Annotated in this window: 112 protein-coding genes, 4 tRNA genes and 2 pseudogenes (2 of these 118 cut by a window edge); 47 read left to right on the top strand and 71 right to left on the bottom strand. The window is 59.9% G+C overall.

Going from position 1 to position 113,104, the window contains the following annotated elements; all coding sequences use genetic code 11:
* The 8 genes and pseudogenes from IB238_RS05450 to IB238_RS24345 form a co-directional block, all read left to right on the top strand.
* A protein-coding gene (locus IB238_RS05450; protein ID WP_192244246.1) for a tyrosine-type recombinase/integrase crosses the window boundary here: on the top strand, window positions 1–166 show its 3' portion. It extends 683 nt beyond the left edge of the window; the window shows 166 of its 849 coding nt (coding positions 684–849); the start codon falls outside the window, past its left edge; its stop codon occupies window positions 164–166.
* A gap of 8 nt (window positions 167–174) precedes the next feature.
* Window positions 175–687 (top strand): hypothetical protein, encoded by a 513-nt coding sequence (locus IB238_RS05445; RefSeq protein WP_192244244.1) that lies wholly within the window; start codon window positions 175–177, stop codon window positions 685–687.
* Window positions 687–881 carry a hypothetical protein gene (locus IB238_RS05440; protein ID WP_192244242.1) on the top strand — a complete coding sequence of 65 codons (195 nt, stop codon included), beginning with the start codon at window positions 687–689 and terminating at the stop codon, window positions 879–881. The genes IB238_RS05445 and IB238_RS05440 overlap by 1 nt, the downstream gene beginning before the upstream one ends.
* Before the next feature lie 480 nt (window positions 882–1,361).
* Window positions 1,362–1,999: pseudogene (locus tag IB238_RS05435) on the top strand (FAD-binding domain-containing protein); the annotation flags it as partial.
* 133 nt (window positions 2,000–2,132) lie between these two features.
* Window positions 2,133–3,173: a cysteine synthase A gene (locus tag IB238_RS05430; RefSeq protein ID WP_192244240.1), complete on the top strand. Its 1,041-nt coding sequence runs from the start codon at window positions 2,133–2,135 to the stop codon at window positions 3,171–3,173.
* 3 nt (window positions 3,174–3,176) lie between these two features.
* Window positions 3,177–3,920, top strand: a complete 744-nt coding sequence (locus IB238_RS05425) for an alanyl-tRNA editing protein (RefSeq protein ID WP_192244238.1) — start codon at window positions 3,177–3,179, stop codon at window positions 3,918–3,920.
* Window positions 3,921–3,932: 12 nt separating this feature from the next.
* Entirely contained in the window at window positions 3,933–4,787 is an 855-nt protein-coding gene (gene sseA / locus IB238_RS24350) for a 3-mercaptopyruvate sulfurtransferase (RefSeq protein ID WP_348648197.1), read from the top strand.
* 4 nt (window positions 4,788–4,791) lie between these two features.
* A complete protein-coding gene (locus IB238_RS24345) occupies window positions 4,792–5,358 on the top strand; it encodes a GNAT family N-acetyltransferase (RefSeq protein WP_246723481.1) in 567 nt (188 codons plus the stop codon).
* Between the two features lie 42 nt (window positions 5,359–5,400).
* On the opposite strand, the gene IB238_RS24500 is transcribed toward IB238_RS24345, so the two are convergent.
* The gene (locus IB238_RS24500; protein WP_246723667.1) at window positions 5,401–5,826 is read right to left on the bottom strand and encodes a hypothetical protein; all 426 of its coding nucleotides are present in this window, start codon (window positions 5,824–5,826) and stop codon (window positions 5,401–5,403) included.
* Here IB238_RS24500 and IB238_RS05415 point away from each other — a divergent pair.
* On the top strand, window positions 5,719–6,600 hold the full coding sequence (locus IB238_RS05415) for a phosphotransferase (RefSeq protein ID WP_246723480.1): 882 nt from the start codon (window positions 5,719–5,721) through the stop codon (window positions 6,598–6,600). The two genes, IB238_RS24500 and IB238_RS05415, sit on opposite strands and share 108 nt — an antisense overlap.
* Window positions 6,601–6,685: 85 nt before the next feature.
* Entirely contained in the window at window positions 6,686–7,150 is a 465-nt protein-coding gene (locus tag IB238_RS05410) for a DUF1203 domain-containing protein (protein ID WP_192244234.1), read from the top strand.
* A 100-nt stretch (window positions 7,151–7,250) separates the two neighbouring features.
* Here the strand turns inward: IB238_RS05410 and ald are convergent, their stop codons facing one another.
* Window positions 7,251–8,369 (bottom strand): alanine dehydrogenase, encoded by a 1,119-nt coding sequence (ald, locus tag IB238_RS05405; protein ID WP_192244232.1) that lies wholly within the window; start codon window positions 8,367–8,369, stop codon window positions 7,251–7,253.
* Window positions 8,370–8,540: 171 nt separating this feature from the next.
* On the opposite strand from ald, the gene IB238_RS05400 reads away from it, so the two are divergent.
* Window positions 8,541–9,002, top strand: a complete 462-nt coding sequence (locus IB238_RS05400; RefSeq protein ID WP_192244230.1) for an Lrp/AsnC family transcriptional regulator — start codon at window positions 8,541–8,543, stop codon at window positions 9,000–9,002.
* 60 nt (window positions 9,003–9,062) lie between these two features.
* On the opposite strand, the gene IB238_RS05395 is transcribed toward IB238_RS05400, so the two are convergent.
* On the bottom strand, window positions 9,063–9,377 hold the full coding sequence (locus tag IB238_RS05395) for an HlyU family transcriptional regulator (RefSeq protein ID WP_192244228.1): 315 nt from the start codon (window positions 9,375–9,377) through the stop codon (window positions 9,063–9,065).
* 48 nt (window positions 9,378–9,425) lie between these two features.
* A complete protein-coding gene (ilvA, locus tag IB238_RS05390) occupies window positions 9,426–10,673 on the bottom strand; it encodes a threonine ammonia-lyase (protein ID WP_192244226.1) in 1,248 nt (415 codons plus the stop codon).
* A gap of 121 nt (window positions 10,674–10,794) precedes the next feature.
* Here ilvA and IB238_RS05385 point away from each other — a divergent pair, with 121 nt between their 5' ends.
* Entirely contained in the window at window positions 10,795–12,249 is a 1,455-nt protein-coding gene (locus IB238_RS05385; protein WP_192244224.1) for a TrkH family potassium uptake protein, read from the top strand.
* A gap of 67 nt (window positions 12,250–12,316) precedes the next feature.
* Window positions 12,317–12,901 carry a hypothetical protein gene (locus IB238_RS05380; RefSeq protein ID WP_192244222.1) on the top strand — a complete coding sequence of 195 codons (585 nt, stop codon included), beginning with the start codon at window positions 12,317–12,319 and terminating at the stop codon, window positions 12,899–12,901.
* A gap of 121 nt (window positions 12,902–13,022) precedes the next feature.
* Here IB238_RS05380 and IB238_RS05375 read toward each other — a convergent pair whose 3' ends face one another.
* From IB238_RS05375 to dnaE, 3 genes are all read right to left on the bottom strand, one after another.
* Window positions 13,023–13,766 carry a hypothetical protein gene (locus IB238_RS05375; RefSeq protein ID WP_348648196.1) on the bottom strand — a complete coding sequence of 248 codons (744 nt, stop codon included), beginning with the start codon at window positions 13,764–13,766 and terminating at the stop codon, window positions 13,023–13,025.
* A gap of 400 nt (window positions 13,767–14,166) precedes the next feature.
* Window positions 14,167–14,251, bottom strand: a tRNA-Leu gene (locus IB238_RS05370).
* Window positions 14,252–14,327: 76 nt separating this feature from the next.
* Window positions 14,328–17,819 carry a DNA polymerase III subunit alpha gene (dnaE, locus tag IB238_RS05365; protein WP_192244220.1) on the bottom strand — a complete coding sequence of 1,164 codons (3,492 nt, stop codon included), beginning with the start codon at window positions 17,817–17,819 and terminating at the stop codon, window positions 14,328–14,330.
* A gap of 380 nt (window positions 17,820–18,199) precedes the next feature.
* Here dnaE and IB238_RS05360 point away from each other — a divergent pair, with 380 nt between their 5' ends.
* Together IB238_RS05360 and IB238_RS05355 are read left to right on the top strand one after the other, a co-directional pair.
* Window positions 18,200–18,772, top strand: coding sequence for an FG-GAP repeat protein (locus IB238_RS05360; RefSeq protein WP_192244218.1), 573 nt, complete (start codon window positions 18,200–18,202; stop codon window positions 18,770–18,772).
* Window positions 18,773–18,785: 13 nt separating this feature from the next.
* The gene (locus tag IB238_RS05355) at window positions 18,786–19,172 is read left to right on the top strand and encodes a VOC family protein (protein WP_192244215.1); all 387 of its coding nucleotides are present in this window, start codon (window positions 18,786–18,788) and stop codon (window positions 19,170–19,172) included.
* Window positions 19,173–19,198: 26 nt separating this feature from the next.
* Here the strand turns inward: IB238_RS05355 and IB238_RS05350 are convergent, their stop codons facing one another.
* From IB238_RS05350 to IB238_RS05220, 27 genes are all read right to left on the bottom strand, one after another.
* A complete protein-coding gene (locus IB238_RS05350; RefSeq protein WP_192244213.1) occupies window positions 19,199–19,885 on the bottom strand; it encodes an ABC transporter ATP-binding protein in 687 nt (228 codons plus the stop codon).
* A 13-nt stretch (window positions 19,886–19,898) separates the two neighbouring features.
* Window positions 19,899–21,206 carry a lipoprotein-releasing ABC transporter permease subunit gene (locus IB238_RS05345; RefSeq protein ID WP_192244211.1) on the bottom strand — a complete coding sequence of 436 codons (1,308 nt, stop codon included), beginning with the start codon at window positions 21,204–21,206 and terminating at the stop codon, window positions 19,899–19,901.
* A 115-nt stretch (window positions 21,207–21,321) separates the two neighbouring features.
* On the bottom strand, window positions 21,322–22,650 hold the full coding sequence (proS, locus tag IB238_RS05340) for a proline--tRNA ligase (RefSeq protein WP_192244209.1): 1,329 nt from the start codon (window positions 22,648–22,650) through the stop codon (window positions 21,322–21,324).
* A gap of 125 nt (window positions 22,651–22,775) precedes the next feature.
* The gene (locus tag IB238_RS05335) at window positions 22,776–23,522 is read right to left on the bottom strand and encodes an ion transporter (RefSeq protein ID WP_348648243.1); all 747 of its coding nucleotides are present in this window, start codon (window positions 23,520–23,522) and stop codon (window positions 22,776–22,778) included.
* 206 nt (window positions 23,523–23,728) lie between these two features.
* On the bottom strand, window positions 23,729–24,022 hold the full coding sequence (locus IB238_RS05330; protein ID WP_192244207.1) for a hypothetical protein: 294 nt from the start codon (window positions 24,020–24,022) through the stop codon (window positions 23,729–23,731).
* Window positions 24,023–24,157: 135 nt separating this feature from the next.
* Window positions 24,158–24,427, bottom strand: a complete 270-nt coding sequence (locus tag IB238_RS05325; RefSeq protein WP_192244205.1) for a DUF1467 family protein — start codon at window positions 24,425–24,427, stop codon at window positions 24,158–24,160.
* A gap of 227 nt (window positions 24,428–24,654) precedes the next feature.
* On the bottom strand, window positions 24,655–25,059 hold the full coding sequence (mce, locus tag IB238_RS05320) for a methylmalonyl-CoA epimerase (protein ID WP_192244203.1): 405 nt from the start codon (window positions 25,057–25,059) through the stop codon (window positions 24,655–24,657).
* Between the two features lie 106 nt (window positions 25,060–25,165).
* Window positions 25,166–26,833 carry a ribonuclease J gene (locus IB238_RS05315; protein ID WP_192244201.1) on the bottom strand — a complete coding sequence of 556 codons (1,668 nt, stop codon included), beginning with the start codon at window positions 26,831–26,833 and terminating at the stop codon, window positions 25,166–25,168.
* Window positions 26,834–26,850: 17 nt separating this feature from the next.
* On the bottom strand, window positions 26,851–27,591 hold the full coding sequence (locus tag IB238_RS05310) for a biotin--[acetyl-CoA-carboxylase] ligase (protein WP_192247372.1): 741 nt from the start codon (window positions 27,589–27,591) through the stop codon (window positions 26,851–26,853).
* Window positions 27,592–27,614: 23 nt separating this feature from the next.
* Entirely contained in the window at window positions 27,615–29,057 is a 1,443-nt protein-coding gene (gene nuoN / locus IB238_RS05305) for an NADH-quinone oxidoreductase subunit NuoN (protein ID WP_192244199.1), read from the bottom strand.
* Window positions 29,058–29,074: 17 nt separating this feature from the next.
* The gene (locus tag IB238_RS05300) at window positions 29,075–30,586 is read right to left on the bottom strand and encodes an NADH-quinone oxidoreductase subunit M (protein WP_192244197.1); all 1,512 of its coding nucleotides are present in this window, start codon (window positions 30,584–30,586) and stop codon (window positions 29,075–29,077) included.
* On the bottom strand, window positions 30,586–32,583 hold the full coding sequence (gene nuoL / locus IB238_RS05295) for an NADH-quinone oxidoreductase subunit L (RefSeq protein WP_192244195.1): 1,998 nt from the start codon (window positions 32,581–32,583) through the stop codon (window positions 30,586–30,588). Before nuoL ends, IB238_RS05300 begins: the two co-directional genes overlap by 1 nt.
* A 7-nt stretch (window positions 32,584–32,590) precedes the next feature.
* Window positions 32,591–32,899 (bottom strand): NADH-quinone oxidoreductase subunit NuoK, encoded by a 309-nt coding sequence (gene nuoK / locus IB238_RS05290; protein WP_192244193.1) that lies wholly within the window; start codon window positions 32,897–32,899, stop codon window positions 32,591–32,593.
* Between the two features lie 28 nt (window positions 32,900–32,927).
* Window positions 32,928–33,542 carry an NADH-quinone oxidoreductase subunit J gene (locus IB238_RS05285; RefSeq protein ID WP_192244191.1) on the bottom strand — a complete coding sequence of 205 codons (615 nt, stop codon included), beginning with the start codon at window positions 33,540–33,542 and terminating at the stop codon, window positions 32,928–32,930.
* 139 nt (window positions 33,543–33,681) lie between these two features.
* Window positions 33,682–34,173, bottom strand: coding sequence for an NADH-quinone oxidoreductase subunit NuoI (nuoI, locus tag IB238_RS05280; protein ID WP_108004652.1), 492 nt, complete (start codon window positions 34,171–34,173; stop codon window positions 33,682–33,684).
* A gap of 37 nt (window positions 34,174–34,210) precedes the next feature.
* The gene (nuoH, locus tag IB238_RS05275) at window positions 34,211–35,257 is read right to left on the bottom strand and encodes an NADH-quinone oxidoreductase subunit NuoH (protein WP_192244190.1); all 1,047 of its coding nucleotides are present in this window, start codon (window positions 35,255–35,257) and stop codon (window positions 34,211–34,213) included.
* Between the two features lie 19 nt (window positions 35,258–35,276).
* The gene (gene nuoG / locus IB238_RS05270) at window positions 35,277–37,355 is read right to left on the bottom strand and encodes an NADH-quinone oxidoreductase subunit NuoG (protein WP_192244188.1); all 2,079 of its coding nucleotides are present in this window, start codon (window positions 37,353–37,355) and stop codon (window positions 35,277–35,279) included.
* A 122-nt stretch (window positions 37,356–37,477) separates the two neighbouring features.
* Window positions 37,478–38,086 (bottom strand): NADH:ubiquinone oxidoreductase, encoded by a 609-nt coding sequence (locus IB238_RS05265; protein WP_246723479.1) that lies wholly within the window; start codon window positions 38,084–38,086, stop codon window positions 37,478–37,480.
* A gap of 4 nt (window positions 38,087–38,090) precedes the next feature.
* On the bottom strand, window positions 38,091–39,395 hold the full coding sequence (gene nuoF, locus IB238_RS05260) for an NADH-quinone oxidoreductase subunit NuoF (protein ID WP_192244186.1): 1,305 nt from the start codon (window positions 39,393–39,395) through the stop codon (window positions 38,091–38,093).
* Between the two features lie 10 nt (window positions 39,396–39,405).
* Window positions 39,406–40,365 (bottom strand): NADH-quinone oxidoreductase subunit NuoE, encoded by a 960-nt coding sequence (gene nuoE, locus IB238_RS05255; RefSeq protein ID WP_192244184.1) that lies wholly within the window; start codon window positions 40,363–40,365, stop codon window positions 39,406–39,408.
* Between the two features lie 15 nt (window positions 40,366–40,380).
* Complete coding sequence (locus IB238_RS05250) at window positions 40,381–40,653, bottom strand: hypothetical protein (protein WP_192244182.1); 273 nt, start codon at window positions 40,651–40,653, stop codon at window positions 40,381–40,383.
* The gene (locus IB238_RS05245; RefSeq protein ID WP_192244180.1) at window positions 40,653–41,843 is read right to left on the bottom strand and encodes an NADH-quinone oxidoreductase subunit D; all 1,191 of its coding nucleotides are present in this window, start codon (window positions 41,841–41,843) and stop codon (window positions 40,653–40,655) included. The genes IB238_RS05250 and IB238_RS05245 overlap by 1 nt, the downstream gene beginning before the upstream one ends.
* Before the next feature lie 48 nt (window positions 41,844–41,891).
* Window positions 41,892–42,497 (bottom strand): NADH-quinone oxidoreductase subunit C, encoded by a 606-nt coding sequence (locus IB238_RS05240; protein WP_192244178.1) that lies wholly within the window; start codon window positions 42,495–42,497, stop codon window positions 41,892–41,894.
* Between the two features lie 18 nt (window positions 42,498–42,515).
* Entirely contained in the window at window positions 42,516–43,094 is a 579-nt protein-coding gene (locus IB238_RS05235) for an NADH-quinone oxidoreductase subunit B (protein WP_192244176.1), read from the bottom strand.
* A complete protein-coding gene (locus tag IB238_RS05230) occupies window positions 43,085–43,450 on the bottom strand; it encodes an NADH-quinone oxidoreductase subunit A (protein WP_192244175.1) in 366 nt (121 codons plus the stop codon). Before IB238_RS05230 ends, IB238_RS05235 begins: the two co-directional genes overlap by 10 nt.
* A gap of 481 nt (window positions 43,451–43,931) precedes the next feature.
* Window positions 43,932–44,008, bottom strand: a tRNA-Asp gene (locus IB238_RS05225).
* A 52-nt stretch (window positions 44,009–44,060) separates the two neighbouring features.
* A tRNA-Asp gene (locus tag IB238_RS05220) sits at window positions 44,061–44,137 on the bottom strand.
* A 493-nt stretch (window positions 44,138–44,630) separates the two neighbouring features.
* Here IB238_RS05220 and IB238_RS05215 point away from each other — a divergent pair.
* Both IB238_RS05215 and IB238_RS05210 read left to right on the top strand, forming a co-directional pair.
* Window positions 44,631–44,706: transfer RNA gene (locus IB238_RS05215), tRNA-Val, on the top strand.
* 648 nt (window positions 44,707–45,354) lie between these two features.
* On the top strand, window positions 45,355–46,548 hold the full coding sequence (locus IB238_RS05210; RefSeq protein WP_192244173.1) for an amidohydrolase family protein: 1,194 nt from the start codon (window positions 45,355–45,357) through the stop codon (window positions 46,546–46,548).
* A gap of 97 nt (window positions 46,549–46,645) precedes the next feature.
* Here the strand turns inward: IB238_RS05210 and wrbA are convergent, their stop codons facing one another.
* The gene (wrbA, locus tag IB238_RS05205) at window positions 46,646–47,245 is read right to left on the bottom strand and encodes an NAD(P)H:quinone oxidoreductase type IV (protein WP_192244171.1); all 600 of its coding nucleotides are present in this window, start codon (window positions 47,243–47,245) and stop codon (window positions 46,646–46,648) included.
* A gap of 163 nt (window positions 47,246–47,408) precedes the next feature.
* Here wrbA and IB238_RS05200 point away from each other — a divergent pair, with 163 nt between their 5' ends.
* From IB238_RS05200 to IB238_RS05185, 4 genes are all read left to right on the top strand, one after another.
* Window positions 47,409–48,164, top strand: a complete 756-nt coding sequence (locus IB238_RS05200; protein WP_192244169.1) for a competence/damage-inducible protein A — start codon at window positions 47,409–47,411, stop codon at window positions 48,162–48,164.
* A 185-nt stretch (window positions 48,165–48,349) separates the two neighbouring features.
* Complete coding sequence (locus IB238_RS05195) at window positions 48,350–49,192, top strand: universal stress protein (RefSeq protein ID WP_192244167.1); 843 nt, start codon at window positions 48,350–48,352, stop codon at window positions 49,190–49,192.
* A gap of 169 nt (window positions 49,193–49,361) precedes the next feature.
* Window positions 49,362–49,859, top strand: coding sequence for a xanthine phosphoribosyltransferase (gene gpt / locus IB238_RS05190; protein ID WP_192244165.1), 498 nt, complete (start codon window positions 49,362–49,364; stop codon window positions 49,857–49,859).
* An 813-nt stretch (window positions 49,860–50,672) separates the two neighbouring features.
* Window positions 50,673–54,497, top strand: coding sequence for a vitamin B12-dependent ribonucleotide reductase (locus tag IB238_RS05185; RefSeq protein ID WP_192244163.1), 3,825 nt, complete (start codon window positions 50,673–50,675; stop codon window positions 54,495–54,497).
* A gap of 369 nt (window positions 54,498–54,866) precedes the next feature.
* On the opposite strand, the gene IB238_RS24495 is transcribed toward IB238_RS05185, so the two are convergent.
* Window positions 54,867–55,211 carry a site-specific DNA-methyltransferase gene (locus tag IB238_RS24495; RefSeq protein ID WP_348648242.1) on the bottom strand — a complete coding sequence of 115 codons (345 nt, stop codon included), beginning with the start codon at window positions 55,209–55,211 and terminating at the stop codon, window positions 54,867–54,869.
* Window positions 55,212–55,366: 155 nt separating this feature from the next.
* On the opposite strand from IB238_RS24495, the gene IB238_RS24490 reads away from it, so the two are divergent.
* The 3 genes from IB238_RS24490 (at window position 55,367) to IB238_RS05170 (ending at window position 59,485) form a co-directional block, all read left to right on the top strand.
* A complete protein-coding gene (locus IB238_RS24490) occupies window positions 55,367–55,585 on the top strand; it encodes a hypothetical protein (protein ID WP_246723478.1) in 219 nt (72 codons plus the stop codon).
* A gap of 844 nt (window positions 55,586–56,429) precedes the next feature.
* Window positions 56,430–58,523 carry an AAA family ATPase gene (locus tag IB238_RS05175; RefSeq protein ID WP_192244162.1) on the top strand — a complete coding sequence of 698 codons (2,094 nt, stop codon included), beginning with the start codon at window positions 56,430–56,432 and terminating at the stop codon, window positions 58,521–58,523.
* A complete protein-coding gene (locus tag IB238_RS05170) occupies window positions 58,523–59,485 on the top strand; it encodes an HNH endonuclease (protein ID WP_192244160.1) in 963 nt (320 codons plus the stop codon). Before IB238_RS05175 ends, IB238_RS05170 begins: the two co-directional genes overlap by 1 nt.
* Window positions 59,486–59,499: 14 nt before the next feature.
* Here the strand turns inward: IB238_RS05170 and IB238_RS05165 are convergent, their stop codons facing one another.
* The 3 genes from IB238_RS05165 to IB238_RS05155 form a co-directional block, all read right to left on the bottom strand.
* Entirely contained in the window at window positions 59,500–60,693 is a 1,194-nt protein-coding gene (locus IB238_RS05165; protein ID WP_192244158.1) for a hypothetical protein, read from the bottom strand.
* A gap of 57 nt (window positions 60,694–60,750) precedes the next feature.
* Window positions 60,751–61,887: a hypothetical protein gene (locus IB238_RS05160; RefSeq protein ID WP_192244156.1), complete on the bottom strand. Its 1,137-nt coding sequence runs from the start codon at window positions 61,885–61,887 to the stop codon at window positions 60,751–60,753.
* A 214-nt stretch (window positions 61,888–62,101) separates the two neighbouring features.
* Window positions 62,102–63,475, bottom strand: coding sequence for a hypothetical protein (locus IB238_RS05155; RefSeq protein ID WP_192244154.1), 1,374 nt, complete (start codon window positions 63,473–63,475; stop codon window positions 62,102–62,104).
* 197 nt (window positions 63,476–63,672) lie between these two features.
* Between IB238_RS05155 and IB238_RS05150 the strand changes: the two genes are divergently transcribed.
* The 5 genes from IB238_RS05150 (at window position 63,673) to IB238_RS05130 (ending at window position 70,398) form a co-directional block, all read left to right on the top strand.
* Entirely contained in the window at window positions 63,673–64,107 is a 435-nt protein-coding gene (locus tag IB238_RS05150) for a hypothetical protein (RefSeq protein WP_192244153.1), read from the top strand.
* A 1-nt stretch (window position 64,108) separates the two neighbouring features.
* Window positions 64,109–65,536 (top strand): ATP-binding protein, encoded by a 1,428-nt coding sequence (locus IB238_RS05145; protein ID WP_192244151.1) that lies wholly within the window; start codon window positions 64,109–64,111, stop codon window positions 65,534–65,536.
* 74 nt (window positions 65,537–65,610) lie between these two features.
* On the top strand, window positions 65,611–66,024 hold the full coding sequence (locus IB238_RS05140) for a hypothetical protein (protein WP_192244149.1): 414 nt from the start codon (window positions 65,611–65,613) through the stop codon (window positions 66,022–66,024).
* 878 nt (window positions 66,025–66,902) lie between these two features.
* Complete coding sequence (locus IB238_RS05135; protein WP_192244147.1) at window positions 66,903–68,390, top strand: DUF1254 domain-containing protein; 1,488 nt, start codon at window positions 66,903–66,905, stop codon at window positions 68,388–68,390.
* A gap of 238 nt (window positions 68,391–68,628) precedes the next feature.
* Entirely contained in the window at window positions 68,629–70,398 is a 1,770-nt protein-coding gene (locus IB238_RS05130; RefSeq protein ID WP_192244145.1) for an adenylate/guanylate cyclase domain-containing protein, read from the top strand.
* A 467-nt stretch (window positions 70,399–70,865) separates the two neighbouring features.
* Here IB238_RS05130 and IB238_RS05125 read toward each other — a convergent pair whose 3' ends face one another.
* The 4 genes from IB238_RS05125 to IB238_RS05110 form a co-directional block, all read right to left on the bottom strand.
* Window positions 70,866–71,438 carry a DUF1349 domain-containing protein gene (locus tag IB238_RS05125; RefSeq protein ID WP_192244143.1) on the bottom strand — a complete coding sequence of 191 codons (573 nt, stop codon included), beginning with the start codon at window positions 71,436–71,438 and terminating at the stop codon, window positions 70,866–70,868.
* 86 nt (window positions 71,439–71,524) lie between these two features.
* Window positions 71,525–72,490 (bottom strand): substrate-binding domain-containing protein, encoded by a 966-nt coding sequence (locus tag IB238_RS05120; RefSeq protein WP_192244141.1) that lies wholly within the window; start codon window positions 72,488–72,490, stop codon window positions 71,525–71,527.
* The gene (locus IB238_RS05115; RefSeq protein ID WP_192244139.1) at window positions 72,487–73,803 is read right to left on the bottom strand and encodes an ABC transporter permease; all 1,317 of its coding nucleotides are present in this window, start codon (window positions 73,801–73,803) and stop codon (window positions 72,487–72,489) included. The genes IB238_RS05120 and IB238_RS05115 overlap by 4 nt, the downstream gene beginning before the upstream one ends.
* A complete protein-coding gene (locus IB238_RS05110) occupies window positions 73,800–75,383 on the bottom strand; it encodes a sugar ABC transporter ATP-binding protein (RefSeq protein ID WP_192244137.1) in 1,584 nt (527 codons plus the stop codon). Before IB238_RS05110 ends, IB238_RS05115 begins: the two co-directional genes overlap by 4 nt.
* 216 nt (window positions 75,384–75,599) lie before the next feature.
* Here IB238_RS05110 and IB238_RS05105 point away from each other — a divergent pair, with 216 nt between their 5' ends.
* A complete protein-coding gene (locus IB238_RS05105; protein ID WP_192247366.1) occupies window positions 75,600–76,625 on the top strand; it encodes a LacI family DNA-binding transcriptional regulator in 1,026 nt (341 codons plus the stop codon).
* Between the two features lie 175 nt (window positions 76,626–76,800).
* Here the strand turns inward: IB238_RS05105 and IB238_RS05100 are convergent, their stop codons facing one another.
* Together IB238_RS05100 and IB238_RS05095 are read right to left on the bottom strand one after the other, a co-directional pair.
* Window positions 76,801–77,571, bottom strand: a complete 771-nt coding sequence (locus IB238_RS05100; protein ID WP_192247363.1) for a glucose 1-dehydrogenase — start codon at window positions 77,569–77,571, stop codon at window positions 76,801–76,803.
* Window positions 77,572–77,716: 145 nt separating this feature from the next.
* Window positions 77,717–78,334, bottom strand: a complete 618-nt coding sequence (locus IB238_RS05095) for a pyridoxamine 5'-phosphate oxidase family protein (protein WP_192244135.1) — start codon at window positions 78,332–78,334, stop codon at window positions 77,717–77,719.
* A 101-nt stretch (window positions 78,335–78,435) separates the two neighbouring features.
* Here IB238_RS05095 and IB238_RS05090 point away from each other — a divergent pair, with 101 nt between their 5' ends.
* A complete protein-coding gene (locus IB238_RS05090) occupies window positions 78,436–79,338 on the top strand; it encodes a LysR family transcriptional regulator (RefSeq protein ID WP_192247360.1) in 903 nt (300 codons plus the stop codon).
* A 206-nt stretch (window positions 79,339–79,544) separates the two neighbouring features.
* Here IB238_RS05090 and IB238_RS05085 read toward each other — a convergent pair whose 3' ends face one another.
* Window positions 79,545–80,156, bottom strand: coding sequence for a GNAT family N-acetyltransferase (locus tag IB238_RS05085; RefSeq protein WP_192244134.1), 612 nt, complete (start codon window positions 80,154–80,156; stop codon window positions 79,545–79,547).
* Between the two features lie 343 nt (window positions 80,157–80,499).
* On the opposite strand from IB238_RS05085, the gene IB238_RS24485 reads away from it, so the two are divergent.
* The 6 genes from IB238_RS24485 to IB238_RS05060 all read left to right on the top strand — a co-directional run bounded on the left by IB238_RS24485 (window position 80,500) and on the right by IB238_RS05060 (window position 87,731).
* Window positions 80,500–80,847 carry a hypothetical protein gene (locus IB238_RS24485; RefSeq protein ID WP_246723477.1) on the top strand — a complete coding sequence of 116 codons (348 nt, stop codon included), beginning with the start codon at window positions 80,500–80,502 and terminating at the stop codon, window positions 80,845–80,847.
* A 579-nt stretch (window positions 80,848–81,426) separates the two neighbouring features.
* Window positions 81,427–81,693 (top strand): DUF2277 domain-containing protein, encoded by a 267-nt coding sequence (locus tag IB238_RS05080; protein ID WP_192244132.1) that lies wholly within the window; start codon window positions 81,427–81,429, stop codon window positions 81,691–81,693.
* 654 nt (window positions 81,694–82,347) lie between these two features.
* Entirely contained in the window at window positions 82,348–83,994 is a 1,647-nt protein-coding gene (locus tag IB238_RS05075) for a di-heme-cytochrome C peroxidase (protein ID WP_192244130.1), read from the top strand.
* 47 nt (window positions 83,995–84,041) lie between these two features.
* Window positions 84,042–85,574: a DUF4331 family protein gene (locus tag IB238_RS05070; RefSeq protein WP_192244128.1), complete on the top strand. Its 1,533-nt coding sequence runs from the start codon at window positions 84,042–84,044 to the stop codon at window positions 85,572–85,574.
* A complete protein-coding gene (locus tag IB238_RS05065; protein WP_192244126.1) occupies window positions 85,571–86,743 on the top strand; it encodes a hypothetical protein in 1,173 nt (390 codons plus the stop codon). Before IB238_RS05070 ends, IB238_RS05065 begins: the two co-directional genes overlap by 4 nt.
* Window positions 86,744–87,128: 385 nt before the next feature.
* Window positions 87,129–87,731, top strand: coding sequence for a HupE/UreJ family protein (locus IB238_RS05060; protein WP_192244124.1), 603 nt, complete (start codon window positions 87,129–87,131; stop codon window positions 87,729–87,731).
* Here the strand turns inward: IB238_RS05060 and IB238_RS24480 are convergent.
* Together IB238_RS24480 and IB238_RS24905 are read right to left on the bottom strand one after the other, a co-directional pair.
* A pseudogene (locus IB238_RS24480) lies at window positions 87,728–87,937 on the bottom strand (transposase domain-containing protein); the annotation flags it as partial. The gene IB238_RS05060 and the pseudogene IB238_RS24480 sit on opposite strands and share 4 nt — an antisense overlap.
* 319 nt (window positions 87,938–88,256) lie before the next feature.
* The gene (locus tag IB238_RS24905; protein ID WP_281414430.1) at window positions 88,257–88,379 is read right to left on the bottom strand and encodes a hypothetical protein; all 123 of its coding nucleotides are present in this window, start codon (window positions 88,377–88,379) and stop codon (window positions 88,257–88,259) included.
* A gap of 272 nt (window positions 88,380–88,651) precedes the next feature.
* Between IB238_RS24905 and IB238_RS05050 the strand changes: the two genes are divergently transcribed.
* Window positions 88,652–88,909 (top strand): hypothetical protein, encoded by a 258-nt coding sequence (locus IB238_RS05050; RefSeq protein ID WP_192244122.1) that lies wholly within the window; start codon window positions 88,652–88,654, stop codon window positions 88,907–88,909.
* A 638-nt stretch (window positions 88,910–89,547) separates the two neighbouring features.
* Here the strand turns inward: IB238_RS05050 and IB238_RS05045 are convergent.
* Complete coding sequence (locus IB238_RS05045) at window positions 89,548–90,105, bottom strand: thermonuclease family protein (RefSeq protein WP_192244120.1); 558 nt, start codon at window positions 90,103–90,105, stop codon at window positions 89,548–89,550.
* Between the two features lie 280 nt (window positions 90,106–90,385).
* Here IB238_RS05045 and IB238_RS05040 point away from each other — a divergent pair, with 280 nt between their 5' ends.
* Complete coding sequence (locus IB238_RS05040) at window positions 90,386–92,374, top strand: PhoX family phosphatase (RefSeq protein ID WP_192244119.1); 1,989 nt, start codon at window positions 90,386–90,388, stop codon at window positions 92,372–92,374.
* A gap of 357 nt (window positions 92,375–92,731) precedes the next feature.
* Window positions 92,732–93,766, top strand: a complete 1,035-nt coding sequence (locus IB238_RS05035) for a GH25 family lysozyme (protein WP_192244117.1) — start codon at window positions 92,732–92,734, stop codon at window positions 93,764–93,766.
* A gap of 46 nt (window positions 93,767–93,812) precedes the next feature.
* Here the strand turns inward: IB238_RS05035 and IB238_RS24900 are convergent, their stop codons facing one another.
* A complete protein-coding gene (locus IB238_RS24900; RefSeq protein ID WP_192244115.1) occupies window positions 93,813–95,003 on the bottom strand; it encodes a M23 family metallopeptidase in 1,191 nt (396 codons plus the stop codon).
* 217 nt (window positions 95,004–95,220) lie between these two features.
* Between IB238_RS24900 and IB238_RS05025 the strand changes: the two genes are divergently transcribed.
* The 5 genes from IB238_RS05025 (at window position 95,221) to IB238_RS05005 (ending at window position 97,923) form a co-directional block, all read left to right on the top strand.
* Complete coding sequence (locus tag IB238_RS05025) at window positions 95,221–95,730, top strand: hypothetical protein (protein WP_192244113.1); 510 nt, start codon at window positions 95,221–95,223, stop codon at window positions 95,728–95,730.
* 260 nt (window positions 95,731–95,990) lie between these two features.
* A complete protein-coding gene (locus IB238_RS05020) occupies window positions 95,991–96,902 on the top strand; it encodes a J domain-containing protein (protein ID WP_192244111.1) in 912 nt (303 codons plus the stop codon).
* Between the two features lies 1 nt (window position 96,903).
* Window positions 96,904–97,218, top strand: a complete 315-nt coding sequence (locus IB238_RS05015) for a chaperone modulator CbpM (RefSeq protein ID WP_192244109.1) — start codon at window positions 96,904–96,906, stop codon at window positions 97,216–97,218.
* 38 nt (window positions 97,219–97,256) lie between these two features.
* Window positions 97,257–97,424, top strand: coding sequence for a hypothetical protein (locus tag IB238_RS05010; RefSeq protein ID WP_192244107.1), 168 nt, complete (start codon window positions 97,257–97,259; stop codon window positions 97,422–97,424).
* A 178-nt stretch (window positions 97,425–97,602) separates the two neighbouring features.
* Entirely contained in the window at window positions 97,603–97,923 is a 321-nt protein-coding gene (locus IB238_RS05005) for a DUF1883 domain-containing protein (RefSeq protein ID WP_192244105.1), read from the top strand.
* A gap of 48 nt (window positions 97,924–97,971) precedes the next feature.
* Here IB238_RS05005 and IB238_RS05000 read toward each other — a convergent pair whose 3' ends face one another.
* Both IB238_RS05000 and IB238_RS04995 read right to left on the bottom strand, forming a co-directional pair.
* Window positions 97,972–99,279: a replication-associated recombination protein A gene (locus tag IB238_RS05000; protein ID WP_192244103.1), complete on the bottom strand. Its 1,308-nt coding sequence runs from the start codon at window positions 99,277–99,279 to the stop codon at window positions 97,972–97,974.
* Window positions 99,276–100,667 carry a DegQ family serine endoprotease gene (locus IB238_RS04995; RefSeq protein WP_192244101.1) on the bottom strand — a complete coding sequence of 464 codons (1,392 nt, stop codon included), beginning with the start codon at window positions 100,665–100,667 and terminating at the stop codon, window positions 99,276–99,278. The genes IB238_RS05000 and IB238_RS04995 overlap by 4 nt, the downstream gene beginning before the upstream one ends.
* Before the next feature lie 207 nt (window positions 100,668–100,874).
* Here IB238_RS04995 and msrP point away from each other — a divergent pair, with 207 nt between their 5' ends.
* Complete coding sequence (gene msrP / locus IB238_RS04990; protein ID WP_192244099.1) at window positions 100,875–101,816, top strand: protein-methionine-sulfoxide reductase catalytic subunit MsrP; 942 nt, start codon at window positions 100,875–100,877, stop codon at window positions 101,814–101,816.
* Between the two features lie 2 nt (window positions 101,817–101,818).
* Entirely contained in the window at window positions 101,819–102,466 is a 648-nt protein-coding gene (gene msrQ, locus IB238_RS04985; RefSeq protein ID WP_192244097.1) for a protein-methionine-sulfoxide reductase heme-binding subunit MsrQ, read from the top strand.
* A 224-nt stretch (window positions 102,467–102,690) separates the two neighbouring features.
* On the opposite strand, the gene rplQ is transcribed toward msrQ, so the two are convergent.
* From rplQ to rplP, 19 genes are all read right to left on the bottom strand, one after another.
* Window positions 102,691–103,116 carry a 50S ribosomal protein L17 gene (rplQ, locus tag IB238_RS04980; RefSeq protein ID WP_192244095.1) on the bottom strand — a complete coding sequence of 142 codons (426 nt, stop codon included), beginning with the start codon at window positions 103,114–103,116 and terminating at the stop codon, window positions 102,691–102,693.
* A gap of 122 nt (window positions 103,117–103,238) precedes the next feature.
* Entirely contained in the window at window positions 103,239–104,249 is a 1,011-nt protein-coding gene (locus tag IB238_RS04975) for a DNA-directed RNA polymerase subunit alpha (protein WP_192244093.1), read from the bottom strand.
* A 106-nt stretch (window positions 104,250–104,355) separates the two neighbouring features.
* Window positions 104,356–104,745 carry a 30S ribosomal protein S11 gene (rpsK, locus tag IB238_RS04970; RefSeq protein ID WP_023513823.1) on the bottom strand — a complete coding sequence of 130 codons (390 nt, stop codon included), beginning with the start codon at window positions 104,743–104,745 and terminating at the stop codon, window positions 104,356–104,358.
* Window positions 104,746–105,011: 266 nt separating this feature from the next.
* The gene (rpsM, locus tag IB238_RS04965; RefSeq protein ID WP_192244091.1) at window positions 105,012–105,380 is read right to left on the bottom strand and encodes a 30S ribosomal protein S13; all 369 of its coding nucleotides are present in this window, start codon (window positions 105,378–105,380) and stop codon (window positions 105,012–105,014) included.
* A gap of 232 nt (window positions 105,381–105,612) precedes the next feature.
* Complete coding sequence (locus IB238_RS04960; RefSeq protein ID WP_192244089.1) at window positions 105,613–106,191, bottom strand: adenylate kinase; 579 nt, start codon at window positions 106,189–106,191, stop codon at window positions 105,613–105,615.
* Window positions 106,188–107,528, bottom strand: coding sequence for a preprotein translocase subunit SecY (gene secY, locus IB238_RS04955; RefSeq protein ID WP_192244087.1), 1,341 nt, complete (start codon window positions 107,526–107,528; stop codon window positions 106,188–106,190). The genes IB238_RS04960 and secY overlap by 4 nt, the downstream gene beginning before the upstream one ends.
* Window positions 107,529–107,851: 323 nt before the next feature.
* The gene (rplO, locus tag IB238_RS04950; protein WP_192244085.1) at window positions 107,852–108,322 is read right to left on the bottom strand and encodes a 50S ribosomal protein L15; all 471 of its coding nucleotides are present in this window, start codon (window positions 108,320–108,322) and stop codon (window positions 107,852–107,854) included.
* Window positions 108,323–108,335: 13 nt separating this feature from the next.
* Window positions 108,336–108,539: a 50S ribosomal protein L30 gene (gene rpmD / locus IB238_RS04945; RefSeq protein ID WP_192244083.1), complete on the bottom strand. Its 204-nt coding sequence runs from the start codon at window positions 108,537–108,539 to the stop codon at window positions 108,336–108,338.
* Between the two features lie 13 nt (window positions 108,540–108,552).
* Window positions 108,553–109,122, bottom strand: coding sequence for a 30S ribosomal protein S5 (gene rpsE, locus IB238_RS04940; RefSeq protein WP_192244081.1), 570 nt, complete (start codon window positions 109,120–109,122; stop codon window positions 108,553–108,555).
* Window positions 109,123–109,246: 124 nt separating this feature from the next.
* Window positions 109,247–109,609, bottom strand: a complete 363-nt coding sequence (rplR, locus tag IB238_RS04935; protein WP_192244079.1) for a 50S ribosomal protein L18 — start codon at window positions 109,607–109,609, stop codon at window positions 109,247–109,249.
* A 12-nt stretch (window positions 109,610–109,621) separates the two neighbouring features.
* On the bottom strand, window positions 109,622–110,155 hold the full coding sequence (gene rplF, locus IB238_RS04930) for a 50S ribosomal protein L6 (RefSeq protein WP_192244077.1): 534 nt from the start codon (window positions 110,153–110,155) through the stop codon (window positions 109,622–109,624).
* A 41-nt stretch (window positions 110,156–110,196) separates the two neighbouring features.
* Window positions 110,197–110,595 (bottom strand): 30S ribosomal protein S8, encoded by a 399-nt coding sequence (rpsH, locus tag IB238_RS04925; RefSeq protein WP_192244075.1) that lies wholly within the window; start codon window positions 110,593–110,595, stop codon window positions 110,197–110,199.
* Between the two features lie 12 nt (window positions 110,596–110,607).
* A complete protein-coding gene (gene rpsN, locus IB238_RS04920) occupies window positions 110,608–110,913 on the bottom strand; it encodes a 30S ribosomal protein S14 (RefSeq protein WP_064329859.1) in 306 nt (101 codons plus the stop codon).
* Between the two features lie 34 nt (window positions 110,914–110,947).
* Window positions 110,948–111,505 carry a 50S ribosomal protein L5 gene (rplE, locus tag IB238_RS04915; protein ID WP_192244073.1) on the bottom strand — a complete coding sequence of 186 codons (558 nt, stop codon included), beginning with the start codon at window positions 111,503–111,505 and terminating at the stop codon, window positions 110,948–110,950.
* On the bottom strand, window positions 111,498–111,809 hold the full coding sequence (gene rplX / locus IB238_RS04910; protein ID WP_192244071.1) for a 50S ribosomal protein L24: 312 nt from the start codon (window positions 111,807–111,809) through the stop codon (window positions 111,498–111,500). The genes rplE and rplX overlap by 8 nt, the downstream gene beginning before the upstream one ends.
* Window positions 111,810–111,821: 12 nt before the next feature.
* Window positions 111,822–112,190 (bottom strand): 50S ribosomal protein L14, encoded by a 369-nt coding sequence (rplN, locus tag IB238_RS04905; RefSeq protein ID WP_119258425.1) that lies wholly within the window; start codon window positions 112,188–112,190, stop codon window positions 111,822–111,824.
* A gap of 245 nt (window positions 112,191–112,435) precedes the next feature.
* A complete protein-coding gene (gene rpsQ, locus IB238_RS04900) occupies window positions 112,436–112,672 on the bottom strand; it encodes a 30S ribosomal protein S17 (protein WP_192244069.1) in 237 nt (78 codons plus the stop codon).
* A gap of 12 nt (window positions 112,673–112,684) precedes the next feature.
* The gene (rpmC, locus tag IB238_RS04895) at window positions 112,685–112,885 is read right to left on the bottom strand and encodes a 50S ribosomal protein L29 (protein WP_056319072.1); all 201 of its coding nucleotides are present in this window, start codon (window positions 112,883–112,885) and stop codon (window positions 112,685–112,687) included.
* Window positions 112,886–112,895: 10 nt separating this feature from the next.
* On the bottom strand, window positions 112,896–113,104 hold the 3' portion of the coding sequence (gene rplP / locus IB238_RS04890) for a 50S ribosomal protein L16 (RefSeq protein WP_003573792.1). Its footprint extends 205 nt past the window's final position; the window shows 209 of its 414 coding nt (coding positions 206–414); its start codon lies off the right edge, out of view — the gene reads right to left on this strand; its stop codon occupies window positions 112,896–112,898.

The raw sequence follows: 113,104 nt of genomic DNA, 5'->3' as shown, positions 1-113,104 counted from the left end.
CGCAAACAATGCGCTCGATCTGGGGCTTGACATCAGGAGCGTCATGCATGCCGGCAACTGGCGCAGCCTAGCCGTTTTCCTCGGCATCTACGTGCGCCCGCACCCAAACGCTAGCCGGATCGTCGCCGAACGCTTCGGACAATACCAGTACGGCACGGAAATTTGAGGCCAATCATGGATCTGATCGCCGCCAAGTCTCTGTTGCCCGAGATCCGCGAAGTGAGCGGCCTCGCAAGCGGCGAATGGTGCGAGAGCTACGACCTCAAGAACCAGCGCGCCGAGGTCTGCACCCGCGATCACCGCTCCGGCGAGGTCGAGCCGATCGCGATCCTCCTGCCCGACTGCAGCTATGACAATCGGCGCCTGATGCGATCCGCCCCGGTCCACATCGCAGCGCTGCTGACGCTCCTGGACGAGGCCTTCCGTGTGATCCGCGAGTTGCAGCCGAAGCCTGCCAAGGCAAAGGACCACGCCGCCGAATGCGCCATGAAGTGCGCCAACGATCGCGCCTTCCGCCGCTTCCTGCAGGAGCGCCACGGCGCTGACATCGCCGACACGGAGCGGGTCAAGACCCGCGTCCGCAGCATCCTCGCCATCCAGTCGATGGCCGAGCTGAACAGCGACGAAAACGCCCGCCAGCGCTGGAAGTCGCTGCGGGCGGAATTCGATAACTGGCGGAGGGGTTGATGAACACGCGTGCACCCCGCCAGGAAATATCCTTGGAACGAATCGAGAAGATGCTTTTGATTTGCGCAGAACTGGTCGACCGGCGCGGCCCGATCGCGCAACCGCTGCTGGACCGCCTCGAGCGTGAGTATCTCGCAGCCAAGGAGCGCGGCACTGCGGTCGATCGCATCCGCAAGCTGATCGGCACCAACTGAGCTTTTCCGGCGAGCCAAATGGCGAGCCATTTGGACTACTTTTTGGTTACATTTTGGCTACATTGCCAATTTTACAACTTCAAAACACTGCCTCAACACATTGTAATAAAAGCATCTAGTCCAAGATCACTCTAAGGAGCCAGCTCCGGCCCGGGGAGCCAAATTCAGAAGGGCTGCGCGTCAATCGCGCGGCCCTTTTTCGTTTCCGATCAACGTTCTATTGCGAATTGCTGTCGGCTTCCATTTTCCGACCGATTACTCCCACGATTGCCGCCACTGGTGACCGGAGCATAACATCCATACTCCACGCCACATTACCGCTCCTCTGAAGCCGAGCGTTGCAAGGTCCTCATGATCACCCCCTCGCCCCGTTGTCGTCTGGTTCCGAAGGGACCTGCGCCTGGCTTCGGAGAGCTTTCGCCTTCAACGGTCTGGCATGCTGCACGGACAAGACACGGCGAGCAGGCGACGGACGGCCCCGTCACATACCGGAAGGAATTGGCGTGGCGCGATTTCTCCTACCATCTGTTTTTTCATCATCCGAAACTTGCCAGCGAAAATCTGGACCGACGTTTCGATGCTTTCGAATGGCATGACGACGAGGTCCGCTTTACTGCCTGGACACGGGGACAGACCGGCTACCCGATCGTCGATGCCGGCATGCGCCAGCTTGGGGCGCAAGGCTACATGCACAATCGAGTCCGGATGATTGCGGCGTCTTTTCTGATCAAGGACCTGCTTGTCGACTGGCGGCGCGGAATGGACTGGTTCCGCGACACGCTCCTCTCGATACCGACCCCGCCTCGAATGCGGCCCGTTGGCAATGGGTTGCCGGTTGCGGGGCGAACGCTGCACCCTTCTTTCGCATCTTCAACCCCACGCTTCAGGGCGAGAAGAACGATCCCGAGGGTCTCTGTGTGAAGAGGTTCGTTCCGGAAATTTCGCAATTGCCGCCGAAGTACATACATAGCCCCTGCAACGCGCCCGCTCCAGTACTTCAAGAAGCCGGAATCCGGCTCGGTGCCGACTACCCCACGCCGATCGTCGATCATTACCGCCCGAGACCGGGACTTGGAAGCTTTCGGCCGCATCAAGGCTCCACTCGACAAGAGAAATGACAAAAGGCTCATTGCAAGGGCGAAATTTTGCCTCCGGAAAGCCGAGACGAGGAACGGAATTCCTTGCAAACCATTGCTTGCGGTCCGAAAAGTCGCCGCCTAATCTAGATGCAAAGCGTGAGGTTCGCAGGCCATGGCTATTCTCCCTTCGGTGTTGGACGCAATCGGCAATACGCCGCTGATCCGGCTGAAAGGCGCGTCCGAGGCGACCGGCTGCACGATCCTCGGCAAGGCCGAATTCCTCAATCCCGGCCAGTCGGTGAAGGACCGCGCGGCGCTATGGATCATCCGCGCGGCCGAAAAGGCCGGCCAGTTGCGGCCGGGCGGCGTGATCGTCGAGGGAACCGCCGGAAACACCGGCATCGGCCTTGCGATGGTCGCTCAGGCACTTGGCTACCGCACGGTGATCGTCATCCCGGAAACGCAGAGCCAGGAAAAGAAGGACGCGCTGAAGCTGCTCGGCGCCGAACTCGTCGAAGTGCCCGCCGTTCCCTACAAGAACCCGAACAACTACGTGAAGCTTTCCGGCCGTCTGGCCGAAGAGCTCGCGAAGACGGAGCCGAACGGGGCGATCTGGGCCAATCAGTTCGACAATGTCGCAAATCGCGACGCGCATATCGCCACGACCGCTCCCGAGATCTGGCGCGACACTGATGGCAAGGTCGACGGCTTCGTCTGCGCGGTCGGCTCGGGGGGCACACTCGCTGGCGTGGCGGCCGGCCTTCGCGCCAAAAAACCGGACGTCAAGATCGGTATTGCGGATCCCGAAGGCGCTTCCCTCCACAACTATTATGCGCATGGCGAGCTGAAGGCCTCCGGCAGCTCGATCACGGAGGGTATCGGCCAGGGCCGGATCACGGCGAACCTCGAAGGCTTCACGCCGGACTTTTCCTACCAGATCCCCGATTCCGAGGCGATCCCGTTCGTCTTCGATCTGATCGACCACGAAGGCCTGTGTGTCGGCGGGTCGACCGGCATCAACATCGCCGGCGCGATCCGGCTGGCGAAGGACCTCGGCCCCGGGCATACGATCGTGACGATCCTCTGCGACTATGGTAACCGCTACCAGTCCAAACTCTTCAATCCGGACTTCCTCGATTCGAAAGGCCTGCCTTCACCGGCATGGCTGACGAAGACATCGGGGATCAAAGTCCCTTACCAGGCCGTTGATTGATCCATGACGAAGCCCGTTACCCCGCTCTTTCGTGACGATTTCTATCTTTCGACGGCTGAGGCGGTGGTGACGGCGGTTCACGAGGACGGCGGCATCGAACTCGACCAGACCTGCTTCTATGCGACATCCGGCGGACAGCCGGGCGATACCGGTTTCTTTGAGCGCGCCGATGGCAGCAGGATCGCGCTCGGCCCGACCGTCCACGGGCCAACGAAGGACATCATCATTCACCGCCCGATCGAGGGCGTCGCCCTGCCGATCGTCGGCGAAAAGCTGGTACTGCACATCGACTGGCCGCGTCGCTATCGACTGATGCGCATGCACACCGCCTGCCACCTCTTGTCCGTCGTCTGCCCCTTCCCGATCACGGGGGCGGCGGTCGGCGAGGAGGAAAGCCGTGTCGATTTCGACATGACCGAGACCATAGACCGGGACGAAGTCACCGCGAAGCTGATGCAACTGGTGACGGAAAACCACCCCGTCTATGTGCAATGGATCACTGATGCGGAACTTGCAGCCAATCCGGGCATTGTGAAATCGAAGAATGTCCGTCCGCCGATGGGCATGGGACGCGTCAGCCTGGTCTGCATCGGCGAAGAATCCGCGATCGACAGCCAGCCCTGCGGCGGCACGCACGTTTCCGAAACACAGGAAGTTGGTGCGATCCACATCTCGAAGATCGAGAAAAAAGGCAAGGAAAACCGCCGCTTCCGCATCCAGTTCGGCTCGCCTTCATCGGCGGCTTAAGGAGAAACACTCGTGACCGCCGCCAGAAGCAAATTTGTCGTGACGCCCGACTGGGTACAAAAACAGATCGGCGCGCCGGAATTCAGGATCGTCGATGCATCCTGGTATCTTCCCGCGCAAAATCGCAACGGAGCGGCCGAGTATGCCACCGGCCACATCCCAGGCGCCGTCTTCTTCGACCAGGACGCGATCGCCGATCACTCGACCGGTCTGCCGCACAGTATCCCCTCGCCTGAGGAGTTCGCGCTTGCCGTCGAAAAGCTCGGCATCTCCGACACCGACACGATCGTCGTCTATGACGGTCCCGGCATCTTCACCGCGCCACGGGTCTGGTGGCTGTTCCGCACCATGGGCGCGAAGAGCGTCTACGTCATGGACGGTGGCCTCGACGGCTGGAAGAAGGAAGGTAGGCCACTCGAAACGGATCTTCCGGAGCCCGCGCCGGGACACTTCCGCCCGCAATTCAATACCGCAGCCGTGACGTCGTTCGACGAGATGCACGGTATAGTGTCGTCCGGATCGCGCCAGATCGCCGACGCCCGCGGGGCCGGGCGCTTCACCGGCGAGGAACCCGAACCGCGCGCTGGCATGCGCTCGGGGCATATGCCCGGCGCGCGCAGCATGCCATCAGGCGTCTTCTCTGTCGACGGCAGGCTCAAGGACCTGGATGCGCTCAAAGCCACGTTCGAAAACGCAGGCATCGACCTGAATGCACCTGTCGTGACCACCTGTGGCTCCGGCCTCACGGCAGCGATCATCACGCTCGCTCTTCATTCCCTCGGCCACGAGAACAATGCGCTCTATGACGGCTCCTGGTCTGAATGGGGCGGCCGAAGCGACACGCCAGTGGTGACCGGACGAGACTGACACCATGGCACCGCGCGGACGGCCGGCAGCGATACCGGTTCACATTACCGAATTGCGCATGAGCGCCCCACCGAAGCAAAGCCTTCCCGTGCCGGTCAATATCCAGACCGCCATCATGCGCGTGCCGAACATCCCGCCAGCGTTCTACCGTTTTCTCTACACCCAGGTCGGTCGACGCTGGCAATGGGTGGAGCGACTGCGGATGGACGACGAAACGCTTGCAGCGATTCTCAATGATAAGCGCACCAATGTGACGGTGCTCTATGTCGACGGTGCGCCTGCCGGGTTCTTCGAGCTTTTCCAGCGCGATACTGAATCGATGGAGCTTGTGCATTTCGGTCTGTTCGAGCACGCACTTGGGCTCGGCCTTGGCAAATGGTTCCTGCTCCAGACACTCTATGCCGCCTGGGCAGCCGACCCGACGTCGCTGTCGGTCACCACAAACAATCTCGATCACCCACGCGCGCTGCAGTTGTACCAGATGTTCGGGTTTTCGCCCGTCAGCACCCGGGAGGCGACAATCCTTCCGCTTTCCGAGGCGGAGCTGCTGGAACTCGCCCGCCGCGCGTGACGGCAAAAGTATCCGGCTGCCTTTCGCAGGTGCTCGCACATCTCAAATCGAATGATTTGCTTCATTCTGCCGCATCGTGACGTAAAGGAGGGAACCAAGCTTGCCCCGGCTAGTAACGGACATTCGTTTGCGCCATATAGGATCCCGAAAAGATGCTCCGAACAAAGGCCAGAATGCGGAGCGGACGAATAGATCAGGACGCTTCGCTTTCGAATGAACAATTGCCATCCCAGCATAAGTGAGTTGCTCGGCGGGCACGCTGGCGTCCTGCATTCGAAATGGCGCTTCAGCATGCAGAAGCGCATTGTCCAGTTTGATCAGCAGAATTATGTCCTCTACCGGTTCCGTCGGAAACAAACGATGGCGTTGTTTGAAGACACTCTCAAAAGACTGGAAAAGACCGGCGTCGCTGTTCAGTCCGTCTGCGCACGCACATCGACATTTGGCGAATACCTGCGCCACGGTCATTGGATTGCGCTTTCCTACCTACCGGGGCGCCCCTTTCCCCGGAAGTCAAATCGAGACGGGCTTGCGTCGCTTGGGCAAACCATGGCCAAGCTGAATTCGGTGGAGGGCCCACCGCAGCGCGCACTTTTCGAGCGAAGGCAGCCGAAGCTGCCGCATGAGACCTACCTCAGCCGCGAACCGCAACTGACTGAAAAGCAGAGACGGTGGATCATTGAGAGCATGGAACGGCTACGCGAGTTGCCCGGAACGCAACTCACCCACGGCGACCTGTTCGGCAAAAATATCATCCAGAACGACGACCACTCCGTTGGCCTAATCGACTACGAACTGTTCGCCTATGACATTTCGGGCATCGAACTCGCGGCGACGTTGCTGCGCCCGTTTTGCCGAGACGAGAAAAGACGGCGCATTCTGCTGCGCGCTTACCTGTGCTCTTGCCCTCGGCAACTCAAGGAGGTGTGGGAAAAATACGGTCAGGATCTGGTCTTTGCCGCTGCCGCACGCCTGGCGCTCGCACGGCAGGACCGTGTACGCCACGTCACACGTCGCAACCGCATCTTGAAAATCAGACGATTGCTGCCCTACCGATCCGGGTGGGAAGCGATCCTGAGCCAGCACGAAGCCAACCTTGGCCTGATCCGCTTCGCAAAACGGAACGAGGCCTATTATCTCAACGTGGCACGGACGATGGTTGACCTCTGTCTCGCCGATCCGGACGCCGATCCGATCAGTCTGCTCCAAAAATGTGACCTTCTCTTCGTCAAACCGGCCTGACAGCGTTGTCGCGGCGGCAAGAAACGGGTGTCGCCGCCCACGATTTCGAACGATGATCCTCGGCACCACATCCGGAGAGACCATCATGGCCATTCGCTACCTTCCCATGCCAACCGAGACCGCCATCGTTCTCTGGAACGGCGGCACTGACGCCTACGGCATGCGCCCCGAACGTCGAATATCGGACGGTGATGGCGTTCCGTGCCGCCATTGCCTCGAAGGTGTGCGGGCTGGCGATCCCTATCTCATCCTCGCCTACAGGCCCTTTCCCAAGCTTCAGCCCTATGCGGAGACCGGCCCGATTTTCCTGCATGCCGAGCCCTGCCCCGCCTATTCGGGCGCTGCTTCTCCACCGATGCTTGAGAGTCGCGACTACATCGTACGCGGCTATGATGCGGACGATCGCATCGTCTATGGCAGTGGCGCTGTGACACCTACCGACGAAATTCCCGCCTATGCGGAAACGCTGCTGGCGCGACCCGAAATCGCCTACATCCACGTGCGATCGGCCCGCAACAATTGCTACCAATGTCGGATCGAGGCGGCGTAAAAGCCTGTGCCAGCTGGCTGTAGTTCCGCCACAGCATGGCTTGACATGCAAAGGGCCCGGACTGCTCCGGGCCCTCGTATATCGATCTCGCGCAAGGAAATTACGCCACGTTGAGGATCGTCTCCGACGCCGCCATCTCGTAGCCGAGCGCTTCGGCCACGGCCTTGTTGGCAATGCGGCCGCGATGAACATTAAGCCCGGCGCGCAGATGCCGGTCCTCGGCAATCGCCTTCAGCCCCTTGTCGGCCAATTGCAGGCCATAGTGGAGCGTGGCGTTGTTGAGTGCATGTGCCGAAGTGATCGGTACCCCTCCCGGCATGTTGGCAACGCAATAGTGGATAACGCCGTCGACCTCGTAGGTCGGCTCCGAGTGAGTGGTCGCGTGCGACGTCTCGAAGCAGCCTCCCTGGTCGATCGCCACATCCACGATCACTGAGCCCCTCTTCATGCCGGACAGCATCTCGCGCGTGACGAGTTTGGGTGCAGCGGCACCAGGGATCAGTACCGCACCAATCACGAGATCGGCGGCAAAAACTTCTTCCTCGAGCGCGTCAATCGTCGAGTAGCGCGTATGGATGCGGCCATTGAAGATGTCGTCCAGTTGGCGCAGCCGCGGTATTGAGCGGTCGAGAATGGTGACATCCGCGCCCAGCCCTGTGGCCATCTTCGCCGCATGCAGGCCAACAACGCCGCCGCCGATGATCGCAACTCTCGCAGGTTCAACGCCCGGAACACCGCCGAGAAGGATTCCGCGGCCGCCATTGGCTTTCTGAAGCGCTGTTGCTCCAGCCTGGATGGATAGCCGCCCGGCCACTTCGGACATCGGCGCCAACAACGGAAGGCCACCGCGGTCGTCCGTCACCGTTTCATAGGCGATCGCCGTAATGCCGGACTTGAGCAAACCTGCGGTCTGTTCCGGATCGGGTGCGAGATGAAGATAGGTATAGAGGATCTGTCCTTCGCGGAGCTGCGCCCATTCACCGGGCTGCGGCTCCTTGACCTTAACGACCATGTCGGACTTTTCGAAAATCTCTTTCGCTGTCGCCACAATCTTGGCGCCCGCGGCGCGGTAGGCATCGTCATCGGCGCCGATCCCGGCACCGACCTTCGTCTCGACCAACACCTCATGTCCGTGTGCCACATATTCGCGCACGGCGCCCGGCGTCAGGCCGACACGATATTCATGGTTCTTGATTTCCTTCGGGCAACCGACACGCATTCTTGCGTTCCTCTCTCTGTTCGTATGCCAATCTTGATGAACCCGCCACTCCCTGCGGGCTTGAGAATTGGACCAGAACTAACGCGCAATGTCCTTGCAAAGAATCGTGGCGCAAATCGTCATTTTCGAATATTCTTGCCAAAGCCCAGTCTCGTTTCGAAGGAAACGCCGGTGAACGCATTCGACACAATAGATACTGCGATGCTTCGCATTCTCCAGCAGAACGGGCGCATCTCAAACGCGGAACTTGCCGAGCGCGTCGGACTCTCGCCTTCGGCATGTTCACGGCGTCTCGACATACTGGAGAAATCGGGCGTCATCAGCGGCTATCACGCACACCTGTCCCAGAAGGCGCTCGACTACACGATGATCGCCATCGTGCACATTTCGCTCTCAGGACAATTCGCCAAGACACTTGCGGAATTCGAGGCAGCCGTAAAACTCTGCCCGAACGTCCTCGTGTGCTACCTGATGTCCGGTGAGTACGACTACATCCTGCGGGTCGCGGCAAAGGACCTTGCCGACTACGAGCGCATCCATCGCGACTGGCTTTCCGCCCTGCCGCACGTGGTGAAAATCAACTCGAGCTTTGCGTTGCGCGAGATCATCGACCGCCCGAATGTCGGTGTCTGACATACACCGACAAGGTCGCAGCCACGGCCAGCCGGTGACAGAAACGGCCGCCAGTGGTTTTCAAACCGCGCGGGACTGCGCACCGTCAGAAAACAGCGACGGACCATTCTGGTCGGCGATTTGCCGGGCCTTGCGAAAGGCGGCGGAAACGGTGTCGTCGCGGCTGGAAAACAGGTCGGCACGAATGAAGGTGCGAACAAGGACGACGTCCCCGTCATGTTTTTCAATCCGGCCTGCAAGCCTGAACTGCGACCCCTCCGCCATTGGCGTCGCCACGAGAATGAGATCATTGTAGATCTCCTTCTCCTCCGGCGTTACGGTGGAAGCGCCGGTCTTCTCTGACCGCCCGAAAAGCTTTGAAAAAAATGATGCCATGGTGGTGTGGTAACACAGCTTGCCGGACTGTCAACGCCTCGGTATCCGTCAAATGATCAGGTTCGCCAAAACCTCATTCTCCGTAATGTCCTGATAGCGCAGCCCGGCGCGATCGAATGCGTACTTCAGTGTGTCAAAGTTTTCCGGCGATTTCGTTTCGATGCCGATCAGGATGGAGCCGAAATTCCTCGCCGACTTCTTCAAATACTCGAAGCGGGAGATATCGTCCTCTGGCCCGAGCAGATTGAGAAAATCGCGCAGGGCGCCGGGGCGCTGTGCCATGCGCAGGATGAAGTATTTCTTCAGGCCGCGGTGTCGCATCGCCCGTTCCTTGACGTCCGGTAGACGCTCGAAATCGAAATTTCCACCGGAGACGACGGCAACCACTGTCTTTCCCTGCAGCTTCTTCCGGTCCAGCGCTTCCAATGCCGTGATCGACAGGGCGCCGGCGGGCTCAAGTACAACTCCCTCCACATTGAGCATGTCGATGATGGTGACGCAGATGGCATTCTCAGAGAGGAGCATCGCCTGTTCCGGCTGGAACTTCCTGAGCGCTGCGAAATTCAGATCGCCGATCCGACCGACCGCGGCACCATCGACGAAGTTGTCGACCTGATCGAGGGTTACCACCCTGCCCGCCTCCAGGCTCCGGCGAAGGCTCGGCGCGCCTTCCGGTTCGCAGAAGAGAAAGTCGCCGTGGGAAACACGGTCTGCGAGATAACCGGTGACGCCAGCCGCAAGGCCGCCGCCGCCGACCGGCAGCACGACCAGATCGGGTCGCGTGTCCTCTCCCATCTGCGCCAGAATCTCGGCTGCGACCGTCGCCTGCCCCTCTATGATATCAGGATGGTCAAACGGCGGCACCATGACGGCACCGGTGTCGCGCGCATGGTCCTGTGCGGCCTGATAGCATTGGTCGAAAATGTCACCGACCAAGCGTATCTGCACGAATTCGCCACCGAATGTCCGGGTCTTGTCGATCTTCTGCTGCGGCGTGGTCACAGGCATGAAAACCACACCCTGCACGCCGAAATGCCGGCACACGAAAGCAAAGCCCTGGGCATGATTGCCTGCGGAGGCGCAGACGAAGGACGCTGCACTCCCGTCGCTTGCGAGAATCTTGCGAAAGAAATTGAAGGCGCCGCGGATCTTATAGGATCTGACCGGCGATAGGTCCTCGCGCTTCAGATAGATGCGCGCACCGTAACGCGCACTCAAGTGCTCGTTCAGTTGCAGCGGAGTTTCGGGAAAAAGCGTGCGCAGGGCTTCTGTTGCGCGCTCCACGTCCTGTTTCATGGGCCTGCTGCCGTTCTTGAGTTTGCCATTGGCACTGGCTATTGCATATCGCAGCCGCACAGGCCACCCGAACTCTCGATTCGGATCGTGTCCGGAACGCCCAAACCAGAACGAGACGCCTTTGAACGCCACGATCTACCGTTCCGCCATTAACATCGCGGCCACCTGCGGGCTTTATCTTTCGATTGCCATGCTGATTCCGGTGGCGGTGGACCTCTACTACGGCCATCCCGACTGGAAGCACTTTCTGATTTCGGCCGCCGTCGTCGGCGGCTTTTCGCTGATCACAGCGGCGGCGACACAGGCAGGTCCGCCTCCCTTCACCAAAAAGATGGGCTTTCTACTCGTAAACCTACTGTGGGTGGTCTTCTCGCTGGTCGGCGCCATCCCCCTCTGGCTCTCGACGATCGATCTCGATTTTTCTCAGGCCGTTTTCGAATCGGTCTCCGCCATCACCACCACAGGCTCGACCGTCATCGTCGGCTTGGACAACGCGCCTCCCGGCCTGCTGATGTGGCGGTCGCTGCTGCATTGGCTGGGGGGCATCGGGATCGTCGCGCTCGGCCTGTTCGTCATGCCCTATCTGCGCGTCGGCGGCATGTCCTTCTTCAAGATGGAATCGTCGGAAACGAACGAAAAGCCCTTTGCCCGCATCGCCACCTATACCCGCGCCTTCATCGTCGTCTATATCGGTATCACCCTAGTCACGGCCATCACGTACGACGTGCTCGGGATGAGCCGATTCGACGCCATCAACCACGCCATGTCGACGGTGGCGACCGGCGGGTTTTCCACGCACGACGCTTCGTTCGGTTATTTCAACAGCACGCCGCTGCTGTGGGCCGGTACGTTCTTCATGACGCTCTGCAGCCTGCCGTTCTCGATTCTGATCGTGCTTGTGGTGCGCGGGAGGCTCGACGCGCTGCGTGATCCGCAGATCTTCGTGTTCCTCGCATACCTGACCGCTTTTTCGATCGCCATTGCCATCTACCACCGCATTGCAAATGGCGTGGAATTCCACGAGGCGATCACCCATTCCTTCTTTACCATGGCCTCGATCCTCTCGACGACCGGCATGGCAAGTCAGGACTACACCCTGTGGGGGCCATTCGTGGCAGCGCTCTGTCTCTTTGCAACCTTTATGGGTGGGTGTTCCGGCTCTACGGCGGGCGGAATCAAGGCCTATCGCTTCATAATTATCTTCAGCTCGATCAAGGCCGGACTGCACAAGCTAATTTATCCGAACGGCATCCAGACCGTCCGTTACGGCAAGGCGACGGTCGATCAGGACGTGCAGCGCACTGTTTTCCTGTTCTTCTGCACCTATCTTCTCCTGTGGGTACTCGGCAGCGTGACCCTTGCGGCGCTCGGCCACGACGTACTGACGTCGATCTCTGCGGTCGTGACCGCCCTTTCAAACACCGGCCCCGGAATAGGCCCTGTGGTCGGCCCCGCCGGCAACTTCTCGACCTTCGACGACGCGTCCCTCTATCTCCTCTCACTGATGATGCTGCTCGGCCGTCTCGAAGTCCTGACCGTGCTCGTGATCCTGACGCCTCTGTTCTGGAAGAGCTGAATCACGTCCTTGACTGCCCGCGGGCATCTCGCGCATCTTCTACTCGGGATGATCCGAGAGGAACCGCATGCCAGCAAGGTCGTATGCAGCCGCACTGCTTCTTGCCACCACGTTCGGTTTTTGTGCTTTCCCCGCTGTTGCCGGCCCGCTTGTGGAAGCGGCGACAAGGGCCGAGAAACTAGCTATCGACGGCAACCCCGTCGGGGCCCACGACGCAGTTCGGGAGGCCTACGGCGCTTTCGCTTCGACGCTGCCCTTCTCGATCGGCAAGGTCACCTTCGTCACCGATCCGCCCGAGGGATATGGCATGTACTCGCCGCGTCCGACCTCCACCTACAAACCCGGAGAGCCGCTGATCTCCTATGTCGAACCGGTCGGATTGAGCTGGCGATCGATCGACGGCGGCAAGGTGGAGGCGCAGTTCACAGTCGATCTCGAACTCTTGAACAACAAGGGCGACACGCTTGCCGAACAGAAGGCCTTCGGCTCCTTCACCTTCCGCGGGTTCGTGCGCAACCAGGAGGTCTTCGCCAAGCTGACGCTGAACGTAGAAGGCCCTCCTGCCGGTGACTACGTGCTGCGTTACCGCTTCCGCGACGCGCTCAGCGGGGCTGTTGCCCTCTCTGACCAGAGTTTTTCAATTGCGCCGTGAAGCAAGTTGCGGCGGGGGATGGTCGAGAGCGGCAAGCGGGCTGGATCAGAGCATATCTTCCCTCTGGGCGTTTGAGCAGTTGAACGGTGGGGCCCTGCATTCCAAGCACCCCAACCCATCCTCACCGGGTTTTCTCTGCGGCTTCCGCTAGGATCAAGTTTGGGCCGAGCGGGCTGTCGATGGTGGCGACGATGCCGCTTCTGTCGCGAACGAGTGGCAACCCGATATGCTCCGAGAGATCCACCTCGGTCGTGAAGACATTTCCTCGGCCTCTCAAACGCGTCAGAAGGAAGGTGTCCTCGGCGATCTGCCGCCGGATCTTTCCCTTGTCGTCGTAAGAGTGACCCATCTTGGTAATTGATAACCCCGCGAGGGTGACAGACGGCACGCCCGTGAAAAGCGCGTAGCAGAGCGCGGCAACTCCGTTCGTCACCTTGCCGACCTCTCCAATGTCAGCGGGGAGTCCGCCACTCACGAGGTCGACGATCGCCTCGCGCTCAGGCTTGGTGGCGCGCATCAGGCTTTTGTAACGCACATGCGGCTTGGCCAGAAGTTCCAGATGCATCCACCAAAGAGGCTTGTTATGGAGCCATAGAAGGCCTCTCGTCCTGACATGCGGATGCTCTTCCCACGACTTCCTCCGTTTGCGGAACGTCAAGTCGGCGGGCGGCAGGCCGAGCGCCTTGGCCGTCTTGCCTGCGTTGTTAACGTCGACACGTGCACAATGCCCAATCAGGTCAGGCGGAATCGTCGGAGACGGCGCGGAGCCGAGAATCAACCACGGCCTATTCAGAATGCCAAGTCGCGAGAGCCAGCGACGGTGCCGTTCACGCAATGCCTCAAGTGCGTCCGGTTCAATCGCCATCGCGAGTTCCATAGCTTCCTTAAGTCATTCCTAATAGCTTACATCTTACACAAGGTCGCCTTCCTGTCCATTCGCCACTGGATCATCGCCCCGCTACGCCGATAACAGGAGGGGTGGTGAACAAGGAACGGAGTTGATCGATTCAGGGCGAGAACAAGGCATCCAGCCCCTGAACGCAGCCACGGCCTGCGTCTGTGAAACGGTGGAGGGCCTACGAAATCTCTCTTCTCGTGGGCTTCGCGAACATCTGCTGAGGTGGCTTTGCGGCTGAACCAGTCGCCGTTCATGGGCTTGGTGAGGGAAGTCGTGACCACCATTTGTAGCGCCCGTTGTAGTGGTAGGGCGTCGATGGACCTCTGAATATCCGTAACCATCCGGAAATCAAAGAGATCGCCTAAAGTGGTGCGGACGACGGGGGTCGAACCCGTACGGATCACTCCGAGGGATTTTAAGTCCCTTGCGTCTACCAGTTTCGCCACGTCCGCCTGCATGCGTCGGTAGCGGAGGTTTCCGGTCGGATCAAGGGGCTTGCAGATTTATACGCGCCTCCCGGCCGCCACTTCAGACCATCTCCACATCAATGACACCCGGGGCCGAGCGCAGGGCCGCGGCAATTTCCGGGGAGATGCGATAGCGCTCGTTCAGTTCCACCTCGATCTCGCGTTGGCCATTGTCCTTGATGACGATGAAGGACACCAGGCCCTCGCCCTTGGCATTGAGGTGGGCCGCAATCGAACGTAGGGGACCGGAATCTCGGACATAGACCCGCAGCGCCTTCTGCTGTTGCAACGCCTCCTCCTCCAGCGAACGCGCAGTCTGGATCCGCAAGCCAATGCCCTCCGGGCGTTCCTCGGCTTGAACCGTCAGCACGAGCGACTTGCCGGGCTCCAGAAGGTCGCGATACTGGTGCAACATCTCGGAGAAGAGAACTGCCTCGAACTGGCCGGACGCATCCGAGAATGCGACGATGCCCATCTTGTTGCCGGTGCGCGTCTTGCGCTCCTGCTTCGATGTCACCGTGCCTGCAAGGCGGCCCGCCGTCGCGCCCTGCTTCACGGAAACGGCGAAATCGGCGAAATTCTGCACGCGCATCTTCGACAGCATCGCGTTGTAGGTGTCGAGGGGGTGGGCGGAGAGATAGAAACCAAGCACCTGGAATTCGCGGTGCAGCTTCTCCGACGCAAGCCAGGGCGCGTAGGACGGGAACGAAATCGTCTCCGGCCCGGTCGCCGCCCCTGCCCCAAACATGTCGCTCTGACCGCTGGTCTTGTTTTCCTGCGCGCGTTGCGCGTAACCCAAGAGGCGATCCATTCCGGCGATGAGCGCCGCCCTGTCGTGGCCGAAACAATCGAAGGCGCCAGCGCAGATCAGGCTCTCGAAGACCCGGCGATTGACCTGTTTCGGGTCTATGCGCAGGCAAAAATCCTCCAAGCTCTCAAACGGCTTGTCGCCGCGGGTCTCGACGATGTGCTGGACAGCCGATTCGCCCACGCCCTTGATCGCCGCGAGCGCGTAGTAGATGCGGCTTTCGCCGGTCTCGAAATGGGCATAGGAGGTCTGGATCGACGGTGGAATGACCTTGATACCGAGCCGGGCGGCGTCCTGGCGGAAGTCGTTCAGCTTGTCGGTGTTGGCCATGTCGTAGGTCATCGACGCTGCGAGGAACTCGCAGGGATAATGCGCCTTCAGGTAGGCCGTCTGATAGGACACGATGGCGTAGGCGGCCGCGTGCGACTTGTTGAAGCCGTAGTTCGCAAATTTGGCGAGCAGGTCGAAGATCAGATCCGACTGCGGCTTGGACACGCCATTTTTCACCGCGCCGTCGACGAAACGGGCGCGCTGCTTGTCCATTTCCTCCTTGATCTTCTTACCCATGGCACGGCGCAGGAGGTCGGCTTCGCCAAGCGAATAGCCGGACAGGACCTGGGCGATCTGCATCACCTGCTCCTGGTAGACGATAACGCCTTGGGTCTCCTTCAGGAGATGATCGATCGTCGGATGGATCGATTCGATCTCCTCCTCACCGTGCTTGCGGGCGTTGTAGACCGGGATGTTCTCCATCGGCCCCGGCCGATAGAGCGCCACCAGCGCGATGATGTCCTCGATGCAGTCGGGGCGCATGCCGATCAGCGCCTTGCGCATGCCGGCACTTTCCACCTGGAACACACCGACCGTCTCGCCGCGGGAAAGCATCTCGTATGTCAGCTTGTCGTCCAGCGGCAGGCTGCCGAGGTCGACCTCGATTTCGCGCTTGCGGATGAAGTCGACCGCCGTCTTCAGCACCGTCAAAGTCTTGAGGCCAAGGAAGTCGAACTTCACGAGCCCCGCCTGCTCCACCCATTTCATGTTGAACTGGGTGACCGGCATGTCGGAGCGTGGATCGCGATACATCGGCACGAGTTGCGACAACGGCCGGTCGCCGATGACGATACCGGCGGCGTGTGTCGAGGCGTGGCGATAAAGCCCCTCAATCTTCTGGGCGATGTCGAGCAGGCGGGCGACGACCGGCTCCTTCTCCGCCTCTTCCTGCAGCTTCGGCTCCTCTTCGATCGCCTTGGACAGCGGGGTCGGATTGGCCGGGTTATTCGGCACGAGCTTGCAGATCTTGTCGACCTGGCCATACGGCATTTCGAGGACGCGGCCGACGTCGCGCAACGCCGCACGCGCCTGCAGCGAACCAAAAGTGATGATCTGCGCCACCTGCTCGCGTCCATATTTGCGCTGCACGTAGCGGATCACCTCTTCACGCCGGTCCTGGCAGAAGTCGATATCGAAGTCGGGCATCGACACGCGTTCCGGATTGAGGAAGCGCTCGAACAGCAGCGAGAAACGCAGCGGATCGACGTCGGTGATCGTCAGCGCATAGGCCACGAGCGAGCCAGCACCCGAACCGCGGCCCGGCCCCACCGGAATATTCTGCTGCTTCGCCCACTTGATGAAGTCGGAAACGATGAGGAAGTAGCCGGGGAACTTCATGCGCTCGATGACGCCAAGCTCGAAATCCAGCCGCTCGCGATAATCCTGCTCGCTATAGCCCGCCGACAGGCCAAGCGATGCCATCCGCCCCTCCAGACCCTCCACCGCCTGGCGGCGCAGTTCTGCGGACTCAGCGCGTTCGGCTTCCTCCGGATCGGCGGTCGCTCCCGTGAAACGCGGCAAAATCGGTGCGCGCGTGTTCAGCACGAAGGAGCAGCGCCGCGCGATTTCGACAGTATTCTCGATCGCCTCCGGCAGGTCCGCGAAAAGGGCCGCCATCGCGGTCCGGCTCTTCAGATAGTGATCTGCCGACAGCCGAAAACGGTTGTCATCGGAGACCATCGCGTTATGAGCGACCGCCATCAGCGCGTCGTGCGCCTCATACTCGTCCGGCGAAGGGAAAAACGGCTCGTTTGTCGCCACCAAAGGCACGTCTTGCGCGTAGGCAAGCTCGATCATTCGACGTTCGTGCCGACGGTCGTAATTGGCGTGGCGCTGGAGCTCGACATAGAGCCGGTCGCCGAACAACCGCTTCAGCTCCGCAATCCGTCCCTCGGCAAGCGCCGGCTGGCCAGCCGAATATGCCATATCGATGGGACCGGTGGAAGCACCGGTCAGAGCGATCAATCCGTCTGTCCCCTCATCGAGCCAGGACCGCCGAATGTGGATCGCGTGGCCGCCACCTTCCCCTTCCAGATAGGCGCGGCTCACCAGTTCCATCAACCGCGCATAACCGGCATCTGTGGCGACGAGAAACACGAGCGAGGGCAACTTGGCGAGCGCCTGCGCAGGATTGCGACGCTCCCCGTCACCGCTTTCGTCTTCCATGTCGATTGAAAGCTGGCAGCCAATCAGAGGCTGGATCCCGTCGCCTACGCACTTCTGCGAGAATTCGAGGGCGGCGAACAGATTGTTCGTATCGGTGATGGCGATTGCCGGCTGCGCATCACTGACGGCCTTGCCGAGGATCTTCTTGATCGGCAGCGCCCCTTCAAGCAGCGAATAGGCCGAATGCACGCGCAGATGCACGAACTGCACATTGCCATCACCTGCCTCTATTGCCGCAGTCTCCGCCATTCTCGCCACCTCGATTCAGAAGCCGAAAGGATAAGCGGAATCCTGCGCCGAATGTCCAGCGGGGCGCCGCAACGAGCGCGATTATCCCCCGCTGGCGCTGTCCCGGTTTGCGTCATGCGCCACCGACTACAGCCCAAGGGCCAGCACCGAGAGGCTTGCGATAAACATCGCGATGGAGGCAAAGGCTGCAAGATCACGCATGAATTCAGTCATTTGACGGGCTCCTTATCAAGAACTGATGCCATCATGTTCTTGTTTTGTTCTCCAGTCAAGCGCTCTTTGACGCTTCGAGCTCGATCTGCACGCTTGGCGCGAAATAGAGTGCTGGACCGCACCCACACAATTTCCTATTTTTAGCGCCCAATCGATGCGAGGGCCTTATGAAGATTGTGCTGACATCCTTAGTTGTGGTGCTGATGCCGTTTTGCGTTGCGGCGCAGGATTTTCCCGCCGACCGGGTCGTCGCCGCCGCAACCGGCGACTGGAACCGGGACGGCAATGAGGACCTGGTTCTGATTGCCCGACCCGCTGAGGGTAGCGACGAAGATAACGGCGTCTATATCTATATAGCTGATCCCGGCGAGTCGCGCCTCAGCGTCAAGGTGGCCGCCTCGAACAAGATCTGGGGCAATCTCGCAATGTTCGGGCAGGAACCGGGCGTATCAGCACTTCCAAACGGTTCGATCAAACTGACTTCACAGAACAGTTCGGTCGGGCGCGACCGCTGGAGCCAGAACCTGACGCTGGCCTATCGCAACGCCCAGTTCATCGTTGCCGGCTACACCTATTCGTCCTACGACACGCTCGACACTGCGAACACGACGGAATGCGACCTCAATGTCCTGACCGGCAAAGGGACGGCGAACGGAAAACCGATTGCCACGAAGGGGGCGCAGATCGCCTTCCAAGACTGGAGCGACGAAATCGGGCATACTTTGTGCCAGCCGAACTGAAGGAGGAGCCACAATGCTGGACCATGTGGGACTTCCGGTCGCCGACTTTCAGCGATCGCGCCGTTTTTACGATACGGCACTCGCGCCTCTCGGCATCACGCGCCTGATGGACGTCTCGGCAGAGGAATCAGGCGGCGACGCACATGCCGGCTACGGAAAAGAAGGCAAGCCGTTCTTCTGGATCGGCACCGGCAGAACGGCCGCTGGCCGCTTGCATGTCGCCTTCGCGGCTAAAGACCGAGCGACGGTCGATCGCTTCCATGCCACAGCGCTTGCGGCCGGTGCTGTGGACAACGGCCCGCCGGGACTGCGGCCACACTACCACCCGGACTACTACGGCGCCTTTGTCCTTGACCCGGACGGCAACAATATCGAGGCGGTCTGTCACAGGCCAGAATGACACCGGGCCGGCAGGGACTGCCGCGCTCAGCCCAACTCGTGCACCTTGCCGTCCTCGATCGTAACTCGGCGATCCATCAGCGAGGCGAGGTCGTGGTTGTGCGTTGCGATCAAAGCGGCAAGGCCGGATTGACGAACGAGTGCTTCCAGCGCCTCGAAGACATAGCCCGCCGTTTCCGGATCAAGATTCCCGGTCGGTTCGTCGGCCAGAAGCACGAGTGGGGCATTGGCGACGGCGCGGGCGATCGCCACACGCTGTTGTTCGCCGCCCGAGAGTTCCGACGGCCGGTGTTCGGCGCGGTGACCGATGCGCATGTAGTCGAGCAACAGCTTCGCCCGCTCCCGCGCCTCCGGCTTCGACAGGCCGGCGATCAGTTGCGGCATCATGATGTTCTCCAGCGCGGAGAACTCCGGCAGGAGATGGTGAAACTGGTAGACGAAGCCGATTTCGTTGCGCCGGATGGCGGTGCGCTGATCGTCACCAAGCAGTGCGCACGAATGGCCATTGATGGCGACATCGCCTGCATCCGGCTTCTCCAGCAGACCGGCGACATGCAGAAGCGTCGACTTGCCGGTGCCTGACGGAGCGACAAGGGCGACGGTCTCGCCGCCATGCAGCGTGAAGTCCGCGCCCTTCAGGATGCTCAGGACCGTATCGCCCTGCCCGTAACGGCGCTCGACGCCGGATAGCTGCAATGCTACGCGCGCTTTCATCGGTCGGTTCTTCCTATTCGTACCGCAGGGCCTGGACGGGATCGAGCTTCGACGCGCGCCATGCGGGGAAGATCGTCGCCAGGAACGAAAGCGCCAAGGCCATGACGACGATCGAAACCGTCTCGCCGAAATTCATATCGGCCGGCAGCTGGCTGAGGAAATAGAGTTCGGGATCGAACAAGGTTTGTCCGGAAAGCCAAGAGAAGAACTGGCGGATCGATTCGACGTTCAGGCAGACGACGACGCCCAGAATGACCCCGGCAATCGTGCCCACCGTGCCGATGGCAGCCCCCGTCATGAAGAAGATGCGCATGATGGCGCCGGACGTCGCCCCCATCGTGCGCAGGATCGCAATGTCGCTGCCCTTGTCCTTCACGAGCATGATCAGGCCCGATATGATGTTCAGCGCTGCGACCAGAACGATCAGCGTCAGGATCATGAACATCACGTTTCGCTCCACTTCGAGCGCCGAGAAGAACGTCCGGTTGCGCTGGCGCCAGTCGGTCACGTAGATCTGGCGCTCGGCGGCCGCCTCGATCGGCTGACGCAGCGCGTCCACGTCGTCGGGATTGTTGACGAAAAGCTCAATCGACTGCACCAGGCCGTCGGCGTTGAAATAGAGCTGCGCCTCCTCAAGCGGCATGTAGATGATCGAGGCGTCATATTCCGCCATGCCGATCTCGAAGATCGCCGAAACCGGATAGGACTTGACGCGCGGATTGACACCCAGCGGCGTCACGTCGCCTTCGGGCGCCACCAGCGTAATGTCGTCGCCGACGACAATGCCGAGTTGATCTGCCATGCGAGCACCGATCGCAAGGCCCGTTCCCGCGGTGAAGCCTACGAGATCTCCCGACTTGATGTTGTCGGAGACCGTCTTCAGCTTCGTAATATCTTCGGCGCGGATCCCTCGCACGAGCGCGCCGGTCCCGGCGCCGCCCTTGCCCGAAGCGAGCGTCTGCCCCTCGACCAGCGGGATCGCCATCTTGATGCCGGGAACCTTGGAAAACTTCGCGGCAAGATCGGCGTAGTTGTCGAAAGGCCCGTCGATCGGCTGGACGATCATGTGGCCGTTGATGCCGAGGATGCGGGAAATCAGTTCGGTTCGGAATCCGTTCATCACCGCCATCACGATGATCAGCGTCGCCACCCCCAGCATGATGCCGATGAAGGAAAAGCCGGCGATGACCGAGATGAACGCTTCCTTGCGCCGAGAGCGCAGATAGCGCCAGGCAACCATACGTTCGAAACCGGAAAACGGCCGGCTTACGGGCGCTTTTTTCGCTTTGACCACGGTGCCCTCGCCCGTCGCTTCCGCCATGATGCCTCCGGATCAGTCTCTATTGCGCGGCGCATCCCACCGGATGCGCTGCGGACTCAGTAGCAGTTCGAATCTGCGCACACTCGCTGCCGAAAATCGATTCCGAATTTCAGGGTCAGGCGACGGACGTCAGACGCGCGATTGCGGCATCCACCGTCAGCGTCTCACGCGCGCCCGTCTTGCGATCCTTCAGCTCGACTTCGCCGGCGGCGACCGAGCGCGGACCGACGATGACCTGGAACGGTGCACCGATCAGGTCCGCGGTCGCGAACTTCGTGCCTGCACGCTCGTCCTTGTCGTCCAGCAGCACGTCGATGCCTGCCTTCGACAGCGCGCCATAAAGCGTCTCGCTGGCGGCATCACAGGCTGCATCGCCGGCCTTCATGTTGATGACGACCACCTCGAAGGGCGCGACCGACTTCGGCCAGATGATGCCGTTCTCGTCGTGCGACGCCTCGATGATTGCCGGCACCAGACGCGTCGGGCCGATACCGTAGGAGCCCATGTGCACGGTGTGTTCCTTGCCGTCCGGCCCCTGAACCTTGGCGCCCATGGCTTCCGAGTACTTGGTGCCGAAATAGAAGATGTGGCCGACCTCGATGCCGCGGGCGGAGAGGCGCTCGCCTTCGGGAATGGCATTGAACGCAGCCTCGTCATGCATCTCGGACGTGGCGGCGTAGCGCGAGGTCCACTTGTCAAAGATCCCCTTCAGGCAGGCGACGTCGTCGAAATTCGTGTCGATGCCCGGAATGTCGAAGCCAAGGAAGTCCTTGTGGCAGAACACTTCGGACTCGCCGGTGTCTGCCAGGATGATGAACTCGTGGCTGAGGTTGCCGCCGATCGGCCCGGTGTCGGCGCGCATCGGAATGGCGCGCAGGCCCATGCGCGAGAAGGTGCGCAGGTAGGCGGCAAACATGCGATTATAGGCGTGTTCGGCCCCTTCCCGGTTGAGGTCGAAGGAATAGGCGTCCTTCATCAGGAACTCGCGCGAGCGCATGGTGCCGAAACGCGGGCGGATCTCGTCACGGAACTTAAGCTGGATATGGTAGAGGTTCAGCGGCAGGTCCTTGTAGGACTTGACATAGGAGCGGAACACATCAGTGATCATCTCCTCGTTCGTCGGGCCGTAAAGCATCGGCCGGTCCTGCCTGTCCTTGATGCGCAGCATCTCCTTACCGTAGGCGTCGTAGCGCCCGCTTTCCTGCCAGAGCTCGGCCGATTGCAGCGTCGGCATCAGGAGTTCGATGGCGCCGGAACGATTCTGCTCTTCGCGGATGATGGCGTTGACCTTGTCGAGAACGCGCTTGCCCAGCGGCAGCCAGGTATACATGCCCGCGGATTGCTGCTTGATCATCCCCGCCCGCAGCATCAGGCGGTGCGAGACGATTTCCGCCTCCTTGGGGTTTTCCTTGAGTATGGGCATAAAAAAGCGGGAAAGGCGCATGACTGGTTCCAAAAAGACAGGTTTCGCCTAGCTGGGGAATCGGGCGAAAAGAGGTTGGTTCATTGCGTTCATAGACGTATCGCCCGCGGAAGAAAACCCGGGCGACACACTCTGCTCACCTTCGCTTAAGTTCGCTCATGTTCGCGGGCCTGCCGCAGTTGCCCGACTTCCTGGCGGAGAGCACGAATTTCATCGAGAAGCAGGCTCGTCTCGGAATGGAGAGACGCACGGTCCGCCTCCGCCGCCGGTTCATGCTGCTCCTGCATGGCAGACACGATCACACCTATGAACAGGTTCAACACCGTAAACGCCGTGCAGGCAATGAACGGAACGAAGAACGCCCACGAGTGAGGATAGACCTCCATGATCGGGCGAACGACGCCCATGGACCAGCTTTCGAGCGTCATGACCTGGAAGAGTGTGTAGTACGAATCTCCGATGGTTCCGAACCATTCCGGGAATGCCGCGCCGTACAGGTTGGTGGCCATGACCGCGAAAACATAGAAGACAAGCATCAAAAGGACGAAGATCGAGGCCAGCCCCGGAAGCGAAACGATCAAGCCGCCGACCACCTTGCGCAGTGATGGTATGACGGAAATGAGCCGCAGCACCCGCAGCATTCGCGATGCCCGGAGAACTGAGAACGCACCGGTGGCCGGTAGTATCGCAACGGCGACAATGGAAAAATCGAAGAGACTCCAGGCATCCCGGAAGAACGAAGCCCGGAACGCGTAAAGTCGCAGTCCGATCTCGACGACAAAAAAGCCGAGGATCACATGGTCAATGAGGTGAAGCAGCGTGCCATGGCTTGCCATGATCGACGCCGATGTCTCGAGCCCAAGCGTGATCGCATTTACGAGAATGACCGCAATGACAAATTGCTTTCAACGATGAGAGACGAGAAGTGCTGAAAGTCCGTTGCGCATTGCATAAGTACCGCTTGAATCGAAAGCGCGAAAAAAGTCGAAACAAAATCAACTGGTCAAAAGGGGAAATTGCGGCGTGGCGCCGATCGGAAGCACCCTCTGGACATGCCCACACGGTTGCGCCGCTGAATTAATGCGCTCAACTTATTCGGTCAAACAGATTCACCGAAAATAGGCCGGCAAGTAACAGGACTTATCACGATCGTGTCAACGGGAATTTTTTGTCGCAGTGTGTCAAATATGCAAAAAACCAGATGACAACGCCCAACCTTTGGGCTAGTTTCAGGCCACAAAACAGGCAGGAAGCGCAAATTCTTGCCAATTTCGCGGTCAAGTCTTGGGAGGATCAGATCTTTGGCGCGCGTAGACGCTGCCACCGGCAACGGATAAAGATCACGCGATACTTTAAAAACAAGGCTTCCAGCCTTGTTTTTTTTTGCTTTCATCCTGCATCCATGGCGGTCCTAGACGATATTTGCGACAGACAGATGACACTTCCTATCTGTGCACTACTTTCCGTCGCGGTCGCGACCCGCAGCAAGCGCAATGAAAAGCCCCGCTCTTTCTTGAATGCGGAATGGTCAGTCGAATTTCGGGTAAAACTGCGGAATCGCATCAATGCCGTAGCCAAATTCGACCGACAGGGTCCACCAGGCGGCATAGATCACAGCAGCGATGATCGTCGTGATGAGAACGACCTTGCGCCCACGGAACCGCGCAGGTGCGCTTGCCGTCGTGCCCAGCACCACCTCGTTTTCCTCCGCCTGTGTGCGCATGCCAAAGGGCAGGACGACAAACAGCGTCAACCACCAGATGACGAAGTAGACGGCGACGATCGAGAAAATCTGCATGGTCACGTTCCCAGTGGCGGCGCCGCTAGCCAGCGGAGCGGTAGCGCCTCAATAGTTACTTTCGCAGCGCGGAGCCTGCTAATGGCAACGCGGAGTTGGAGCCCCGAGCCATACTGGATAGCTCCCCGACGGTCCCGTCGAGAGCCTCGGTGAAGACGTCTCGGCTTTGAGCAACCCTTTTACCGCTGCGGCTTCACCAATTCAAATCCGTATCGAGCGGCGTGCTGTCACACCTCTTCGAGCTCGATCAACGTGCCGAAGAAGTCCTTTGGATGGAGGAACAGAACAGGCTTGCCGTGGGCGCCGTTCTTCGGGGTACCGTCGCCAAGAACCCGCGCACCGCCGGCAACGAGCCGGTCGCGAGCGGCGAGAATGTCGCTCACCTCATAGCAGATGTGGTGCATCCCTCCCCCGGGAGACTTTTGGAGGAAAGCCGCAATTGGCGAGCCCTCGCCCAGCGGCTCGAGCAGTTCCAACTTTGTGTTCGGCAGTTCGACAAAGACGACGGTGACGCCATGTTCGGGCAGTGCCTGAGGATCCGTCACGCGCGCGCCAAGCACGTCTCTATAGGAGGCGGTTGCCGCTGCAAGATCAGGAACTGCGATGGCGATGTGATTGACGCGTCCGAGCACTTGTCACTCCCTTCATTCCAATGTCGGCGAACCGCCCGGAGCTTCCATATCGAAGCTCCGTTTTCGCACGACGGGAAACTAACCAAAAAAAAACAGATGGCCAGCGCTAGACCTTGGTCACGAAGACCGTGACGACCGGCTTCTTGCCCCAGACCTCGTTCGCCATGGCACGCACCGCGCGACGTACCGCCTCGCGGACAGTCTCCAGATCCTTGCGCCGTGCCCGCGGAATGCTTTCGACGGCGCTGAGAACTGCATCATAGAGCGTGTCGCCCATGTCCTCACCCTCATCGTCGAACTGCGGCAGGCCGTATGGTTCCACTTCCGGATCGCCCAGAAAATTGTAGCGTGAATCGAGCATGACGTTGACAGACACATGGCCGACGAAGGAAAGCTTGCGGCGATCACCGATGCCCATTTCATCGTAGCTGCCGACCAGGTTGCCGTCCTTGAAGATGCGGCCAAACTCGACCTCATCGATCACCTCGGGCGCACCCGGTGCAAGCCGCAGCATCCGCCCGTCGCGCACGCGCGGCACAGTCGCAATGCCGGACTGTTCGCCGAGTTCGGCGTGCGCGACCAGATGCGCCGCCTCGCCATGGACCGGCACCAAGATCTGCGGGCGGGTCCATGCATACATCTGCTGCAGCTCCGTGCGGCGGGGATGGCCGGAGACATGCACCAGCGCCTCGCTGTCGGTCACGACATGGATGCCCTGGTCGACAAGCCCGTTCTTGATGTCGTTGATCGCCTTCTCGTTACCGGGAATGGCGCGCGAGGAAAAAATGATCGTATCGCCGGCGGTGAATGCGACGTTTCGCATCTCATCACGCGCAATCTTGGCAAGTGCGGCGCGCGGCTCGCCTTGGCTGCCGGTGAGAATGACGACGATCTTCTCGCGCGGAATGTAACTGAATTCGTCCTCGTCAATGAATGGCTTGATGCCTTCCATCAGGCCAATGTCGCGGGCGACTGCTGTCACCCGCTTCATCGAACTACCAAGCAGCAGCACCTCACGGCCCGCAGCCTCCGCCGCCTTTGCCACCGAACGAATACGGCCGACATTCGACGAGAACGTCGTGATACCGACCCGCCCCTCGGCGCTTTCGATGATCTTCGTCAGGCTCTCGGAGACCTCCTGCTCGGACGGCGAAACGCCATCCCGCAGCGCATTCGTGCTGTCGCAGATCAGCGCCAGCACACCCTCGTCGCCCAATTGGCGGAAGCGATGCTCGTCGGTCAGCGGCCCAAGCGAAGGTTCGAGATCGATCTTCCAGTCTCCCGTATGGATCACCGTTCCGAGTGGCGTCTTGATCGCCAGCGACATTGGCTCGGGGATGGAGTGATTCACCCCGATCGCCTCGATTTCGAACGGGCCGAGATTGATACGATCGCCCTGCTTGAAGATCGTCACCGGGATTTCCGTTCGGCTGCGCTCGTAGTCGCGCTTCGCCTCCAGCATGCCGGCGGTAAAGGGTGAGGCGTAGACAGGGACGTTCAGCCCCGGCCAGAGGTCGTTCAGGGCGCCGTAGTGATCCTCGTGCGCATGAGTGATGACGATTCCCTTCAGGTTCTTGCGCTCTTCGGCAAGGAAGCTGATGTCAGGCAATACGAGATCGACGCCGGGCAGTTCGGGACCGGGGAAGGTCACGCCGCAATCGACCATGATCCATTTTCGGTTTCCCGGTACCCCATAGCCATAGAGCGCGAGATTCATGCCGATCTCGCCGACACCGCCGAGCGGCAGGAACACCAGGTCTTCTTGATTTGCCATTGTGTGCAAAAATCCGATTATTCAAAGAAAACATCGCCGGCGGCGATCAGTCGCACGCCACCGTCATCGGTCTGCAATTGGAGCAGACCTGTATCATCAATTCCGACAAAGCGCCCGGAAATTGATTGTGTGGGCAAATTAACCGTTATGGTTTCACCGATGCCGCCCGCGACCTTCCGCCACCGGGCCATGATCTCGCCGATACCGTTGGCGCTGTCCCACAGGCGCAGGATATCCGCCACCTCGCGAAAGAGGTGGGCGAAAAGGTCGGCCGGCGAGACCGCGCAGCCATAATCCGAGAGCCGCGCAATCGGATAGAGGCCTGCCTCCGGTGCCACGGCAACGTTGATGCCGCAACCGATCACGATCGCCTGCCGCCCATCCGGAAGCGTTTCAGCCTCCAGCAGAATACCGCAAACCTTCTTGCGCTCGATCAGGATGTCGTTCGGCCATTTGATCAACACCGGCGGCGAACCTATCGGCATCACGGAAGCAATCGCGCTCTGCACAGCGATGGCCACAGCAAGCGGAAGCGAGCCAAGTCGCTCCATCGGTGCCGGATCGATCAACAACAGCGAGGCGTAAAGGTTGCCGGCTTCCGAGGTCCACGGGCGTCCACGTCGTCCCCTGCCCCCGGTCTGCTTAGCCGCCGTCACCCATAGACCGGAAAGCGCGCCCTTGCGGGCGCGCTCAAAACATTCCGTGTTCGTGGAACTGGTTTCGACCAAGGCTTCGTGCCGGAAATCATCCAGTGTCAGCCGGCCAGTTCCCGCCCCCGGGGTCAAAAGAAGGTCCGCGCGGCGGCTTCGGCCGCGTCACCGATCGGCCCACCGATCAGCACATAGGCGACGACGAACAGGCCAGCGAGACCGAAGACCAGCTTGAGCTCACCCGGGGTGCGGGCAAATTCGTCCGTTGCGGCGTCAAACCACATGACCTTTACGATGCGCAGGTAGTAGTAGGCGCCGACGACCGAGGACAGCACGCCGATGACTGCCAGTGCATAGAGATGCGCTTCGATCGCCGCCATGAAGACGAAGTACTTGGCGAAGAAGCCTGCCATCGGCGGAATGCCGGCCAGCGAGAACATCATGATCGTCAGCACACCGGCCATGAACGGATTCGTCGTCGACAGACCGGCAAGATCGTCGATCGCCTCGACGTTTCCGCCCTCCCGACGCCGCATTGCCAGAATGCAGGCAAAGGTGCCGAGCGTCATGACCATGTAGATCAGCATGTAGAGCGCCACGCCGCGCACACCGGCCATCGAGCCGGCAGACAGACCAACAAGCGCATACCCCATGTGGCCGATGGACGAATAGGCCATCAGGCGCTTGATGTTGCGCTGTCCAATCGCGGCAAACGAGCCGAGCAGCATCGAAGCGATCGAGATGAAGACGATGATCTGCTGCCAGTCGGCGACGATCGGCTGGAAGGCCTCGATGACGATACGAACGAGCATGGCCATCGCCGCAACCTTCGGCGCTGCCGCAAAAAAGGCCGTGACCGGCGTCGGTGCACCTTCATAGACGTCCGGCGTCCACATGTGGAACGGCACGGCCGAGATCTTGAACGCCAGACCGGCAAGAACGAAGACCACGCCGAAAACGAGCCCAAGCGAACGGCCCTCGGCAGAAAGTGCCGCGGCGATTTCCTGGAAGCCGGTATGACCCGTGAAGCCATAGACGAGCGACATGCCGTAGAGCAACATGCCCGAGGACAGAGCGCCGAGCACAAAATACTTCAGGCCGGCTTCTGTCGAGCGAACGCTGTCACGGTTGATCGCAGCAACCACATAGAGTGCAAGCGACTGCAGTTCCAACGACAGGTAGAGCGACAGTAGGTCGTTTGCCGACACCATCAGCATCATACCGAGCGTCGCGAGCACGATCAGCACCGGGAACTCGAAACGGTCGATCTGCTCGGAGCGGGCGTGCCCGACCGTCATGACCATGGCGGTGATCGAACCGATCAGCGTCAGCACCTTCATAAAGCGCGCAAACGGATCCGAAACGAAGGCCCCCGCATAGGCCTGGCCGTCTTGGCCACGCATTACCAGCCAGAGGCCGGCAATGATCAGGACCGCCACCGCAAGGCCGGTGACCGTCGTCGCCGACCTTTCGCCGGAAAAGACGCCGATCATCAGAAGCACCAGCGCACCGGCGGCAAGAATGACCTCGGGCGTCGAGAGCTGAAGGCTGGCAAGGAGTAGTTCAGCAGTCATTTCGAAAGATCCCGTCGTCAGTTCGCCGAGAGCGCAACGGATTGCGCTGCTTCGAGGGCCGCAGTGTAGTTGTTAAGCAGCGCGTCAACAGACGCCGCCGTCACGTCGAATACCGGTATCGGGTACACGCCGAAGAAGATCGTCAGTGCGACCAGCGGATACAGGATCGCCTTTTCGCGCGCCGACAGGTCGAGCAGCGCCTTCAGCTTTTCCTTCTCCAGCGGTCCGAAGACCACCCGGCGATAAAGCCAGAGCGCATAGGCCGCAGAGAGGATCACACCTGTTGTGGCGAACAGTGCGACCCAGGTGTTGGCGCGGAAGGCGCCGAGCAGCGTCATAATTTCACCGACGAAGCCGGAGGTGCCGGGCAAACCGACGTTCGCCATGGTAAAGATCATGAACGCGACCGCGTACTTCGGCATGTTGTTGACGAGGCCGCCATAGGCGCTGATCTCTCGCGTATGCAGGCGGTCATAGACGACGCCGACGCAGAGGAAGAGCGCGCCCGAGACGATGCCGTGCGACAGCATCTGGAACAGTGCGCCCTGAACGCCCTGCGCGTTCGCCGCGAAGATACCCATGGTGACGTAGCCCATGTGCGCGACCGACGAGTAGGCGATCAGCTTCTTGATGTCTTCCTGCACCAGCGCGACCAACGAGGTGTAAATGATCGCCACGACCGAGATCGTGAAGACGAACGGCGCGAAGTAGTCGGATGCGAGCGGGAACATCGGCAGCGAGAAGCGCAGGAAACCGTAGCCACCGAGCTTCAAGAGGATACCGGCCAGAATGACCGACCCCGCGGTCGGCGCCTGGACGTGCGCGTCCGGCAACCAAGTGTGGACCGGCCACATCGGCATCTTCACCGCAAACGAGGCGAAGAAGGCCAGCCACAGCCAGGTCTGCATCTCACGCGGGAAGCTGTAGGCGAGCAGTTCCGGAATGCTGGTCGTACCGGCCTGCCAGTACATCGCCATGATGGCGAGCAGCATCAGCACCGAGCCGAGCAGCGTATAGAGGAAAAACTTGTAGCTCGCGTAAACCCGGTCCTTACCACCCCAGACACCGATGATGATGAACATCGGGATCAGGCCGGCTTCGAAGAACACGTAGAAGAGGACGATATCGAGCGAGACGAACACACCGACCATGAACACTTCCAGGATCAGGAAGGCGATCATGTATTCCTTCAGGCGCTTCTCGATCGAGGTCCAGCTCGCCAGGATGCAGAACGGCATCAGCAGGGTCGTCAGGATGACGAACAGCATGGAGATGCCATCAACGCCGAGATGGTAGGCGATGCCTGTGCCGAGCCACTCATGCTTCTCCAGCATCTGGAAGCCGGGATTCGAATAGTCGAAGCCCGCCCAGATGAAGAGCGACAGGATAAAGGTGAACACCGTTGTCAGCAGCGAGACGTTCAGAATGTTCCGCCGCCCATAGGGGCTGTCCTCACGCGTCAGCAGCAGCAGCGCCACACCGACGAGCGGGAGGAATGTGACCGCGGAAAGAATGGGCCAATCGGTCATCAGAGGGAACTCCCGAGCATCATCCAGGTAACGAGTGCCGCAATCCCAAGCAGCATCGCGAAGGCATAGTGATAGAGGTAACCGGTCTGCAGGCGGACGACCCGGTTGGTGACGTCAAGGACCCGCGCAGCGACGCCATTCGGCCCCAGGCCGTCGATGACAGCGCCGTCACCGCCCTTCCAGAGCAGCCGGCCAAGCCAGAGCGCCGGACGAACGAAAAGGAAGTCGTAGAGCTCGTCGAAGTACCACTTGTTCAGCAGGAACTGGTACAGACCATGATGCTGCTCGGCGAAGTAGCGCGGCAGGTCCGGCCGGCGGATATACATGACCCATGCCGTGAAGAAACCGACGGCCATCGCCACGAACGGGCTCCACTTCACCCACAACGGAACGTGGTGGAATTCCTCGAGGAGCTTGTTTTCCGGACCGGTGAACAGCGCGCCCTGCCAGAACTCCACGTAGTGGTGACCATAGAAGTAGTCGTGGAAGAGGAAGCCCGCGAAAATCGCACCAACCGCCAGAAGATAGAGCGGAATCAGCATGACGGCGGGCGATTCATGCACGTGATGCATGACGTCGGAGGACGCGCGCGGCTTGCCGAAGAACGTCATGAACGCCAGGCGCCAGGAATAGAAGCTGGTGAACAACGCAGCAATTACGAGCAGCGCGAAGGCGAAGCCTGCAACCGAGCTGTGCGAGGCAAAGGTCGATTCAATGATGGCATCCTTCGAGAAGAAGCCGGCAAAACCGATCACGGTGCCCGGGATGCCGACGCCGGTCAGCGCCAGCGTGCCGATCGTCATCATCCAGAAGGTGGCCGGGATGTGCGTGCGAAGACCACCCATGTAGCGCATGTCCTGCTCGCCATCGACGGCGTGGATGACCGAACCGGCGCCAAGGAACAGCAGGGCTTTGAAGAAGGCGTGCGTGAACAGGTGGAAGATCGCCGCGCCATAGGCGCCAACGCCGAGTGCCACGAACATGTAACCGAGCTGCGAGCAGGTCGAATAGGCGATGACACGCTTGATGTCGTTCTGCACCAGCCCGACGGTCGCGGCGAAGAAGGCGGTGATCGCACCAACAAGCGTGACGACGGTCAGCGCATCCGGCGACAGCTCGAACAGCGGCGACATGCGGGCGACGAGGAAGACACCGGCGGTAACCATGGTTGCGGCATGGATGAGGGCGGAAACAGGTGTCGGGCCTTCCATGGCGTCAGGAAGCCAGGTGTGCAGCAAGAACTGCGCCGACTTGCCCATCGCGCCCATAAAGAGCAGCAGGCAGGCAGCCGTCAGGGCATTGGCCTTGTCGAGTTCCATGCCAAACAGCGTGATGACGGAGTTGGTCGCATCGGCTGCACCCTCGGCCGGCAGATAGGTCGCCGCGGTAGCGAAGATCGTCTCGAGATTGGCGGAGCCGAACAGCACGAAGACCGCGCAGATGCCAAGGACGAAACCGAAGTCGCCGACGCGGTTGACGATGAAAGCCTTCATCGCGGCTGCATTGGCCGAGGCCTTTTTGTACCAGAAGCCGATCAACAGGTACGACGCGAGACCGACACCTTCCCAGCCGAAGAACATCTGCAGCAGGTTGTCCGACGTGATGAGCATGAGCATCGCGAAGGTGAACAGCGACAGATAGCCAAAGAAGCGCGGGCGATGCGGGTCATGGTGCATATAGCCGACCGAATAGACATGCACGAGCATCGACACGGTGTTGACGACGACGAACATGACCGCCGTCAGCGTATCGACGCGGAAGGCCCACTCGACATCGAAGCTGCCGGACTGGATCCAGCGCATCACCGATACCTTGATCAGCTCTTCGTGGCCGAGCGCCACCTGGAAGAACACCAGCCAGGACAGCGCGCAGGCGATGACCATGAAGGCGCAGGTTACGAATTCGGACGCCTTTGCGCCGATCGTGTTGCCACCGAGGCCGGCGATCAGGAAGCCGATCAGCGGAAGGAAGACGATTGCCTTGATGATGGTATCCATGACCCGATCAACCCTTCATCACATTGACGTCTTCCACGGCGATGGAGCCGCGGTTGCGGTAGAAGACGACGAGAATTGCAAGACCGATGGCCGCTTCTGCAGCTGCAACCGTCAGGATGAACAGCGCGAAGACCTGCCCGACGATGTCGTTCAGGAAGGCAGAGAAAGCGACCATGTTGATGTTGACGGCGAGCAGGATCAGCTCGATCGACATCAGGATGACGATGACGTTCTTCCGGTTCAGGAAGATGCCGAAGACGCCGAGCGTGAACAGGATGGCGCTGACCGTGAGATAGTGGGAAATACCGATTTCCATGATGCGAATTCCTTAAGTCCCGCGCGCCTCAAATACCCTGGCCCGGCTTGACCTTGACCACCTCGACGGCGGTTTCGGGCGAGCGGGCAACCTGCCTGGAAACGTCCTGGCGCTTGATACCTTCACGCTGACGCAGCGTCAGCACGATCGCGCCGATCATTGCGACCAGAAGCACAAGGCCGGCGATCTGGAAGAAATAGACGTAGTTCGTGTAGAGCACGTCACCCAACGCAGCCGTGTTCGTCCGTTCGGCAACGGGCGGGATCGGCATCGCCGAGTTGCTCGCGATCTCGGGCGAAAGTGTCGAGCCGCCAACGACGATGATCAGTTCCACCGCCAGCACCAGGCCGACAAGAGCGCCAACCGGGGCGTGTTCGATCACGCCCGACCGGAGAGCTGCGAAATCGACATCCAGCATCATCACGACGAAGAGGAAGAGGACCGCGACCGCGCCGACATAGACCACAAGCAGGATCATCGCCAGGAACTCGGCGCCGGTCAGCAGGAAGAGCCCCGCCGCATTGAAGAAGGTGACGATGAGGAAGAGCACGGAATAGACCGGGTTCTTCGCCGCGATCACCATGAACGCGGACGCCACCGCCACGAAGGCGAAGAGATAGAAAAAGAGAGCCTGCAGACCCATGTTGGTGCCTTTTCGTCTTCCCCGGAAAGTGTGGCCTCTATGCCGCCCTTCCATCGAAGCTTGGCGGCCCTACGCCACCAAGCACGTAACTCATTCGAATGTCCGTCGCCCCGAAAGGCGGCCGAACCTGCCCTGCGACTTAACGGTAGGGAGAATCCATTGCAATGTTGCGGGCGATTTCCCGCTCCCAGCGATCGCCGTTATCGAGCAGCTTCTGCTTGTCGTAGTAGAGCTCTTCGCGCGTCTCCGTGGCGAACTCGAAGTTCGGTCCCTCGACGATGGCATCGACCGGGCATGCTTCCTGGCAGAAGCCGCAATAGATGCACTTCACCATGTCGATGTCGTAGCGCACGGTCCGGCGTGTGCCGTCGTTGCGGCGCGGACCGGCTTCGATGGTGATCGCCTGTGCCGGACAGATCGCCTCGCACAGCTTGCAGGCGATGCAGCGTTCCTCGCCATTCGGATAGCGGCGCAGCGCATGCTCACCGCGGAAGCGCGGCGAGACCGGCCCCTTCTCGAAGGGATAGTTCAACGTCGCCTTCGGGCGGAAGAAGTAACGCATGGACAGGAAGAACGCGCCGACAAACTCCTTGAGGAACAGCGAGTTCACGGCTTGCGAAAGACTAGCCATTATTAAGCTCCAATGCTGCTGAAATCACGGCCGGTCATTACGCGGACCAGCCGGTGAGCTTCAACACGAATGCGACGATGACGACCATTGCGAGCGAGAGCGGAAGGAAGACCTTCCAGCCGAGACGCATCAGCTGGTCGTAGCGGTAACGCGGCACGAATGCCTTCACCATGGCGAACATGAAGAAAACGAGCGAGGCCTTGAGGACGAACCAAACGATGCCCGGAACCCAGTTGAACAGCCAGAAGTCGATGGGAGGCAGCCAGCCGCCGAGGAACAGGATGGTGGTCAGCGCGCACATCAGACAGATGGCTGCGTATTCGCCGAGCATGAACATCATGTAGGGAGTGGAGCCGTACTCGACCATGAAGCCGGCGACGAGTTCGGATTCAGCTTCCGGCAGGTCAAAGGGCGGGCGGTTCGTCTCGGCGAGCGCCGAGATGAAGAACACGATGAACATCGGGAACAGCGCCAGCCAATGCCAGTCGAGGAACGAGGCCGGCAGGCCGAGCATCGTGCCGACGCCGGTGCTCTGCGAATTGACGATATCGGTCAGGTTCAGCGAACCGACGCACAGAAGCACAGTGACGATGACGAAGCCAATCGAGACTTCATAGGAAATCATCTGTGCGGCGGAGCGCAGCGCACCCAGGAACGCATACTTCGAGTTGGAAGCCCAGCCGCCCATGATGATGCCATAGACCTCGAGCGAGGAGATGGCAAAAATGTAGAGGATGCCAACGTTGATGTTAGCGATCACCCAGTTCTCATTGAGCGGAACCACTGCCCAGGTGGCGAGCGCGAGCGTCACGGAAACGAGCGGCGCCAGCAGGAAGATCGCCTTGTTGGCCGAGGCCGGAATCACCGGCTCCTTGAAGACGAACTTCAACAGGTCCGCAAACGACTGGAACAGGCCCCACGGACCCACCACGTTCGGACCGCGGCGCATCTGCACGGCCGCCCAGATCTTGCGGTCGGCCAGCAGGATATAGGCGACGAAGAGAAGCAGCGCGACTAGCAGCAGCAGCGACTGGGCGACCATAATGACCGCAGGCCACACATAGCTTGAAATGAAAGCGTCCATAATGCCTATTCCCTCGCGCTTATTCCGCCGCGGCTTTGAAGTTGTTGCGGGCGAGTGCCGAGCACTCGGCCATGACCGCGGAGGCGCGCGCTATCGGGTTCGTCAAATAGAAGTCTTTGACCGGAGACGCAAACCCGGATTTGGCCATCTTCCCGCCTTTTTTCGCAAGTGCCGCAAGATCCGGGCTGTTGACCGGAGAGATCTCGTTGATCTCCGCAAAATGCGGGTGCGCCGCATAGAGCTTGGCGCGAAGTTGCGCGAGCGAATCAAACGGCAGCTTCTTGCCGAGCACGTCCGAAAGCGCGCGCAGGATCGCCCAGTCCTCGCGAGCCTCGCCCGGGGCGAAGCCGGCGCGGTTGCCCATCTGCACGCGGCCTTCGGTGTTAACCCAGGTGCCCGACTTCTCGGTGTAGGTCGCGCCCGGCAGGATCACGTCGGCTGCGTGTGCGGCGTTGTCACCGTGGGAGCCGATGTAGACGGTGAAAGCGGTCTTCTTTGCGAAGTCCAGTTCATCCGCACCAAGCAGGAACAGGACGTCCGTCTCGGTCAGTATCTCGGAAGCTGCCTTGCCCCCCTCGCCCGGCACGAAGCCCAGGTCGAGGCCGCCGACGCGCGAAGCGGCGGTGTGGAGAACCGCAAGACCGTTCCACTCGGCCGAAACCGCTCCGACCGACTCAGCCAGCTTGACCACGTTACCAAGTACGGCCAGGCCATCGGTCCGCGACAGCGCACCCTGGCCGACGATGATCATCGGATGCTTAGCCTTCTTCAGAACAGCTGCGAACTTGTTCGAGCCATCCACCAGTTCGGCGAGCGTTTCCGGCCCGGCGCCGAGATTCTCGTAACCGTAGCGCAGCTCAGCCTGTTCACCGATCACGGCGATGGGGAAGCTGTCCATGCGCCAGCGCTTGCGAATGCGGGCGTTCAGCACCGCAGCCTCGATACGCGGGTTGGCGCCGACGATGAGCAGCGCATCAGCCTGTTCGATACCGGCGATGGTCGGGTTGAAGAGGTAGCTCGCGCGACCGAACGAGGGATGCAGTGCGGTACCATCCTGACGGCAGTCGATGTTCTTCGAGCCGAGCGCCGTCATCAATTCGCGCAGCGCATACATTTCCTCGACGGAAGCCAGATCACCGGCGATCGCGCCGATCCGCTCGCCCGATTTTCCGGAAACGGCAGACTTGATCGCGTCAAACGCTTCCGACCAGCTTGCGGGCTGCAGGCGGCCGTCCTTGCGAACGTAGGGGCGGTCGAGACGCTGGGTCTTGAGGCCATCCCAGATGTAGCGGGTCTTGTCGGAGATCCACTCTTCGTTGATGTCCTCGTTGACGCGCGGCAGGATGCGCATGACTTCGCGGCCGCGGGTATCGACGCGGATCGCCGAACCGACGGCGTCCATCACGTCGATCGACTCGGTCTTGTTCAGTTCCCACGGACGGGCGGTGAATGCGAACGGCTTGGATGTCAGCGCGCCGACCGGGCAGAGGTCGACGACGTTGCCCTGCAGTTCCGAGGTCATGGCCTGTTCGAGGTAGGTGGTGATTTCGGCGTCTTCGCCACGGCCGATCAGGCCGAGTTCGCTGATGCCGGCGACTTCCGTGGTGAACCGGACGCAGCGCGTGCAGTGGATGCAGCGGTTCATGATCGTCTTGACGAGCGGGCCGATGTACTTGTCCTCGACCGCGCGCTTATTTTCCTGGTAGCGCGAGCTGTCAATACCGAAGGCCATCGCCTGGTCCTGCAGGTCGCATTCGCCACCCTGGTCGCAGATCGGGCAATCCAGCGGATGGTTGATCAGCAGGAACTCCATCACGCCTTCGCGGGCCTTCTTGACCATCGGCGTGGTGGTAAAGACTTCCGGTGGCTCGCCGTTCGGGCCGGGGCGCAGGTCACGCACGCTCATGGCGCAGGACGCAGCCGGCTTCGGCGGGCCACCCTTTACCTCGACCAGACACATGCGGCAGTTACCGGCGACCGACAGCCGCTCGTGGAAACAGAAGCGCGGAACTTCGGCGCCGGCCTCCTCGCACGCCTGCAACAGCGTGAAATGATCCGGAACTTCAATCTCTTGTCCGTCGACTTTCAGTTTTGCCATATCCGTCTTCCCGCTTTGCACGCGAGGCTTTCGGCCCCGCCAGCGCCATATCCTTTGCCGCCGTTCCGGGTTCTCCCCATCCCGACCGCGCCAGTTCCTTCCGCAACTGCCTCAGGCGGGCCTCAGCCCTTTGCCTTCGCCAGCTTCTTTGCCTGCTCCACCCAGCCATCGCGGGCAATCCGCCCGTCGAGGCCAAGCTCGGCTTCGATCCTTTCCACATCCAAAGCGGCCCAACGTGCGATATCGGCAAAGCGGAAAATCCCCTTGCCGTTCAGCACCTGTTCCAGCTTTGGACCGATCCCTGAAATCATCTTCAGGTCGTCGGTCCGCCCGGCATTAGATCCGGAACCTTTCCGAACCGTTGCCGGCTTGCGTTTCGTACCCGCCTCAGCCGGGGTAACAGCCGCGCTCGCGACAGCTGCCCTCGCCGGTTCCGGCTTCGGCGCTTCGGCTCTGGCGCTTGCCTTAGCCTCCGCCTCGTCGAGCAATCCCTTCGCCCGTTCGGCAGCGCCCTGCATGGCCCCCAGGACCATTCCGGCAAAGTGGCTCGTCAATCCGAACCCGATCGCCGTGGCCGCGGCCATCGCCGCGACCGGGTGTGCCATCAGCGGCGGAATCGCCGCCGCAGGCATTTCCTTCAGCCACGGCGAAAACCCGAAGGGGTCCGCGCCGGCGGCTTCCGTCGGCAGGACTTCGGTTGCGGTCGCTTCCTGTCCTGCCGGCTTATTCATCGCCTTACTCCGCTGCCTCGAGCACAGCCCCGTGTGCCATGGCGTTGTGGGTATACTGGTCGATACGCTTTTCCATTTCCGGACGGAAATGCTTGATCAGGCCCTGGATCGGCCAGGCGGCCGCATCGCCGAGCGCGCAGATCGTGTGACCTTCGATCTGCTTCGACACGTCGAAGAGCATGTCGATTTCGCGCTTCTGCGCGTTGCCCTTCACCATCCGCTCCATCACCCGCATCATCCAGCCGGTGCCTTCACGGCATGGCGTGCACTGGCCGCAGCTTTCATGCTTGTAGAAAACAGCAAGGCGCCAGATGGCCTTCACGATGTCGGTCGACTTGTCCATGACGATGACCGCCGCGGTGCCAAGGCCCGAACCGAGTTCGCGCAGGCCATCATAATCCATGATGGCGTCCTTCATCTGCGCGCCGGGCACGCAGGGCACGGAAGAGCCACCGGGAATAACGGCCAGCAGGTTGTCCCAACCGCCGCGGATGCCACCGCAGTGCTTCTCGATCAGTTCGTGGAACGGGATCGACATCGCGTCCTCGACCGTGCAGGGCCGATTGACATGACCGGACACGGAATAGAGCTTGGTGCCGTGGTTGTTCGGCCGGCCGAAGCTCGTGTACCACGTGGCGCCACGGCGCAGAATGGTCGGCGTGACAGCGATCGATTCGACGTTGTTCACCGTCGTCGGGCAACCGTAGAGGCCCATATTGGCCGGGAACGGCGGCTTCAGGCGCGGCTGGCCCTTCTTGCCCTCAAGGCTTTCAAGGAGCGCGGTCTCTTCGCCGCAGATGTAGGCACCGGCGCCGTGATGGACGAATACATCGATGTCGTAGCCGAGCTTGTTGTTCTTGCCGAGCAGACCGGCGTCGTAGCACTCGTCGATGGCCGCCTGCAGCGCCTCGCGCTCACGCATGAACTCGCCACGCACATAGATGAAGGCGGTATGCGCACCCATCGCGAAGGAGGCGACGACGCAGCCTTCGATCAGCGTGTGCGGATCGTGGCGCATGATGTCGCGGTCCTTGCAGGTACCGGGTTCGGATTCGTCGGCGTTGACGACCAGGTAATGCGGACGTCCGTCGCTTTCCTTCGGCATGAAGGACCACTTCAGGCCGGTCGGGAAGCCTGCACCGCCACGACCGCGCAGGCCCGATGCCTTCACCTCGTTGATGATCCAGTCACGGCCTTTTTCCAGTAACTGCTTGGTGCCGTCCCAATGGCCACGCGCCATCGCGCCCTTCAGAGACTTGTCCTTCAGGCCGTAGATGTTGGTGAAGATGCGATCCTGATCCTTAAGCATTTTTCACCCCTTACCGCGGCTTCTTGCCGAAGACCTTGACGTATTCGGCTTCGCCGCCCTTGGCGAGCGCCTTGGCCTGTTTGACCCAGTCGTCGCGCTCGATGCGGCCCTTGAAATTGAGATATCCGTCGACCCACTCACGCTCGGCCTTCTTCCAGCCGGCAACCTGCGCGTAGGTGAAGATGCCGAGTTCGTGCAGGGTGCCCTCGATCTTCGGCCCGACGCCAGAGATCAGCTTCAGGTCATCCGGCGTTTCCGGCCGGTCAATGCCTGCCGGACGGTTCTTGTCCTCGAGCGAAGGCTTTCCCGGCTCGAACGCCTTTGCGGCTGCCGCGGCAGTCGGCTTCTTTGCTGCGGGCTGCGCTTCGTCCAGCGAGGTCGGACCACCTTCGGGCGCGGAAAAAATTCGATCGATCTGCGGGCCCGGCTTGACCTCGGCGCCACGACCGGCCTCGAACTGATTGATGATCTCTTCAAGCCGAGCAGGAGTCAGGTCCTCATAGGCGTCCTTGAAGATCATGACCATCGGTGCGTTCACGCAGGCGCCCTGGCACTCGACCTCTTCCCACGACAGCGTGCCGCCGGCGTTGGTCTCGAACGGTTCCGGGTTGATCTTGTGCTTGCAGACCTTGATCAGGTCCTCGGCGCCACGCAGCATGCATGGCGTCGTTCCGCAGACCTGCACATGGGCGCGTGTCCCAACCGGCTTCAGCTGGAACTGCGTATAGAACGTCGCAACCTCCAGAACGCGGATATAGGCCATGCCAAGCATGTCGGCGATCGCTTCGATCGCAACCTTCGTGACCCAACCGTCCTGCTCCTGCGCCCGCATCAAAAGCGGGATCACGGCCGACTGCTCGCGGCCCTTGGGATATTTCTTGATCGTTGCCTTTGCCCAGGCAGCATTCTCCTTGGAGAAGGCGAAGCTTGCGGGCTGGACGGCCTCATCGGCCAATCGACGAACAGACATTCTTTCGCGCCTTATTCAGTTGATCAGCCCGCAGCGCGTCGTCGTCACCGTGACGAACTGACAGGCGTAGGCCGACTTCTCTTTTTGCATGAACACAATGTAACGGCTGCTGGCTTGAGCAGTGCCCTTGATCTCGTAACCATCGGCCAAAAGCTGCGCCATCGTGGCGTTTTGCGCTTGCGCCCCGCCCTGCCCGCCAATCACATCACTGCCGGTCTCCGCGTCCTGCGCGCAAACGGTGTAGGACGAGGCAATCAACGCTGCGAGGACAAAGCTCAGGCGACGCATCAGCGGTCCACCTCTCCAAAAACGATGTCGAGGGAACCCAGGATCGCAGAGACGTCCGCAAGCATATGGCCCCGGCAGATGAAATCCATTGCCTGCAGGTGGGCATAACCCGGAGCACGGATCTTGCAGCGATAAGGTTTGTTGGAGCCGTCGGCGACGAGATAGACACCGAACTCGCCCTTCGGCGCTTCGACTGCCGCGTAAACTTCGCCCTCAGGCACGTGATAGCCTTCGGTATAAAGCTTGAAGTGATGGATCAGAGCTTCCATCGACCGCTTCATCTGACCACGCTTGGGCGGCACGATCTTGCCGTCGAGCGAGGAGACCGGGCCGACCCTGGCATCACCCAAAAGGCGGTCGACGCACTGGCGCATGATCCTCGCCGACTGGCGCATCTCGATCATGCGGATCACGTACCGGTCGTAGCAGTCGCCGTTCTTGCCGATCGGGATGTCGAAATCGAGGTCCGAGTAGCATTCGTACGGCTGCGAGCGGCGCAGATCCCAGGCGGCCCCGGAGCCGCGCACCATCACGCCCGAAAAGCCCCAGGCCCAGCAGTCCTCAAGCTTGACCACGCCGATATCGACGTTGCGCTGCTTGAAGATGCGGTTACCGGTGAGCAATTCGTCGATGTCGTCAACCGTCTTCAGGAACGGGTCGATCCACTTGCCGATGTCCTCGATCAATTGGTCGGGCAGATCCTGGTGCACGCCGCCCGGACGGACATACGCCGCGTGCATTCGTGAGCCGCAAGCCCGCTCATAGAACACCATCAGCTTCTCGCGCTCCTCGAAGCCCCAGAGCGGCGGCGTCAGCGCGCCAACGTCCATGGCCTGCGTGGTGACGTTGAGAAGATGCGACAGGATGCGGCCGATCTCCGAATAGAGCACGCGGATCAACTGACCGCGAATCGGAACTTCCACGCCCAGCAGCCGTTCGACCGCAAGCGCGAACGCGTGCTCCTGGTTCATCGGCGCCACGTAGTCGAGGCGGTCGAAATAGGGAACAGCCTGCAGGTAGGTCTTCGTCTCGATCAGCTTCTCGGTACCGCGATGCAGAAGGCCGATATGCGGATCGACGCGCTCGACGACCTCGCCGTCCAGTTCGAGCACGAGACGCAAAACTCCGTGCGCCGCAGGGTGTTGCGGACCGAAGTTAATGTTAAAGTTGCGGACGTTGTGTTCCGTCATACCGCTTGCTCCAATGGGCGCTGCATCAGCCGATGCGCACCCCCACAATCAATTCGTCTTCGCTTTCTCATCGCCCGGAAGCACGTAGTCCGTGCCTTCCCATGGCGACAAGAAGTCGAAGTTGCGGAATTCCTGCCGAAGCTGCACGGGTTCGTAGACGACGCGCTTCATTTCGTCGTCATAACGCACTTCGACGAACCCCGTGGTCGGGAAGTCCTTGCGCAGCGGATAGCCCTCGAAACCGTAGTCCGTCAGGATGCGGCGAAGGTCCGGATGCCCCGTGAACAGAATGCCGTACATATCGTAGGCTTCACGCTCGAACCAGTCGGCTCCCGGATAGACGCCGCAAGCCGAGGGAACGGGCACGTCCTCACCGGTCGCGACCTTTACCCGCACGCGAAAATTCTGCCGTGGCGAAAGCAGGTGATAGACCACATCGAAGCGCTCTTCGCGCGCCGGCCAGTCAACACCGCAAACGTCAATCAGATTGACAAAACCGCACTGCACGTCGTCACGCAGGAACGTCAGAAGCGCGATGACATTTTCGCGGGTCGTCGTCAGCGTCAGCTCGCCATAGGCAAGCTTGGTGTCGGAAATCAGCTTTCCGCGCACCTCGCCGAGATAGGAAGCAAGTTCCTGAAGGGCTTCGCTCATTGTGTCAGTCCCCTGCCCTTAGCGCTCGATCGTGCCGGTGCGGCGGATCTTCTTCTGCAGCAGAAGCACGCCGTAGAGCAGCGCTTCGGCCGTGGGAGGACAGCCCGGCACATAGATATCGACCGGCACGACGCGGTCGCAGCCGCGCACCACCGAATAGGAATAGTGGTAGTAACCACCGCCGTTCGCGCACGACCCCATCGAGATCACGTAGCGCGGCTCGGGCATCTGGTCGTAGACCTTGCGCAGCGCAGGGGCCATCTTGTTGGTCAGCGTGCCAGCGACGATCATCACGTCCGACTGGCGTGGCGAAGCGCGCGGGGCGAACCCGAAGCGCTCGACGTCGTAGCGCGGCATCGAGAGCTGCATCATCTCGACCGCACAGCAGGCGAGACCGAAGGTCATCCACATCAGGGAGCCCGTGCGGGCCCAAGTGATCAGTTCGTCCGTGGACGTGACCAGAAAACCCTTGTCGGCCAGCTCATTGTTGATCTCGCCAAAAAACGCATCGTCAGCGCCGACCGGCTTGCCGGTCGAGGGATCGATGATCCCCTTGGCCCGAGGGGCCACGAGCGTGGTGCCGGAGGTCAATTCCATTCCAGCGCTCCCTTCTTCCATTCATAGATGAAGCCGATGGTGAGCACCAAGAGGAAAACCATCATCGACCAGAAACCGAACCAGCCAAGATCGTGGAACGAGACCGCCCAGGGGAAAAGGAATGCGACCTCGAGATCGAAGATGATGAAGAGAATCGACACCAGGTAGAAGCGGATGTCGAATTTCATGCGCGCATCGTCGAATGCATTGAAGCCGCACTCATAGGCCGAGAGCTTTTCCGAATCGGGCGCCTTATAGGCGACAGCAAAGGGCGCGATGAGAAGCGCGATGCCGATCACAAGCGCTATGCCGATGAAGATGGCGATCGGGATGTAGGATCCGAGAAGTTCAGTCATTGTCGTCCGTCCTGCCTGCGTCGGGCGCGGGAGACGCGCCACCGGGTCTGATGACTGCAAGCCGAGAAAGTATGTTGCAACGGCACGTCGTTAGCGCAGTGAGCGCCCCCGCGCAAGGCTTTGGTCGGGCATTCACCCATTCATTGCGCACAAATTGCCGTGCCGACACGTGAGGGACAAATCGGAAACTGACGAAGATCAGGACCAGTCGACAGAAAGCCACGATTCGGCGGCACGCACGTTTGCCGCAGATAGATCGGGGGCGCGTTCAGTTCACCGTCAGTATTGCGCGACACAATGACCGCCACCGAATCGGCGGATCCTCATATGCAATTAAAAAGACTGAACCTTGGCATAATCCTGATCGCGGGCCTGGTCGCAGCGATATGCGCCATCTCGCTTATCCCACACAGGCAACCAGCTTCAGTCGCCTCGCAGCAGGGCATAGAGACCAGTTTTAAGTGACACCGAAAAAGATGAGTGGCGCGAGTGACGGGGCTCGAACCCGCGACCTCCGGCGTGACAGGCCGGCACTCTAACCGACTGAGCTACACCCGCGCATTTGGCCTTGCGGCCATGATACCCCTTTAGGCAGACCGGACAAGTGAAATGGCGCGAGTGACGGGGCTCGAACCCGCGACCTCCGGCGTGACAGGCCGGCACTCTAACCGACTGAGCTACACCCGCACTTCTTTCAATGGTCCAGATGCCGAGGCACCCTCCCGAAGCGGCCGGGGCCGTTCGATGAGCGGCTAACTAAGGGGTTCCCTTTTGGGTGTCAAGCAGGTTTGAAAACAAAACGATGACGTGACGCAAATTGTTGAAAACCCCAATCGACAGCGCCTCAGCCGTCAGATTGTCCCATGCTTGAAATGCCGCATAGTTGGAGACCCCCGCCCTCCAGCAAAGTTCACATCACGGCTACCGGCTGCCCGGCTACAGCTCCACAAAGAGTGAGTCAGAGACTTTTCCACAGCGTCCCGCCTTATATCGTCTATATATTGTCGGGTCGCCAACGCATGAGACCGCCACGCCCGCAAGACACCCGATGCTTCCTAAGAGTGCGATCCAGTGCTCCTCCGGCCGACCTCACCGACTGCCCACAAAAATTTTCAGAAAACATCACAACAGCCCTTGCGGTTTCCTCCGGTTCCGCATAGATCACGGCCACCAACGCGGCGGGCGATTAGCTCAGTTGGTAGAGCGCCTCGTTTACACCGAGGATGTCGGCGGTTCGAGTCCGTCATCGCCCACCATCCTTCCCCCAAATGATTTAGCTTTCCGAGGCGTTCCGGCATCGTGCGTCGGAAATGGGTTCGCGGAAGGCCAGAAAGATTCGGCACAGGAAACGACGCGACGGACACAATTCGGCGCGTGTCGACATCTCTCCACATCTCCGGCCCCGCACCGCTCCGTCCGTTGGCGCAGTAGCAGCAAACTCGATCTCCGCCAGCAGCTCCGATAACAAGGCCGCACCTGCAGACGAATCTCGTTGAAAGTTGAGCCCCACTTCGACGGGTGTCTTTTTTTCACGCAACCGTACCGGATTCGCGGAATCAGACCTTCCCATGCCTTAGACCAAAGTCGTAGATGGGCCAGCTGGTTACTCCCAGCTTCCCCGCGTCACCACGAGCCAAGCGTGACGCTCCTTTGCCCCGCCACCGTGCGGGGCTTTTTTGATATTCTAAAAGCGAAACGAAACCGGCAATTGAGAAGGCGAGCATGGCAAACGTGCAGCCGAACCAGTTGCGCTTCAATATTTGCATGGTTTTCTCCGCCGGCAGCGTTTGCTAGCCACAATGAGATTCTACTTTGCTGGCGCATCGCGGTCGGCGACACCCATCGGCCGACTGCCCCTCCCCCTGGCCTTTGGCCAGCAGCTTTATGACTGCGCCATGGAGACTATGATGACGAACAAAACGACCTTCCATAGCGCTAGGCTCGCCGACGGACGCCTCGTGAATATCCGTGTTTCCGGCGGCACGATCGAAGCGATCGACAGCGCCGGATCGCCAGTCGAAGGGTCTTCGGAAGACCTGCGCGGGCGCCTTGTGATTCCCGGGCTCGTCGAGGGCCATATCCATCTCGACACAAGCTTCTACGGCGACGAATGGAAGCCACATCGCCCTTGCACCAACGGGTTCGACGTGCGTGAGCGGGTGGCGTTTCAGGCAGACAACATGGCGAAGGCGGCGCCGATGGACGTCAGGGCGCGCAATCAACTGGAACTGTGTATCGCCAATGGCGCCACGCACATGCGCAGCCACGTGATGGTAGACGGTTCGGTCGGGCTGAAATCGCTGGAGACGATTCTCTCGGTTCGCGACGAATATCGCGATAGAATCGATATCCAACTCGTGGCCTTCCCGCAAAACGGCATTCTTTCCAGTCCCGGCACGCCGCAATTGCTCGATGAAGCGATCAGGCTCGGCGCTGATCTGGTTGGCGGGCTCGATCCCGCAAGTTTTGACCGTGATGTCGAAAAACACCTCGACGTCGTGTTCGGCGTGGCCGAGAAGCGCGGCGTCGACGTCGATATCCACCTGCACGACATGGGTACGCTCGGCATCTTCGAGATCGAGCAGATCTGTGCGCGAACACAGGCGCTCGCAATGGGCGGCAAAGTGGCGATCAGCCACGCCTACGGCCTCGGCGACGTGCCTGAGGATCTAGCAAAGCGCACCGGCGCCCTGCTCGCCCGATCCGGCGTCGCGATCATGACCAACGCGCCTGGCGACCATGGCTTCCCGCCGGTCGCGCTTCTGAGAAGCGAGGGGGTCACGGTTTTCTCCGGCAGCGATAACATTCGCGATTCGTGGTGGCCCTTCGGCGACGGCGACATGCTCAGCCGAGCCTCGATGATCGCCTATCGCTCGGGCTTTTATACCGACGATATGCTCGCCGCTGCTTTCGATGTCGTGACCGAAGCAGGAGCACGTGCGCTCGGGCTCGAAGACTATGGGATCCGCCCTGGCGCTCGGGCCGATTTCGTCGTGCTCGATGCACCGCACGTCCCGCAGGCCGTGATCGAAGTGCCCAAGCCGCGCGACGTCTACAAGGGCGGCCGGCTCGTGGCCTCCAATGGAAGGCTCGTCTGACGCAGGCGATTCGACAATTGCCCTCCGGGGCCCACTCCAAACAGAAAAGGGCGCGGTCCATGGCCGCGCCCTTACTTTGATTGCTTTGGCGATGGCCTCAGCCGACCAGCTTCGCCGCCAGCTTTGCGACATGCGCGCCCTGGAACCGGGCGCCGTCGAGTTCGACGGCGGAAGGCTGACGCGAGCCGTCGGCGTCGGCGATCGTCGAGGCGCCGTAGGGCGAGCCGCCCTTGATCTCATCGACGCCCATCTGGCCCTGGAAGGCGTAAGGCAGGCCGGCGACGACCATACCGTGGTGCAGGAACGTCGGCATGAAGCTCAGGAGGGTCGACTCCTGGCCGCCGTGCTGCGTCGCAGACGAGGTGAAGATCGACCCAATTTTACCCACGAGCTTGCCGTTGAACCACAGGCCGCCGGTCTGATCCCAGAAATTGCGCATCTGCGACGCAACGGTGCCGAAGCGTGTGCCGGCGCCGACGATGATCGCGTCATATTCTTCCAGTTCGTCGATGGTCGCAATCGGTGCTGCCTGATCGAGCTTGAAATGCGAGGCCTTGGCGACCTCTTCCGGAACCAGTTCCGGAACGCGCTTCACCACCGCCTCGGCACCTGCGGAACGCACGCCCTCGGCGACTGCATTCGCCATGGTTTCGATATGCCCGTAGGCGGAGTAGTAAAGAACCAGTACTTTTGCCATCTTCTCTCTCGTTGCGTTGCGGACATTCCGCTGATTGCTGCAGCTGCGAACATGGTGCACATCGCCGTACAAGACCAGCGCCCGCAGGCGAAACAGACTGTTCGCGCAGGATTGACAATCGCCTCGCTGCGTTGAACGAACGCATGACATAAGGAACCTTCCCATGACTTCCGCCAAGATCATCACCGCCGCGATGCTCGCCATCGGCGACGAGCTGCTGTCCGGCCGCACCAAGGACAAGAACATCGGGCATCTGGCAGACATGCTCTTTCTCGCCGGCATCGACCTCAAGGAAGTCCGCATCGTCGCTGACGAGGAAGACATGATCGTCGAAGCGCTGAACGCCTTGCGGGGGCGATACGACTATGTCTTCACCTCCGGCGGCATCGGGCCGACCCATGACGACATCACCGCCGACGCCGTTGCCAAGGCGTTCGGCATGCCCTGTACGCACGATGCGGCAGCGATGGAATTGATGGGTGCGATGTATGCCCGGCGCGGCATGGAGTTCAACGAGGCGCGGCAGCGGATGGCGCGGATGCCCGTCGGCGCCCGGCATATCCCCAACAGCGTCTCGACCGCACCCGGTTTCAGCATCGGCAACGTCCATGTGATGGCCGGCGTTCCGCAGGTGTTCATCGCGATGCTGGACGTTCTGCTGCCGACGCTTCAGACCGGCGCGCCCGTGCTGTCACGCAGTGTCGCCTCCCCCTTCGGCGAAGGCGATATTGGCACCCAGCTCACCGCCATCCAGAAGGCCCATCCCGAAACCTCGATCGGCTCCTATCCGCGGTTCGACGGAACGCGCTTCTCGACCGAGATCGTCATTCGCAGCCGAGAGGAAAAAGCGGCTGAAGCGGCGGAAAAGGATATCCTCGCAATGATCGGCGAAATTGCGTCGGCAAAGGCGGCAACTTGACCGGCATCAAGGCCGGTTGAAAGCCGGCGGCGCAGATTGAAACTGTCTGGACGCCGTACGGCATCGCTAAGTTGTGATGGCAAATGGCGACCGGATTCCGCATCCCCCTTGAATTGGATGTGATTTGGGGGAAGGATCAGCGGAAATTCAACGTGTTATCGCCCCCGATCGCAACGGAGACCGCCATGTCGTACAAGACCATCACCGCCGTACTCAGTACCGCGGAGGACGCCGAAAAGGTCACGCAGCACGCGATAGCACTCGCCGAGCGGCACGGAGCACATCTGATTGGCGTTCACGCGGAAACACCGATCGTGGTCACGATCGCAGCGCCGATGGAGTTTCCCGATCCCAACGCCATCATGGAGCAGCAGGCGCAGGCGCAGGAGGTCTCGCGCGCAATCCAGAAGACCTTCCGCACACTCGCCCAACGCGCCGGCGTTCCCCATGAATGGCGGCTCTTCACCGGCAGCGCCGGCTATAGCGCCAGCGGCGTCATCGACAGCGCGCGGGCAAGCGACCTGGTGGTTGCGGTGCAACTGGACCCGACAGGCAACGGCCCTTCTCGCGCCGACATCGAGGACCTGCTCTACGAGAGTGGTCGGCCGCTTTGCCTGATCTCCGACGCCGTCGCGGGCCCCGAAGTCCCCGAACGCGTGCTGGTTGCCTGGAATGGTACGCGCGAATCGGCACGCGCCGTCTTCGACGCGCTGCCGCTGCTGCAGGAGGCAAAGCAGATCGAGATATTCACGGTCGATGCCCATGACAGCGCTTCTGAGCATGCGGCCTTTTCGGGCGCAGAGATCGCGTCTGCGCTCACGCGTCACGGCTTGACGGTCACCGTCAATTCGGTCAGCTCCGGCGGCGACACGGTTGCGCACGTCATCAACCGCCGCGTCAGCCAGACGGGCGCGAACCTGCTGGTCATGGGTGCCTTCAGTCATTCCTGGCTGCGGCACCGCCTGTTCGGCGGCGTTACCAGCGCGATGATGAAGGACCTGCGCGTACCGGCGATCATGTCGCGCTGAGCTTGTATTGCGTGCAGTCCAGCTGTCGGGAATTCGGTGCAGCTCCGCTCTTCTTCGCTGTGGATGTTCGGTAGACGGCGCGTTTGCGCCGTTTCCCTTCGGGGCGCAACTGCTTTAGAAAAGGCCGATCATCTGCATTTCCGCCGGCCGCCGGCGATAGGAGCCCGCCATGTCGCTTCCCGACAAAGCCTTTCCCGTTTCCTGGGACCAGTTTCACCGCGACGCGCGTGCACTCGCATGGCGTCTGGCCGACAATGACCGCGAATGGCGGGCGATCGTCTGCATTACGCGCGGCGGTCTCGTGCCTGCGGCAATCGTCTCGCGCGAACTCAATATCCGCCTGATCGAGACCGTCTGCGTCGCCTCCTATCACGACTACGTGTCGCAGGGCGAAATGCATGTCTTGAAGGGCATCGCGCCGGAGTTGCAGCAGAACGGCGGCGAAGGCATCCTGATCATCGACGACCTGACGGATACCGGCAAGACGGCCGCCCAAGTGCGCTCGATGCTGCCCAAGGCACATTTCGCCGCCGTCTACGCCAAACCCAAGGGCCGCCCGCTGGTCGACACCTTCGTAACCGAGGTCAGCCAGGACACCTGGATCTATTTCCCCTGGGACATGGGCTTCACCTATCAGGAGCCGATCGCCAAGGGCAGCCGCGGCTGATCGCCCGCCTCCCCTCACCTTCCAGGCTCCGCCTGCATGCCGTTACAGCCATGACGGCATGCACCTGCTTGGCTGCTGACACACTGTCTGGCTTTCAAGTCGCCACGAACGGCCGGGAAGGTCTCCTTGCAGCCCGCAGGAGACGAGTTGTGCAACAGTGCCGCCAGCCTCGCCTCAACACCTGCAGGCGGCACGCACATCACGATGATTCGTCCAGACACATCTCAAGCCCCCTGCCAATTCCCCTGTTTTGCGACGCCTGAATTTACCCTTACTTTTGCCCCATTATTTCTTGGGCTATCCACAGCTGCGTAGCGCCGGTTGTGACCATCTGCGCGGAACCGCCTGATTTTGCAGCATTTGCGTGATGTCCCCAATTTCCACAGGCGTCGCACACAACATGTAGCGTCCACAAATCCGTCACAAACCACCCCTTGACGGAATCGGGTGCCATGGAGTTAATGGTTCTTAAGTTGCAACGGCGGCTGGACCGGAGAGTTAAGAGCCCGGTTCTCAAATCAGGAAATCGCGATTGGTGACTATGCGTGAAGGTGGATGAACCGCCGGCCGCAGGGGATGTTTTGCGCACGTTTTCTTGATCGTCGGAGCGGCCCATGGGGCTGGCATAAAGAAGTTGTTAACACTATATTTAGTGTTTGCAGCCAAACTCAGCACAAGATACAGGGTCTCGATAGATCGGGTTTCCCGCACACATTGAAGAGAATTGGGGCTGGCTGCGAGACATTGCGGCCGCGCGGAACAATTGCGCCTGCGCACACGTACGCAGGAACGCTGACAGAAGGACAACGGACCATGCGCATAGAACGTCGCTTCACCAAGCAGGGCCAATCGGCCTATGCCGAGATCGAATTCCGCAAGGCCACCAGCGAAATCAAGAACCCGGACGGCTCGATCGTTTTCCGGCTCGCCGACATCGACGTTCCCGCCCAGTTCAGCCAGGTCGCTGCCGACATCCTGGCGCAGAAGTATTTCCGTAAAGCGGGCGTGCCCGCACGCCTGAAGAAGGTCGAGGAGAACGACGTCCCCTCCTTCCTGTGGCGCTCCGTTGCCGACACCGAGGCCCTGAAGGACCTGCCGAAGGAAGAGCAGTACGGCTCTGAGACCGACGCCCGCCAGGTGTTCGACCGTCTCGCCGGAACCTGGACCTACTGGGGCTGGAAGGGCGGATACTTCGCCTCCGAAGAAGATGCGTCCGCCTTCAAGGACGAGCTTGCCTACATGCTCGCCACCCAGCGCGTCGCCCCCAACTCGCCGCAGTGGTTCAACACCGGCCTGCACTGGGCCTATGGCATTGACGGCCCGGGCCAGGGCCACTTCTATGTCGACCCCTTCACCGGCAAGCTGACCAAGTCCAAGTCGGCCTATGAGCATCCCCAGCCGCACGCCTGCTTCATCCAGTCGGTCGAAGACGATCTCGTCAACGAGAACGGCATCATGGACCTGTGGGTGCGCGAGGCGCGCCTATTCAAGTACGGCTCCGGCACCGGCTCGAACTTCTCGCACCTGCGCGGCGAAGGCGAAAAGCTTTCCGGCGGCGGCCGCTCGTCCGGCCTGATGAGCTTTTTGAAGATCGGCGACCGCGCGGCGGGTGCGATCAAGTCCGGTGGCACGACGCGCCGTGCGGCCAAGATGGTCGTGGTCGACATCGACCATCCGGACATCGAGGAATACATCAACTGGAAGGTCAAGGAAGAGCAGAAGGTCGCGGCACTTGTCACCGGCTCGAAGATCGTCGCTTCCCACCTCAAGGCGATCATGAAGGCCTGCATCAATTGCTCGGCCGATGGCGACCAGTGCTTCGATCCGAACGAGAACCCGGCGCTGAAGCGCGAAATCCGCGCTGCCAAGAAGAACCAGGTTCCGGAAAACTACATCAAGCGCGTCATCCAATTCGCCAAGCAGGGTTACAAGGACATCGAGTTCAAGACCTACGACACGGACTGGGATTCGGAAGCCTACCTGACGGTCTCCGGCCAGAACTCCAACAACTCCGTCTCGATCAAGGACGACTTCCTGCGCGCCGTCGAAAACGACGGGGACTGGAACCTGACCGCCCGCAAGGACGGCCGCGTGATGAAGACGCTGAAGGCACGCGACCTGTGGGAATCGATCTCCTACGCCGCCTGGGCCTCTGCCGATCCGGGCCTGCACTTCAACACGACGATGAACGACTGGCACACCTGCCCGGCTGCCGGCCCGATCCGCGCGTCCAACCCGTGCTCGGAATACATGTTCCTCGACGACACGGCCTGCAACCTCGCCTCGCTGAACCTCTTGCAGTTCAAGGACGCGGCCACGAAAAACATCAACATCGCCGACTACGAGCACACCGTCCGCCTGTGGACGATCGTTCTCGAAATCTCTGTCATGATGGCGCAGTTCCCGAGCCGCCAGATCGCCGAACTCTCCTATGAGTACCGCACGCTCGGCCTCGGCTACGCCAACATCGGCGGCCTCCTGATGTCTTCAGGCATCCCCTATGACTCGGCCGAAGGCCGCGCCATCTGCGGCGCGCTGACGGCGATCATGACCGGCGTCTCCTATGCGACATCAGCCGAAATGGCCGGCGAGCTTGGCACCTTCCCGGGCTTTGCGCCAAACCGTGACAACATGCTGCGCGTCATGCGCAACCATCGCCGCGCGGCCTATGGCGAAACGACCGGCTACGAAAACCTCTCGGTCAACCCCGTCGCCCTCCTCCATGACGACTGCCCGGACCAGGACCTGATCGTCCACGCCATGAGCGCCTGGGACAAGGCCGTCGAACTCGGCGAGAAGCACGGCTACCGCAACGCGCAGGTCTCGGTGATCGCCCCGACCGGCACGATCGGCCTCGTCATGGATTGCGACACGACCGGCATCGAGCCCGACTTTGCGCTGGTGAAGTTCAAGAAGCTCGCCGGCGGCGGCTACTTCAAGATCATCAACCGCGCCGTTCCGGATGCGCTGCGCACGCTCGGCTACTCGGAAGCCCAGATCGCCGAGATCGAGGCCTACGCGGTCGGTCACGGCAACCTGAACCAGGCGCCGGCCATCAACCCGTCCACGCTGAAGGCCAAGGGCTTTACCGACGAGAAGATCGCCGCCGTCAACGGCGCGCTGAAGAGCGCCTTCGACATCAAGTTCGTCTTCAACCAGTGGACGCTCGGCGCCGACTTCCTCAAGGAAACGCTGAAGGTTTCCGACGAGCAGCTGTCCGACATGAGCTTCAGCCTCTTGGAGCACATCGGCTTCACCAGGAAGGACATCGAGGCCGCCAACATCCACGTCTGCGGCGCGATGACGCTCGAGGGCGCACCATTCCTTAAGGGCGAGCACCTGGCGGTGTTCGACTGCGCCAATCCGTGCGGCAAGATCGGTAAGCGCTACCTCTCGGTCGAAAGCCACATCCGCATGATGGCGGCTGCCCAGCCGTTCATCTCGGGCGCGATCTCCAAGACGATCAACATGCCGAACGAGGCGACCGTCGAGGATTGCGGCAGCGCCTACATGCTCTCGTGGAAGCTGGCGCTGAAGGCCAACGCGCTCTATCGCGACGGCTCGAAGCTGTCCCAGCCGCTCAATGCCTCGCTGATCGAGGACGAGGCGGACGAGGATGCGGTCGAGGAACTGCTGCAGGCACCGGCTGCCGCAGCAGCCGTGACGGTCACCGAGAAGATCATCGAGCGCGTGATCGAAAAGGTCACCCGCGAGCGTGAAAAGCTGCCGAACCGTCGCCAGGGCTATACCCAGAAGGCCGTCATCGGCGGACACAAGGTGTATCTGCGCACCGGCGAATTCGGCGACGGCCGCCTCGGCGAGATCTTCATCGACATGCACAAGGAAGGGGCTGCCTTCCGCGCGATGATGAACAATTTCGCCATCGCGATCTCGCTCGGCCTGCAATATGGCGTGCCGCTCGAGGAATATGTCGAGGCCTTCACCTTCACCAAGTTCGAGCCGGCCGGCATCGTCATCGGCAACGACGCGATCAAGAACGCCACGTCGATCCTCGACTACGTGTTCCGCGAGCTTGCGGTCTCCTATATCGGCCGCAACGATCTTGCCCATGTCGACACGTCCGACTTCTCCAACACCGCGCTCGGCAAGGGTATCCAGGAAGGCAAGACCAACCTGCTGGCGACCGGCTGGACCCGCGGCTACAAGCCGACGCTGGTGCCCGGCACCGGCGCCGAACGGCAACTGAACGAGCCGAAGGGAGCTGCGACCGCGGCACCGGCCAAGGCGTCGTCGACCGGCAACGTGACAACCTTCGCCGGCAGCGCGGCACGCAAGCTGGAGGCGACCGTCGCCATCTCCACCTCGGAAATCGTCGCCTTCAAGCGCGACTACGAGGAGAAGGCAGCGGAATTGGCCGAAGAGATCGCAGAAGAGGTTTCCGAGGAGATCGCCACCGAGGTCCAGCAGTCCGTCACCGCGCTGTTCTCCGACAAGGCCCAGGCCGACGCAGCCGCCGCCAAGGCGGATGCGAAGAAGGTCGAAGCCGAGCGCCGCATTCGCTCGATCGCCCAGGGCTACACCGGTAACATGTGCTCAGAGTGCCAGAACTTCACGATGGTGCGCAACGGCACCTGCGAGAAGTGCGACACCTGCGGAAGTACAAGCGGGTGCTCTTGAGTACTCATTGTACTCTTGTCACGTGCCTGAAGAAATGCGTTTAAACCCTTGATTTGCGTCTGAGGACCCCTCAGAAATGCGTCTAAGGGCACAAGCCAGGGCTCGCACCCCGCTTGGGAGCTATAGTTGAGGGTCACTCCCTCCGGACACGATTGAAAACGCCGCCCCAAGAAGTTGTGGCGGCGTTTTACTTTCTATATGTTCATGCCTTGAATGGCTTTGTGCTGCAGAGGCACACAGGTTAACCGCGGCAGGTCCCAGGGCCCCCTCGCTATCTTAGCGACGCACCTGTTGCTGCGGGACCATTACAAAACCTGAGTCGCCCAGGCCGGTTTCTTCGCCCGCGTCTTAGCGTCGCTCGGTTACATCTTAGCCGCGACTGAGCCTACGCTCGGCCATCCTCGCGTACCGCTCGTCGCGCTCTATGAGAATTGAGTGCCGCCCGAGGCGATTGCAAACAGCGCCCACGGTTCCAGTCCCGGCGAATGGATCGAGCACGCAATCCCTAGGCGCGGTGAGCCCGAGTACCAAACGATCAATCAGGGCTTCCGGGAACTGGCAAGGATGATCCAGCTTTTCCGGATGGTTGTGCTTCACGTTGGAGATATCATCCCAAACGTCACCCGGATTCTTTCCTTTGGGATTTCCGCTTAGTTCTCCTTTCTTCGGGCCTTTATAGTGCTTCTTTTGGGGGTATTTCTGGGGGACTCTGATTGGATCCAGATCGAAGGTGTAGTCGTCCGACTTTGTGGCCCAATGCCGAGCTCGCGAAAGATGGGAATGATTATACTGTCGATGGGCAGAACTTCTCCGTCACCAACGTAGTTGCCAACTTGCCAGCACATTCCGCCGTCCGGCCGCAGCACGCGATGGCATTCTCTAAGGCTTGTCACCACAAGGTCAACGCTCTCGCCTTCGATCCTCGGCAAAATGTCGGACGCATCGGCGTTGTAGATTTGGCTTCGGCCAATGAGCGTTGTCGCGCCTATTATCTCGGAAGCTTCGCCCTGAGTGAGGTTGAGCGCGTCAACGAACTCAGGCAACGGATCATGGATATCGGCGTTTTCTGGAAAGATTGTGTTAAATAGGTCGGTTTGCGCGGAAATCGGAGATAGACAATCAGTCATTCCAGGCTTTCATTTGAACTTACCTACTGAAAGCGTTGCTTGGATTATTTCTTTCTTCAACAGCTTGAAATGCTAACGTTGCGCGGACATAATTCTTTACTACATCAAGTATAATAGCGCATCTGTTAATTGTTGCTTAGACGTATCGCATCCCCTGCCCGCCATTAATGCTTGGTGCATGCCGCGACGAACGCCCGAAACCAAATTCGAAAGGCCCCGGTGAGAGGCTACGCCGAAAGTCACATTGCTATGGACGGGCGACGAGATCGAGTGACTAAATTTGGGAGGCCTGCGACCAAGTTCCTAACCTCGTCGAGAAGCAGATTTTTTCGGGCCGCCGGTTCGGCAAAGGGGGTAAATTGGAAGAGATTTCGTTTTCCGCCGTAAAAGAGCTGAAAGGGCTTTGGCTCACCCTTACTCACGCCGACACGCTCCTCGCCCACAAGGAGCATCTCACCCAGTCATTCCACCCATCTTGGCCGCAGTTACAGGAATTCGATAGGGCAGGCACTTCACGAACTCGATGGACGAAACGCCTGTCAGTGACGTTAGGTGGCGGCATGCCGATCGAATTCCCGCTGTCGGTTAGACTGCCGCGACACCAGGATCAGGACTATGTCGGCTTTGTCGGTCGATGGCTTGGACCTCGGGAGACGTAACGAAAGACCCCGGCCCCTTCCGACTTGTGACGGTGAGATAGCTGAAGGCTCTGACATCTGACATTCGCGGATGGCCCGGGGCAAGCCTGAGTTGCGATACTGCCGATATTCAAGCAGTGTCCAAGCACATAGGCAGTTCGAGACCAATGCGATTTGTTACACGCCCCACCGCGCCGCCGTCAGCGCTCGGCACGACAAAATATCAGCGCCGCCGCAAATCTCTCAGTCAATACTTCGCGCTCGACGAGGCTGTGCAGTGGCAAAAACGCGTCCCCACGATGGCGTTTGAAGACGACGACGTCCTTCGAAGTCTGCTCGACCTCTTCTCCGGCAAGTGCGCATTTTGCGAAGCGCGCGCGGAGACGTATTCCGTGCATCGGTTCCGGCCTCAATCAAACGCCGACCCTCGGCTACCGGGAAAAAGCCATATCTACTATGCCTGGTTGGCAGACGCGTGGGAGAATATCTTTCCGATCTGCGATGAATGCTTGCCTGACAACGCGTCGTACTTTCCCGTGCGTGGTGGCCGTTGCAGGGTGCCGACTGCGGAGGAGTATGCTGTTTACACTGAAAAGCACGACGGGTCTTGGCCCGAATTTCCACCGTTGGAAGAGCCGCTACTCCTTGACCCATGCTCGGACAGTCCCGCTGGACACTTGGTCTCGAATGCCGATGGAACCATTGCCGGGATTGACGATCGCGGCCAGCTGACAATCGCGCATTTCAATCTCTCCAGAAAAAGCCTCGTCGATCGGCGCAAGCGCGCGTTTGAACGGTACTCCGCTATGCCGTCACTTGCGGATGATGACAATCAGGAGTTCGTCGGCCTGTGGCGGCTACAGCAGGATGATCTGGAGAACGATACTCCCGCTAGAGTTCTCATCGACGATACGTTTATCGAGCCCCCTCGTTCGCCGCCCCGTTTACAGAGCATCTACCTGAAGAATTTCAAAGCGATCGAGTCGCTTTCCGTCCGGATGCCTCCTCCGCCCAACCCTTCAGAGCAATTTGCCCAGGCGCTTCTGATTCTCGGCGAGAACGCCGCAGGCAAAAGTTCCATCCTCGAGGCAATTGCGTTGGCGCTTTCGGATGTGGAGGCGCGGGTACATCTCGTCGACGATCCTATGACGCTACGTCTGAACCCTGCCCAACTGGGCAACGAGACGATCGCTCGACGACGGTCGGCCGAAGTTCGCCTTGACTTTGAAGCGGGGGACCGTCGGACCCTGCGCATCACGGGCAATCGTTTCCAGCAAGTGGGTGACGGATCGGTTCCGCCCGTGTTCGCCTACGGAGCATACCGCCATTTTCTTCGAGACCAATACAGCTGGCAGCCGTCGCGCACGGTGGTGAATCTGTTTCGGTCGGACAATCTCATTTCGAACCCGGAGACCTGGCTGCTCGGGCTGGACGACGACGACTTCAATATGGTGGTTCAGGCGCTACGCGAGATATTCGATGCCGGCGACCAGTTCGACGTCATCGAACGCGACCATGAGCGCGACGCTTGCTTTGTCCAAACACGCTTTGACGACGGATTGGTGTCGCGTACACCCTTGTCGAGCGTATCGTCAGGGTTCAGGACGATCCTGGCGCTCGCTTGCGACGTCATGCGCTGGATCATGGATCGGGAGCGATATCCTTGGTTTACTTCGTTGACGTCGGCTCACGGCATCGTTCTGATTGACGAGGTGGAGGCCCATCTTCATCCCCGATGGAAAATCCAGATCATGTCAGGTCTACGGCGCGCGCTCCCTTCCATGACATTCATCGTGACGACACACGATCCTCTTTGCTTGCGCGGGATGAGGGATGGCGAGGTGATGGTCCTCAATCGTGTACCGGGTAAATCGTCGGGTAGCGACTTGCCCGTTGTCGTCGACACGCTGCGGGAATTGCCGGACGTTTCCAAGTTGACGATTGAGCAGTTGCTAACGTCGGACCTGTTTGACCTGTTCACCACAGACGACGCAGAGACGGAAACCAAGTTGGCGCAAATAGCCGATTATCTTACCGAGAAGGCTCTATCGGGGGACAACCCTGTTCCAAATGCCGCGATGGAGGAGCTGCGGCAGCAGATCGCGTTTGCCCTGCCCGTGGGACTGGGCGAGGCAGGGCGGCTGGTGCAGGAGGCTGTCGCAGAATACCTCGTCAACCGCCGCGACCACTCAGGCAGCGAACGAAACAGACTTCGCGAACAAACGAAGGTCAAAATCAAAACCGCGCTGGAGAGCCTGTAATGCGAAAGGTAGACCGAGCGTCCGTCAGGGAGCCGGAGGCCCTCGCCGGCTCAAAGAGCAGAGGTGCGAAGGAATACGCCAAGGCCGAAGCCCACATCCAAGCGCAGCAAGCGGCAGCGCATGCCCCCGGCGGACCTGCCAAAAAGAAGAAGAAGGGCTTTGATTTCTCCGCCTATTCGGATGACGGGGTGAAGTATGCCCTCGACAAACTGTTTTTCGGCAAGTGCGCTTATTGCGAAAGCAGGTACGCTCATCAAGCACCGGTCGACGTCGAGCACTTCCGTCCCAAGGGCCAAATAGCGGGAGAAGTACACCCAGGCTATTGGTGGCTGGCAATGAAGTGGGACAACCTACTTCCGAGTTGCATCGACTGCAATCGCCGCCGGTGGCACGCTCTCCCTGAATTTCCTGCAGGTCTCGAGGAGTTGTTGCGGGCCCCAGAGATGAACGGGACCATGGCGAAGCTTGGGAAAGAGGATCTGTTCCCAATAGCCGGTATGCGGGCGACCGCGCCAGCGGCGACGCCGCAGGCAGAATCGGTGGCGCAGCAAGCCGAGGAGGCACTCCTTCTCAATCCCTGCATCGACGATCCCGACGAACACTTGGTCTTTCACGTCGATAGCGACCCTCCCTTGGGTATTGTCTTGCCTAAGCCCGGTGAAGTGACGGCTTCGCGCAAGGGGCTGGCGTCCATACACGTCTACGGACTGAACCGCCTCCATCTGGTCCAGGAACGGACACGCGTGTTGCGCAAACTGCAATTCCTTAGCGGGTTGATGGACGAGCTTGACGAAGTTGCCGAGGAGTTGCGCGCCCGCAGGCAAGCGGATGATGAGAAATGGGCTGCTCGTCTGGAGGCGTTGAGCGATCGTATTCTCGAAGAGATACGCTCCATGGCCGCGGACGATCAGCCCTATTCAAATGTAGTGCGAACCTGGGCGCGGAGGTTGGAAGTTGGCTGAGGACTAAGGGCGGCTTAGAACTTATGATCGGCCATCAGTGGGCGATAGGTCACGAGGGTGTCACGTAGTTCGGTCTCGGCGGTCTCATTGTACGAGGCGTCCACGCAAACCACGTTTCCCATATAGGTATTCGCCAAGCTGATCGGATCTTCTGCGACGACGTAGTCTCCCAAGGCCTCCATGCCTGCCTCCGCTCTCGAGGCAACGGCCTCGATCGCCGTCAACGCGCCCGCGCATTTGATCGCGAAGGCCCTTATCCGCGGCTCAGGGCTTGCGATATAGGCAGCCGCCTTGAGGATGTGTTTCTGCCTAACGTGTTCGCGATCAATATGCCACAGACGTTTTCCTGTTCGGGCTATGGGTGCATAGTTCTTGATCTCTGAGATGAGAACTTGGCCCAAATCCGTTTCGCTATTCACGGTGATCACCAGATCACATCCCACGAGCGGCGTTTTGGCTCGCAAGTTCCCAACGGATTTGAAAAGCTTCTTGCGAATGGCCTTGGTCATTGCAGCTAGGTCGAAGGACGCAACTGGTATGTCCTTCTTCAATGACTGTTCAATGACCTTGCTTTTAGCCTTGTCCGGCCCGGCTATGCCGTCGAACAACACAAGCATCGGCTCCCACACCGACGCTTCACGGTCCACCCAGCATCCATATTTCCGCACAAGGCCCTGTACGAGGTCCTCGAATTCGTCGACGAGGGGCGTGAGACGACCTTCGGCGCGTCCCAGCCTGGTGCGGAACTCGTTCGCGTGGAGTCGGCTCAGCTTCTCGAGTGCGCGTAGATCAGTCCGGCAAGACTTTAGAGCGCGCTCAGCTTCCGCACGCAACTCAGCGCGCTCGTCGCCAACCGCCGTCTCCATGTCTTCGATGGTCTCCTCCAACTCTACGAGGGAACCGAAGACGTCCTCGGGAATACCTTCGCGCAGCAGCGCCCGTTCGCGCCACTTAACGATCTCTCGCGTGAGGAGCTCACCTCCGAATTGCGTTACCTGGTACAGGTTTACAGGCCTTCCCTTGCCCGACGGAGACGGGCGAGTGCCTACCAGTTCGGTGTAGCGAGAATTCTTGAGAAAGTCGCGCGAGGTCTCACCAGCTACCGAGGCAGCCTCGGACAGCTCTGCGGAGGTGAAACCTTCGGGCCGGAAGATTTGTAAACGCAACAACGACCCGCGTAGTTTGACGCCTGCGTCTTCGTCTCTCATGGCACTTACCAAATCCTTTGATCTTATTTTGGGGCACATCCCCCAAAAGTCAAGGTCTTACAACTCAGGGATTTCCTGATCCAGCTGTTTGATGTCTCGATGGACACTGAAACGCAGGCACGCCTTCACCGTAGCAAGCTGGTCGTGCACACGGGCCGCATTCGTGACAGCTTTGGCAATGCGTCGGGCGATGTCTTGGCGCATCGTGTCGTCTATTGCCTGGTGTATATGCAGCGCCCAGGAAAATTGCTGCGCCAATTGACGCGCCGTGACTTCGCTGTAGGCGAGGCCGAACGATGCGATTGCGGTGGCTAGCTTGCGGTAGGCGTTTCTGGCACCTTGCCTCCTTGTCATGTCCGACCGCCTTAGACCTGGCACCGAAATGAAGTGGCCATCGTGGCAAGCTCTCAGCCTTGCAATGCCGTCCTCGTCGCGTAGTGGCAACCAATTCGGCGGCCCCATTGCGACCCAATCGACCGCCAAATCGAAAGCAACGGTATCCATCCATCCGTGGCTCCAGATGCATTTGTCCTGAGTATTGTCGACGCGACCCGACGCCAGTGCCGCCCGAAACGCATGACAGACAAGCTCATGGTAGATTACATAAGCCATGTTCAGGATGTCCGCAGCGCATAGGTCATCGTCGGCGATCGCCACATCGATCAGACGCGGAGAACTCGTCACATCCGTGGCACCAACGACACGGGAACCAGGTATCGAGGCATCAGCGATTGCCAGCAGGGTTCTGAACTCGATCGTGGGCCGTTTGTTCAGCTGGATTCCCAAGCTTTCGATGTGATCGCGGACCTTGGCTTCAATATGATGCGCCAGCTCGAGCAACCCTGCCCGGCAATGTTTGGTTTCAACCCCTGCACCCCAGACCACGCCGTCTCCGGTCTGGCCAGGCAGTTCGCTGACGTAGCAGCTTAGAATTTCCACGCTGCCTGAAATATCGCAGGCGGTTCCGGCGAATTCGGTAAGGCTGGTAATTCCCTCCCGAATAAAGTCGGGAATGTCGCCATCGTCCTTAATTCTTACCACGGCCGCTTCGGCATGGCTCTTCAACAGGCAAAACGCGCCTTCTCGAATGCCGCTTTCTTCTTCCTCATCGATCTCGGTGCACAAGGGGTCAAGGCAACGGGCGGCCGCGAGACGAAGCGCGACCGCCGCCTTCTGATGCGAATTTAATGGCAACGACCCCACTCCGTCAGCGCTAGCGATCGCCGAACCTGGAGGCGTGACTGCCGAATTTGGTCGATCATGGCCGCGTGCACCTGGACGGCAGTCGCCACACTCGCCTCCCTCACAAACTCCATCGCCGCCCCTCCCCTCACGGATCACTCAATCTTTAGTGGCGGTAATTATTTCAAGTTGTAGACCAATGCAACTCGGCAAGCTCAGACGCCAACTACTGCCTTGGCGGTTCCATTATCGTCTGCCTTTCCAAGCTAGGAGCGGCTTCAGAAGAAATCACTGCGTCGACACTGCTAGTGTTCGACGTACCCTCGCACGTCGCCTTCAACATCCGCAACGGCGGGTTTCGAATATCGAGGAAAGCGTAGCCAATATCCCTACAGATTTTTGGTGTCGGGCCCGTTAGCCCGCCAGTCAGACAGGCGTTGCATATCCTAAATATCGCCGATTCCAGCTGTAGTGAATAGTCGAGACTGACGGCCGCCGGCTGGTCGGAAAGGAAAAGGTCCTTGCTTCGATAGTTTTTGAACCATGCGTCCACATGCTGCTTTACTTTGTCTGGCGAGCCGTAGTCCCTGACCATGTCGAACCTTCCCACTTGCCGCAAAGTTCCAGCCGGGGCACGGGACGTGGAATGACACGAGAGACAAGAGGACCTGAGATTGTCGGCCGGACCATTCGCTCGACCGTTAAAACCGAGAAACGGTCTCTCTGCCCAACCATAGAGGATCCCGCGCAAATCGCCGTTGATCCAACTTTGTCGAAGGGTCTGGTCGTACACACCTGGGTCGTTACCCCATTGCAAGGAAGCCGGTTCGAGATTGTCAAATAGCTCGTCCCCCTTGGGTGGTCCCCGCCAAACAAAGGTTCCGAAGACCCAGTCGGTGTCCCGAGCTCTCGAGTCTTTTACTGATATGTCGACCTGAAGCAGACGCAGTGACTTCAACTGCCGTTTCTTCGGACTGCGCTCTTCTCCGACATCGATGAACGCCTCGTATTCGGGAGCGTCTTTCAGATAGGTCACTTCCTCCGGGGAGGCATCGGTAAAGAGGAATTTTACCGAAACAGTGTTTTCCGGAAACTGGACCACCTTCGGAAACTGGGGATCGCACTCATCTTCGAAGATGCTTCCGAAAACCAGCGCGCCGGGCCGATTATAAAATCCCACGGCCCAGACTTGGTAGCTATCTTGGCTCGTTGGTGAAAGGTCTTTTGCATCGGGACCCCGCTCTTTCGTTAGGCCCATGCTTCGTTCGCGACCGTTTGAAGTGTAGTCCATCCAAGGCGAGATCCACCACTCATGATGGACGTCGTTCCGAACCAGTCGTTTGTCCTTTCGGACGAAGTCAGTTTGTGCGGCCCTAAGAACGGCGCGCATGTAGTCTGCTGGGTTGCTAATGAAATCAATCCGTGTCCACGGACGGTCTATCGCGTCGACAGCCTCGGGATAGTCCGTGCGCCAGTTCGCAACCGGACCTGACCCGTACTGCATGGTGCTGCCCGCGAAGCGGTCGCACGCGGCATGTGCGCTTCCCCCAACGAGCACCGCAGCAGCCAGAATGCTGCCTCCAATCAATCTGCCCATCATTGCGATCCCCTTGAGTTGAACAATTTCATTTCGAGTTCTATGGTTCGTCGATCATCGAGGGCAAGAAGCGCGGTCTTGAGTTCGCCAGCGCTTATCCCGACCTTCATGTTCTCGACCGCGATTTCGTCTCTCTGGGCGGATACCGGTTTATTGGAGCGATGCTCTGGAGCGATTTCGGCCTTTTTGAAGATCGGCGTATGGCAATGCTCGAAGCGGAGAACGGGTTGAACGATTATCGCAAAATCAAGATGTCGAAAAAGCCGTTCAAGCGGTTCTCCGCTCGGCATGCTTTGGGGCTGCATATCGAGGACAGGCTTTTTCTCAAGGGCACGCTCGATACGCCTTGCGACCAGCCAACGATTGTCGTCACCCACCATGCTCCAAGCATCCTGTCGGTGTTACCCGAGTATATGGACGATCCCCTGACACCGAGTTTCGTGTCGAACTTGGAACGCGAGATCATCAGAAACCAGCCGCGACTATGGGTTCACGGCCATCTGCACAATCGAAGCGACTACTACATCCAGAACACTCGAGTCATTTGCAACCCGCGCGGCTATCCCGACGAGGTGGCAAGTTCCGGATTCGATCCGCTGCTCGTCATCGATCTGAATGAATACCAGGGTGGTTAGGATGTCGATGAAGAGGAAGCGGGTGCCCTGGCGATCGCATCACATTGCCGGCGAGGTATTTGTCACCTTGCCTGTCTACCTGGCGTATTGCGGCGTGGCGGCCGCGCTGAGGGCCTACAACCGGCCGGACGCATCGTTTCGGGCCATCCTCGTCGTGGAGAGCGAGGAGGCGATGGATTGTTACCTCCGCGCTGCGCGGGTGTTCCTGGGCAGGCTGTGCGACGATCCCTATGACCAGCCGGTTGCGCGAGAGCTGGCGACGCACGGCAAGAAAGGTCTGTTCTGGGACGACAATGCTCGGTCAGGAAATGCAAGAAGGCGGGCGATCTTTGTCGCCACTGCCCTCGAGCAGATCGACGACGAGATCGCGTTAGGTGCGGACGTGGTGGCGATCATTCCTGCTGTGACCGAGCGACGCCTGCAGGCAGCCCTCAAGCGGAGCGGCATCCGGGCTACCGCGGAAGAGCGGGCGCATATGCTTTTGGAGTCCTGGCAACGGCTGAGTCTGGCTTTTCTACCTGGACGGTCGGCGACGAAGGCGCTTCAACGCCTCCTACGCCAACGGCCGCCGCCGGCAAAAAAGCCCGAAAAATCACCTGCGACGGCCAACGGCCCCAGCCTCGATGATCTGTCGGGATATGGTGCCTTGTGCGACTGGGGCCGCGAACTCGCCCTCGACCTTCGGCTGTATAAAGAGGGCCAGATTGAGTGGGACGACGTCGACGCGGGAGTCTTGATTTCCGGGCCGCCGGGCACGGGTAAGACGCTATTTGCCGGGGCTTTGGCGAAAACCTGCGATGTTCCCGTCGTTTATGGAACCGCGGCCCAGTGGCAGGCAAAAGGCTATCTCAATGACTTCCTGAAGGCGATGAACAGGACATTCGCAGACGCCGAATCGGAAGCGCCATGTATCCTGTTCATCGACGAAATCGATGCGTTCGGAGACCGGTCGATCCCGGACCATAACTCGGACTACAAGCGGCAGGCGATAAACGGGCTGCTGGAACGGCTGGACGGCTTCGAAAGGCGCATCGGCATTATTGTCGTCGCGGCATGTAACGATCCTGAAAAGCTCGACCCCGCTATCCGAAGAGCGGGAAGATTGGACCGCCATTTTGCGATTAGTCCTCCCGACGAAAAGGCACGCCTCGGCATACTCGCCTACTACGCGGATTTGAAACTCTCGGACACTGATGCCGCGCGATTTTTGCGCGCGACAGAGGGGTTCACTGGGGCAGACATCCGGCAACTGGTCAAGGAAGCGAAGCGGTTGTCAAGACGCAGTGCGGAGGTGCTTGCGGCTCCGCACATGTTGGCGAGCCTGCCTCAGCTAATATGCATTCCGCCCGAGACGATGCGAAGAGCAGCAATCCACGAGGCTGGGCACGCGATTGTCGGGCTGGAACTTGGTTGTGCGGAGTTGAAGTAGTACAAATCTTGCAGGAAGTTGGTCCTTGCGCCAGCAATGGGTTTGGCCGAACGGTGTTCGAGACAACTCCGTTCATGTTGCACACGCGACAGCATTATCTGGAGCGGACGGCACTGGCACTCGGCGGTATGGCGGCCGAGCTGATGGTCTTCGGCGAGTTCTCGGACGGTGCAACCGGCGGGGACTTATCCGATCTGGCAAGCGCGACTAGGTTTGCAACGCTGGTGGAGGGATGCTTCGGAATGGGAGGCACATTGCGGACCGAAGCAAATGATGATGCCACATTGGCCCGCCTCCGCCTCAACAACCCGGAACTGCGACGTTGGATTGACAGCCTGCTCAATGAGGCACTCGAACGCGCGAAGGCAATCGTTCAGCACCAGCGGCCGGCAGTCGAGGAGTTGGCCGATAGGCTGCTGGAGGTGTTCTGCCTGACGCGCGAAGGCGTTGAGGAAATCTATGGACGGCATCGATTTGGGCCCAGGTGAGCTTCCGCAAATTCAATGCGGAAGACTGGAATGGCAACGCGCTGTGCCTAGTTCGCGCGCGGGCCTGAGATGACAATATTGTGGGAGGCTTTGATGCCGAAAAAGCGGGCCAATGGACGGAAACATGATCGCGACACCGCGACGGTCGGCTCTGCGCTTGATGAGGTCGGATTCATACCGCTGGGAAAGCGGCTTATAGTAGGGAAACGCGAAGTGCGACCGACATTGAAAATGCAGGGGAAACAAGGAAATCATGCGGTTGAAAGCCAGCCTCCCCCAAAACCGGCGCGGCGCAAGCCCTCAATAACATGAGGCACTTCCGCATAAGCTCCCACAGCAAGCCGCTGTTGTTCCCTTGGTTCAGTCCGAAATGCCATGGCGAGACCACCAAGTCAGGGCGTGCCAGGGTGCCGGCCTGTCCTGTTCCAAGCCGCGTCATTCAAGCCCGGGCCGAGTTGTTCTGCTGGCCTATTTCCAGTCAGCCAATGTTGACACTCTCGGCCCGGCACGGGCATCGGACGGACGATCTTCGATAATGTTGACCGGGATGGGCCCATTTGCTGGCAATTTTCCCGGTTGATGTCCGTTTTACTGCGCGAAGCAGACGCGACCTCACGACCGCTTTTGGCCCCCAAGCGGACTTTTTTCTTTGCATCGGAATTTGGCTGCATTGCGCCGCCATGTCGGCCGTAGAGACCAGCTTGGCCGCTTCCCGAAAGCGGACGTCGCCAGCGACAAGGCCGGACTACTGGATTGCGCCCTAAGAAGTCATTGGCAAATTTCGCTACTCATGACGTGACTTTTATCAACTCGCTCCTAAGTTGGTAGATGGCTGCGCAACGCTGCTCGGCCAAGTCGAAATCCCGGGAGCTCAGACGATGTTGAAATGGCATTTGCATACCGCTGTCGCCTCCATCATTGCCGCGGCCGCATTTTCAGTCCCACTTGCGCATGCCCAGGAGGGCAAAGCACCTCCGCTGGTCGAGCAGATCAATAAGGGCAAATGGCTGGAGCAGACGGAGGCCGACGCTTTACTGGACGAGCTCTACTACCAGCGCGCAATCCACGCCTACATGACAATGCTGCCGGCGCTGAATGTAATCGGCATGCGTGACGGGTCGGAGGCCACGTTCGGAGCGGGGTACAACGTGTTGCCGATCTGGAAAGACCGGATGGACAGCCGCGCCTGGGTGCCGACGCCCAATGCTGACGTCATCTACTCGATGAACTACCTGGACCTGAAAGAAACCGGGCCGTTGGTGATTGCAGCGCCGCCAAACGTCATCGGCATGTTCACCGACTTCTTCCAGCGGACGATCACCGATGTCGGTGCAATCGGGCCTGATCGTGCTCGCGGTGGCCTCTACCTTCTTTTGCCGCCAGACTACGACGGTGAGGTTCCGCAGGGCTACTTCACCTTCAAGTCGCCGACCTACAATGTCTTCCTGTTTTTCCGCACCATCATGACAAAGGGTGAGGATGGTCCTGATCCCGCCCCAGCGGTCGCACTTGCCGAACGGACCCGGATTTATCCGCTCTTTGCCTCGGAGAAGGACATCAAGCCGATGGAGTTTCCCAACGGCTCCGGCAAGCGGATCAACATGATGTACCCGGTCGACAACGGCTATTGGACCAAGCTGAAGGCGTTTGTCGACTACGAACCGGTCGCGGCTATCGATCCGGAGCTGCGCGGCGTTCTCGCCTCCATCGGCATCGTCAAGGGCAAGCCCTTCGAGCCGAGCCAAAAACAGCAGGAGCTACTGAAGAAAGCCGTCGAGACTGCGCCGAAGATGATCATGGCGCTTCGCCAGACGGGCCGTCCCGATGGTCGGAACAAGTATTACACTGATCGGCAGTACGAGAACGTATGGGGCGGCGCGACGGCTGAGTGGCTGCAAGACAGCTACCTCGACGTTAACCAGAGAGCGACCTACTTCCAGGTCGCCTATTCGTCCGCGCCAGCCATGGTCATGCGAACGATAGATGCAGGTTCTAAGTATCCGACCACGCTACGCGATGCCGATGGCGATTTTCTCGACGGCTCGAAAGCCTACAAACTTCACCTGCCGCCGAACCCTCCTGCCAAGCTGTTCTGGGCCGTCACGGCCTATGACATCACCGATGGCACGATGCCAGAGACGCCGCAGCTTCTGCCGTCAATCAATGCCTTCAACAACGTCAAAACCAACGAGGACGGCTCGATCGATCTGTGGTTTGGGCCAAGCAAGCCTGCAGATGCGCCCGACACCAACTTCATTCAGACGGTTCAGGGACGCAACTTCCTCGCCACGGTTCGTCTGTACGGAACTGGAACAGAGTTCTATGACCAGACGTGGAAGCCGGATGATCTGGTGAAGGTGAAATAACAAACGCTTGGCCCGTTGCCGATCATGCAGCGGGCCATTTGCATTCTACGTCGATCACATCCGCATTGCGCCAATGTCAGCCGTTGGAGCAAGCCGTTGCCCGAAGCAGACATCGTCGGTGAATACGCTGCAGGTCGCAGATAGATGCACCAGATAACCTGATCTCAGCCGAGATCGCTCCGGGCAGAAGTTCCCCTGTCTCTTTCTTCCTGCTATCGTGGAGATGAGGGACGGCTCTATGAGCGAGAACCGCAAGCTGGCCGCAATTCTGGCCGCGGACGTAGTCGGATATAGCCGGCTCGCCAGCGAGGACGAAGATCGCACGCTGGCAAGGTTGCGGGCACTGCGCAGCGACCTGATCGATCCAACCATCGCCGTGCACAACGGCCGTGTTATCAAGCGCACCGGAGACGGAGCGCTGGTCGAATTCCGCAGCGTTGTCGATGCCGTGCGATGCGCCATCGAGGTGCAGAACGGCATGGGCGAGCGCAATGCCGGCGTTCAGCAGGATCGGCGCATCGAGTTCCGGATCGGCATCCATCTGGGGGACGTAGTAGAGGAAAGCGATGGCGACCTGATGGGTGACGGCATCAACATCGCCTCGCGTCTCGAGGGTATCGCGGCCCCTAGCGCCATTTGCTTGTCCGAGGACGCCTATCGCCAGGTCAGGGCGAGACTCGATCTCTCCGTCAGCGATCTTGGCATCACACAGCTCAAGAACATCGTCGAGCCGATCCGGATCTATTCGCTCCAGGTCGGTGCCGCCGCGGAGGCAAAACCAGCGACCGCTGGCACCGTTGCTCGTGCGCCGGCCACATTGCCGCCGGACCTTTCGATTGCCGTGCTGCCCTTCGTCAACATGAGCGGCGATGCCGAGCAGGAGTACTTCGCCGACGGCATCTCCGAAGATATCATTACTGCTTTGTCGAAGCTGTCGCAGTTGTTTGTCATCGCTCGCAACTCGTCGTTTACTTTCAAGGGCCGGAGCGTGAACGTGAAGGAGGTCGGCAATAGCCTCAATGTGCGATACGTGCTGGAAGGAAGCGTCCGCAAATCAGGCAATAAGGTGAGGATCACCGCGCAGCTCATCGACGCGACCACTGGCGGGCATCAGTGGGCGGAGCGTTTCGATCGCGACCTGACCGATATCTTCGCGGTGCAGGATGACGTCACGCAGCAGATCGTCGGCGCTCTGGAACTCAAGCTGACGGCCGTGGACAAGCAGCGGCTCGCGAGCGAGCAGACCCAAAATTTGGAAGCCTATGACTGCTTCCTGCGGGGCCGTGAACACATGTGGCGGCTGACGAGAGAGCAGAACTTTCAGGGCCGGCAATTGCTGCAACGCGCCATCGATCTGGACCCGAAATTCGCCCCGGCCCACGCGTTCCTCGCCGTCACGCACGGGCTGGCCTACGTCAACCAGTGGAGCCAGTCGCCGTCGAAATCGCTGGAACAAGCGATCGAGACTGCGACGCGCGCGGTGGCGCTCGACGATCGATATCCGTACGCACATTGGGCGCTCGGCGTCGTCAACTTGTACCTGCGACGGCTTGACGTGGCCATCCGCGAGGCTGAACGTGTGATCGCGCTTGCTCCCAATCTTGTCGAGGGCCACGAGAGCCTCGGCAACGCGCTGCACTACGCGGGCAGGTCCGACGAGGCCCTCGTCTGTTTCGAGCGGGCAATGGCCCTGAATCCATATTATCCGGACATTTTTCTGCACTTCCACGCGCAGGCGATGTTCCAGTTGGGCAGGTACGAGGAGGCCGTTGTCTTCCTGAAGCGACGGCTTGTCCGCAATCCAGCCACCGACATCTCACGTGTGTTGCTGGCGGCGAGCTACGGTCACTTGGGCCGCTTCGCGGAGTCGCGCGGCGAGTGGGAGGAGGTGTTCCGGATCAATCCCGATTATTCCTTGGAGCACAGGCGCAAAGTGCTGCCCTACAAGGACCCTGCCGATTTCGAGCGCATTGTGGACGGCCTGCGCAAAGCTGGCCTCACCGAGTGATTGCATTCCATCGCCGCCAGTCGTCAACAGCTTCCGTGCACCGCGAGTGCGAGACTTGCTTATGGCTTATTCGTGCAGGCAGCCGCCAGCGGGCAAAGCATTGTTCCTGTGCGCATAACAATCAAATCCGCTCCAGACGAACGTCCGGAGATTGCGCAACAGCGCCGGTTCCAGCTTGAGCAGTCTGTCCGCAACGCGCCATTAGTGATCCGCCGGTGTTTGATTTCCAGACCGCAAATCCGAAGAATGACCGCGCTCAGAAATGCGCTTCGTCACGTTGCTGAATGCCCGGCCAATACGCACATGGATTGCCCCAAGTTCCGCAGACTTCTTATTGTGGCGTCTAAATTCTGTGGGCGGCCAGAACGCACGAAAGGCGGGAACTGGGACGCAGGAATATTCTGACAACACGCCTCAGCCTCCTCGATGAAGAGCGTGGGGCCAGGCGTAAACATCTGATTCCTTGTTCACTCATGCAATGTGCGAGGGATCGATGGTCCAACTTCAATATCGGAAAATCTCGCTCTGAACCCTTCGCGCTCGGGCGAGCATGCCATGACACCGACATGACCATCAGCGCGCGAAAATGGGCAGAGCCTTGCCATCTGCCACGGTGCATTTCCAAATCGAAACTGAATCCGCACCGCGTCATCGTGGCGCGTCAATCGTACGGATAAGGGATCGGACGGTGCGACGCGGGGGAGCGGTATGACTGACCAATCCGACACCGAATTCGTAACCACGACACTGAAATGCATCAGGCCGTCCGCGTATTCGATGCCGCATTTGATCCAGTTTTCTGCATCAACGCGGAGCATCAGACCCGCTTGGTCGTACAACGTGTCGTACTCGCCTACGACCGTTGCGGAGCCCGTGAAATCACCTGATATCGGACGCAGATACGCATGGCCGTTGTCCCGCGTAAAACCGTAGAACGTGTGACGCCAGAAATCCGTCTGCGAATCTGTTGTCACCGACAGGTGCGCAGCGTCGCCGCCCCACGATGCAGGCTCATTCAACCAACAGAAGTCCGTACTCATGCGCCCTCCCCGATGCGCTTCCAATGTTCGAGATGACATCACCTCAAGCAGCGCCCCAGCTTCCCTGGGACGCTGCTGATTACAGCTCAGAGTCCATTGTCCTTCATGATCTGCGCTGCGTTATCCTTGGTGACCATCAGCGTGTCGAGAGTGATGGTTTTTTCCACCTTCTCGCCGTTCAGGAATTTGATCGCCTGGCGGAGGCCCTCAGCGCCTGGTGTTGCATAGAGGAAGGTGGCGGTTAGTTCGCCGTTATTGACCCACATCACACCTTCGGCGGGCAGAGCGTCGATGCCGATGAATTTGATTTCTTTCTCGCGGCCGGCATCCTTGGCTGCGAGATAGGCACCGTAAGCCATCGGATCATTGTGACCATAAACGAGGTCAATTTTTTCGTTGTTGCGGAGGGCTGTTGCCATGATGTTGTAGGCTTGGTCCTGTTTCCAGTCCCCGGATTGCTGGTCGAGTAGGTTTTTGATGCCCGGTTCCTTGTCCGTGAATTCGTGGAAGCCGTCATGGCGGTCATGCGCGGGCTGCGTGCCCATGCCGCCCCATATCTCGACCACGTTCCCTTGGGCCTTGCCTTTCCCGCCTAGGACTTCGACTGCGTACTCACCCGCCGCACGGCCGATCAGCTTGTTATCACCACCGACAAACTGCGTGTACTGGTCCGTCTCGACGTTTCGGTCCAGAACGAAAACTGGAATCTTGGCATCGATTGCCTGCTGTACGACTCCCGTCAGGCCTGCAGATTCCTTCGGCGAGATCAGGAGCGCATCAACTTCCTGCCGGATAAGATTCTCGACGTCAGCTACCTGCTTTTCCGTTTTGTCTTCGCCATCGGTAATGATCAGCTCGACATCGGGATGCTTGGCTGCCTCCGCGATAATGTCCTTGTTGAACTGGGCGCGCCAGGGCTCGATGGTCGTTGCTTGGCTAAACCCAATTCGCCATTTCTTGTCTTGAGCCGCGGCGTCATTCGCGGGCATCAAGGCGGTGGTTGCGGTGAGGACGGCTGCGAAGGCCGCCAACATAAGCTCACGACGTTTCATTCCTTCTTTCCTCCCATTGTTAGAGACACTGTCTCTGGCGACGACCGCTCCTCCGCGGCCGAACCCTTCACTTCCGGCTGATGGCGCGAATGCCATAGACGGCTGAAAAGATCTCCCGTGCTGCGCTCTTGAACGAGCACGGTCCCGATGATGATGAGCCCCTTGAGGACCAACTGAAGGTTGGAGTTGATATTGTGGAGCTGCAGGATGTTGGACAGCAGACCGAAGATGAGAACACCACAGAAGGTGCCCGCGAGACCGCCCCTGCCGCCCATCAGGCTTGTACCGCCGATCACGACGGCGGCGATTGCGTCGAGCTCCAGCCCCGCGCCTGCATCGGGTTTTCCCTGGCGATACTGGGCCACGTAGAGAACGGCGGCGAGCCCAGCAAGCAGACCGGAAACGGCATAGGTAACAATCTTCACACGGCCAGCGTTGATGCCGGAAAGCCTCGCGGCCTCTTCATTCCCACCGATTGCATAGACATAACGTCCGAACGGCGTGAACCGGAGCACTGCACCGTAGAGGATGATCGCGACGATGAAGAATATGCCGGGCATCGGAACGACACCAAAGACAAGCTGGCGCAGAATATCGAAGTCTGCCGTTGCATTGGAGCCGGTATAGACGGGCAGCACGGCGTTGTTCTGCCCCGCCGTCAGCCGTGCGATGCCGAGCGCCGTGACCATCATCGCCAGCGTTACGATAAAGGGCTGCAGTCGTCCGAACACGATTATCATGCCGTTGATTGCTCCGAAGACGAGGCCGACTGCGGGGGCGACCAAAAGGACACCCAGGACGCCGAACTTCGTCTGGACCTGGGGCAGCAAGTAGCTCAGCACCAGCGCGCAGAGCAGTATTCCGGCGACCGCGGGGAGCACGAGGCCGCGCATGCTGTCGAGGTGAATGTCCCGGATACTATCCTTGCCGGCTCGTACCTTCTCGATGTTCAGAAATGCAAAGCGCACGATCACCGCACCGATGAGCAGGGACGCAGCGCTGACCGAGGGAAGGCCAAGAAAAACTGCTGGCGTCTCGCCTGGCACCGTCAAAAGCATCGCGCAGACCACACTGCAGATCGCCATGAGAGAGCCGACCGAGAGATCGATCCCGGCAGTCAGAATTACGGCAGTCATGCCCGTCGCGATCAGCCCGGTCGTGGACACCTGCCGGAGCACGTCAAGGAGATTGCCAGACGACAAAAAGATGTTCTTTCCGGAGGAAGTCACCGGCGATGAGAGTACGCCGATCAGGAAGATGGCTATTAGCCCCCAGTACAATTTCGTCCGGGAAACCAGTCTAACGAGACTCATGCCATTGCCCTCCCCGCGGCCGCGCGAGGGGCAGCGAGCTGCATAATGCGTTCCTCGCTTGCTTCAGCATGGGAAAGGATACCGGTCTGCCGGCCCTCAGCCATCACAAGCACGCGGTCGGAGAGATGAAGCAGTTCGGGCAATTCTGAACTCACCACGACAATGGCCAGTCCCTCCTCTGCCAGCTTGAAAATCAGCTCGTAGATCTCCCGCTTGGCCCCGACATCAATGCCTCGTGTTGGCTCGTCCAAAAGCAACACGCGGGGGCGGGTGGCCAACCACTTACCGATTACGACTTTTTGCTGGTTGCCGCCGGATAGGGTGTTCGCCGTCTGGTCCACCCCTTCGCAGTGCACGGTGAGAACATCGACCATTTGTTCAGCAATTGCTTCTTCGCGCTTGGTGGACCGCAACGCGAAACGCGCAAGCCGCCCCACCAGCGGCAATGCGATGTTGTCCGCGATGGTATCATTCAGGTGCAGTCCCTGCGTCTTGCGATCTTCGGTGACCAATGCAATGCCGAGACGGCGTGCATCCAGTGGCGAGCGAACATGGACGGGAACGCCGTCCAGGCGGATCTCACCACCCGCGCGCCCCCTGCTCGACCCGAAGATCGTCGTCAGGATTTCGGTCCGCCCCGCGCCGAGCAGTCCACCGACACCAAGGATTTCGCCTGCGCGGAGATCGAAGCTGACCCCGCGCAATACCTCGCGCCTACCCCGCCGACCGGAAACCGAAAGAGATAGATCGCAGACTGACAAGATGCTCGGGCCGGATGAAGCCACCGGTGATCGTTCGCCATCGAGAAGACTACGGCCGACCATTGCCGCAATTACCGTATCTTCATTCAAGTCATCTCGCAGACGCGTCCAGACATGCCGGCCATCGCGGAAAACGGTGACCCGATCGCTCAGTTGCATGACCTCGTCGATCCTGTGCGAGATGTAGATGATCCCGACCCCACTCTCCGAGAGCTGTTTGATGATCTTGAACAGACGCCGGCACTCACCGGGCGACAGCGCCGAGGTCGGCTCGTCCATGATTAGCATGCGTGCGTTCAACGACAGCGCCTTGGCAATCTCCACAAGCTGCTGCTCGCCCACGCGCAAAGTTCCGACGCGTGCCTCCGGATCAAGTTGAATCCCGAGTCGTTCCAGCAGCGCGCGGGAAGAATTGAGACTTGCCTTGCGATCCACGAATAGGCCGGCAATCAAGCGTTCGCGACCGAGAAAGATATTGTCTGCAACACTGAGCTCGGGGACGAGGTTAAGTTCCTGGTGGATTATGGCGATGCCGGCGGCTTCCGCGTCACGGACACTACCAAAGCGGACGGGCGATCCATCGACGCAGACCGTGCCTTGGTAGTCGGTATACACGCCGGAGAGGATTTTCATGAGCGTTGACTTGCCCGCGCCATTCTCACCCATCAGCGAATGGATTTCGCCGGCCATGAGGTCGAATTGAACCGCGCGCAAGGCGGCGACGCCGCCAAACGACTTCGAGACGCCATCAGCCGTCAGAAGCAGATCTGCCGAAAGAGCAACGCCGTTTGCTGGGGGCATCGGAATATCATCGCGCATGATATGGCGGCCTCCCTACAGCCAACATCCAACGCTTGAATTCTCCAATTCTTGTGAGGTTATTCGAAACGTTTAAATGGTGTCAAGCAAGCACATTGAGGCATTCCTGCAGGTGTTGCGAAAGGACTGCTGCTCAAATATGGTTCTGACGGGCGTCAGATCGAAACGTTTTGATTGACCATGCAACGCAGGATTCGCAAATCAACCTCACCCACGATGCTTGATGTGGCGAAAGCCGCCGAAGTGTCGGTGGCGACGGTTTCTGCGGTCCTCAATGGTTCCGCGCCGGTCAGCCCGGAGTTGCGCGCCAGGATCCAAGAGGCCATCCATCGCATCGGCTACAAGCGCAATGCCATCGCGCGCAGTCTGAAATTAGGCACGACACGCACGGTCGGGCTCATGGTAGCCGACATCACAAACCCATTCTTCACCGACGTGGTCTCTTTCATTCAGGACGCTCTCCATCATGCAGGTTATGCAGTCATGCTCTGCTGCAATGATGAGGATGTCGGCATGCAGGATGAGCAGATCGAACTCCTGATCGACCGCATGGTCGACGGCTTGATCATTGCTCCCGCAGGCGACGATGAACATCTGAAGCGGATCCTCGCCGCAGCCAAGCTTCCAACCGTCCTTATCGACCGCTTATGTGACGGCATCGACACCGATGCCGTAGTTCTCGACAACCATCGCGCCGTGCAGGATGCGACCTCATACATGATTGGCCTCGGCCATCGGCGCATTGGCTACATTTCAGGTTCTCTGGAAACGTCGACGGGCCGCGACCGTCTTGCGGGCTTTCGCACGGCATTGGCGGCTGCCGGGCTGCCCTTCGACGACAACTTGGTGCGGCTTGGCAATTTTCGCGAGATGAGTGCTTACACAGCCGCGATGCAATTGCTCTCAAGCGCGGACCGCCCGACGGCGATATTCTCCGCAAACAATCTGATGGTGATCGGCGTCATGAAGGCCATTCGGGATCTCGGCCTTCGTTGCCCGGACGACGTCTCTGTTGCCAGTTTCGACGATTTTCCCTGGGCGGACGTATTCGAGCCGCATCTGACGACAATCGCGCAACCGGTTCAAGCGATTGGAGAGCAGGCAGCACACCTGCTTCTTGAAAGACTGGCGGGGAAAAGCCCGGAAACGGCGCGGAGGCTGGTTTTGCAGGGGCGTCTAGTGATCCGCGGCTCGTGCCGGTCCAACATTCCGGTCGCGCTTGATGATAGGGGCAGTATCTAAGAAGCCGATTTGCGTCATCGATAAAATTGGCATCGAATTCCTGCTTGAGCGAACAAGGCACACGCGCGCCAGACGCTCTGTCGGTCGCATTTGCAAACGTGAAGCAAACGCTCAAAGAGACTGACCTACCGCCCTGTCTGCTGCGAAGTGGGGGCGGCGGTGCGAGCCCTCGGTCTCAGGCGACGGACCATCCACCGTCAACGAGCAGGTTCGCTCCAGTGATCAGGCTCGCAGCCGGCGATGCAAGGAAGACTACGGCACCCACCACATCATCGGTTTCTCCAATCCGGCCGAGTGGAATGTGACCGAGCGTCGCCTTGCGATTGTGGGCATCGGATAGAAAAGGTGCTGTACCATCTGTGTGGATGAAAGTCGGCGATACGGTATTGACGGTGACATTGTAGCGTGCCCATTCGGCTGCAAGGCAGCGCGTGAGGTGATTGATCGCCGCCTTGCTCATGCAATAGATTGCTTCGCCGCGCAGTGCCACCGTCCCGGCCTGCGAACTGATACTGATGATCCGGCCCCCGTTGCGCTCGATCATGTGACGGCCCACTGCCTGCGTCATCAGGAAGGTACCCTTGATGTTGACATCTAGTATCTCGTCAAGGTCATCCTCCTCAACGAGCTCCGCGAGATTGCCCGGAGCCACGCCGACATTGTTGACGAGGATATCGATCCGACCGAACGTAGCGATCGCCGCGTCGACGGCTTGCGCAATATGGGCCTTGTTGGGAATGTCCAGTTCAACAGGCAGAGCTTTTCGTCCCACGCCCCCGAGTTCGGCGACCAAGCCTGCCGACGCTGCGACATCGCGGACCCCCAAGACAATATCGGAGCCTGCTGCGGCACAGGCAAGTGCGCAAGCACGTCCAATGCCACGGCTCGCTCCCGTAACAAAAGTCACCTTGCCCTCAAGGCTGAAGTCTGGCGCATTCTTCTTCATCATGATGCCTCCCTCGGTGAAGCTCATTTATTGCAGCGTCGGCGTGCGGATGCCAGATAGTCTGCGTAAGAGGAGCGTCACTTTGGCCAATCGTTTGCGCCAATAGCAGACATGCGGCGATGATTAGCCCCAGGCGGCCTTGTACTCACGGCCCCCTTAATCGCGCGATTTCCTGTTCGAGTTCGGTGATCCTCCGGTCCTTCTCTGCCAAGGCTGACTGAACTGCCGCAGCATCAAACATCTGTGGTACGTGCTGAGGGCAGTTCGCATCCCATGCTGTGACGGAAAACAGGATCGCCTGCTCCGCGCGAGCACGGTACCCCTCCGGGAATAGCCGAGAGGTTAGATCGTCGTCGCCTTCAACCACTCGAGCCTGTCCCCAAATCTTGACGCGCTGTCGAAGAGCGTAATCTATCAGGAAGAGATGCGCCTTGTGGTTTTCCGAGAGGTTTCCCTGGGTGATGTATTGTCGATTTCCTGCGAAGTCAGCGAATCCTATTGTCTTGTCATCAAGGACTTTCAGGAACCCGGCAGGCCCACCGCGATGCTGAATGTACGGCTGGCCTGCCGCGTTCGCTGTTGCCAGAAAGACCGTCGTCCGGCTTTCGATAAATGCGGCGAGCTCCTTGGTGATCGCCGTCTGCCAGGAGCCGCCAGTTTCCATCCTAGAATAGGAGTGCCTTGACCCCTTGCGCGTCTGAATCGCCTTTACCGCCGAGGTAAAGGCGACGTCACTGGGAAAATTGGAATCGGTCTCGTACATCTTTCTGGACCCCGACAGCGTGTTGAGGTCGGAATCTATGTCCTTCCGAATTTCGCGACCATCCTGTAAGTTTGGAAATCATTCTCTCAAATGTTGGAAGCATGGCAGATCGTCTGGAAGCAATGTCGATCTTGATCGCGGCAGTAGATGCGGGAAGCCTGACGGCCGCAGCGCGGAAGCTCGGCCTCCCGCTAGCGACTGTCAGCCGAAAAATCTCGGAATTGGAGAAGCACCTTGAAGCGCGCCTCTTTCAACGGGCTGGTCGCGGCCTAATTCTTACTGACACAGGTACAGAATACGCATCCTCCTGCCGTCGAATTCTGGAGGACGTGGCCGAAGCCGAACGCGCGGCCGCAGGTGAGTTTCACGCGCCGAGAGGCAATCTCACCATCACCGCGCCGATCGTGTTTGGCCGCCTGCACGTATTGCCCGTCATAGCTGAGTTCTTGAAGACCTATCCGGAAATCAATGTTCGCTTGATCCAATCAGATCGGCTTGTCGATCTGGCGGAAGAGCATGTAGATCTCGCTGTTCGTATCGGCAAACTGCCAGACAGCAGTCTCGTGTTCCGCAACATTGGAACGATCACGCGCATCGTTTGCGCAAGCCCCCACTACATCGAGGAACGGGGAGCGCCCGGACAGCCGATGGACCTGCCAAGGCACGATTGCATCAGCTTCGAGGGCATCACGTCGACCGAGAACTGGTCCTTCACGACTGGCCAATCGGTGGAGAGCATACCAATCCACTCCCGACTTGTGGTCAACACAGCAGAGGTCGCAATTGACGCCGCGATTGCGGGGTTGGGCTTGACCCGCGTCCTTTCCTATCAAGCTCGAGAAGCCATCGCACGGGGCATGCTGACAACGGTTCTTGACGACTACGAACCCGACCCGTGGCCCGTCAGTCTCATTTACCCTTCCCGAGGACGGATACCGCAGAAGGTCAGAGTTTTTCTCGACTTCGCGACATCGCGGTTGAAGGATCGCCTCAGTGACCGCTAAGCGCCCCATGTCGGTCGTAGAGGCCAGCTTGGCCGCTTCCCGAAAGCAGACGTCGGCAGTGACAAGGCCGGACGACGGGATTGCGCCTTCATTTCGGACGCAAGACTGCAGCCAGATCCCAAAAATAAAGTCAGGCGGCCAGTTCGCGCCAGAAGCGGACCAGTGCTTGAGCAAGTAGATTTCGGCCCTATTACATCAGTTTTGACTCATTTCGGTGCCCGACTCATTGCCCAGAGCGTGGGCGCCCCCGCAAACGGATGCCCCTCCACGGCGATTACGAAGCCAAGCCGACGATAGAAGTCGTGGGTTCGCGGAAAGGGTGTTTCCAAATAGCATGGCGCGCGCGACCGGTCGGCGTTCTCCAATACCGGGGCAAGCAGGTGAGATCCAATGCCGCTACCTTGCATCTCAGGCTCAACACCGGTGAAGAAAAGGTACCAATGCGGCTCGGAGGGATGCCAGGATTCGAGCCCAGCGAAGCCTTCGAATAGGGCGGCCGCAGCTTTTGGGTCGATCGCGCGTACCCAATTTTCAGTCAGCGTTTGGCGCCTGAGGTCCCTGACGGTCGATTGTCCAGCGTCTGGTGGCCGCCAGACCGCCGCCGCCACGATCTTCTCATCCATCATGGCCGCATAGACGTGCCCAAACCTTATGTGCGCACGCACCACATCGTTAAAGAAGGCTCGAAACACCTCGGCGCGCCGGTTGGCTTCAGGAAAGTAATACGAGAAGATCGGGTCGGGCATGAATGCCCGCGTCAGCATGGCAACGGCCTCTTTCACTCTGGTGAGTGGCAGCCGACCAATGACCAGTTCCACAACGTCGCCCCTGCTTGACTGCTGGCTCTCAAACTCGTCGAAAGAAATTGTATTGACGCAGTTTGAAGGAGTCAAACCGGCCGAACTTCCGTTTCGGCCCAGGAGTGGACGCCGGCTCTCGCTGGCCTTTCCCTGATAGCGGTCTCTCGGACGCGCCAAGCCTGCCGGCTTGATCAGCCTTGCGGCACCTTGGGCATTGTTGACTGTCTGCACCACGAGCACATAATGCAACGGATCCCATGCGGAGAGGTTCTTAAAGCAATCTATCAAGCAACCCATTTAACAAGGTCATCGAAGTTAGAGACGTCCGACGGGTGCAGTCAAATTGATAGAGGAGGAATCCATGGGCTGTGTTTGGAAGAATGCAGCATTGCCGCCACACGCGCTCGGAGCACTCGCTTTCCTGGCGCTGTCAGGTCAATTGGTCTCAACGGCTTATGCACAAGTCGAGCCATTTAACACCTTTCCGTTCGCGATCACTTGCAAAAACAAGGATACAAATCTTGTGTTCTACCTATCCAGGGTTACCGAGGGTGGAACTGCCACGTACGTAGCGTCGGATAGAATTGCTGGTACGATCACCTTAGACGGTAAAGCGAAAGCGATTGGTGACGTAGGCGGGGGAAGCTGTGTCGGTAAGACGCTGCAAGAGCTACGAACGTCTGGTCAAGCGCTCGACATCAAACCATAACAGACCAGTGAGTACGGCGCGGGCAGCCTAGTGCCGGGTGACCGGCGGTCTGCCCACAGGGGGAAGCGCGCGCAACAGCCTCTCAAGGGTGTCTGTGTCTCGCACGCCCTGACTATAGTGGACCAGAATCGAACGAGCGAGACTGCTGGCTCCGTCGCTGCCCCGCGCCAAACCGCGTTTATCGCAGAGTTTTTGAAAAATTCGCTGAATTTCCTCCAAGTCCTCGGGAGGAAATATACTCATCTCTTCAGGGCTGAGTACGTTCTTCATCACCAAAGCCGCCCGACCGAAGCATCGTCAACTTTCTCATCCGAAGGTTTGGTTCAAAAAGCACGGCAGACAGAGAACCCGCCGCAGGAGGTGTAGCAACATGCACGATCCGACAGTGTACGCCTCGCCCTGGCATCGAACGATAGCCAATTCTATCTATCTCTTGAGGATGCCGGTCCTGGCAAGCAATGGGCTACCCGCAGCAGTGAGCGCATCGTAGGTCGCTGTCGACGTTTTCACCTTTGCTGAATTGAAGACCCATCAAGGCCTATCAAAGGAGATAGAGACGAGCGCAATCGGGAGCGTGTCATGTGCAGAAACATAAGAACCCTGTTCAATTTCGATCCTCCGGCGACGGACGAAGAAATCCACGATGCTGCATTGCAGTTCGTGCGCAAACTGAGCGGAACGATCAGACCATCAAAGCGGAATGAAGCGGCATTCGATCGCGCAGTAAGTTCAATCGCGGCATGCGCCCGCGAACTGCTCGATTCTATGGAGACGTCACAACGGCCACGCAACCGTGAGAACGAAGCCGCAAAGGTGCGCGCGAAAAATGCAGTCCGGTTCGCTTGATCTACTGGCAGTCGGGCTCACGGCGAGACGCTAACGCCGTGGCGCTGTTGTGCCAGCACATTTCCTTCGTCCGCTGTGCGCCCCCGCATTGCCGCCGTTCAGGCCGTCCGCAGGCAGTCCGAGAAGCGGACGTTCGCTCAAGGGGAGCCAGGCTGGACCGCACCTGAAGTGGGGTATATTCTAGGCTTTGGCTAACTGCTGACAAGCGAAGCCCTATGTCCTACAGCGGTCGACAAGAAATGCGCGAGGTCGGTCACCAGGGCTGGCTGGAGTGATGGCCGGTGAACGTGGCCACTCGTTCTCGAGATGAGCAAAAGCGGAGAATCCCAGGCAGCCTGCGCGCTTGGGCACGTGGCTCACCCGTGCCATCTCACGTAAGGGCGACCGTAGCGAAGCCAATAGTTGCCGTCGATGCCATCTTCCATAGGCTAAAGCAGGCACGCCGCCGCAGTTCGCTGTCGGTGTACGGGTGATCACCGACGATACTGGATTTTCACGGAGGGCATAGAGCCACAATAGAAAGCCCCGTGAGCGGCAGGTGGGAAGCGACAAGGGTAACCCGGCACCGGCAGAGCCCCGCAGTGGAGGAGGACGACAATGAGCAGGATGTGGCAGTCCGTTCTGATCCTGGGAACTTTCCTGACAGGCGTGATCGTGGTCGCCTTTGCCGAAGTGGCTTCGCCGACGCAGTTCGTGAAGATTGACCAGAACGTCGATCAGGCAACGCTCGACGAATATCATTACATGGATCAGGGGACGCGGCTGGTACCCGCGGCGTGGCTGGTTTCGCTTGAAAGAACGGACGGCGGCGGTAAGTTTATGAGCAGCGACAACATGCGACGGCTCGGGTTTCTTGTAGACAACGTCGTTACCGACAAGATGAACCCATATGGGTGGCCAATCGGTTTCACCGTCAGCGATGCGAGCAAGACAGATGGCATCCCAATCGCCGGCATCAACTGCGCCAATTGTCATACCGGTCACATCGAGTACAAAGGCACCGCCCTTCGCATTGAAGGCGGCCAGACGAACGCCTGGGCAAACAATTTCTTTTACGAGATGTTTAGCGCGTTCGCCGCCACGGCGGCGGATCCAGCCCGGCGCGCCCAGTTCTTCAAGGAAGCGATCAAGGCTGGCTACCCAGCCGACCGGATAGAAGCCGATTTCGAAGCCGAAGCCGCCACATTCGATCTCGAGGCCTCAAGAGTAAGGGATTATCTCTATGTCGGTCCCGGGCGATCCGACGCCATTCAGGGCATCGTAAACAGGATCTACGCCCATAGCTTGATGGAGCCGGCAAACAATAGGGACCCGAATGCGCCTGTCGATCGCCCGTATCTTTGGGATGTGGGACGCTTGAGCTGGGTCGAGTACAACAGCTGCATACCAAGGAAAGCCTTATCCCGGAATATCCTCCAAGTCCTCGGTGTCGCCGCGACAACGCATATCGTCGATCGCAAGACGGGCGCGCTAAACCCCGAGCCCCTGCGTTGGGAAAGCTCGATCCAGCTCGACAATTTGATATGGCTGGAGAAGGTTGGTGATCGCTTACGTGCCCCGACTTGGCCGGAGGGCGTGCTCGGTCACATTGATCAGACGAAGGCGGAACAGGGTAGGCAATTGTTCGCCGCTAACTGTGCCGCCTGCCACGGCATAAAGCAGCTGCCGGACGGCAGCTGGGATGCGCCCGTCATACCTCTCCAAACAATTGGTACGGACCCAGGGCAGGCGACAAATTTCGCGGCGTATACCTATGACGGGACAAAGATCGGCCTGAGCAAGGACGCGCGCGGCGTCGACGCTGCCATCGTCGTTAACGCGTTCCGCAGTCACCTCTACGCCGAAAACCACACGCCGAAGGCCGAGCAAGAGGACGACGTCAAATTTGAGGCCCCCTGCGGCTACAGGGCGCGCCCCCTGATCGGTGTCTGGGCAACCCCGCCCTTCCTCCACAATGGCTCAGTCCGCACCGTCTTCGATCTCCTGAGCGATACTCGCCCGGCTAAGTTTCCCGTCGGCAGCAGCGAATACGATCCCACTCATCTCCGCTACACCGAGGGTGAAGGCCTGACGACGATGGTCTTCGACACGTCTATCGTCGGCAACAGCAATGCCGGTCACTGGTGGACCGATGACACGGGCCGGCCCGGCAGGATCGGCCCCAAACTGGCCGATGCCGACAAATACGCCATCATCGAATATCTGAAGGCCGCGACGTATGACAACTATCCGTCGGAAAAGCGCGATTACGAGGCGACCATGCCATGCCAGAACGATAGGGATTGGGCGAGCAAAAAATAGTAAACGCGCGTTGAGGAAGCCGGCAAGAACGCGAATGGGTGAACTCTATGTCCGACCATGCAGACGGTCCGAGGACGGCAGCCGACCCATCGATTGATGTCAGCGATTTTTTTGCATTCATCAACACGACCGATCCTCGGCGCACCGTCCTAATCGCCAATGTCTTCCCCTTCGCGGGCGAAACCGCCCTGTTCTCGAACGCGGTCAACCACAGCATTGTCGTGCGCCGGATGCGCGTCGCTGGCATTGGCAATGCGACGTCCTTCGTGCCTGCAGATACGGAGATCCGGTTCACCTTCCAGTTCGAGGTTCTGCAGCCCCGGCCGGACGGGGAGCGCCCGCGCCAGACTGGTGCCTGCTTCCTGCCAGATGGTCGGACCCTCACGATCGTCGTCGATGACGAGGCAGGCGCATCGACCCCTAACGGGGAAGTCCGGGTTTTTGCAGGCTTGCGATCCGAGCACTTCTACATTGGTTGGATACCCTTCCCGGAACTGATCTCGGCTCCAAATTTTGTGCAAGAAAACAATGTCCTCAGCATGGTCGTCGAGTTGGATACGGAGCGGATCCTGGAGCCAGACAAAGGTTCGCTCTTTGGGGCGATCGCCGAGACCACACCCCGCGGCCCTCCCCCGCAGTCTGTCCCTAACTGGACTCCCCCGCCCACATTTGGGCTTGCACCGCCTCGCTTCGACTGGGTAGGCCGGCCCGAGCTGACCAATTTCTGCCTGATCGGTGTTCCCGACGCACCGGATCTCCGCGATTTGTGGAATCAGGAGGAACCCTTCGCGATCAGAGAAGACCTTCTGCCGGTGTACCGGGAAAGGCTGAGGCGCAGCTTTCAGTTATGGGATATGAGGGACGGAAATGTCGATTGGGACCCTGCCGCACTCGCCGCCAACGTCAATGTATTTCTGAACGACTTCCTTCTGTTCGATGTGGCAAAGCCCATCACCGACACCAGCCATTTGGAGATCGAGAGGAGCACTATAGACGATCGCACCTACACGACCGGCGGCGGGCGCACCCTCGATGCGAATGCCGTCGATATTCTGGTGACATGGCTCGTCAATCACGATCACGGCCCCTTCTTGCAGGGCGGTGCCATGGGTGCGACGCAGCCGGGAGGAACGAGCTTTCCCTTCGTCAAGCCGCCTAACAAGTCGCTGCTGGAGATCACCCGCAGCGTTGACCTCGCGGCGTCGCCGCAAGACGTTTGGGCCGTAATCGGGCAGTTCGGCGGGCCGTGGCACCCGTTGTTCGCGACCATAAGGACTACTGGAACGGGTATTGGTCAACTCCGCCGCGTCGAGATGATCGACGGTAAGACCATCGTCGATCGCCTAGCGCATATAGACGAGTCACAACGGAGTTTGACCTACACGCTTGTGAGTGGATTTCCGGCCGCTCAGCACGAAGCGACGCTGGAGGTTCGACCAAAGGGAGCGGGCTCCACCGTGACTTGGCGCGTCAAGTACCGGCCAGAGGAGGGGTCAGGTCTCCTTGTCAGCACAATCGTCTCGACATTGCTGAGCGTCGGTCTCGACAGCCTCAAAACGCGCTTCGGATCAGTCCAGTGACTGCTGAGATCGCCTCCTCGATGGGATGGCCGCAAGCAACTGCGGGCGATATCGCCGTGATTAATCTTGAGAGTTCACGAGAACGGTTCTGGCACGTCCTGAGGCGCTGGCCTGAGCGGCCCGGAACTGCGGAACACATCGTAGAGCTAGAGCAGCAACGCGCCCAATTTCTCGGCGATGTGACGGCTCTGGATCGGCTCGCCAATTTGTCGTCGGAACTTTGCGGCCGCATCCCTTTGTCTGCGGAGACCCATCTCATCGCCGCGCAGATCGCCTCAACGCTCCATCGCTTTGCCGATGCAAAGGCGCATCTGGCGGAGGCGGAGGCTCTTGGAGCGCCGCGACTCGTTTCCGGCCGGATTAGACTGACAGTTGAACAGGCATTGGGTGAGAATTTGGCTGCCGTGCTCGCGACGCGACAAGAGATAGCAGAGGCCACAGGAACTCTCGGGGACCTGGTGCCGCTAGGCGCGCTGCTTGCTGATCTCGGAGAGTTCGAGGATGCTGATCGCACCTACGTGAGGGCCATTCGGCAATATCGGGATGCGTCGCCCTTCGCTCTCGCCTGGGCCTGCTTCCAGCTGGGTGTCTTGTGGGGAGAAACGGCCCCGAGGCCGGACCCAAATCGGGCTGCGCACTGGTACAGGCAGGCGGTCGAGTATCTGCCTGTGTACACCCATGCGCGTGTCCACCTCGCAGAAATTCACCTCAATGCCGGTGAATTCGGGGTAGCTGAGGCGTTGCTCCTACCTATCGTCGCTAGCGGTGATCCAGAGATGGGATGGCGGCTTGCCCAAGTGCTGGTGGCCCAGGGGAGAGCCGGCGAGGCAGCGCTCCAGCGCGACGCGGCGCGTTTGGCCTTCGAGACACTTATTACGCGGCACGAACTCGCGTTCGCTGACCATGCTGCCGAATTTTACCTGAGCAGCGGGGCCGATCCCGAACGCGCAAGCGATCTGGCGCGCATCAATCTTGCCAACCGACCGACGCTTCGTGCATTCGAACTCGCCCATGCGGCCGCCTTGGCATCCGGCGACGCGGGTCTTGCCTCGGAGCTTTTCGTCCGGGCGCAAGCGCAATGGGGACACACGAAAGTGTTCACATCTTCGTCCCTGGCGGGGCTGAGTTTTTCTGCCTCCGCGGTCGACAACACCGAGGACGAGCCATGATTCGGCGTCGGTCAGTCATCTTGGGCTTCTGCGGCCTTGTCGCTGCACCGGCTGTTGTGAGAGCAACCTCGATTATGCCCATCAAGGCTAGTAACCACCTCATCATAGATCCCGGAGCCGAGGCCGCCGTGAGATCCGTCTTGTTCACTATTTATGGCTGGGACGTAAGCGCTGGCCAATCCGAAAGGTCCGCTGAGCACATCGTGTCCATTTATCTACCCCGTTCGTGGCGATCGACTTGCACAGGCTTTCTGCCTTAGCGCGCCAAGCTCGGAAGCGGTCAGAGATAGCCTTCGGACAGCGTTCGCCAATACTCCGCTAGGGTCATCTCTCCTCACACTTCTCCGCATGCAATTCTCGCGCAAATCCCTGATGGAGACGGATCATGACTCGGAAAATATCGAAACTTGCGGGCGCATTGCTGACCTTATTGGCAGTTCCTGCAATGGCTTTTGCTCACACTGGCGTAGGGGAGACAACCGGCTTTATGCATGGCTTTGGCCATCCGATCTCTGGTCTCGATCACATCCTTGCCATGGTAATGGTTGGAGTCTTTGCGTTTCAACTGGGCGGTCGCGCCTTGTGGCTGGTCCCGTCGACTTTTGTTCTTGTCATGGCCGTCGGCGGCGCTTTTGGCGTCATGGACGTCGCCGTTCCATTCGTTGAGACTGGCATCGCGTTATCTGCCATCGTTCTGGGCGCGATTGTTGCATTTGGAATTAAGGCCGCCGTTGCCGTAGCGATGGGAATTGTCGGATTGTTCGCGATCTTTCATGGCCACGCGCATGGGGCAGAGATGCCGGAGGACGCTGGCGGTGTTGCGTATGCAGCAGGCTTTATGGTCGCGACCGCGCTTTTTAATGTCGCTGGCATCGCCATTGGCTTTGTCGTTGGCAAAGCGAGCGAGCGTAGCGGCCGCATCGTCACTCAAGCGGCAGGTGGAATCGCAGCGATTGCAGGTGTTGGTCTTCTTACCGGTCTGCTCTAACAACAGGCCGAGGAGAGTCGTCGCGCTTCCACGTTACATGGGAGCCGACGAAGCCCGCATCGGCCGTTACTTGGCCCCGTCTGTATATGACCTCTGACGAGGGCGATCGGCGTGGCGGTCAGATAGGCAAGCGGATCGACGGTGTTGAGCTTGCAGGTTTCGATGAGCGAGGCGATGGTAGTCCAATTGTCGGCTCCGGCGTTGTGCCTGAAATCCCCTAAGCCGCGAGCAAATTCCGTGAAGCGGGTGCGAAGGGCCGCGGGTCGCATTTCTGCGCCGCCGACTACAGCTGTCACTATGCCTGCGGCAATTGAGGGAGGTCGGACCACGCAAAGCTGAGTGTCCGCTTTGCCAACCTTTGGAGACAGAAGTTGACGGTCAGCTGACGGCCCATAGCGGACCTGACCTCGTCCGTCAGCCGCTAAGGTCCCCCATGTTGAGCCTACAGGCGGCCAGCATTCGCTTTTTCGACGGGGTCGTTTGGGAAACTCTCCCGAGATTTCGTGGTAGCGACGGCGAGCCTCGTCAATGGTGTCCCCAGTCGTTGCGCATGCGATCGTCGCCGTGCTTCGCGGAGTCGAGCATGCCCGCGCAGCCGTTGGCTTGAGTATTGGGTGCGTGTTCGTCCATTGCGCGCTTCAAACGCATTTCTAAAGGTCTCCCGACGCATTTCTAACGGCCAGATCGAGCGATTTTGGCCCTCCTAGACGCATATCAACGGGCACGGGACAATCCTCCCTCCACCACCCCACGTGCGCGTGAATGCGCTCACTCTTTAAATTTCCGGGCACTGACACGGTGCCCGGAAATCGCAAAAGAGTAGAAGCGACGGCATCCTCGCCAACGCAACCGGCTCAATGGGCATCGGTCGCCTCTGATCCGCCTTGCCTCTACCCAGAGCCCCGTTACGGAGGCAACCGATGCCACGCAGGCCTCACATAAATGAGTTATTTACAGCAAAAAACGCGCTGCAGGTGGTTCTTCTCCCTGCAATATTCGGGGTTTTCTTTCTGATTGTACCTTTGCCAGAAGAAACTGGCCTAGTCGTACTGATTGGATACGGAATATATATGTATGGCCTAGTTAAAGAGAAAATGGTAACTAGCGATTACGGCATCAAAAACAATGGTTCCACTCCGGACAACGAAAGCCATGGGGAGGACCGCGATGCCCAATAACAAAGTTTCCGACACCAACACATACGCTCGCAAATCCGGGAGCCGGTGTGCCTGTCTCAAGAACACTTTTTCAACCGAGAATTATTTGGACAAGATCAGCACCGAATGCGCGCCGTCGCCCTTAGACTTGATGACAGCTTAGGTCACTGCGGTATCGCCCACCGAGAAGAACTCATCGCGGTCGCAGAACCGAAACAAGCCGTCTTTATGCTAAGATGATACGAGGCAGCGGGTCACCTGCAGCACTCGGACAGTCCTGACACCCGAAATCGCCGCGATGGTCTACCTGCGATGGGTGCCCAAAGCTCCGCCTGTAGCCGCCCCTCTCCTCCACCAAGCCATCTCCCACTCGTTTCCCGACACGTTGTCACGTTGGCACGGCTCCAAGCCGCTGATTCGCATGGTGTTGCACATGTGCACTCGACAGTTCTCTCCCTCGATGGTTCGCTGGCCGTCCTAGCGAGGAGGATGCCATGACCTATGAATGGGATGCCCAACGCGCCAGACGGGCCCTCATCTTTCGAACCGCGTCGATCGTGGCTGCCACGCTCATGTCAGTCGGGGTACCCATGAGCATCGTGATTGCGGCATTAAGATATTGATGGCCCGATCTTCCCAGTGGCGGCCGCGCATGCGGGCTAAGAGCACCACGACGCTTTCTGCCCGGTCCATGCTCGCGCAAGCCCTTCCGACACGAGCTGTTCGCCAACCGACCGCCCATCCCTCATGACGACGCGTAGCTTGCGGCCAAGTTGATCTTCGTCGGGTCCCTGCCAGGCCCTGATATCGAAGGGATCCGCGTTCAAGAGTTCCAACAGTCTCTGCCTCGCTCTTGTCCCAAGTTCAGCTTCGGAAGCACACCCCGGTTCGCCGACTTGCGGCGTGTCGACGTCAGCAATCTTGATCTTCAGGCCATCCAGCCAGAACGTATCGCTATCAATCACGCAGGTGATGCGAGATCCGTCACCACAGACTTTGAACGAGCGTTTTACCGCCACCATCGCAGCAGCTTTGGCAAGTTCAGCTTTGGATGGCTGGGCTTTTGATGCCTCCGATTGCTCTCCAAACCCTGATGTAAACTTTTGCCACCAAGGGTTTTGATCGATATCCGGCGCGAGATAAGCAAACGCAAACACGCCACCGAATGCAATCAGCGAGATTGCAGCGACAATGGCGACAAACGCGCCCGACGACATTTCTCGCCTATTCGCTTGATAGAGACTGATGAGCCTTCCCCATTTCGGCACCCGCGAATTGCTGCAGATGATACCGGCAACTATATTTCTTTTTTCTTATCAGCATTTTATCGCGTGCTTGTTGAACCCGGGATGGCCGTTACAGCGGAGGGCCAAAGATGCCCCCTCACACGCAGTCAGCGCGATGCCACAATGCCTCTGTCGCAAAACCGAAACACGCCGTCACTATGGGCTATCCTGACTCTCAACGACGAGTCCGATAGCAATTACAGACCGCCTGATGACCGAACATCTTTCCCAGAAGATCTTTCCGACGACGCAGCTCGAGGACGCCGACGGGGACGGGCATAACCAGAGCCTGAACCCGACCATGGGCGAGATCATCGGCAAGCGCTTTTCGTGGCGCGGTTTTCTGCAGGGTTCGCTCGCCGTCTCGGCGATCGCTGCGACCGTCGGGCCGGTGGCGCTGATGAGCGCGGACAACGCGCGCGCCAATGGCCGCTCGGCCTTCTCGTTCACCGAGGTCGAGGCCGGCGTCGATGCGACCCACCACGTCGCCGAGGGCTATGACGCCGATATCTTGCTGCGCTGGGGCGATGCGCTCTTTGCCGATTCGCCGGCCTTCGACCCGACGAAGCAGACGGCCGCCGCGCAGGAACGCCAGTTCGGCTACAACAACGACTATGTCGGCTTCATCCCGCTGGACGGTTCGGCCGAGCACGGCCTGCTCGTGGTCAACCACGAATACACCAACCCGCACCTGATGTTCCCCGGCCTCGTCAAGATCGTCGACGGCAAGATCGAGCAGGGCAAACTCTCCAAGGAGCAGGTCGACGTCGAGATGGCCGCCCATGGCGGCACGATCGTCGAGATCCGCAAGGTGGACGGCAAGTGGCAGGTCGTGCCCGAGGGCAAGTTGAACCGCCGCGTCACCGCCAACACCGAGATGCAGCTTTCAGGCCCCGTCGCCGGCCATGACCGCGTAAAAACCTCCGCCGACCCGGCCGGCGCCAAGGTGATCGGCACGCTCAACAACTGTGCCGGCGGGGTGACCCCATGGGGCACCTACATCATGGCGGAGGAGAATTTCCACGGCTACTTCTCCGGCGAACCGCCGGCCGATCATGCGGAAGCTGCCAATTACAAGCGCTACGGCGTTCCGGACGGCGGCTACGACTGGGCGGACTATTACGACCGCTTCGATCTCGCCAAGGAGCCGAACGAGCCCAATCGCTTCGGCTGGATCGTCGAGGTCGACGTCATGGACCCGACGTCTGTGCCGAAGAAGCGCACAGCACTCGGCCGCACCAAGCACGAGGGCGCAGAATCGATCGTGGCCAAGAACGGCAAGGTCGTCTTCTACCTCGGCGACGACGAGCGCTTCGACTATGTCTACAAGTTCGTCACCGACGGCACCTTCAATCCGGACGACCGCGCCGCCAACATGAACCTGCTCGACGCCGGCACCCTGTATGTGGCGAAGTTCGGCGAGGACGGCACAATGCAGTGGCTGCCGCTCGTCCATGGCGATGGTCCGCTCACGCCGGAAAACGGTTTTGCCAGCCAGGCCGACGTGCTGATCGAGACGCGCCGCGCCGCCGACCTTTTGGGCGCCACCAAGATGGATCGCCCGGAAGACGTCCAGCCGAACGGCGTCAACGGCAAGGTCTATGTGATGCTGACCAACAACTCCAAGCGCAAGGCCGACCAGGTCGATGCCGCCAACCCGCGCGCGGAAAACGCCTTCGGCCACATCATTGAGATCGCCGAAGACGGCGGCGACTTCACGGCCACCTCGGGCAAGTGGGAAGTGCTCCTCAAGTGCGGCGATCCGTCGGTGGCCGAGGTCGGCGCCACCTTCTCGACCGAAACAACGAAGAACGGCTGGTTCGGCATGCCCGACAACTGTGCCATCGACGCCGCCGGCCGCCTCTGGGTCTCGACCGACGGCAACTCCAACAAGGCGACGGGCCGTACCGACGGGCTGTGGGCGGTGGACACCGAGGGCGATGCCCGCGCCACCTCGAAACTGTTCTTCCGCGTGCCGGTTGGTGCGGAATTGTGCGGGCCGCTGTTCACGCCGGATGACGAGACGGCCTTCGTCGCCGTCCAGCATCCGGGCGACGGCGGCGAGGACTGGGACGGTCACGGCCGCCCGTCCTACTACGAAGACCTCTCGACCCGCTGGCCGGATTTCAAGGATGACATGCCTGTCCGCCCGGCCGTCGTCGCCATCACCAAGATCGGTGGCGGCAAGATCGGCATGTGAGCCGCCGACATCGGCAATCCGCTGACGACAGACCAGAATGGCCGGGCGCACCCCGGCCATTTTTCTCTCGAACCGATCACTTTTTCGCTATCGCGCCGCAGCCGACTGTGGACGACGGCGCATGATGTGCCCACCACAGCGTAACCACAGTTCCGCTACGCCCCAATTTCCCAGTAAAAACCTAGCAAAAACAGGTATTTCTGCCCCCATTGCCCACAAGCTGGATCGGGCACGCGTTACCACGCCCAAAAAGATCGGATTCAGTCTTTCTTGGTAATTTCCCGTTAGCCTTCGCTTTCTGCGGTTCCATGCGGCGACGTCTTCGCCGTCGTTTCTTGTTTTGCGTAGCGGGTTCCCATGCGTCTATCGGCTGTACCAGCAATCCTTATCCTTGGCATGATGCTCGCGGGCTGCGCCGGCAGGTCCGGCACCGAGGAATCCCAGGCCAAACGTCCTTCCAAGGAGACGACGAACTCCATTGCCCGGATGACAGCGCCCATGCCGTCGGCCGAAGTGGCAGGCGTCGCCGCGGAAGAAAGCGGACATCAGACGGAGCTTGCCTGGGCCGGCCAGGTACCGAACCAACAAGCCTTCGAAGCCGTGACGCGCGACGCCGGCATGGCCATTCCCTCGCAGCGGCCGATGGAGATGCTGGCACCTTCCGCACCCGCCATCGGCTCGACGCCGCGCGGGCGCTCAAAGGTCTACAGCCAGCGCTTCCGTGACGCCAAGCCGATCAATTTCGGCAAGGTCTCCCCGCGCCACCACGCCGTGCACGGCGTCGACGTATCGCGCTGGCAGGGCGAGATCGACTGGCAGACGCTGCGCACGCAAGGCGCAAACTTCGCCTTCATCAAGGCGACGGATGGCGGCGACCATCTCGATCCGATGTTCAGGAAGAACTGGCAGCGGGCGAAGGATGCCGGCATCAAGCGCGGCGCCTATCATTTCTTCTACTGGTGCCGGACGGCCGGCGAACAGGCCGACTGGTTCATCCGCAACGTGCCGAAGGAGGCAGGAGCACTGCCGCCGGTGATCGACGTCGAATACAACGCCGAATCGAGCTGCAAAAAGCGCCTGTCGCGCGCCAAGGTGCTGGAAAAGATGCAGGTCTTCATGGACAAGCTCGAGCGGCACTACGGCCAGCGCCCGATCATCTATACGGCACCGGACTTCTATGCCGACAATCTGGAGGGTGAATTTCTCGACTATCCGTTCTGGCTGCGCTCGGTCGCCGCCCACCCGTCCAAGCGCTACCCGGGCCGCAAATGGGTCTTCTGGCAGTATTCCGGTTCGGGCCTGTCCCACGGCGTCAGCGAGAAGATCGACCTCAACGTCTTCCGCGGCAGCGTTAACGACTGGCACAAGTGGATCGCCGGCCAGTCGAGCTGAAACGACAGACACTGACAGTAGCGGCCGGGCATGCCTGGCCGCTACCTCAATCGAAATCAACCACCTGGTTGTTCAGCGGCAGCTGACTTCTGTGCTCGCCCGACAGCCTCGGATCGATCCTCGCCGCCTCCCCCGTCTCTATCGCATCATCACCGCCTGCCGCGAGCACGCCGCGGCTACCAAATTCTGTGAACACGAAGGGAAGGCCGTTCGCGTTCAATGGCGATGGGCCATCCATCACGTGGAAATGCAGATGGGGTGCCGTGGAATTGCCGGTGTTTCCCAGCAGACCGATCACGTCACCGGTCTTGACGCGGTCGCCGAGTTTCACCTTGAGGCTGCCACGTTGCATATGGGCGTAGAAGGCATAGGCGCCACCACCGATATCCACCACCAGCATGTTTCCGCCGACGTTTTCGGTTGTGATGCCCTTCGCATTTCCACCCGGTATCTGCTCGTCCGCCGCGTCATAGAGATTGACGACGACGCCATCGGCCGCGGCATGGATCGGTACGCCGTAGTAAGCGTAGCTTTCAAGTTTCGAAACATCACCAGTGAAAATGCGGCCACTGTCGTCAAGCTTGACCCAGTCGATGGCAAAGCGCTCCGGCACCCGGAGTTGGCCGTTGATCGCCATCACCGCGCCGCGATGGGAGGTGATCGCATCGCAGCAACCATTGACCGCGACCCAGCCCTTTCCCTGGAGCGGCGGCGCGATGACGACTGCGGGGGCGCCGACCGGCGCACTCGCACCGGTGAAGGTGAATGTCGCCGGTACCGGCGCATCCTTCGGCATCGGACTCGGCTTTCCATCCGGGCCGGAGGCTTGCCGCGTGGCAGTGATCCGCGCTGACACCGCCGGCGGCAGCGTCTCTCCTTCACCAAAGCTCACGTCCATGAACACGGCAGCAGATCCGCCCGACGGCAGAAGGCGCCCTTTTGTCCCGAATGCCTCCACCATTGTCGCCAGGCTGTCACCTTCGAGCGTCCAAAAGCTGCGGCCGGCACCGTCCACGGCCTCGACCTTGTCGAGCGTCACGAACAACCGGCTCGGATTGACGACCATCAGCTCGTAAGCCAGATGAACCCGCCCGTCGGCGCCCAATACGGGATTGGGCACGGCGACGGGACGCACTGCAATGGAACTGACGATCTCGTCCGGTTTCAGCGATTGAGCGGCGGCAGCGGGCGCGAGGAGAAGCGCCAAGGCAGCCACAAGCATTGGCTGGACACGCATGTGTGTCTCCGTCGAAATGGCCGAGGATACAAAGACCCATTGCCGGTATACGGCATCGGGCGCGCTTGGAAGTTTGCCACACGCCTCAATTGGATGCCACTTAACCTGGCTCGCATCACGCAATCGTGGCAGTTGCTACTCACTCGCTTTCGCACCAGGTTTGGTACAAGATGCGGCACTTGCGTTTTCGCCATCCTTGCCGAAGCAGGTCGATCCCATGCGCGCACAGAAGATCCTTCCGCGCTGTCTGTTGCTGCTGTTGTGTGCGGCATTTCCCGCCATGGCCGACGAATCCGCTTTTCTGCAATCGCTGGCCGGCAAATGGAGCGGCAAGGGCACCGTGATCACCCGCATCGGAAGGCCGGCGATCAATGTCAATTGCCGTCTCGTCTCGACCGCCGACGATACTTCGGTGGAAATGAAGGCGACTTGCCGGGGCCTTCTCGTGGTGAGCCGGACGATCTCCGCCGCGCTGGATGTTAACGCCGGGCGATACATCGGTATCTACATCGGCCCGACCGGCCGCCGATCGACACTCTCCGGCAGCAGACAGGGCGATTCCATCAATCTCGCGGTCCGCTGGAGCAGGCTCGTCAACGGTGACCGGTCCGCGCAGATGATGATCCAGAAGATCGGAAACAACGGCCTCCGGCTGCGCACCGTCGACAAGGACCTTTCGACGGGAAAAGACATCGCAACGAGCGATATCGTCTTGCAGCGAAGCTAGTGCGTGCGCCCGAAAGGGGGAGCCGGTTTCGGGATAAAACATGCGTGAAAAGACCTTAAGCGCGGCAAGTGGGTCTGACAGATCGCGACGCGCTTTAGGCTCGGCGACCCGCCTGCTGCAAGAATGACAAGTCATCCCCTGTCCATTTCCGCGCGCTGCCCTATGGTTGAGATGATGAGGAAGAGTGACACGTTTCCATCGGCGACGGCGGTGTTGCCGTCGTCGTCCGTGAAAAGTTGCATGGTTCGAAGGAAAAGCGAATGAGCCGCAGTCCATACGAGGTCCTTGGCGTCGGCAAGACTGCCACCCAAAAGGACATCCAGAGCGCTTACCGCAAGCTCGCAAAGAAGCTGCATCCCGATCTCAATCCCGGCGACAAGGACGCCGAGGACAGGTTCAAGGCAATTTCGGCGGCCTATGCACTCCTTGGCGATGAAGAGAAGCGCGGGAAGTACGACCGTGGCGAAATCGACGAGACCGGCGCTGAGACGCCGCCGAGGCACTATTACCGTGACTATGCCTCCACAGCCGACACTGCGGGCCGATATGGGAGCACGCACAGTTTTTCCGATTTCGGTGATGCTGACGATATTTTTTCAGGCTTCTTTTCGCGACGCAGCCACGGTCAGCGCCCGTCCAAGGGTCGCGACGCCTATTTCAGCATGGAGCTCGACTTTCTCGAGGCGGCCAACGGCACCAAGAAGCAGATCAGCCTGCCAGACGGCCCGCCGATCGATCTTACGATCCCTCCCGGGACACGCGATGGCCAGACACTCAGGCTGCGTGGCAAGGGCGAACCCGGCCTGAACGGCGCAGCCCCCGGCGATGCCCGCATCGAAATCCGGGTACGGCCGCATTCCTTCTACAGGCAGGATGGCGACGACGTGCGCTACGAAGTGCCGATCTCCCTTTCGGAAGCCGTGCTCGGCGGCAAGATCCGCGTGCCCACGCTGGACGGTGCCGTCAACGTCACGATCCCGGCGAACTCGAACACCGGCAAGGTGCTGCGGCTGAAGGGAAAGGGTCTGCACAAGCAGGGCGGCGGGCACGGCGATGCCTATGTGACCCTGCAAGTGATGCTGCCGCAGGCGCCGGATCCGGAACTCACCGCCTTTGTCCAGGGCTGGGAGGCCGGCAAGGCGCAAGCGCCGCGAAAACACATGGGAGGCTGAGATGAAGGACACCGAATTCTGCAGCAATCTCGAGATCGAGATCAACGTGCTCGATTTTTGGGTCGAACATCACTGGCTCGTCCCTGAAGAACAAAACGGCACGCGCGTCTTCCACGAGGCCGATCTGGCGCGAGCCCGGCTGATCCAGGATCTCGCCGGACCGATGGGCGTCAACGAGGATGGCGTCGACGTCGCCATGCAGCTTCTCGACCAGATCCACAGCCTTCGTGGTAAACTTGGCATCCTGATGGATGCGATCCGCACCCAGGACCGGGATGTTCAACGACGCATCCTTGCTGTGATCGACAAGGAGTAGCCTATCGCCGCCCCCCACTTCGATCCGGGAGACCCAACATGCCGACAGACAAGCAGCCTGAAAAGAAGCAACCGACACAGAAATCGCTGGATGACGAGAAGGCGAAGCGAAAGGCGGAGGACGAGTATCTGGACGAGGCGCTTGAGGAATCCTTTCCTGCCAGCGACCCGATCGCACCGCCGAAATTCGACGACAGCAAGAACTGAACCGGTCGGCTGTCGTGTGGCTGGGAAGCCAGCCGGCGCCAGCGTTTCGATGGAGGCAGTTCGAGGCAACCAGTTCTCAACGCACCCCATCGTCCTGGATATTGCCGGGCGCCGCCAACCGATCATTAACGGCTAGGCCTCATACTGTGCTGCCGAGCAATGAATTGGCAGAATGGCAATGGCGCAGATCAGCTTTCCCTATACCCACTACGACTTGAATGACATCCGCGCCGGCGTGGTCATCGAAATCACGCTTTCCGCAGTTGCCAATGTCCGGCTGATGACGAGTACCGACTTCGACCTGTTCAAGAATGCACGCCAGCACAAGTTCTTGGGCGGAGTTGCCAAGAAGTCGCCGGTCCGACTGACGATACCCAAAAGTGCCCACTGGCACGTGATCGTCGACATGGAAGGACACACGGGAAAAGCCGAATCTTCAGTCCGGATTGTGCCTCAGCCGAAACCTCCCGCAGGACCGCGCTTTGCCGCCACGTCCTGATTGCTGAAAATCCGGCACGCCCGCAACGTTCCTTAAGTTCAGCTGAAATCAGCCGCGCTCACGCCGTAGCTTCGCCCACCAATCCAGCCGCTTGCGGAGTTCACGCTCGAAGCCGCGCTCCGGAGGATCGTAGAAGGTCCTTCGCCCCATCTTTTCGGGAAAATAGTCCTGGCCCGAAAAGGCATCCGGCTCGTCATGGTCGTAGCGATAGCCGTCGCCGTAGCCCTCGCCTTTCATCAGTTTCGTCGGCGCATTCAAGATGTGCTTCGGTGGCAGCAGCGAGCCGTTTTCCTTCGCCGAACGGGTCGCCGCCTTGTAGGCGGTGTAGACGGCATTCGATTTCGGCGCAGTCGCGAGGTAGACGCAGGCCTGCGCCAACGCCAACTCCCCCTCCGGAGAACCGAGAAAGTCATAGGCGTCTTTGGCCGCGTTGCAGACCACCAGCGCCTGCGGATCGGCAAGGCCGATATCCTCCACAGCCATCCGGACCAGCCTGCGGCCGATAAACAGCGGATCCTCGCCGGCATCGAACATGCGGCAGAGATAGTAGAGGGCAGCGTCGGGATCCGAACCGCGCACCGATTTGTGAAGTGCCGAAATCAGGTTGTAGTGCCCGTCCTGCCCCTTGTCGTAGACCGGTGCTCGCCGCTGCACGATGCGGGACAGTTCCTCCTGAGCGAAGACTTCACCGGCGCGTGCCGCGCGCCACACTTCTTCGGCCAGCGTCAGCACGGCGCGACCGTCGCCATCGGCCATGCGAACCAGCGAGGCGCGCGCATCGTTATCGAGCGGCAGGGGTTTTTCTTCCGCCGCTTCGGCGCGCTTCAAAAGTTCCTCAAGGCTTTCCTCGTCATGCGGTTTGAACGTCAGGACGCGAGCGCGCGACAAAAGAGCGGCGTTGAGTTCGAAGGACGGGTTTTCGGTTGTCGCACCGACGAGGATGATCGTGCCGTCTTCCATCACCGGCAGGAAACTGTCCTGCTGGGCTCGGTTGAAGCGGTGGATCTCGTCGACGAAAAGCAGCGTCTGCCGGCCGCCCATGCGGCGCTGCCGGGCCGCATCGAACACCTTCTTCAGGTCGGCGACACCGGAGAAGATCGCCGAGATCTGTTCGAAACCAAGACCTGCCTCGCCCGAAAGCAATCTCGCGACGGTCGTCTTGCCGGTGCCGGGCGGCCCCCAGAAGATCATGGAACCGAGGGAGCCCGAAGCGATCATCCGGGAGAGAACGCCGTCCTCGCCCGTCAGGTGCTCCTGGCCCGCAACCTCTTTCAGGGCTTGCGGCCGTAGACGGTCGGCAAGCGGCCGCTTGGCCGCCATACCATCGGGCTCGGAGGGGGCGAAGAGATCACTCATCGGAAATACTGGCGAATGCGCTGGCCATCGCGCTCGATCTCGACGCGCCAGACGGAGGGATCCTCGGAAACCAGTTCCTCGAGGATTTCGGTGGAGGCAACGCTCGTTCCGTTGAGCTCGACGATGATGTCGCGCGGCTGCAGTCCGATCCGGGCTGCTGGCGAGCCGCGATTGATATCGGTCACAACAACCCCTTCAGTGCCGGCGGGCATACGCAGTTCCTCGGCCACGCGTGGCGAGAGATTGGCGACGACTGCGCCCGAGAAGGGGTTGCGCCCCTCGATCAGCCGCTCGTCGCGCGGCGTCGTTTCGGGGGCGCGATCGAGCGCAATCGTCAGCACCTCCTCCTTGCCGCCGTCGCTGACCGTCAGCTTCGCTTCACCACCGATGCCGACGGTCGCCAACCGATAGCCGAGCGCATCGGGGTGCTCGACGGCGATGCCGTTGACTGCGGTGATCACCTCGCCGGGCTTCAGGCCGGCCTTTTCAGCCGGGCTACCGGGCAATACCTTGGAAACAAGTGCACCGCGCGCCTTGCTCAGCCCCAAGGCCTCGGCAACGTCGGATGTGACAGCATCGAAGGTCGCGCCGACAAATGGGCGATCGAAAGCAGTCCTACCGCCAACGGCGCTGGCGACAAACACCTTGACCAGATTGGCGGGGATGGCGAAGCCGACGCCATTCGAACCGCCGCCGCGCGAGAAGATCGCCGTATTGATGCCGATCAGTTCGCCCTTCATGTTGATCAGGCCGCCGCCGGAATTGCCGGGATTGATCGAGGCATCCGTCTGGATGAAGAAACCGAAGTCGCCGGCCTTCACCTGGTTGCGGGCGAGCGCCGAGACGATGCCGCTCGTCACGGTCTGGCCGACGCCGAAGGGATTACCGATCGCCAGCACGAGATCGCCGACCTCGACGGCATCGCTGTCGCCCAGCGGAAGCGTGCCGAAGGTCTCCTTCGATTCGATCTTCAAGACCGCGAGATCGACGCGGTCATCCTTCAGAAGCACCTTGCAGGGGTATTCGCGGCCATCGGCAAGCGCCACCTTGATATCATCCGCACCTTCGATCACGTGGTTGTTCGTCACTACGATCCCGTCCGCACCGACAATGACGCCTGAGCCGAGGGAGGACTGTTTCTGCGTCCGGTTCGGCATGCGCTGGCCGAAGAATTCTTCGAAAAAGGGATCATTGAAGGCCGAGCGCCGCTCCACCATGCGTTCGGCGTAGACGTTGACCGTCGCATTGGCGGTCTTCTTGACCAGCGGCGCAAAGGAAAGCTGCATTTCCACCTGCGAAGTCGGCACGGACTTTTCCTGCGCGATTGCGGGCGCGGAAACGGTCAGCAGAAGGAGCGTTGCGGTAGCGAGGCCATGGCCGAATTTCATCAAAGATTCTCCCTTTCGTTGCCGCCACGTTCAGATAAGATTTGGCGGGAAAAAAGGCAAATGCACCCAGGCTGCCGAGTGCGAAATTCAGTCACGGACCACGCACGAAATCGTGGTCGGACGCCCCCTATCCGCGTGATTGAAACTTTGGTCTCATTCGGCCCGTTGAGCCAATAGTGCTTCGTTTTTCCCGTTGAGGAATCCACCATGACCGCCTTCCGTCCCCCGAAGATTGCCGCACACGAGATCACGCCGGAGGGCATCTTCCTGAACCGGCGCAGTTTCGTCGGCGCAGCCGCTGGCGGCCTGATTTACGCATGGGCTGGCGGAGCATCCGCAAGCGAATTGAAGGCTTCACCGTCCGCCTTCAAGCTCGACGAGGCGCTGACGCCGGAAAAGGATGTAACGAACTACAACAACTTCTATGAGTTCGGCATGGGCAAGGGCGATCCGGCTGCCAACAGCGCGGCATTCCAGCCGACACCCTGGACTATCAAGGTCGACGGCATGGTTGCCAAGCCGAAGGAGTTCGGCATCGAGGACCTGCTGGCGTTGCCCCTCGAGGAACGCGTCTACCGCATGCGCTGCGTCGAAGCCTGGTCGATGGTGATCCCCTGGATCGGCTTTCCGCTGGCAAGCCTACTGGACAAGGTCGAGCCGCTCGGAAGCGCGAAGTATGTAGCCTTCGAAACGGTGGTGCGGCCGGAGCAGATGCCGGGACAATCAGGCTACTTCCAATCCCTCCCATGGCCGTATGTTGAAGGGCTACGGCTCGATGAGGCCCGGCACCCGCTGACGATCCTGTCCGTCGGACACTATGGCAAGACGCTGCAGAACCAGAACGGCGCCCCGATCCGGCTCGTCGTGCCGTGGAAATACGGCTTCAAGGGCATCAAGTCGATCGTGAAGATCACGCTCACCGACCAGCAGCCACCAACCACCTGGAACATTTCTGCACCGAATGAATACGGCTTCTACGCCAACGTAAACCCGGCGGTGGATCATCCGCGCTGGAGCCAGGCAACCGAGAACCGGATCGGCGAAGGCGGTTTCTTCGGCGGCAGCCGCCGCGATACGCTTCCCTTCAACGGCTATGCGGACGAGGTCGCAAGCCTCTATGCCGGCATGGACCTTGTGAAGAATTTCTGACCATGGCCGCGATCCCCGCCCTGCCCCGCAAGTATCACGACACCTCCGTGTGGGCGCTCTACGCAGTCGGCTTCGTCCCTGCCGTGTACGGGTTCTATCTCGGCGCCACCGGGCAATTGCCCGGAAACGCGATCAAGGAGTTCGAGCACCTGCTCGGGATATGGGCGCTACGGTTCCTGATCGCGACACTCTGCATCACACCGATCCGCGACCTCTTCGGCATCAACTGGATCCGCTACCGGCGCGCGCTCGGGTTGATGGCCTTCTGGTACGTCGTCATGCACTTTTCGACCTACATGATCCTCGACAAGTATCTCGACTTCCCGACGATCATCGCCGACATCGCCAAACGCCCGTTCATCACGATTGGCATGGCCGGTTTCACGATGCTGCTTCCGCTAGCATTGACATCCAACAACTGGTCGATCCGCCGGCTCGGGCCGCGCTGGAACAAGCTGCACAAGCTCGTCTATGTCATTGCCGCCGCCGGCGCGCTGCATTTTGCAATGTCGGTGAAAATCGTCGGGCCGCAGCAGATGATCTACATCGGCCTGGTGACGGTGCTGCTGCTCTGGCGACCGATCCGGCCACGCTTCAACCAATGGCGTCGAGCCCAGGTAGGGCGGCCGAGCTTCGAGCGGGCGCGGTAGGTGGTGGGACTCCTGCCGCCGCAAATGCGTGGTCACGCGTTTGTCTTTTAACTGTCCCTCATCCCGCCTGCCGGCACCTTGTTCTCTCTCCCCGCCCGCGGGAAGAGGGTCAGGGTGAGGGGCGATTTCCGACCCGCATGTCGCGGCAGCCGCCAAACCAACGGGACTAAAAGCGAAAAGGCCGGACGCTTGCGCATCCGGCCTTTTCATTTCGTTGCCTGAAATCAAGCAGCTTCGGCGGCAGCAGCCTCGGCCTCGACGCGTGCCTTGTCGGCAGCGCCCTTGGCGGAAACGTCGCGGTCAACGAACTCGATGACGGCGAGAGCTGCGTTGTCGCCCTGACGGAAGCCGGCCTTCATGATGCGAAGGTAGCCGCCGTTGCGGTTGGCGTAACGCGAAGCGATCGCGTCGAACAGCTTCGAAACGACAGCAACGTCACGGATCTGCGAGATCGCCTGACGACGAGCGTGCAGGTCGCCGCGCTTGCCGAGGGTGACGAGCTTTTCGACGATCGGACGGATTTCCTTCGCTTTCGGAAGGGTCGTTACGATCTGCTCATGGGTGATGAGCGAAGCAGCCATGTTGGCGAACATCGCCTTGCGGTGGCTGGCGGTACGGTTCAGCTTGCGGCCGGCGTTCTGGTGGCGCATTGCTAGTCTCCTTCTGTGCAGGTCTCCCGATATCGCATCGGTCCTGCCGTTTCCTGGCACATACAGGCATCACGCCTGCTGTTTGACGGGGAAAGGCAGAGGTTAACCTGCCTTTTTGTTTCTTAGTATTGGTCTTCGTAGCGCTTGGCGAGATCTTCGATGTTCTCAGGCGGCCATGCAGGCACTTCCATGCCGAGGTGCAGGCCCATGGAAGCGAGAACTTCCTTGATCTCGTTCAGCGACTTGCGACCGAAGTTCGGCGTGCGAAGCATTTCGGCTTCGGTCTTCTGGATCAGGTCGCCGATGTAGACGATGTTGTCGTTCTTCAGGCAGTTCGCCGAGCGGACCGAAAGCTCCAGCTCGTCGACCTTCTTCAGAAGCGCCGGGTTGAAGGCGAGCTCGGTGACCGACTCTTCTTCCATCTCCTTCTGCGGCTCGTCGAAGTTGACGAAGACCGACAGCTGGTCCTGAAGAATGCGGGCAGCGAACGCGATCGCGTCTTCGCCGGTGACGGAGCCATCGGTCTCGATGGACATCGTCAGCTTGTCGTAGTCGAGAACCTGTCCTTCGCGGGTGTTTTCAACCTTGTAGGACACCTTCTTGACCGGCGAGTAGAGGCTGTCGACCGGGATGAGACCGATCGGCGCGTCTTCGGCGCGGTTGCGGTCAGCCGGAACATAGCCTTTGCCGTTGTTGACGGTGAACTCCATGCGAATCTCGGCGCCCTCGTCGAGCGTGCAGATCACGTGATCAGGGTTGAGGATCTCGATATCGCCAACCGTCTGAATGTCACCGGCGGTAACAACGCCCGGACCCTGCTTGCGCACGACCATGCGCTTGGAATCATCGCCGTCCATCTTGATGGCGATTTCCTTGATGTTCAGAACGATGTCCGTCACATCTTCCCGGACGCCCGGGATCGAGGAGAACTCGTGCAGCACGCCGTCGATCTGCACAGCGGTTACAGCAGCACCGCGCAGCGACGACAGAAGAACGCGGCGAAGCGCGTTACCGAGGGTCAGACCAAATCCGCGCTCGAGCGGTTCAGCGACGAGCGATACCTTGGCGCGACCGGAGGAGGAAAACTCCACCTTGTTCGGCTTGATCAGTTCCTGCCAGTTTTTCTGGATCATATCTTTTGCCTTCCGTTCGCCACCACCATTCAATCGTGGCGGCCGAGCCTTGAAGAGCCGGGAGGAGCGCGACGATCGCGCTCACCGGCATGACGAATTCGACTGATCAGACCCGGCGCTTCTTGCGCGGGCGGCAACCGTTGTGCGGGATCGGCGTGACGTCGCGGATCGAGGTGATCATGAAACCGGCAGCCTGCAGGGCGCGAAGAGCCGACTCACGGCCCGAACCCGGACCACAGACTTCGACTTCGAGCGACTTCATGCCGTGCTCCTGAGCCTTCTTGGCGCAGTCTTCAGCGGCGATCTGCGCAGCAAACGGGGTCGACTTGCGCGAACCCTTGAAGCCCTTGGCACCGGCAGACGACCAGGCAATTGCGTTGCCCTGCGCGTCGGTGATGGTGATCATCGTGTTGTTGAACGAAGAATTGACGTGAGCAACACCGGAGGTGATGTTCTTGCGTTCGCGACGGCGGACGCGTGCGGCTTCCTTGGCCATGGATAGTCCTTTCGTTGATCTCTACACCGCCGTAATTCCAGCGGCTCCACCGGGTGGGAGCATTCCCGCCCCCTGCCCTGCATTCTTGTCTTGCACGACATCTCGGAAGATGACCGTACGGCGATATCGTCACTGCCGTAGTACCAGCAGCTCCACCGACCGGGACAACCTTAAAATTCGGTCACTGCAAACGCAGCCAAGGCCCCGCTCGAAACTCAAAAGAGGCCGGCGCAAACGCCAGCCTCCAAATTCCCCATTTCGGGAAATTACTTCTTCTTGCCCGCGATAGCCTTCGCCGGACCCTTACGGGTACGTGCGTTGGTGTGCGTACGCTGACCACGAACCGGCAGGCCACGACGATGACGCAGGCCGCGGTAGCAGCCGAGGTCCATCAGGCGCTTGATGTTCATCGAGGTCTCGCGACGCAGGTCGCCTTCGACCTGGTAGTCGCGGTCGATAGCTTCACGGATCGCCAGAACTTCGGCGTCGGTCAGCTGATGGACGCGGCGCTCAGCCGGAATACCAACCTTCTCGATGATTTCCTGTGCGAATTTCGGTCCGATCCCGTGAATGTAACGCAGCGCGATTACGACGCGCTTTGCAGTCGGGATGTTGACGCCAGCGATACGAGCCACGCCTGTTCTCCTTGCTTCCAGTTGCCATCCGGCAAGTGGGTTTTCTTCGTCATACGGCCCAAAGACCGCCCGTTCAAATTCGAAGTTCGAGACACGTCAAAAGCGACCGCACTCGGACCTCAGTCTGCTGAGAAATCCGCGCCGATCGCTTGCCTGTCGCGAGTTGGCGCTGTCTTAAGGGGAATCGGCCGGGAAAGTCAACCCCGACCGCCCGATTTGGTGGTGATCCAGCCTAAGAGAGGATCTTGCCGATCTCTTCGGTCACCGTGTCGACATCAGCCATGCCGTCGACAGTCTTCAGCTTGCCAGTTGTCGCGTAGTAGCTCGACAACGGAGCTGTCTTCTCCCGGTACTCCGTCAGACGGCGCTTGAAGGCTTCCGGATTGTCGTCCGAGCGGACGGCGCCGCCAGCTGCAATCGTTTCGGCGACGCGGTTTTCCATGCGCTTCACCAGCGCATCTTCGTCAACCTTTAGCTCAATGACTGCATCAAGGCCAAGCCCCTTGGCCGCAAGGATCTCATCGAGAGCCTGCGCCTGGGGAACCGTGCGCGGGTATCCATCGAGAATGAAGCCCTTGGCGCAGTCCTGCGAATCGATTCGATCCGAAACGATCTCGTTGACGATGGCGTCGGAGACAAGCTGCCCCGCATCCATGACCGCCTTCGCCCGTTTGCCGACTTCCGTCTGCGCCGCAACTGCCGCACGCAGCATGTCACCGGTGGAAAGCTGGGGGATTCCGTGCTTTTCCGTCAGGAGCTTCGCCTGTGTGCCTTTGCCTGCACCAGGCGGCCCCAAAAATATCAGTCTCATCGTCCCCTCTTTCCTCCGCGCAGCTTCGACTTCTTGATCAGCCCCTCATATTGCTGGGCGATCAGATGTCCCTGAATCTGTGCTACAGTATCAAGGGTAACGCTGACAACAATCAAAAGCGACGTACCACCAAGGTAGAACGGCACGCCAGTCTGCGCGATCAGGATTTCCGGAAGAATGCAGACGAACACGAGATAGATGGCGCCGAGCACGGTGATGCGGGTCAGCACGTAGTCGATGTATTCGGCGGTCCGCTCACCCGGACGGATGCCCGGAATGAAGCCGCCGTGCTTCTTCAAATTGTCGGCCGTATCCTTCGGATTGAAGACGATGGCCGTATAGAAGAAGGCGAAGAAGGCGATCATTGCAGCATACATGACCATGTAGAGCGGCTGCCCGTGCCCAAGAGCGGCAATGATGGTGGTTGCCCAACCCGGCAGCTCGGTCGTGTTGCTGAAGCCTGCCAGCGTCGCCGGCAGGAGCAGCAGCGAGGAAGCGAAGATTGCCGGAATCACACCCGAGGTGTTGAGCTTGAGCGGCAGGTGCGAGGTATCGCCCTGGAACATGCGGTTGCCGACCTGGCGCTTCGGGTACTGGATCAGAAGACGGCGCTGCGCGCGTTCGACGAAGACAATCAGCGCGATCACAGCAACAGCCATAACAACGACAGCAGCGATCACACCGAACGAAAGCGCCCCGGTGCGGCCGAGTTCGAGAGTGCCCGCGAGAGCCGTCGGCAGGTGCGCCACGATGCCTGCAAAGATAATCAGCGAGATACCGTTGCCGATCCCGCGGGAGGTAATCTGCTCACCGAGCCACATCAGGAACATCGTTCCGCCGAGAAGCGAAATCACGGTCGAAATACGGAAGAACCAGCCCGGATCCAGCACAAGACCCTCACCGCCTTCGAGGCCCACCGCGATGCCATAGGCCTGCAGGGCGCCGAGCAGCACGGTGCCATAACGGGTGTACTGGTTGATGATCTTGCGGCCCTGCTCACCTTCCTTCTTCAGCTGCTCCAGCGCCGGAACAACCGACGTCATCAGCTGGACGATGATCGATGCGGAGATGTAGGGCATGATGCCCAGCGCAAAGATCGCCATGCGCTCGACGGCACCACCGGAGAACATGTTGAAGAGGCCAAGGATACCGCCGCTCTGGCCCTGGAAGGCGCGAGCGAACGCATCGGCATTCAACCCCGGAAGCGGGATGTAAGTGCCGAGCCGGTACACCAGTAGCGCGCCAAGTGTAAACCAGAGCCGCTTCTTCAGATCCTCTGCCTTGGCAAAGGTCGAAAAGTTGAGATTGGAGGCGAGTTGTTCCGCTGCCGACGCCATGCATTTCTCCGCGTAACCCTGCCCGCGGCGGAGGAATGGATCCCAGGCCCGGACAACGGCTGATCCGTTGCGGCGCGCCCCGCCCGGCTCCTCTGCCAGGCCGCGTGGCACGCTCGAATTTCTGTTGCCAGCCAGCCGAAGGGCGAAGCAGGCGGAACGGAGGGTAAACCGGGCGGAACGCGGATTGTCAAGCAATCCAGGCCTCACCGCGGTCAATTCTCCCGAGAAACAAACGAAGCGTGCTTCGTCTGCCAGTGTGAGGCTCTCATATGGGAGCAGGAAGGCCCGGAGTGAAGCACTCCGGGCCTTCAAAATTCGAAAACTTACTCGGCAGCAGCCGAAAGCAGCTTTACGTTGCCGCCGGCCTTTTCGATCTTCTCGACGGCAGCCTTGGAGGCGCCGGCGACTTCGATCGAAAGCTTCGCTTTCAGCTCGCCGTCGGCGAGGATGCGTACGCCGTCCTTCGGGCGACGGATCACGCCGGCAGCCTTCAGGGCAGCAGCGTCGATCGTTGCCTTCGGATCGAGCTTGTTGGCATCGATCGCGGTCTGGATGCGGCCGAGCGACACGACAACAAATTCGGATGCGAAGATGTTGTTGAAGCCGCGCTTCGGCAGACGACGGTAGATGGGCATCTGACCGCCTTCGAAGCCGTTGATCGCAACGCCCGAACGGGCCTTCTGACCCTTGACACCGCGGCCGCCGGTCTTGCCGGAGCCCGAACCGATGCCACGGCCGACGCGCTTGCGGCTCTGGGTTGCGCCTTCGTTGTCCTTGATTTCGTTCAGTTTCATGAGCTTATCTCCCTCACTTCTCGTCGACGACGCGAACGAGGTGCTGGACAGCACGGATCATGCCACGAACGGAAGGAGTGTCTTCCAGCGTGCGAACCCGGTGCATCTTGTTGAGACCGAGGCCGATCAGCGTCTGGCGCTGAACGGCAGGGCGACGGATCGGCGAACCGATCTGCTCGACGGTGACCGTCTTCGTTGCAGCTTCTTTCTTAGCCATTGTTCAAGCTCCCTTATTCTTCGGAAGCAACGCCGGCGGAAGCGCGGCGGGCCTGCAGCGTTGCATACTTCAGGCCACGCTGTGCCGCGATGTCCTTCGGATGCATCTGGCTCTTCAGCGCGTCGAAGGTCGCACGGATCATGTTGTAGGGGTTCGACGAACCGGTCGACTTGGCGACAACGTCCTGCATGCCGAGCGTTTCGAAAACGGCACGCATCGGACCACCGGCGATGATACCGGTACCGGCCTTTGCCGAACGCAGCAGCACCTTGCCGGCGCCGTGACGGCCATGCACGTCGTGGTGCAGCGTACGGCCGGAGCGCAGCGGAACGAAGATGAGTTCGCGCTTGGCGGCTTCAGTTGCCTTCCGGATCGCTTCCGGAACTTCACGAGCCTTGCCGTGGCCGAAGCCGACGCGACCCTTCTGGTCACCGACGACGACGAGGGCCGCAAAGCCGAAGCGACGGCCACCCTTCACCACCTTGGCGACGCGATTAATTGCTACGAGCTTGTCGACAAATTCGCTGTCGCGCTCTTCACGGTTCTGGCGATCTTCGCGAGAACCCCTTCTTTCCTGTGCCATTGTCCTTTTCCTTTTTCTTTTCCGGGTGCAATCGGCAGATTGTCAAAGGTCGCCTCCCCTTCCCGGGCAAGCGACCGATACCCACTGAACGTCGGATGGCGGGCACAGGGCCCGCCAACAACGATCAGAAGCTCAGACCACCTTCACGGGCAGCTTCGGCAAGAGCCTTGATGCGGCCGTGATAGATGAAGGCGCCGCGGTCGAAGACCACTTCCTTGACGCCAGCCTTGACGGCGCGCTCTGCGATGAGCTTGCCGACGGCAGCAGCGGCTGCCGCGTCGGCGCCCGTCTTCAAAGACGAGCGCAGATCGGTGTCGAGCGTGGAGGCGGACGCAAGCGTCTTGCCGGCCACATCATCGATAACCTGTACGTAGATGTTCTTCGACGAGCGATGAACCGACAGGCGCGGACGGCCGTTGGCGACCGCCTTGATTTGACGGCGCACGCGGTTGGCGCGACGTGCAAGTTGTTCTTTCCTGCTAGCCATTTCGCGTGTTCCTTACTTCTTCTTGCCTTCTTTGCGGACAATCCGCTCGCCGGCATACTTGACGCCCTTGCCCTTATAAGGCTCGGGGCCACGGTATTCGCGGATCTCCGCGGCAACCTGGCCGACCTGCTGCTTGCTGATGCCGGACACGATGATTTCAGTCGGCTTCGGAACAGCGATCGTGATGCCTTCCGGCGCTTCATAAACCACGTCATGGCTGAAACCGAGCGCCAGCTGCAGGTTCTTGCCCTGCATGGACGCACGATAACCAACGCCGTTGATTTCGAGCTTGCGTTCGAAACCGTCCTTGACGCCCTTGAAGATGCCTTCGATCATCGTGCGGGACATGCCCCACTTCGACCGCGCATCCTTGGAGTCGTTGATCGGCTGCACAACAACCGAGTTGTCTTCCAACTTTACCGAAACTTCGTCATTCGCGACGAAGAAGAGTTCGCCCTTCGGGCCCTTCGCGGTGACCTTCTGACCATCGACGGTCGCAGTCACACCAGCGGGAACCGGAACGGGCCTTTTACCGATACGAGACATTTTCTATCCTGTCTGTTCGCTATGGAGTTCCTAAGCCTGCCTTAGAAGACAGAGCAAAGAAGCTCGCCACCAACGTTCTGTTCGCGTGCCTGGTGATCGGCCATCACGCCCTTCGGGGTCGAAAGGATGGTGATGCCGAGACCGTTCGCGACCTGCGGAATGGTCTTGACCGAGACATAAACCCGGCGGCCCGGCTTGGAGACGCGGTCGATCTTGCGGATCACGGACGCGCCTTCGTAGTACTTCAGCTCGATGTTCAGCTCGGATTTGCCATTGCCAAACTCGACTTCGGAGTAACCGCGGATGTAGCCCTCAGCCTGAAGGACATCGAGAACGCGTGCGCGCAGCTTGGAAGCCGGCGTGGAAACGCTCGACTTGCGGCGCGCAGCACCGTTGCGGATACGGGTGAGCATATCGCCCAGCGGATCAGTCATTGCCATCTACCCGTCTCCTTACCAGCTCGACTTGACGATGCCCGGCACCTTGCCGAGATTGCCGAGTTCGCGCAGTGCGATACGCGACATCTTAAGTTTGCGATAGAATGCACGCGGACGGCCCGTGACTTCGCAACGATTGCGGATGCGGGTCTTGGAGCCATTGCGCGGCAGTTCGGCAAGCTTCAGGGTAGCCTTGAAGCGCTCTTCGATCGGAAGAGCCTGGTTCTGGATGATCGCCTTCAGCGCCGCACGCTTTGCGGCTTGGCTGGCAACCAGTTTGCGGCGGCGCTTGTTCTTTTCAACTGCGCTCGTTTTCGCCATAACAGTTATCCTTCTTTACGCTTGTCGTTACGGATTACTGACGGAACGGGAAGTTGAGCTCTTTCAGAAGAGCGCGTGCTTCGTCGTCGTTAGTTGCCGTCGTGCAAACGATGATGTCCATGCCCCACATCTGATCAACCTTGTCGTAGTTGATTTCAGGGAACACAATGTGCTCCTTGATACCCATGGCGAAGTTGCCACGGCCATCGAAGGACTTCGGGTTCAGTCCGCGGAAGTCGCGTACACGGGGCAGCGCGATGTTCACGAGGCGATCCAGAAATTCGTACATGCGAACGCCGCGAAGGGTAACCTTGGCGCCGATCGGCATACCTTCGCGGAGCTTGAAGCCCGCGATGGAGTTACGCGCACGAGTGATGACCGGCTTCTGGCCGGCGATTGCTGCGAGATCGGCAGCCGCGACCGAAGGCTTCTTCGAGTCGCCCGTCGATTCGCCAACACCCATGTTGATTACAATCTTGTCGAGGCGCGGGATCTGCATCTCGTTGGCGTAGGAAAACTGCTCCTGCAGCGCCTTGCGGATACGCTCGACATATTCCTTCTTGAGCCGCGGCTCATACTTGGTGTCAGCCATCGATCGACACTCCCGAACGCTTTGCCACACGAACCTTCTTGTCGCCCTCGATCTTGAAACCGACGCGGGTCGGCTTGCCGTCCTTGGGGTCGGCGATCGCGATATTGGACAGATGGATCGAGGCTTCCTTGGTGATGATGCCGGCTTCCTGCGACTGGGTCTGGCGCTGATGGCGCTTGACCATGTTCACGCCGCGCACGACCGCGCGATCTTCCTTCGGCATCACCTGGATGACTTCGCCGGTACGGCCCTTGTCCTTACCGGTCAACACGACGACCTTGTCGCCCTTGCGAATCTTTTGCATAGCCATCGCTCCTTACAGTACTTCCGGAGCCAGCGAGATGATCTTCATGTGGTTCTTGGCGCGAAGTTCGCGCGGAACCGGTCCGAAGATACGGGTGCCGATCGGCTCTTTCTTGTTGTCAATCAGGACAGCTGCATTGCTGTCAAAACGAATGACGCTGCCATCGGCGCGACGGATGTCCTTGGCGGTACGAACAACAACCGCCTTCATCACATCACCCTTCTTTACGCGGCCGCGCGGAATCGCTTCCTTGATCGAGACGACAATGATGTCGCCGACAGAAGCGTACTTGCGCTTGGAGCCGCCCAGCACCTTGATGCACATGACACGACGTGCGCCGGAATTATCCGCGACGTCGAGGTTAGTCTGCATCTGAATCATGTCAGGTCGCCTTCTTGTTGTAACCGGACCGGTTGGGCACGGATGCCCCCTGTTCCAGCTTATGAGAATCTATGTTTTTCGCGCGGGTGGGTCTTGCCAAGGTGGTTTCCTCTTGAGCTCCGCCTGGCGAAACCCGGGACCTTCCCTGCGCTCAAAGCAAAAGAACGCTCGCGATTCCGAGCGTCCTTGCGCTGCTTCATACAGGTTTTCGCGCAAAGGGCAACCCCTTGCGCGAAAAGTGATGATTAAGCCTGAGCGGAAACAACCGTCCAGCGCTTGTCCTTCGAGATCGGCGCGCATTCCTCGATGGAAACAACGTCGCCAACCTTGTACTGGTTGTTTTCGTCGTGCGCCTTGTACTTCTTCGAGCGACGAACGGTCTTCTGAAGAAGCGGGTGTGCAAAGCGGCGTTCGACGCGAACGACAACAGTCTTGTCGTTCTTGTCGCTGACTACGGTGCCCTGCAGAATGCGTTTCGGCATTTTTCTTGGTCCTTAGGCCTTGGCTTCTGCCGCCTTCTGGCGGGCAATGGTTTTCACGCGCGCGATATCCTTGCGGACTTCGTTGATGCGCGAGGACTTTTCGAGCTGGCCAGTTGCCTTCTGGAAGCGCAGGTTGAACTGCTCCTTCTTCAACTTGGCAAGCTCTTCGTTAAGCTGGTCGGCACTGAGTGCGCGAACATCTGCGGCTTTCATGGATCAATCCTCACTCTGCAATGCGCTGTACGAAGCGCGTCTTGACCGAGAGCTTGGCAGAGCCCAGACGAAGAGCTTCGCGAGCGATCTCTTCGCTGACGCCGTCGATCTCAAACATCATACGGCCGGGCTTGACCTTGCATGCCCAGTATTCGACAGAACCCTTACCTTTACCCATACGGACTTCGGTCGGCTTCGCGGTTACCGGAACATCCGGGA

The sequence above is a fragment of the Rhizobium sp. ARZ01 genome (assembly GCF_014851675.1).
Lineage (GTDB): Bacteria > Pseudomonadota > Alphaproteobacteria > Rhizobiales > Rhizobiaceae > Mycoplana.
The sequence above is the reverse complement of the archived record's forward strand: the minus strand, read 5'-3'. Positions and strand labels throughout refer to the sequence as shown.

Excerpts from the sequence above, each read along its gene's own strand:
- IB238_RS24345 (WP_246723481.1), top strand. The coding sequence starts at position 4,792 with ATGGCACCGCGCGGACGGCCGGCAGCGATACCGGTTCACATTACCGAA.
- IB238_RS05300 (WP_192244197.1), bottom strand. The coding sequence starts at position 30,586 with ATGACCGATTGGCCCATTCTTTCCGCGGTCACATTCCTCCCGCTCGTC.
- msrQ (WP_192244097.1), top strand. The coding sequence starts at position 101,819 with ATGGCCGCGATCCCCGCCCTGCCCCGCAAGTATCACGACACCTCCGTG.
- IB238_RS05360 (WP_192244218.1), top strand. The coding sequence starts at position 18,200 with ATGAAGATTGTGCTGACATCCTTAGTTGTGGTGCTGATGCCGTTTTGC.
- nuoK (WP_192244193.1), bottom strand. The coding sequence starts at position 32,899 with ATGGAAATCGGTATTTCCCACTATCTCACGGTCAGCGCCATCCTGTTC.
- rpsQ (WP_192244069.1), bottom strand. The coding sequence starts at position 112,672 with ATGCCGAAACGCATTCTGCAGGGCACCGTAGTCAGCGACAAGAACGAC.
- IB238_RS05350 (WP_192244213.1), bottom strand. The coding sequence starts at position 19,885 with ATGAAAGCGCGCGTAGCATTGCAGCTATCCGGCGTCGAGCGCCGTTAC.
- IB238_RS05140 (WP_192244149.1), top strand. The coding sequence starts at position 65,611 with ATGTTGCACACGCGACAGCATTATCTGGAGCGGACGGCACTGGCACTC.
- secY (WP_192244087.1), bottom strand. The coding sequence starts at position 107,528 with ATGGCGTCGGCAGCGGAACAACTCGCCTCCAATCTCAACTTTTCGACC.
- dnaE (WP_192244220.1), bottom strand. The coding sequence starts at position 17,819 with ATGGCGGAGACTGCGGCAATAGAGGCAGGTGATGGCAATGTGCAGTTC.
- IB238_RS05090 (WP_192247360.1), top strand. The coding sequence starts at position 78,436 with ATGGCAGATCGTCTGGAAGCAATGTCGATCTTGATCGCGGCAGTAGAT.
- IB238_RS24490 (WP_246723478.1), top strand. The coding sequence starts at position 55,367 with ATGGCATTCTCTAAGGCTTGTCACCACAAGGTCAACGCTCTCGCCTTC.
- IB238_RS05355 (WP_192244215.1), top strand. The coding sequence starts at position 18,786 with ATGCTGGACCATGTGGGACTTCCGGTCGCCGACTTTCAGCGATCGCGC.
- ilvA (WP_192244226.1), bottom strand. The coding sequence starts at position 10,673 with ATGAAACAGGACGTGGAGCGCGCAACAGAAGCCCTGCGCACGCTTTTT.
- IB238_RS05380 (WP_192244222.1), top strand. The coding sequence starts at position 12,317 with ATGCCAGCAAGGTCGTATGCAGCCGCACTGCTTCTTGCCACCACGTTC.
- IB238_RS05185 (WP_192244163.1), top strand. The coding sequence starts at position 50,673 with ATGCGCATAGAACGTCGCTTCACCAAGCAGGGCCAATCGGCCTATGCC.
- IB238_RS05070 (WP_192244128.1), top strand. The coding sequence starts at position 84,042 with ATGTCCGACCATGCAGACGGTCCGAGGACGGCAGCCGACCCATCGATT.
- nuoE (WP_192244184.1), bottom strand. The coding sequence starts at position 40,365 with ATGTCTGTTCGTCGATTGGCCGATGAGGCCGTCCAGCCCGCAAGCTTC.
- IB238_RS05170 (WP_192244160.1), top strand. The coding sequence starts at position 58,523 with ATGCGAAAGGTAGACCGAGCGTCCGTCAGGGAGCCGGAGGCCCTCGCC.
- rplE (WP_192244073.1), bottom strand. The coding sequence starts at position 111,505 with ATGGCTGACACCAAGTATGAGCCGCGGCTCAAGAAGGAATATGTCGAG.
- IB238_RS05285 (WP_192244191.1), bottom strand. The coding sequence starts at position 33,542 with ATGGGTCTGCAGGCTCTCTTTTTCTATCTCTTCGCCTTCGTGGCGGTG.
- IB238_RS05230 (WP_192244175.1), bottom strand. The coding sequence starts at position 43,450 with ATGACTGAACTTCTCGGATCCTACATCCCGATCGCCATCTTCATCGGC.
- IB238_RS05410 (WP_192244234.1), top strand. The coding sequence starts at position 6,686 with ATGGCCATTCGCTACCTTCCCATGCCAACCGAGACCGCCATCGTTCTC.
- IB238_RS05200 (WP_192244169.1), top strand. The coding sequence starts at position 47,409 with ATGACTTCCGCCAAGATCATCACCGCCGCGATGCTCGCCATCGGCGAC.
- rplF (WP_192244077.1), bottom strand. The coding sequence starts at position 110,155 with ATGTCTCGTATCGGTAAAAGGCCCGTTCCGGTTCCCGCTGGTGTGACT.
- IB238_RS05330 (WP_192244207.1), bottom strand. The coding sequence starts at position 24,022 with ATGAAAGCAAAAAAAAACAAGGCTGGAAGCCTTGTTTTTAAAGTATCG.
- IB238_RS05395 (WP_192244228.1), bottom strand. The coding sequence starts at position 9,377 with ATGGCATCATTTTTTTCAAAGCTTTTCGGGCGGTCAGAGAAGACCGGC.
- IB238_RS24500 (WP_246723667.1), bottom strand. The coding sequence starts at position 5,826 with ATGACCGTGGCGCAGGTATTCGCCAAATGTCGATGTGCGTGCGCAGAC.
- IB238_RS24900 (WP_192244115.1), bottom strand. The coding sequence starts at position 95,003 with ATGCGTGTCCAGCCAATGCTTGTGGCTGCCTTGGCGCTTCTCCTCGCG.
- wrbA (WP_192244171.1), bottom strand. The coding sequence starts at position 47,245 with ATGGCAAAAGTACTGGTTCTTTACTACTCCGCCTACGGGCATATCGAA.
- IB238_RS05325 (WP_192244205.1), bottom strand. The coding sequence starts at position 24,427 with ATGCAGATTTTCTCGATCGTCGCCGTCTACTTCGTCATCTGGTGGTTG.
- rpsE (WP_192244081.1), bottom strand. The coding sequence starts at position 109,122 with ATGGCACAGGAAAGAAGGGGTTCTCGCGAAGATCGCCAGAACCGTGAA.
- IB238_RS05235 (WP_192244176.1), bottom strand. The coding sequence starts at position 43,094 with ATGGAATTGACCTCCGGCACCACGCTCGTGGCCCCTCGGGCCAAGGGG.
- IB238_RS05125 (WP_192244143.1), bottom strand. The coding sequence starts at position 71,438 with ATGAGTACGGACTTCTGTTGGTTGAATGAGCCTGCATCGTGGGGCGGC.
- rplO (WP_192244085.1), bottom strand. The coding sequence starts at position 108,322 with ATGAAACTGAACGAAATCAAGGACAACGAAGGCGCAACCCAGAGCCGC.
- IB238_RS05080 (WP_192244132.1), top strand. The coding sequence starts at position 81,427 with ATGTGCAGAAACATAAGAACCCTGTTCAATTTCGATCCTCCGGCGACG.
- rpmD (WP_192244083.1), bottom strand. The coding sequence starts at position 108,539 with ATGGCTAAGAAAGAAGCTGCAACGAAGACGGTCACCGTCGAGCAGATC.
- nuoF (WP_192244186.1), bottom strand. The coding sequence starts at position 39,395 with ATGCTTAAGGATCAGGATCGCATCTTCACCAACATCTACGGCCTGAAG.
- rplQ (WP_192244095.1), bottom strand. The coding sequence starts at position 103,116 with ATGCGCCACCAGAACGCCGGCCGCAAGCTGAACCGTACCGCCAGCCAC.
- IB238_RS05060 (WP_192244124.1), top strand. The coding sequence starts at position 87,129 with ATGACTCGGAAAATATCGAAACTTGCGGGCGCATTGCTGACCTTATTG.
- nuoH (WP_192244190.1), bottom strand. The coding sequence starts at position 35,257 with ATGGACGCTTTCATTTCAAGCTATGTGTGGCCTGCGGTCATTATGGTC.
- rpsN (WP_064329859.1), bottom strand. The coding sequence starts at position 110,913 with ATGGCGAAAACGAGCGCAGTTGAAAAGAACAAGCGCCGCCGCAAACTG.
- IB238_RS04960 (WP_192244089.1), bottom strand. The coding sequence starts at position 106,191 with ATGAGACTGATATTTTTGGGGCCGCCTGGTGCAGGCAAAGGCACACAG.
- IB238_RS05115 (WP_192244139.1), bottom strand. The coding sequence starts at position 73,803 with ATGAGTCTCGTTAGACTGGTTTCCCGGACGAAATTGTACTGGGGGCTA.
- IB238_RS05195 (WP_192244167.1), top strand. The coding sequence starts at position 48,350 with ATGTCGTACAAGACCATCACCGCCGTACTCAGTACCGCGGAGGACGCC.
- IB238_RS05345 (WP_192244211.1), bottom strand. The coding sequence starts at position 21,206 with ATGGCGGAAGCGACGGGCGAGGGCACCGTGGTCAAAGCGAAAAAAGCG.
- IB238_RS05145 (WP_192244151.1), top strand. The coding sequence starts at position 64,109 with ATGTCGATGAAGAGGAAGCGGGTGCCCTGGCGATCGCATCACATTGCC.
- IB238_RS05415 (WP_246723480.1), top strand. The coding sequence starts at position 5,719 with ATGGCGTTGTTTGAAGACACTCTCAAAAGACTGGAAAAGACCGGCGTC.
- IB238_RS05010 (WP_192244107.1), top strand. The coding sequence starts at position 97,257 with ATGCCGACAGACAAGCAGCCTGAAAAGAAGCAACCGACACAGAAATCG.
- IB238_RS05035 (WP_192244117.1), top strand. The coding sequence starts at position 92,732 with ATGCGTCTATCGGCTGTACCAGCAATCCTTATCCTTGGCATGATGCTC.
- rplN (WP_119258425.1), bottom strand. The coding sequence starts at position 112,190 with ATGATTCAGATGCAGACTAACCTCGACGTCGCGGATAATTCCGGCGCA.
- nuoL (WP_192244195.1), bottom strand. The coding sequence starts at position 32,583 with ATGGATACCATCATCAAGGCAATCGTCTTCCTTCCGCTGATCGGCTTC.
- IB238_RS04995 (WP_192244101.1), bottom strand. The coding sequence starts at position 100,667 with ATGAAATTCGGCCATGGCCTCGCTACCGCAACGCTCCTTCTGCTGACC.
- IB238_RS05440 (WP_192244242.1), top strand. The coding sequence starts at position 687 with ATGAACACGCGTGCACCCCGCCAGGAAATATCCTTGGAACGAATCGAG.
- IB238_RS05250 (WP_192244182.1), bottom strand. The coding sequence starts at position 40,653 with ATGCGTCGCCTGAGCTTTGTCCTCGCAGCGTTGATTGCCTCGTCCTAC.
- IB238_RS05375 (WP_348648196.1), bottom strand. The coding sequence starts at position 13,766 with ATGGCGATTGAACCGGACGCACTTGAGGCATTGCGTGAACGGCACCGT.
- IB238_RS05425 (WP_192244238.1), top strand. The coding sequence starts at position 3,177 with ATGACGAAGCCCGTTACCCCGCTCTTTCGTGACGATTTCTATCTTTCG.
- IB238_RS05245 (WP_192244180.1), bottom strand. The coding sequence starts at position 41,843 with ATGACGGAACACAACGTCCGCAACTTTAACATTAACTTCGGTCCGCAA.
- rpsK (WP_023513823.1), bottom strand. The coding sequence starts at position 104,745 with ATGGCCAAGGAAGCCGCACGCGTCCGCCGTCGCGAACGCAAGAACATC.
- nuoN (WP_192244199.1), bottom strand. The coding sequence starts at position 29,057 with ATGACTGCTGAACTACTCCTTGCCAGCCTTCAGCTCTCGACGCCCGAG.
- IB238_RS05210 (WP_192244173.1), top strand. The coding sequence starts at position 45,355 with ATGATGACGAACAAAACGACCTTCCATAGCGCTAGGCTCGCCGACGGA.
- IB238_RS24485 (WP_246723477.1), top strand. The coding sequence starts at position 80,500 with ATGGGCTGTGTTTGGAAGAATGCAGCATTGCCGCCACACGCGCTCGGA.
- IB238_RS05135 (WP_192244147.1), top strand. The coding sequence starts at position 66,903 with ATGTTGAAATGGCATTTGCATACCGCTGTCGCCTCCATCATTGCCGCG.
- IB238_RS05265 (WP_246723479.1), bottom strand. The coding sequence starts at position 38,086 with ATGAATAAGCCGGCAGGACAGGAAGCGACCGCAACCGAAGTCCTGCCG.
- rplR (WP_192244079.1), bottom strand. The coding sequence starts at position 109,609 with ATGGCTAGCAGGAAAGAACAACTTGCACGTCGCGCCAACCGCGTGCGC.
- gpt (WP_192244165.1), top strand. The coding sequence starts at position 49,362 with ATGTCGCTTCCCGACAAAGCCTTTCCCGTTTCCTGGGACCAGTTTCAC.
- IB238_RS05165 (WP_192244158.1), bottom strand. The coding sequence starts at position 60,693 with ATGAGAGACGAAGACGCAGGCGTCAAACTACGCGGGTCGTTGTTGCGT.
- IB238_RS05315 (WP_192244201.1), bottom strand. The coding sequence starts at position 26,833 with ATGGCAAATCAAGAAGACCTGGTGTTCCTGCCGCTCGGCGGTGTCGGC.
- IB238_RS05155 (WP_192244154.1), bottom strand. The coding sequence starts at position 63,475 with ATGATGGGCAGATTGATTGGAGGCAGCATTCTGGCTGCTGCGGTGCTC.
- IB238_RS05095 (WP_192244135.1), bottom strand. The coding sequence starts at position 78,334 with ATGTACGAGACCGATTCCAATTTTCCCAGTGACGTCGCCTTTACCTCG.
- IB238_RS05120 (WP_192244141.1), bottom strand. The coding sequence starts at position 72,490 with ATGAAACGTCGTGAGCTTATGTTGGCGGCCTTCGCAGCCGTCCTCACC.
- IB238_RS05000 (WP_192244103.1), bottom strand. The coding sequence starts at position 99,279 with ATGAGTGATCTCTTCGCCCCCTCCGAGCCCGATGGTATGGCGGCCAAG.
- IB238_RS05105 (WP_192247366.1), top strand. The coding sequence starts at position 75,600 with ATGCTTGATGTGGCGAAAGCCGCCGAAGTGTCGGTGGCGACGGTTTCT.
- IB238_RS05240 (WP_192244178.1), bottom strand. The coding sequence starts at position 42,497 with ATGAGCGAAGCCCTTCAGGAACTTGCTTCCTATCTCGGCGAGGTGCGC.
- IB238_RS05025 (WP_192244113.1), top strand. The coding sequence starts at position 95,221 with ATGCGCGCACAGAAGATCCTTCCGCGCTGTCTGTTGCTGCTGTTGTGT.
- rplX (WP_192244071.1), bottom strand. The coding sequence starts at position 111,809 with ATGCAAAAGATTCGCAAGGGCGACAAGGTCGTCGTGTTGACCGGTAAG.
- nuoG (WP_192244188.1), bottom strand. The coding sequence starts at position 37,355 with ATGGCAAAACTGAAAGTCGACGGACAAGAGATTGAAGTTCCGGATCAT.
- IB238_RS05045 (WP_192244120.1), bottom strand. The coding sequence starts at position 90,105 with ATGTCGTCGGGCGCGTTTGTCGCCATTGTCGCTGCAATCTCGCTGATT.
- nuoI (WP_108004652.1), bottom strand. The coding sequence starts at position 34,173 with ATGGCTAGTCTTTCGCAAGCCGTGAACTCGCTGTTCCTCAAGGAGTTT.
- IB238_RS05175 (WP_192244162.1), top strand. The coding sequence starts at position 56,430 with ATGCGATTTGTTACACGCCCCACCGCGCCGCCGTCAGCGCTCGGCACG.
- IB238_RS04975 (WP_192244093.1), bottom strand. The coding sequence starts at position 104,249 with ATGATCCAGAAAAACTGGCAGGAACTGATCAAGCCGAACAAGGTGGAG.
- proS (WP_192244209.1), bottom strand. The coding sequence starts at position 22,650 with ATGCGCCTTTCCCGCTTTTTTATGCCCATACTCAAGGAAAACCCCAAG.
- IB238_RS05040 (WP_192244119.1), top strand. The coding sequence starts at position 90,386 with ATGACCGAACATCTTTCCCAGAAGATCTTTCCGACGACGCAGCTCGAG.
- IB238_RS05130 (WP_192244145.1), top strand. The coding sequence starts at position 68,629 with ATGAGCGAGAACCGCAAGCTGGCCGCAATTCTGGCCGCGGACGTAGTC.
- IB238_RS05430 (WP_192244240.1), top strand. The coding sequence starts at position 2,133 with ATGGCTATTCTCCCTTCGGTGTTGGACGCAATCGGCAATACGCCGCTG.
- IB238_RS05445 (WP_192244244.1), top strand. The coding sequence starts at position 175 with ATGGATCTGATCGCCGCCAAGTCTCTGTTGCCCGAGATCCGCGAAGTG.
- IB238_RS05150 (WP_192244153.1), top strand. The coding sequence starts at position 63,673 with ATGGCAATGCTCGAAGCGGAGAACGGGTTGAACGATTATCGCAAAATC.
- IB238_RS05005 (WP_192244105.1), top strand. The coding sequence starts at position 97,603 with ATGGCGCAGATCAGCTTTCCCTATACCCACTACGACTTGAATGACATC.
- rpmC (WP_056319072.1), bottom strand. The coding sequence starts at position 112,885 with ATGAAAGCCGCAGATGTTCGCGCACTCAGTGCCGACCAGCTTAACGAA.
- IB238_RS05100 (WP_192247363.1), bottom strand. The coding sequence starts at position 77,571 with ATGAAGAAGAATGCGCCAGACTTCAGCCTTGAGGGCAAGGTGACTTTT.
- ald (WP_192244232.1), bottom strand. The coding sequence starts at position 8,369 with ATGCGTGTCGGTTGCCCGAAGGAAATCAAGAACCATGAATATCGTGTC.
- IB238_RS05050 (WP_192244122.1), top strand. The coding sequence starts at position 88,652 with ATGCCACGCAGGCCTCACATAAATGAGTTATTTACAGCAAAAAACGCG.
- IB238_RS05020 (WP_192244111.1), top strand. The coding sequence starts at position 95,991 with ATGAGCCGCAGTCCATACGAGGTCCTTGGCGTCGGCAAGACTGCCACC.
- rpsH (WP_192244075.1), bottom strand. The coding sequence starts at position 110,595 with ATGGCAATGACTGATCCGCTGGGCGATATGCTCACCCGTATCCGCAAC.
- IB238_RS05110 (WP_192244137.1), bottom strand. The coding sequence starts at position 75,383 with ATGCGCGATGATATTCCGATGCCCCCAGCAAACGGCGTTGCTCTTTCG.
- IB238_RS05015 (WP_192244109.1), top strand. The coding sequence starts at position 96,904 with ATGAAGGACACCGAATTCTGCAGCAATCTCGAGATCGAGATCAACGTG.
- IB238_RS24905 (WP_281414430.1), bottom strand. The coding sequence starts at position 88,379 with ATGCGTTTGAAGCGCGCAATGGACGAACACGCACCCAATACTCAAGCC.
- msrP (WP_192244099.1), top strand. The coding sequence starts at position 100,875 with ATGACCGCCTTCCGTCCCCCGAAGATTGCCGCACACGAGATCACGCCG.